The sequence below is a fragment of the Paenibacillus sp. FW507-14B1B genome, from assembly GCF_058781425.1.
In genome coordinates this window covers 1-115,343 of record NZ_JBYSWS010000005.1, presented here as the reverse complement: position 1 = coordinate 115,343, position 115,343 = coordinate 1, and the positions used below count along the sequence as shown (strand labels likewise).

General features: G+C 43.9%; 112 protein-coding genes, 2 tRNA genes, 1 rRNA gene, 1 riboswitch and 2 other annotated features (1 of these 118 running past the window's edge). Of the genes, 86 read left to right on the top strand and 29 right to left on the bottom strand.

Features of this window, described 5'->3' with window-relative positions:
* Window positions 1-1,241 carry the 5' portion of a UDP-N-acetylmuramoyl-L-alanyl-D-glutamate--2,6-diaminopimelate ligase gene (locus AC3WJJ_RS21770; protein WP_492544043.1) on the bottom strand. It extends 235 nt beyond the left edge of the window, so the window shows 1,241 of its 1,476 coding nt (coding positions 1-1,241); its start codon is at window positions 1,239-1,241; its stop codon lies off the left edge, out of view.
* Window positions 1,242-1,498: 257 nt separating this feature from the next.
* Here AC3WJJ_RS21770 and AC3WJJ_RS21765 point away from each other — a divergent pair, with 257 nt between their 5' ends.
* Entirely contained in the window at window positions 1,499-3,433 is a 1,935-nt protein-coding gene (locus tag AC3WJJ_RS21765) for an ATP-binding protein (protein ID WP_492543719.1), read from the top strand.
* A gap of 200 nt (window positions 3,434-3,633) precedes the next feature.
* Window positions 3,634-5,523: an ATP-binding protein gene (locus tag AC3WJJ_RS21760; protein WP_492543718.1), complete on the top strand. Its 1,890-nt coding sequence runs from the start codon at window positions 3,634-3,636 to the stop codon at window positions 5,521-5,523.
* 95 nt (window positions 5,524-5,618) lie between these two features.
* Here the strand turns inward: AC3WJJ_RS21760 and AC3WJJ_RS21755 are convergent, their stop codons facing one another.
* Window positions 5,619-5,858 carry an NHLP leader peptide family RiPP precursor gene (locus tag AC3WJJ_RS21755; RefSeq protein ID WP_422660081.1) on the bottom strand — a complete coding sequence of 80 codons (240 nt, stop codon included), beginning with the start codon at window positions 5,856-5,858 and terminating at the stop codon, window positions 5,619-5,621.
* A 68-nt stretch (window positions 5,859-5,926) separates the two neighbouring features.
* Window positions 5,927-6,880 (bottom strand): class 1 isoprenoid biosynthesis enzyme, encoded by a 954-nt coding sequence (locus AC3WJJ_RS21750; RefSeq protein ID WP_492543717.1) that lies wholly within the window; start codon window positions 6,878-6,880, stop codon window positions 5,927-5,929.
* Window positions 6,881-7,090: 210 nt separating this feature from the next.
* Between AC3WJJ_RS21750 and AC3WJJ_RS21745 the strand changes: the two genes are divergently transcribed.
* The gene (locus AC3WJJ_RS21745; RefSeq protein ID WP_492543716.1) at window positions 7,091-7,795 is read left to right on the top strand and encodes a general stress protein; all 705 of its coding nucleotides are present in this window, start codon (window positions 7,091-7,093) and stop codon (window positions 7,793-7,795) included.
* A 103-nt stretch (window positions 7,796-7,898) separates the two neighbouring features.
* Here AC3WJJ_RS21745 and AC3WJJ_RS21740 read toward each other — a convergent pair whose 3' ends face one another.
* Window positions 7,899-8,171 carry a hypothetical protein gene (locus tag AC3WJJ_RS21740; RefSeq protein ID WP_492543715.1) on the bottom strand — a complete coding sequence of 91 codons (273 nt, stop codon included), beginning with the start codon at window positions 8,169-8,171 and terminating at the stop codon, window positions 7,899-7,901.
* A 201-nt stretch (window positions 8,172-8,372) separates the two neighbouring features.
* Between AC3WJJ_RS21740 and AC3WJJ_RS21735 the strand changes: the two genes are divergently transcribed.
* A complete protein-coding gene (locus AC3WJJ_RS21735) occupies window positions 8,373-9,230 on the top strand; it encodes a hypothetical protein (protein WP_492543714.1) in 858 nt (285 codons plus the stop codon).
* 71 nt (window positions 9,231-9,301) lie between these two features.
* Here AC3WJJ_RS21735 and AC3WJJ_RS21730 read toward each other — a convergent pair whose 3' ends face one another.
* A complete protein-coding gene (locus AC3WJJ_RS21730; RefSeq protein WP_492543713.1) occupies window positions 9,302-10,450 on the bottom strand; it encodes a GNAT family N-acetyltransferase in 1,149 nt (382 codons plus the stop codon).
* A 184-nt stretch (window positions 10,451-10,634) separates the two neighbouring features.
* Here AC3WJJ_RS21730 and AC3WJJ_RS21725 point away from each other — a divergent pair, with 184 nt between their 5' ends.
* The 3 genes from AC3WJJ_RS21725 (at window position 10,635) to AC3WJJ_RS21715 (ending at window position 13,803) form a co-directional block, all read left to right on the top strand.
* A complete protein-coding gene (locus tag AC3WJJ_RS21725) occupies window positions 10,635-12,104 on the top strand; it encodes a potassium/proton antiporter (protein WP_492543712.1) in 1,470 nt (489 codons plus the stop codon).
* Window positions 12,105-12,298: 194 nt separating this feature from the next.
* Complete coding sequence (locus AC3WJJ_RS21720; RefSeq protein WP_492543711.1) at window positions 12,299-12,766, top strand: Dps family protein; 468 nt, start codon at window positions 12,299-12,301, stop codon at window positions 12,764-12,766.
* 131 nt (window positions 12,767-12,897) lie between these two features.
* Window positions 12,898-13,803, top strand: a complete 906-nt coding sequence (locus AC3WJJ_RS21715; RefSeq protein WP_492543710.1) for an EcsC family protein — start codon at window positions 12,898-12,900, stop codon at window positions 13,801-13,803.
* A 57-nt stretch (window positions 13,804-13,860) separates the two neighbouring features.
* On the opposite strand, the gene queF is transcribed toward AC3WJJ_RS21715, so the two are convergent.
* From queF to AC3WJJ_RS21685, 6 genes are all read right to left on the bottom strand, one after another.
* On the bottom strand, window positions 13,861-14,358 hold the full coding sequence (gene queF / locus AC3WJJ_RS21710) for a preQ(1) synthase (protein ID WP_422660090.1): 498 nt from the start codon (window positions 14,356-14,358) through the stop codon (window positions 13,861-13,863).
* 41 nt (window positions 14,359-14,399) lie between these two features.
* Window positions 14,400-15,167, bottom strand: coding sequence for a 7-carboxy-7-deazaguanine synthase QueE (gene queE / locus AC3WJJ_RS21705; protein WP_492544041.1), 768 nt, complete (start codon window positions 15,165-15,167; stop codon window positions 14,400-14,402).
* A 22-nt stretch (window positions 15,168-15,189) separates the two neighbouring features.
* Window positions 15,190-15,681: a 6-carboxytetrahydropterin synthase QueD gene (gene queD / locus AC3WJJ_RS21700; RefSeq protein WP_492543709.1), complete on the bottom strand. Its 492-nt coding sequence runs from the start codon at window positions 15,679-15,681 to the stop codon at window positions 15,190-15,192.
* A complete protein-coding gene (gene queC / locus AC3WJJ_RS21695) occupies window positions 15,681-16,358 on the bottom strand; it encodes a 7-cyano-7-deazaguanine synthase QueC (protein WP_492543708.1) in 678 nt (225 codons plus the stop codon). Before queC ends, queD begins: the two co-directional genes overlap by 1 nt.
* A 111-nt stretch (window positions 16,359-16,469) precedes the next feature.
* Window positions 16,470-16,513: riboswitch (PreQ1 riboswitch) on the bottom strand.
* A gap of 96 nt (window positions 16,514-16,609) precedes the next feature.
* Window positions 16,610-17,314, bottom strand: a complete 705-nt coding sequence (locus tag AC3WJJ_RS21690) for an AIM24 family protein (RefSeq protein WP_422660093.1) — start codon at window positions 17,312-17,314, stop codon at window positions 16,610-16,612.
* A gap of 37 nt (window positions 17,315-17,351) precedes the next feature.
* Window positions 17,352-17,669, bottom strand: a complete 318-nt coding sequence (locus AC3WJJ_RS21685; protein WP_492543707.1) for a hypothetical protein — start codon at window positions 17,667-17,669, stop codon at window positions 17,352-17,354.
* A 329-nt stretch (window positions 17,670-17,998) separates the two neighbouring features.
* Between AC3WJJ_RS21685 and AC3WJJ_RS21680 the strand changes: the two genes are divergently transcribed.
* The 3 genes from AC3WJJ_RS21680 (at window position 17,999) to AC3WJJ_RS21670 (ending at window position 19,751) form a co-directional block, all read left to right on the top strand.
* Window positions 17,999-18,157: a hypothetical protein gene (locus AC3WJJ_RS21680; protein WP_492543706.1), complete on the top strand. Its 159-nt coding sequence runs from the start codon at window positions 17,999-18,001 to the stop codon at window positions 18,155-18,157.
* A 321-nt stretch (window positions 18,158-18,478) separates the two neighbouring features.
* Window positions 18,479-19,168 (top strand): hypothetical protein, encoded by a 690-nt coding sequence (locus AC3WJJ_RS21675; RefSeq protein ID WP_492543705.1) that lies wholly within the window; start codon window positions 18,479-18,481, stop codon window positions 19,166-19,168.
* Between the two features lie 187 nt (window positions 19,169-19,355).
* Window positions 19,356-19,751 carry a helix-turn-helix transcriptional regulator gene (locus tag AC3WJJ_RS21670; RefSeq protein ID WP_422660097.1) on the top strand — a complete coding sequence of 132 codons (396 nt, stop codon included), beginning with the start codon at window positions 19,356-19,358 and terminating at the stop codon, window positions 19,749-19,751.
* A gap of 63 nt (window positions 19,752-19,814) precedes the next feature.
* Here AC3WJJ_RS21670 and AC3WJJ_RS21665 read toward each other — a convergent pair whose 3' ends face one another.
* Window positions 19,815-20,918 (bottom strand): YheC/YheD family endospore coat-associated protein, encoded by a 1,104-nt coding sequence (locus AC3WJJ_RS21665; protein WP_492543704.1) that lies wholly within the window; start codon window positions 20,916-20,918, stop codon window positions 19,815-19,817.
* A 183-nt stretch (window positions 20,919-21,101) separates the two neighbouring features.
* Here AC3WJJ_RS21665 and AC3WJJ_RS21660 point away from each other — a divergent pair, with 183 nt between their 5' ends.
* The 9 genes from AC3WJJ_RS21660 (at window position 21,102) to AC3WJJ_RS21620 (ending at window position 28,518) form a co-directional block, all read left to right on the top strand.
* Window positions 21,102-22,247 carry a glycosyltransferase family 4 protein gene (locus tag AC3WJJ_RS21660; protein WP_492543703.1) on the top strand — a complete coding sequence of 382 codons (1,146 nt, stop codon included), beginning with the start codon at window positions 21,102-21,104 and terminating at the stop codon, window positions 22,245-22,247.
* A gap of 69 nt (window positions 22,248-22,316) precedes the next feature.
* Window positions 22,317-22,895, top strand: coding sequence for a WIAG-tail domain (locus tag AC3WJJ_RS21655; RefSeq protein ID WP_492543702.1), 579 nt, complete (start codon window positions 22,317-22,319; stop codon window positions 22,893-22,895).
* Between the two features lie 51 nt (window positions 22,896-22,946).
* Window positions 22,947-23,615, top strand: coding sequence for a glycosyltransferase family A protein (locus tag AC3WJJ_RS21650; RefSeq protein WP_492543701.1), 669 nt, complete (start codon window positions 22,947-22,949; stop codon window positions 23,613-23,615).
* Complete coding sequence (locus AC3WJJ_RS21645) at window positions 23,616-23,822, top strand: hypothetical protein (RefSeq protein WP_492543700.1); 207 nt, start codon at window positions 23,616-23,618, stop codon at window positions 23,820-23,822.
* A 158-nt stretch (window positions 23,823-23,980) separates the two neighbouring features.
* On the top strand, window positions 23,981-25,198 hold the full coding sequence (locus AC3WJJ_RS21640; protein ID WP_492543699.1) for a glycosyltransferase family 4 protein: 1,218 nt from the start codon (window positions 23,981-23,983) through the stop codon (window positions 25,196-25,198).
* A 5-nt stretch (window positions 25,199-25,203) separates the two neighbouring features.
* A complete protein-coding gene (locus tag AC3WJJ_RS21635) occupies window positions 25,204-25,749 on the top strand; it encodes a GNAT family N-acetyltransferase (protein ID WP_492543698.1) in 546 nt (181 codons plus the stop codon).
* A gap of 16 nt (window positions 25,750-25,765) precedes the next feature.
* Complete coding sequence (locus AC3WJJ_RS21630; protein WP_492543697.1) at window positions 25,766-26,491, top strand: WbqC family protein; 726 nt, start codon at window positions 25,766-25,768, stop codon at window positions 26,489-26,491.
* 170 nt (window positions 26,492-26,661) lie between these two features.
* Window positions 26,662-27,345, top strand: coding sequence for a PIG-L deacetylase family protein (locus tag AC3WJJ_RS21625; protein ID WP_492543696.1), 684 nt, complete (start codon window positions 26,662-26,664; stop codon window positions 27,343-27,345).
* 144 nt (window positions 27,346-27,489) lie between these two features.
* Window positions 27,490-28,518, top strand: a complete 1,029-nt coding sequence (locus AC3WJJ_RS21620; protein ID WP_492543695.1) for a YhcN/YlaJ family sporulation lipoprotein — start codon at window positions 27,490-27,492, stop codon at window positions 28,516-28,518.
* 63 nt (window positions 28,519-28,581) lie between these two features.
* Here AC3WJJ_RS21620 and nagA read toward each other — a convergent pair whose 3' ends face one another.
* The 3 genes from nagA to AC3WJJ_RS21605 are packed head-to-tail and all read right to left on the bottom strand — an operon-like array spanning window position 28,582 to window position 31,372.
* On the bottom strand, window positions 28,582-29,766 hold the full coding sequence (nagA, locus tag AC3WJJ_RS21615; protein ID WP_492543694.1) for an N-acetylglucosamine-6-phosphate deacetylase: 1,185 nt from the start codon (window positions 29,764-29,766) through the stop codon (window positions 28,582-28,584).
* On the bottom strand, window positions 29,763-30,491 hold the full coding sequence (gene nagB / locus AC3WJJ_RS21610) for a glucosamine-6-phosphate deaminase (RefSeq protein WP_492543693.1): 729 nt from the start codon (window positions 30,489-30,491) through the stop codon (window positions 29,763-29,765). The genes nagA and nagB overlap by 4 nt, the downstream gene beginning before the upstream one ends.
* 5 nt (window positions 30,492-30,496) lie before the next feature.
* Entirely contained in the window at window positions 30,497-31,372 is an 876-nt protein-coding gene (locus AC3WJJ_RS21605) for a MurR/RpiR family transcriptional regulator (RefSeq protein WP_492543692.1), read from the bottom strand.
* A gap of 277 nt (window positions 31,373-31,649) precedes the next feature.
* Here AC3WJJ_RS21605 and AC3WJJ_RS21600 point away from each other — a divergent pair, with 277 nt between their 5' ends.
* A complete protein-coding gene (locus tag AC3WJJ_RS21600; protein ID WP_046678368.1) occupies window positions 31,650-31,874 on the top strand; it encodes a helix-turn-helix domain-containing protein in 225 nt (74 codons plus the stop codon).
* Between the two features lie 327 nt (window positions 31,875-32,201).
* Here the strand turns inward: AC3WJJ_RS21600 and AC3WJJ_RS21595 are convergent, their stop codons facing one another.
* From AC3WJJ_RS21595 to AC3WJJ_RS21585, 3 genes are all read right to left on the bottom strand, one after another.
* Window positions 32,202-33,206, bottom strand: a complete 1,005-nt coding sequence (locus AC3WJJ_RS21595) for a DUF4179 domain-containing protein (RefSeq protein ID WP_492543691.1) — start codon at window positions 33,204-33,206, stop codon at window positions 32,202-32,204.
* A gap of 12 nt (window positions 33,207-33,218) precedes the next feature.
* Window positions 33,219-33,773 (bottom strand): sigma-70 family RNA polymerase sigma factor, encoded by a 555-nt coding sequence (locus AC3WJJ_RS21590; protein WP_492543690.1) that lies wholly within the window; start codon window positions 33,771-33,773, stop codon window positions 33,219-33,221.
* A 185-nt stretch (window positions 33,774-33,958) separates the two neighbouring features.
* The gene (locus tag AC3WJJ_RS21585; protein WP_422660113.1) at window positions 33,959-34,168 is read right to left on the bottom strand and encodes a hypothetical protein; all 210 of its coding nucleotides are present in this window, start codon (window positions 34,166-34,168) and stop codon (window positions 33,959-33,961) included.
* A gap of 279 nt (window positions 34,169-34,447) precedes the next feature.
* On the opposite strand from AC3WJJ_RS21585, the gene AC3WJJ_RS21580 reads away from it, so the two are divergent.
* Window positions 34,448-34,738, top strand: a complete 291-nt coding sequence (locus tag AC3WJJ_RS21580) for a hypothetical protein (protein ID WP_492543689.1) — start codon at window positions 34,448-34,450, stop codon at window positions 34,736-34,738.
* A 56-nt stretch (window positions 34,739-34,794) separates the two neighbouring features.
* On the opposite strand, the gene AC3WJJ_RS21575 is transcribed toward AC3WJJ_RS21580, so the two are convergent.
* The 3 genes from AC3WJJ_RS21575 to AC3WJJ_RS21565 are packed head-to-tail and all read right to left on the bottom strand — an operon-like array spanning window position 34,795 to window position 37,128.
* Window positions 34,795-36,192, bottom strand: a complete 1,398-nt coding sequence (locus AC3WJJ_RS21575) for a nucleoside recognition domain-containing protein (RefSeq protein ID WP_492543688.1) — start codon at window positions 36,190-36,192, stop codon at window positions 34,795-34,797.
* Window positions 36,131-36,880: a FeoB small GTPase domain-containing protein gene (locus AC3WJJ_RS21570; RefSeq protein ID WP_492543687.1), complete on the bottom strand. Its 750-nt coding sequence runs from the start codon at window positions 36,878-36,880 to the stop codon at window positions 36,131-36,133. The genes AC3WJJ_RS21575 and AC3WJJ_RS21570 overlap by 62 nt, the downstream gene beginning before the upstream one ends.
* Window positions 36,877-37,128 carry a FeoA family protein gene (locus AC3WJJ_RS21565; protein WP_492543686.1) on the bottom strand — a complete coding sequence of 84 codons (252 nt, stop codon included), beginning with the start codon at window positions 37,126-37,128 and terminating at the stop codon, window positions 36,877-36,879. Before AC3WJJ_RS21565 ends, AC3WJJ_RS21570 begins: the two co-directional genes overlap by 4 nt.
* A gap of 194 nt (window positions 37,129-37,322) precedes the next feature.
* On the opposite strand from AC3WJJ_RS21565, the gene AC3WJJ_RS21560 reads away from it, so the two are divergent.
* From AC3WJJ_RS21560 to AC3WJJ_RS21515, 10 genes are all read left to right on the top strand, one after another.
* On the top strand, window positions 37,323-38,375 hold the full coding sequence (locus AC3WJJ_RS21560) for a flavin-containing monooxygenase (RefSeq protein WP_492544039.1): 1,053 nt from the start codon (window positions 37,323-37,325) through the stop codon (window positions 38,373-38,375).
* Window positions 38,376-38,377: 2 nt separating this feature from the next.
* Entirely contained in the window at window positions 38,378-38,683 is a 306-nt protein-coding gene (locus AC3WJJ_RS21555) for an ArsR/SmtB family transcription factor (protein ID WP_422660118.1), read from the top strand.
* 370 nt (window positions 38,684-39,053) lie between these two features.
* Window positions 39,054-40,772, top strand: a complete 1,719-nt coding sequence (locus AC3WJJ_RS21550) for a proline--tRNA ligase (RefSeq protein ID WP_492543685.1) — start codon at window positions 39,054-39,056, stop codon at window positions 40,770-40,772.
* A 367-nt stretch (window positions 40,773-41,139) separates the two neighbouring features.
* Window positions 41,140-41,886: a class I SAM-dependent methyltransferase gene (locus AC3WJJ_RS21545; protein WP_492543684.1), complete on the top strand. Its 747-nt coding sequence runs from the start codon at window positions 41,140-41,142 to the stop codon at window positions 41,884-41,886.
* Window positions 41,887-41,888: 2 nt separating this feature from the next.
* A complete protein-coding gene (locus tag AC3WJJ_RS21540) occupies window positions 41,889-42,911 on the top strand; it encodes an MBL fold metallo-hydrolase (protein WP_492543683.1) in 1,023 nt (340 codons plus the stop codon).
* 370 nt (window positions 42,912-43,281) lie between these two features.
* Entirely contained in the window at window positions 43,282-44,457 is a 1,176-nt protein-coding gene (locus AC3WJJ_RS21535) for a glucose-1-phosphate adenylyltransferase (protein WP_492543682.1), read from the top strand.
* 25 nt (window positions 44,458-44,482) lie between these two features.
* Window positions 44,483-45,586, top strand: coding sequence for a glucose-1-phosphate adenylyltransferase subunit GlgD (gene glgD / locus AC3WJJ_RS21530; RefSeq protein WP_492543681.1), 1,104 nt, complete (start codon window positions 44,483-44,485; stop codon window positions 45,584-45,586).
* A gap of 27 nt (window positions 45,587-45,613) precedes the next feature.
* Window positions 45,614-48,055 carry a glycogen/starch/alpha-glucan phosphorylase gene (locus AC3WJJ_RS21525; protein WP_492543680.1) on the top strand — a complete coding sequence of 814 codons (2,442 nt, stop codon included), beginning with the start codon at window positions 45,614-45,616 and terminating at the stop codon, window positions 48,053-48,055.
* 131 nt (window positions 48,056-48,186) lie between these two features.
* Entirely contained in the window at window positions 48,187-49,311 is a 1,125-nt protein-coding gene (locus AC3WJJ_RS21520) for a serine hydrolase domain-containing protein (RefSeq protein ID WP_492543679.1), read from the top strand.
* Window positions 49,312-49,432: 121 nt separating this feature from the next.
* Window positions 49,433-50,494: a LacI family DNA-binding transcriptional regulator gene (locus tag AC3WJJ_RS21515; RefSeq protein ID WP_492543678.1), complete on the top strand. Its 1,062-nt coding sequence runs from the start codon at window positions 49,433-49,435 to the stop codon at window positions 50,492-50,494.
* A gap of 66 nt (window positions 50,495-50,560) precedes the next feature.
* On the opposite strand, the gene AC3WJJ_RS21510 is transcribed toward AC3WJJ_RS21515, so the two are convergent.
* Window positions 50,561-51,118 (bottom strand): phosphatidylglycerophosphatase A family protein, encoded by a 558-nt coding sequence (locus tag AC3WJJ_RS21510; RefSeq protein WP_422661393.1) that lies wholly within the window; start codon window positions 51,116-51,118, stop codon window positions 50,561-50,563.
* Window positions 51,119-51,281: 163 nt separating this feature from the next.
* Between AC3WJJ_RS21510 and AC3WJJ_RS21505 the strand changes: the two genes are divergently transcribed.
* The 4 genes from AC3WJJ_RS21505 (at window position 51,282) to AC3WJJ_RS21490 (ending at window position 54,417) form a co-directional block, all read left to right on the top strand.
* Complete coding sequence (locus AC3WJJ_RS21505) at window positions 51,282-52,337, top strand: GerMN domain-containing protein (protein ID WP_422660127.1); 1,056 nt, start codon at window positions 51,282-51,284, stop codon at window positions 52,335-52,337.
* A gap of 94 nt (window positions 52,338-52,431) precedes the next feature.
* Window positions 52,432-53,190 carry a ribonuclease PH gene (gene rph / locus AC3WJJ_RS21500; RefSeq protein ID WP_422660128.1) on the top strand — a complete coding sequence of 253 codons (759 nt, stop codon included), beginning with the start codon at window positions 52,432-52,434 and terminating at the stop codon, window positions 53,188-53,190.
* A gap of 3 nt (window positions 53,191-53,193) precedes the next feature.
* Window positions 53,194-53,823: an XTP/dITP diphosphatase gene (locus tag AC3WJJ_RS21495; RefSeq protein WP_492543677.1), complete on the top strand. Its 630-nt coding sequence runs from the start codon at window positions 53,194-53,196 to the stop codon at window positions 53,821-53,823.
* A gap of 219 nt (window positions 53,824-54,042) precedes the next feature.
* A complete protein-coding gene (locus AC3WJJ_RS21490) occupies window positions 54,043-54,417 on the top strand; it encodes a VOC family protein (protein ID WP_492543676.1) in 375 nt (124 codons plus the stop codon).
* A 119-nt stretch (window positions 54,418-54,536) separates the two neighbouring features.
* On the opposite strand, the gene asnB is transcribed toward AC3WJJ_RS21490, so the two are convergent.
* A complete protein-coding gene (gene asnB, locus AC3WJJ_RS21485; protein WP_492544037.1) occupies window positions 54,537-56,324 on the bottom strand; it encodes an asparagine synthase (glutamine-hydrolyzing) in 1,788 nt (595 codons plus the stop codon).
* A gap of 218 nt (window positions 56,325-56,542) precedes the next feature.
* Here asnB and AC3WJJ_RS21480 point away from each other — a divergent pair, with 218 nt between their 5' ends.
* The 3 genes from AC3WJJ_RS21480 (at window position 56,543) to AC3WJJ_RS21470 (ending at window position 59,017) form a co-directional block, all read left to right on the top strand.
* Complete coding sequence (locus AC3WJJ_RS21480; protein WP_492543675.1) at window positions 56,543-56,866, top strand: hypothetical protein; 324 nt, start codon at window positions 56,543-56,545, stop codon at window positions 56,864-56,866.
* 14 nt (window positions 56,867-56,880) lie between these two features.
* Entirely contained in the window at window positions 56,881-57,231 is a 351-nt protein-coding gene (locus tag AC3WJJ_RS21475) for a hypothetical protein (RefSeq protein WP_492543674.1), read from the top strand.
* Window positions 57,232-57,541: 310 nt separating this feature from the next.
* Complete coding sequence (locus AC3WJJ_RS21470) at window positions 57,542-59,017, top strand: copper amine oxidase N-terminal domain-containing protein (RefSeq protein WP_492543673.1); 1,476 nt, start codon at window positions 57,542-57,544, stop codon at window positions 59,015-59,017.
* 59 nt (window positions 59,018-59,076) lie between these two features.
* Here AC3WJJ_RS21470 and AC3WJJ_RS21465 read toward each other — a convergent pair whose 3' ends face one another.
* A complete protein-coding gene (locus AC3WJJ_RS21465; RefSeq protein WP_492543672.1) occupies window positions 59,077-59,370 on the bottom strand; it encodes a magnetosome magnetite crystal formation protein family in 294 nt (97 codons plus the stop codon).
* Window positions 59,371-59,522: 152 nt separating this feature from the next.
* Between AC3WJJ_RS21465 and AC3WJJ_RS21460 the strand changes: the two genes are divergently transcribed.
* Both AC3WJJ_RS21460 and AC3WJJ_RS21455 read left to right on the top strand, forming a co-directional pair.
* A tRNA-Arg gene (locus AC3WJJ_RS21460) sits at window positions 59,523-59,596 on the top strand.
* Window positions 59,597-59,744: 148 nt separating this feature from the next.
* The gene (locus tag AC3WJJ_RS21455; RefSeq protein WP_492543671.1) at window positions 59,745-60,191 is read left to right on the top strand and encodes a hypothetical protein; all 447 of its coding nucleotides are present in this window, start codon (window positions 59,745-59,747) and stop codon (window positions 60,189-60,191) included.
* A gap of 65 nt (window positions 60,192-60,256) precedes the next feature.
* Here the strand turns inward: AC3WJJ_RS21455 and AC3WJJ_RS21450 are convergent, their stop codons facing one another.
* The 5 genes from AC3WJJ_RS21450 to AC3WJJ_RS21430 form a co-directional block, all read right to left on the bottom strand.
* On the bottom strand, window positions 60,257-62,122 hold the full coding sequence (locus tag AC3WJJ_RS21450; protein ID WP_492543670.1) for an arginine--tRNA ligase: 1,866 nt from the start codon (window positions 62,120-62,122) through the stop codon (window positions 60,257-60,259).
* A 40-nt stretch (window positions 62,123-62,162) separates the two neighbouring features.
* Window positions 62,163-62,382 (bottom strand) — a binding site (T-box leader).
* Between the two features lie 47 nt (window positions 62,383-62,429).
* On the bottom strand, window positions 62,430-63,194 hold the full coding sequence (locus AC3WJJ_RS21445; RefSeq protein ID WP_492543669.1) for a class I SAM-dependent methyltransferase: 765 nt from the start codon (window positions 63,192-63,194) through the stop codon (window positions 62,430-62,432).
* Window positions 63,195-63,352: 158 nt separating this feature from the next.
* On the bottom strand, window positions 63,353-63,781 hold the full coding sequence (locus AC3WJJ_RS21440; protein ID WP_422660138.1) for an EamA family transporter: 429 nt from the start codon (window positions 63,779-63,781) through the stop codon (window positions 63,353-63,355).
* 346 nt (window positions 63,782-64,127) lie between these two features.
* Window positions 64,128-64,367 (bottom strand): hypothetical protein, encoded by a 240-nt coding sequence (locus tag AC3WJJ_RS21435; RefSeq protein ID WP_492543668.1) that lies wholly within the window; start codon window positions 64,365-64,367, stop codon window positions 64,128-64,130.
* Window positions 64,368-64,530: 163 nt separating this feature from the next.
* Window positions 64,531-64,604: transfer RNA gene (locus tag AC3WJJ_RS21430), tRNA-Arg, on the bottom strand.
* Between the two features lie 230 nt (window positions 64,605-64,834).
* Here AC3WJJ_RS21430 and AC3WJJ_RS21425 point away from each other — a divergent pair.
* The 46 genes from AC3WJJ_RS21425 to AC3WJJ_RS21200 form a co-directional block, all read left to right on the top strand.
* Window positions 64,835-65,797 carry a hypothetical protein gene (locus tag AC3WJJ_RS21425; RefSeq protein ID WP_492543667.1) on the top strand — a complete coding sequence of 321 codons (963 nt, stop codon included), beginning with the start codon at window positions 64,835-64,837 and terminating at the stop codon, window positions 65,795-65,797.
* A 143-nt stretch (window positions 65,798-65,940) separates the two neighbouring features.
* A complete protein-coding gene (tig, locus tag AC3WJJ_RS21420) occupies window positions 65,941-67,266 on the top strand; it encodes a trigger factor (protein WP_422660140.1) in 1,326 nt (441 codons plus the stop codon).
* A 283-nt stretch (window positions 67,267-67,549) separates the two neighbouring features.
* Complete coding sequence (gene clpP / locus AC3WJJ_RS21415) at window positions 67,550-68,140, top strand: ATP-dependent Clp endopeptidase proteolytic subunit ClpP (protein WP_422660141.1); 591 nt, start codon at window positions 67,550-67,552, stop codon at window positions 68,138-68,140.
* Between the two features lie 14 nt (window positions 68,141-68,154).
* Window positions 68,155-69,417 carry an ATP-dependent protease ATP-binding subunit ClpX gene (clpX, locus tag AC3WJJ_RS21410; protein WP_492543666.1) on the top strand — a complete coding sequence of 421 codons (1,263 nt, stop codon included), beginning with the start codon at window positions 68,155-68,157 and terminating at the stop codon, window positions 69,415-69,417.
* Between the two features lie 103 nt (window positions 69,418-69,520).
* Window positions 69,521-70,630, top strand: a complete 1,110-nt coding sequence (gene ispG / locus AC3WJJ_RS21405; protein WP_422660143.1) for a flavodoxin-dependent (E)-4-hydroxy-3-methylbut-2-enyl-diphosphate synthase — start codon at window positions 69,521-69,523, stop codon at window positions 70,628-70,630.
* 223 nt (window positions 70,631-70,853) lie between these two features.
* On the top strand, window positions 70,854-72,581 hold the full coding sequence (gene lonB, locus AC3WJJ_RS21400; protein WP_492543665.1) for an ATP-dependent protease LonB: 1,728 nt from the start codon (window positions 70,854-70,856) through the stop codon (window positions 72,579-72,581).
* Between the two features lie 84 nt (window positions 72,582-72,665).
* Window positions 72,666-75,002: an endopeptidase La gene (gene lon, locus AC3WJJ_RS21395; RefSeq protein ID WP_492543664.1), complete on the top strand. Its 2,337-nt coding sequence runs from the start codon at window positions 72,666-72,668 to the stop codon at window positions 75,000-75,002.
* Window positions 75,003-75,018: 16 nt separating this feature from the next.
* Window positions 75,019-75,672, top strand: a complete 654-nt coding sequence (gene yihA / locus AC3WJJ_RS21390) for a ribosome biogenesis GTP-binding protein YihA/YsxC (protein ID WP_492543663.1) — start codon at window positions 75,019-75,021, stop codon at window positions 75,670-75,672.
* A 228-nt stretch (window positions 75,673-75,900) separates the two neighbouring features.
* The gene (locus AC3WJJ_RS21385; RefSeq protein WP_492543662.1) at window positions 75,901-76,488 is read left to right on the top strand and encodes a non-ribosomal peptide synthetase module; all 588 of its coding nucleotides are present in this window, start codon (window positions 75,901-75,903) and stop codon (window positions 76,486-76,488) included.
* A 353-nt stretch (window positions 76,489-76,841) separates the two neighbouring features.
* Complete coding sequence (gene speD / locus AC3WJJ_RS21380) at window positions 76,842-77,240, top strand: adenosylmethionine decarboxylase (protein WP_422660148.1); 399 nt, start codon at window positions 76,842-76,844, stop codon at window positions 77,238-77,240.
* A gap of 237 nt (window positions 77,241-77,477) precedes the next feature.
* Window positions 77,478-78,884, top strand: a complete 1,407-nt coding sequence (gene hemA, locus AC3WJJ_RS21375) for a glutamyl-tRNA reductase (RefSeq protein ID WP_492543661.1) — start codon at window positions 77,478-77,480, stop codon at window positions 78,882-78,884.
* An 18-nt stretch (window positions 78,885-78,902) separates the two neighbouring features.
* A complete protein-coding gene (ccsA, locus tag AC3WJJ_RS21370) occupies window positions 78,903-79,727 on the top strand; it encodes a cytochrome c biogenesis protein CcsA (protein ID WP_492543660.1) in 825 nt (274 codons plus the stop codon).
* A 4-nt stretch (window positions 79,728-79,731) separates the two neighbouring features.
* Window positions 79,732-80,379, top strand: coding sequence for a precorrin-2 dehydrogenase/sirohydrochlorin ferrochelatase family protein (locus AC3WJJ_RS21365; RefSeq protein ID WP_492543659.1), 648 nt, complete (start codon window positions 79,732-79,734; stop codon window positions 80,377-80,379).
* 2 nt (window positions 80,380-80,381) lie between these two features.
* Window positions 80,382-81,338 carry a hydroxymethylbilane synthase gene (gene hemC, locus AC3WJJ_RS21360; protein WP_492543658.1) on the top strand — a complete coding sequence of 319 codons (957 nt, stop codon included), beginning with the start codon at window positions 80,382-80,384 and terminating at the stop codon, window positions 81,336-81,338.
* A gap of 4 nt (window positions 81,339-81,342) precedes the next feature.
* On the top strand, window positions 81,343-82,899 hold the full coding sequence (cobA, locus tag AC3WJJ_RS21355; RefSeq protein ID WP_492543657.1) for a uroporphyrinogen-III C-methyltransferase: 1,557 nt from the start codon (window positions 81,343-81,345) through the stop codon (window positions 82,897-82,899).
* A gap of 83 nt (window positions 82,900-82,982) precedes the next feature.
* Complete coding sequence (gene hemB, locus AC3WJJ_RS21350) at window positions 82,983-83,984, top strand: porphobilinogen synthase (RefSeq protein WP_492543656.1); 1,002 nt, start codon at window positions 82,983-82,985, stop codon at window positions 83,982-83,984.
* A 40-nt stretch (window positions 83,985-84,024) separates the two neighbouring features.
* Window positions 84,025-85,320: a glutamate-1-semialdehyde 2,1-aminomutase gene (gene hemL / locus AC3WJJ_RS21345; protein WP_492543655.1), complete on the top strand. Its 1,296-nt coding sequence runs from the start codon at window positions 84,025-84,027 to the stop codon at window positions 85,318-85,320.
* Window positions 85,317-86,231, top strand: a complete 915-nt coding sequence (locus tag AC3WJJ_RS21340; RefSeq protein WP_492543654.1) for an RluA family pseudouridine synthase — start codon at window positions 85,317-85,319, stop codon at window positions 86,229-86,231. Before hemL ends, AC3WJJ_RS21340 begins: the two co-directional genes overlap by 4 nt.
* A 181-nt stretch (window positions 86,232-86,412) precedes the next feature.
* Entirely contained in the window at window positions 86,413-87,816 is a 1,404-nt protein-coding gene (locus AC3WJJ_RS21335) for a LysM peptidoglycan-binding domain-containing protein (RefSeq protein ID WP_492543653.1), read from the top strand.
* Window positions 87,817-88,014: 198 nt separating this feature from the next.
* Window positions 88,015-88,299: a binding site (T-box leader), on the top strand.
* A gap of 104 nt (window positions 88,300-88,403) precedes the next feature.
* Window positions 88,404-91,070, top strand: coding sequence for a valine--tRNA ligase (locus AC3WJJ_RS21330; protein WP_492543652.1), 2,667 nt, complete (start codon window positions 88,404-88,406; stop codon window positions 91,068-91,070).
* Between the two features lie 38 nt (window positions 91,071-91,108).
* Window positions 91,109-92,488, top strand: a complete 1,380-nt coding sequence (locus AC3WJJ_RS21325; RefSeq protein WP_492543651.1) for a bifunctional folylpolyglutamate synthase/dihydrofolate synthase — start codon at window positions 91,109-91,111, stop codon at window positions 92,486-92,488.
* Window positions 92,489-92,548: 60 nt separating this feature from the next.
* The gene (gene murC / locus AC3WJJ_RS21320) at window positions 92,549-93,880 is read left to right on the top strand and encodes a UDP-N-acetylmuramate--L-alanine ligase (protein WP_422661395.1); all 1,332 of its coding nucleotides are present in this window, start codon (window positions 92,549-92,551) and stop codon (window positions 93,878-93,880) included.
* A 162-nt stretch (window positions 93,881-94,042) separates the two neighbouring features.
* Entirely contained in the window at window positions 94,043-95,275 is a 1,233-nt protein-coding gene (locus tag AC3WJJ_RS21315; RefSeq protein ID WP_492543650.1) for an SPOR domain-containing protein, read from the top strand.
* Window positions 95,276-95,411: 136 nt separating this feature from the next.
* Window positions 95,412-95,654, top strand: a complete 243-nt coding sequence (locus tag AC3WJJ_RS21310) for a DUF4321 domain-containing protein (RefSeq protein WP_492543649.1) — start codon at window positions 95,412-95,414, stop codon at window positions 95,652-95,654.
* A 20-nt stretch (window positions 95,655-95,674) separates the two neighbouring features.
* Window positions 95,675-96,280, top strand: a complete 606-nt coding sequence (locus AC3WJJ_RS21305) for a Maf family protein (RefSeq protein ID WP_492543648.1) — start codon at window positions 95,675-95,677, stop codon at window positions 96,278-96,280.
* 52 nt (window positions 96,281-96,332) lie between these two features.
* The gene (radC, locus tag AC3WJJ_RS21300; protein WP_492543647.1) at window positions 96,333-97,022 is read left to right on the top strand and encodes a RadC family protein; all 690 of its coding nucleotides are present in this window, start codon (window positions 96,333-96,335) and stop codon (window positions 97,020-97,022) included.
* Between the two features lie 39 nt (window positions 97,023-97,061).
* On the top strand, window positions 97,062-98,093 hold the full coding sequence (locus AC3WJJ_RS21295) for a rod shape-determining protein (protein ID WP_492543646.1): 1,032 nt from the start codon (window positions 97,062-97,064) through the stop codon (window positions 98,091-98,093).
* A 102-nt stretch (window positions 98,094-98,195) separates the two neighbouring features.
* Entirely contained in the window at window positions 98,196-99,023 is an 828-nt protein-coding gene (gene mreC / locus AC3WJJ_RS21290) for a rod shape-determining protein MreC (RefSeq protein WP_492543645.1), read from the top strand.
* Window positions 99,020-99,547 (top strand): rod shape-determining protein MreD, encoded by a 528-nt coding sequence (mreD, locus tag AC3WJJ_RS21285; protein ID WP_492543644.1) that lies wholly within the window; start codon window positions 99,020-99,022, stop codon window positions 99,545-99,547. Before mreC ends, mreD begins: the two co-directional genes overlap by 4 nt.
* An 83-nt stretch (window positions 99,548-99,630) precedes the next feature.
* Window positions 99,631-100,293 carry a septum site-determining protein MinC gene (gene minC / locus AC3WJJ_RS21280; RefSeq protein WP_422660167.1) on the top strand — a complete coding sequence of 221 codons (663 nt, stop codon included), beginning with the start codon at window positions 99,631-99,633 and terminating at the stop codon, window positions 100,291-100,293.
* Between the two features lie 3 nt (window positions 100,294-100,296).
* Window positions 100,297-101,091 carry a septum site-determining protein MinD gene (gene minD / locus AC3WJJ_RS21275; protein ID WP_422660168.1) on the top strand — a complete coding sequence of 265 codons (795 nt, stop codon included), beginning with the start codon at window positions 100,297-100,299 and terminating at the stop codon, window positions 101,089-101,091.
* Window positions 101,092-101,243: 152 nt separating this feature from the next.
* A complete protein-coding gene (locus tag AC3WJJ_RS21270) occupies window positions 101,244-102,152 on the top strand; it encodes a peptidoglycan DD-metalloendopeptidase family protein (RefSeq protein ID WP_492543643.1) in 909 nt (302 codons plus the stop codon).
* Window positions 102,145-103,008, top strand: coding sequence for a M50 family metallopeptidase (locus tag AC3WJJ_RS21265; protein WP_492543642.1), 864 nt, complete (start codon window positions 102,145-102,147; stop codon window positions 103,006-103,008). The genes AC3WJJ_RS21270 and AC3WJJ_RS21265 overlap by 8 nt, the downstream gene beginning before the upstream one ends.
* Before the next feature lie 111 nt (window positions 103,009-103,119).
* Window positions 103,120-104,346: an Rne/Rng family ribonuclease gene (locus AC3WJJ_RS21260; RefSeq protein WP_492543641.1), complete on the top strand. Its 1,227-nt coding sequence runs from the start codon at window positions 103,120-103,122 to the stop codon at window positions 104,344-104,346.
* Window positions 104,347-104,519: 173 nt separating this feature from the next.
* Window positions 104,520-104,831, top strand: a complete 312-nt coding sequence (gene rplU, locus AC3WJJ_RS21255; RefSeq protein WP_379243914.1) for a 50S ribosomal protein L21 — start codon at window positions 104,520-104,522, stop codon at window positions 104,829-104,831.
* 13 nt (window positions 104,832-104,844) lie between these two features.
* Window positions 104,845-105,189: a ribosomal-processing cysteine protease Prp gene (locus tag AC3WJJ_RS21250; protein WP_492543640.1), complete on the top strand. Its 345-nt coding sequence runs from the start codon at window positions 104,845-104,847 to the stop codon at window positions 105,187-105,189.
* A gap of 5 nt (window positions 105,190-105,194) precedes the next feature.
* Window positions 105,195-105,506, top strand: coding sequence for a 50S ribosomal protein L27 (rpmA, locus tag AC3WJJ_RS21245; RefSeq protein WP_422660173.1), 312 nt, complete (start codon window positions 105,195-105,197; stop codon window positions 105,504-105,506).
* Between the two features lie 150 nt (window positions 105,507-105,656).
* Window positions 105,657-106,397, top strand: a complete 741-nt coding sequence (locus AC3WJJ_RS21240; protein WP_492543639.1) for a Spo0B domain-containing protein — start codon at window positions 105,657-105,659, stop codon at window positions 106,395-106,397.
* Between the two features lie 13 nt (window positions 106,398-106,410).
* Window positions 106,411-107,721 (top strand): GTPase ObgE, encoded by a 1,311-nt coding sequence (gene obgE / locus AC3WJJ_RS21235; RefSeq protein ID WP_492543638.1) that lies wholly within the window; start codon window positions 106,411-106,413, stop codon window positions 107,719-107,721.
* A 431-nt stretch (window positions 107,722-108,152) separates the two neighbouring features.
* Complete coding sequence (locus AC3WJJ_RS21230) at window positions 108,153-108,590, top strand: ACT domain-containing protein (RefSeq protein WP_492543637.1); 438 nt, start codon at window positions 108,153-108,155, stop codon at window positions 108,588-108,590.
* Between the two features lie 45 nt (window positions 108,591-108,635).
* Window positions 108,636-109,922 carry a homoserine dehydrogenase gene (locus AC3WJJ_RS21225; RefSeq protein ID WP_492543636.1) on the top strand — a complete coding sequence of 429 codons (1,287 nt, stop codon included), beginning with the start codon at window positions 108,636-108,638 and terminating at the stop codon, window positions 109,920-109,922.
* Between the two features lie 72 nt (window positions 109,923-109,994).
* Entirely contained in the window at window positions 109,995-111,068 is a 1,074-nt protein-coding gene (thrC, locus tag AC3WJJ_RS21220) for a threonine synthase (RefSeq protein WP_422660178.1), read from the top strand.
* A complete protein-coding gene (thrB, locus tag AC3WJJ_RS21215) occupies window positions 111,065-112,033 on the top strand; it encodes a homoserine kinase (protein WP_492543635.1) in 969 nt (322 codons plus the stop codon). Before thrC ends, thrB begins: the two co-directional genes overlap by 4 nt.
* Entirely contained in the window at window positions 112,030-112,920 is an 891-nt protein-coding gene (gene pheA, locus AC3WJJ_RS21210) for a prephenate dehydratase (RefSeq protein ID WP_492543634.1), read from the top strand. The genes thrB and pheA overlap by 4 nt, the downstream gene beginning before the upstream one ends.
* Window positions 112,921-113,141: 221 nt before the next feature.
* Window positions 113,142-114,800, top strand: a complete 1,659-nt coding sequence (locus AC3WJJ_RS21205; protein ID WP_492543633.1) for a LysM peptidoglycan-binding domain-containing protein — start codon at window positions 113,142-113,144, stop codon at window positions 114,798-114,800.
* Window positions 114,801-115,278: 478 nt separating this feature from the next.
* Window positions 115,279-115,343 (top strand): 16S ribosomal RNA (locus AC3WJJ_RS21200); the annotation flags it as partial.

Genomic DNA, 115,343 nt, shown 5'->3' with positions numbered 1-115,343 from the left:
GCATCTGGATCCTGATCCTTAGGGTTGTCCGATGTGATGATAGAGAGATCTGCATGTTTAGCAGCCACTTTCCCCATAGAACTGCGTTTATCATGTCCAAGCTCACCTGCTGCAGCATAGACACCAAATACGAGTATGATACGACCTTTAGCATAAGGACGAAGTGTTTGTAAGGCTTTTTCTAGACTGTCCTCTGTATGTGCAAAGTCAACAATGACCAAGCTGTCGTCATCTTTATAGACAACCTCCATACGACCCTTAATGCTTTCCACGGCTTGAATACCATCCTTAATCACTTCAAGCTCGATGTTGTTGCAATAAGCGCAAGCGATGGCTGCAAGGGCGTTCAGTACATAGATTTTGCCTGGAAGATTCACTTTGATTTCGATAACTCCGGCTGGTGTATGTGCTGTGAACATCGTAGAATCAATGAAATAGCGAATATCTGTGGCGTATACATCAGCTTTGTTATCGATTCCATACGTAATTAGCTTGGTATCGTAGTTCTTGACCTTATCGATAAGTCTTGTGCCATAGGGATCATCGATATTAATGATGTTATAATCAGTCGTTAAGTCAAATAACATGGCTTTTGCCTCAAAATATTCTTCCATACTGTTATGAAGTTCCAGATGGTCTGGGGTTAGATTGGTGAAAATACCAGTATGAAAGCGGCTATAAGCCACACGCTTCAGACTTAGTGCATGGGAAGATACCTCCATAACACAATGACTGACATTCGAACTTACCATCTCAGCAAAAATTTGTTGTAGGTAAAGAGATTCTGGAGTCGTGTTCTTGTTCTTCTTCAGCTGATCGTTAATGATCGTCCCAATCGTGCCAATGATACCTACGTTTTTGTCAGCTTGTTCAAGAATCGATTTCATGAAATAACTAATCGAAGTTTTTCCGTTCGTGCCGGTAATTCCGATCATGTTCAGTTTATTTGTAGGTGTTTCGTAAAAATTAGAGGATAGGAGTGCAAGAGCGTCGCGTGTATCCCGCACTTTAAGCACGGTAATCGCTTCGTCTACCTGAACGTCTTTCTCAACAACGAGGACGGTTGCTCCTTGATTGATGGCTTTGGGAATAAAGTTATGGCCATCGACAGTGAAACCTGACACAGCAACAAAAAGACTGTTCTGCTTCACTTCCCGGGAATCGAAGGCGACCGCCTCCACTTCAATATTCAGATCACCTTTAACGAGTTCAAATTCAAGATCTTTCACTATGGAAGTCAACCGCAAGGGGGACAGCTCCTTTCCTTATTTATTATCTTCTATAAGTTGTCTTGAGTATATTAATAGATAAGACGATATCAACTAATAATAATACTTCTTCATAACTTAGATTACAAATAGATTTGATTGACTGGGAGAATTTAAATAACAGCTTGCTGATTTCATGATATATTTATAGAAGCTAGGCCAATGAAGGAATGCAGATTTGAATTGATTGATGTTTTAGGACTACGAACGGGGGTAGAGGTGCTAACCGAATGAAGGCTGTGCCTAAATATTTCGTCGTATTGATTATGATTGTGCTTCCAGCACTACTCTTACAGTTGTTCATGCCACCGATCGTCGAAGGGAAAGCTTCTTCCTATACCTTCGTTCCGGATTGGCAAGTGAAGTGGGAGACAGTAATTCCAGAAATAACGACTCCAGCAGCGGTGAGAAACTCACAGGATTGGTTGAATGTAAGGGAACAAGGTGATTCCTCTAAGCCGGAGGATGCCGTATCCGCTTGGTTCCGATTTACTCTTCCGAAAGATCTGTTGATTCAACCTGCGATTTTACTCGGACGAATAAATGGAAAAGACGTTTTGGCTTTTATTGAGGATGAACCAGTGTTTCAATCTAAGCGAGATTATATGTATACGAATCATCGTTTGCTTCTTCCTCTAGCCAATGAGGATCTGGGAAAGACATTATACATATGGGTCGAGACACCGAGAGGTTCGACTGGCGTCGAAGGCCGAATGACGATTGGGGAATATGAGGATCTGCGGGGCGAGTTTATCCAGAAGGATCTGGGGGACTTTGTCATGGGCAGCACTTTTTTGTTTGTTGCTCTTGTGATGTTCTTTTGTTGTTTCTTTTTGCCAAGGCAGACATTATCCACATGGATGTCGCTTAGTCTGGTCATATGTGCATGCGGCATTCAGCTCATTACGTATTCACCGTTTTTGTATACCTTTTACGGAGAATACGGAAAGATATGGGTCATACTGTTTGATATTTCTATTTTTGTGCTTATTCCAGCTTTAACGTTCTACTTTGAGAAAATATATGGCGTAGGTCCATATCATCTGATTCGATACATGAAAATATTTCACTTAGCCTATTCCATCGTTTGTTTCACGCTTATGTTCATCAATCAGATTACTGGAGATTTGTTCTATGGTACGTACTACTTAATTACCGTTAAGCTTCTAGGTATTATTATGATGACTCAGATGATCATACTCGTTGGAATCACGATTGCGTATACGGTTAAACGTAGTAAGGATGCCTACATCTTTACCATTGGATTCAGTTTACTAACCGCGGCAACTTTGGCTGATATGATTACCTTTTATGCAAGAAATGGGAATTATCTGTTCTATTTCTGGAAGTGGGGGGTACTCGCACTCATTATTTCGCTTATTGTTATGCTAGGTCGTAAGTTTGTTCGAAGTCATGAGCAAGTAGTCAGATATTCAAAGGAATTGGAGATGTTCAATAATGAACTTCAACGATCGGAGAAAATGGAGATCATTAGCGAGCTAGCCGCCTCTGTTGCTCATGAGGTCCGTAACCCTTTGCAGGTTACAAGAGGATTCATGCAGCTGCTCGGGGAACGATCCAATCAGTCTCAACAGGAGTATCTGAATTTGGCTCTGAAGGAACTCGATCGTGCTTCAGCGATCATTACGGATTTTCTTACATTTGCGAAGCCTGAGCTTGAGCAGGTCTCGAAGCTGAATCTGTCAGAGGAACTACGACATGTGACTGGAATTCTGATGCCACTAGCGAACATTGGTGGCGGTACGATTAAACTGGATGTACCCGCAACGATACACATTATGGGGAACTCTTCTAAGTTGAAGCAGGCGATGGTCAACCTTGTTAAGAATAGTATTGAAGCTCTAAGTGGAGAAGGAATGATTAAAATCTGGGCCTATATTGAAAAAGGACAGGCGGTCATACATGTTCGAGATAATGGGATAGGTATGGACGTCGATGAGCTTGCTAGGCTTGGAGAACCTTATTTCTCTAATAAGACGAAGGGAACCGGACTCGGATTGATGGTTACCTTTCGGATTATTGAAGCGATGAAGGGGAAAATTCATTTTACAAGTCATAAAGGTATAGGAACTGAAGCTGTCATTCGTATTCCTATAGTTCCACATGATGAGGAGAAGTCCGATTTATTAAAGAATGATGCATAGATGAAGCGGGTCGCTTAAGGAATTATCTCTTGGGTGGCCTGCTTCATTTTTATGATATCTCGTACATATTAGGAATAATTAGGAATAATTTATCAAATTATTAGAAATTAGAAGGTGGACCGCGCCTTCATATCGAATTAATGTCAGAAATACATAGATGTTCATTCAAAAACGAATATAAACGATGGTCGAGGTGTATGATGAAATTTGCATTGAGGATTAGGGTGCTTGTATGGTGTCTGGTTACAGCTGCTCTATTCTGTGAATTTTCTAGCATAGCATACGGAGCACCGACAGAAACCAAGAGCATTCAAGAATGGGAAATAATTTGGAGTAATTCCTCTGAAGAAAACCCGGAACGTTTACCATCTAATGTGGAGACAGGTGAGTGGTCTAAAGCAAATTCTGTTGTACACAAACCAGCATCTAAAGATTCATTATGGATTAGGATAGATATTTCAGATATCAACACCACGACCCCTGGTATTCTGCTTGATAAAATTTCTGGAAAGCGTATTTCTATTTTTGCTGATGAAGACAAGATTTTTGAATCTAGTCGGTCTTACAAATATCAAATGAACCAAGTTTTACTCCCTCTGCACAAAGATTTATCCTCAAGTTATTTATACATATGGCTCGAACCAGCTAAGGAAGTCGTTAACATGCAGGATAAGATCTACGTGGGCGAATTCCATACGCTACTCACCCGATTTGTCAAAAGCAATCTACTGGATATAATACTCGGAAGTATTTTTGTTTTAATAGCATTTGTGATGCTGATCTGGTCGTTTTTCCTGAATAAGCGTTACATTGAAGCTGTTTTATCCCTCTCACTTGTTATTATGTCTGTAGGTATTCTCGTATTTACATATTCCCCCTTTCTCTACACGCTTTTTGAGAATCACGGTAGAGCATTTACTCAATTCTATGATGTATCATTATTAATTTTGTTGCCTAGCTTCAGCTTGTTCTTTGAGAATATTTTTGGACCGGGATGGAAGGGAATACTTCGAAGATTTCGAAAATTCCAGATGGGGTATTCATTTTTTTGTCTATTGTTTCTATTCGTAAACTTCTTGTCCTCTGATCAGCTTTACGAAATGTATTACTTTTTTTCCGTTAAGGTACTTGGGATTATGATGATTATTCAGTTCGTGCTACTTCTTGGAAGTTCGATGATCTATGCTTTTAAAGGGAATAAGTCAGCTGTGATCTTTAACATTGGATTTGCGGTACTTGTAGGCATTGTTCTAGGTGAGTTATTCCGATTTTTTATAAGTGGCCGGGATTATCAGCTCTTCTTGTGGAAGTGGGGCGTTGCTGGGTTTACCGGGGCACTGATCATTATTCTTGGGAGAGTGTTTGCGCAAAATCACGAACAGATTATCCGGTATTCAAAGGAATTGAAAATGTTTAATCATGAGCTTGAGCGATCGGAAAAAATGGAGATTATTAGTGAGCTGGCAGCTTCCGTGGCGCATGAAGTTCGAAATCCACTTCAAGTAACAAGGGGTTTCCTACAGTTACTTCGTAATAAATCCATGGATTTAGAACGTGAATATTTAGATATGGCTATGGTTGAGTTAGACAGAGCTTCAGGTATTATTACAGACTTCCTGACCTTTGCTAAACCGGAATACGGAAAAGCATCTGTGCTCCAGGTATCGGATGAGTTCAAGCATATTGAAGGGATTCTAACACCATTAGCCCAAGTGCATGGGGGGAGGATTTCAATAGATATCCCTAGTGATATTTGCATCTATGGAAATTCATCCAAGTTTAAGCAAGCTCTAATTAACATTATTAAGAATAGTATTGAAGCGCTGGAACGAGAGGGACATATTCATATCCGTGCTTATTATAGACAGGAGCAGGTATTTATTCATGTGAATGATGATGGCGAAGGCATGGATCCTGAAGTACTGATTAGACTTGGAGAACCGTATTTCTCCAACAAAACAAAGGGGACAGGTCTTGGTCTGATGGTCACTTTCCGGATTATCGAGGCAATGCGTGGAAAAATTCATTACAGTAGCAAAAAAGGAGTGGGGACGGAAGCCGTTATTTCACTTCCCGCAGCAGGTCGTTAATACCTGACCTGCGGGAAGTGGACGGCTCGTCCCCACTCCTTGTGTGTAGTGTAGATTATTATGTGAATGTGATTTCATTATTGCTTATGTAATTACTACCAGATGGCTTTCTCCTTAGCTTCTGATTTGATCACGCCAGCAGGATTCGGTGGGATGACCAAGTAGAGCTCGTTCGAGTTTTCCTCAACTGTTCTTACTTGGATGTGATCTGGAATCATCACGCCAAGAACTTCCTTAATGGCGGATTTAGGATCGCTAAGCAGTTTTGCCTTAAAGCTTGGATCCTCCCATGCTTTTTGAATCAATTGTGTTTGAAAGATGGCTTCTGTCGTCATTAGAATCACCCTTTCAAAATGGTTATTATTTACTCTAAAAGGATAACATGTAATTAATATAAAATCTATTATAATTTACTTAAAATAGACAGGTAGTATTGTAATCCGCCATGTTCTAGCATTTTACGGCCATTTTTGATGTTGCTTGATTCAGATATAAGTTCGTCCACCAAGGTTTTATGAAATGATATAACGTGAGGTGTATTAAGGCAGGAGTTGAGAAGTCGCTGATGAGTGGCAGATGCGATATTAGCATATTGATGAAGTATTTCGTGAAGAAAGATAGCTGAGTGTGCTTCTTCTGTGGTTAACAGATGTGCACGTGGAAGATTGTTCTCTGATTTGATGAGTGAGAGGAGACAGTTGTAACTTCCGTCGGTTAAATCTTGTTCGTAGTCAGCCCAATCATCCATCATCTGAAGTGTGAGTAGGACATTATTCATAAGATCAGAAGCTGCTGGAATGAGATCGGGGCGATTTCCAAGTAGTAAAGCGGCAGTGCTTCCAAGCTTAACGGGTGCTGCTTTTTTGGCAATCAGGAGTGGATTATCTCTAAAGTAATCATCAAGACTCTCGTGTATAACACCCTCGGACCATTCCTCTATGTAATCTTTGAAATACTTCCAGAAAGGAGAATCAGCCGGAAATAAATTTAAGTAAGTATGGATGAATTCTGTGTGTAAGAGGTTTGCTAGTGCTAGCTGATGTTTCCACATACCTGCTGTGTAGTCGTTTGGGTGGGTGTCCATAATATCGTCCTGAATGAAAAAATAGAGCATTCCAAAGATATTGGCTGTTGAAAGAGTTCGATAGATATCAGGAGATAGCTGAGTCATGTCTTTCATCCAAAAGGGAAGTAGATAACAAATATAATTCTTCGCGCTTCCTTCCTGAAATACATCGAATTTCTGCATATACCTTCTTCCTATTTCGTTAAGCGGAGGAGGGAATTTAGCAATTTTGGCAGTACATATTGCGAAGACTTCTGACAAATCATGCTCATACGGTTTAAACCATTCCATGGCATCACAGCCTCTCCAGATTTGGTCTGAATATGCTAACTTGTTAGCTTAATAGTATCACATATTCCTTTGATAGTTAAATATTTACAGCTGTAATGTTTGATTGATCTGATGTTTGATCGTTCCGGTATACGTTTAAGTTAGAGATGAGCAAGGGATATAAATAATTAAAAAAATGAAAATGAAAGATAATCTAAGGAGGTAATCATTATGACTCAGAGAATTGTTGGTGCATTCAGTACAGAACAGGAAGCTACTCGTGCAATTGAAGATTTGAAGCAACAAGGTTTTGGGACAGAAGACATCTCCGTTATAGCTAAAGATCATAAGGAAGTATCTTCTATTAATGATGAGACAGGAACAAAAGCTCCAGAGGGGCTCGCATCTGGCGCAGCTACGGGCGGTGTATTAGGAGGGGTAACTGGATTGCTCGCTGGTCTTGGCGCTTTGGCTATTCCAGGTATCGGTCCTATTGTTGCGGCTGGTCCTATTGCGGCGACTCTAACGGGTGCAGCAGTTGGAGCGGGTGCAGGTGGTCTCGTTGGTGGTCTTATCGGACTCGGAATCCCAGAGGAAGAAGCTGAGGAGTATGATGAGTTCGTAGAGGAAGGCCGTATTCTAGTTCTGGTAGAGACGGATGATGATCGTTCAAATCACGTCTATGAAACGTTCCGTCGAAACAATACATTGAATGAACATCATTATAACCATGGCAGAGAGTACACGGGAGTAGGAAAGAATATAGATTCTCGTGTTGATCCTGACATAGCTAAAGAGACTGCCCACGATCCTAACCTTTATCAAGGACATGGAGCAGGGGCTGGCGGTGCGGCTCCCAAAGAACGTAATATCTCAGATACTTCACACATGAATAACTTGAATAACCTGAATAACCTGAATAATAAAAACTACTAGTCTATTAATAATGTACGATAAACGGTGTATTAAACTATAACAGTATCTGATCAGTAAAAGAACAGCCCTCTTCGGAGAGCTGTTCTTTTTCGTTTCTATAATTTTATTTTTTGTTCGGTCCATACTGGCGATGACCACCAGGTCCATGACCGGGACCACCCGGACCACCCGGACCGCCAGGTCCATGCCCATGTCCCCCATGTCCCCAGTGCCCATGTCCCCAATGACCTCCTCCATGATATGGATAATACGGATAAGGGTAGTATGGATAAGGATATGGATAAGGATAAGGATAGTAACTGTATGGAGGGTAAGGATAACTGACCGGATAGCCCACAAGACTCTGGATACTTCTCGGCTTCTGTTCTTGACTCATGTAAGTTTCCCCTTCCTTATAATAGGCTACTGTATCCTATGCTGAAGTGGAATATAGGGGTGCTTGTTCTAAAAAAATGGGCATGTGTTGATGCATGAAAGATGACAAATAAATGAGAGAAATTTAATCATAATGTCATGTTACTTTATTCGATTTTTTCCGTTTATAAAGGTGAAGAATATATATTCAAGGAGGCTTGTAATGAATCTGAAAAAATGGATGGCCGGTGTAACGGTATTATTGTGTTTAACGGTAGGGACAACAGCGTTTGCCAATAATAACCCAGAATCCGTGAACACAGCAAAAAGGGATTCTCAAGCATCTCAGTCGCAACAGATTTATATGCTGGAACAAGCTTTGGCCGCTTCTTCCCCGGAAGCAGCTGCTACAACATGGGCAAAAGGCGTGAAAGATCGAAATGGAGCTTTGCAGTATGCGGTAATGACAGAGTCGTTACGAAAGGCAACAAAGCAACAATTCGAGGAATTAAACTGGGTGACGGGAACTTCGAGTCCGTGGGTGAAATCTTATTCATTAAGTAAAGGCAAGAAGGTTCGCCCAGGTGTGTGGTCGTTCACTGTAGATATGATCTATACGGACTCAACGAAATTAACTTATAAACAGCGTTGGTCAATTCAGACCGTACAACAGCAGAATAACTGGTACGTATCGAACATTGTTAATAAGGGTGAGGCAATTGGTAGTGTCCCTGGAGAAGCACAAATCACTTATGTAAGCAAAAAGTTTGGGTTCTCGTTGGAGCTTCCATCGCACTGGGCTGGGAAGTATATCGCCCGTGAAAAGAAAGACAAAGTGGAGTTACTGTTCAAGTCAAAGACCGGGGATCATGCACCTATCATCAGTTTTTATAAAGTTCCTGTTCAGAAGTGGGAGCAGGATCCTTATGGCCAGCTTCATAAATTAGCGGAGAAGAATGGTAATGTATTCTTCTATGTGCTGCCACTTGATAATCCATTTAGCGAAAATGAAGTGGCTGAATACGCTCGAATGGTGGATGAAGCTAAAGTTGTAATGCGTACGTTCAAGTTTTTACAATAGTTCAATTCGCGAGAAAGCCTCCGATGGTTCGCATCGGAGGCTTCTTCGAATGTTATATGTGGAGTGAAGAATTAAATATATTGCAGTCCCGCTGTATAAGGTAGCGGAATTACGCGAAGTGAATAACTATGCTCTTCCGAACCGTGAGTCACTGTCACAGGCTTGCGATAAGGAGATTCTGGATCGAATAAAAGTGATAGCAGACCTTCATCATCTAGTGTAATCGTTTCTTTATTATGATGATAAAAATAAGGTCCGTGATCTCCTTGAGCTTGTATCATACCTGCTGCCTCTTCCGGTAACAGTGGGGCAATTTGGCGTAGCAGCTCACGGCCATTAACGAGATATAGGGTTCCAGAATTCTGAATGTTATCCACATCGCATCCAGCAGATTGCAACAAGCCAGATAGTTCTTGATCCTGCCAAGGTAGCGTTATTATAAGTTCCTCTAGATCATAGAGGGAGAGCGACTGAGCTAAAATACAGGCAGCCGCTTCTGCATCCCCACCCCATTCAATGAGTGTGGGAGGTCTTGATGGTGTCATTTTGGTTCCGGGTACACCCATGATCGCAAATGCCACAATAGACCCATCCTGTTCAGCCATCAGAACCCTCTGTTCAAGTCGAATTACATTCGCAAAGGCACTTGCATCCAGAAGTTTATCTAGTTCAGACACCGTGCTGACATAGGTCGACGTACGCTTCTCTAGTAATTCATGGATGGAGAAGCTATCTTCTGGAGACATTTCACGGACAAGGTAGGACTGCTGAAGATTGTCAGTAATTTGTGCGGCTTCTTGAGAGGTGAGTTTTAACTCCGTGGCACGACCGAAATGACGGCAGTTGGCACGCGTATAGAGTGAGCGACCTCCAGAGATGAAGATAAGAGAAGCACCTGAGCGCTCGGCATGTGCCTTACACTGATTGAGCAATTCACCTGCGAGTCCTTTTCCACGATTGTCTTCATCGGTACAGACGGAACCGATGGAGTAAACTTTTAAATTAGCAGCTTCTGCTCGAATGGTGAAGGGAACCAGGCCCATGAATGAAGCCAAATTCCCTTTGTCATCAAATGCTCCGTAGGAATGACTAAACCCAGGATCAAATATCAAAGGGAAGGAAGTTTCCATAGACGGCTGTTCAGGTTGTTTCAAAAAGATACGGTCCGATAATTTTACGGCTTGTTGCAATGAATTGGAATCCATTAATTTAATATTCACAGTATCCAAGAGCCTCCAATGCTCGATCTTTTTTTATAAAAACCTTATGTCTCCAGTATAAAGTTCTATCACCAACAATACTAGTAAGCGCTCACAAACAAGTTCTTGAAAGTTTCAATATGCTTACACCGACTTGCTCAGACAATTTTAGGGTAATAATATAGCAAGTCTTCAAGTCGGAGGGATGAACTTGTTAAGTTTTGTTGATTTGGTCATATTGGTGTCTGCACTACTTTTGTTAACGGGTGTATTGACAACCAAATTCTCGGCCCGGTTTGGGATGCCGGCACTAGTATTATTTATTGCTTTAGGTATGATTCTAAGCCGATATATTTATTATGATGATGCGGAGATTACGCAGCTTGTCGGGATTTTTGCGCTGATTGTTATTTTGTTTCAAGGGGGAATGCAGACGGAGTTCAAAGAGATTAAGCCTGTGCTTGGACCTGCTCTGTCACTTGCAACGGTAGGGGTTCTTGCTACCACGATCGTCGTGGGACTATGTGCGACCTTTATCTTGGATATACCGATTGAAAAAGGCTTGCTCATCGGTGCAATTGTTGGCTCAACCGATGCAGCTGCCGTATTTTCTGTCCTTGGTGGACTAAATGTGAAACAAAAGATAACTTCCACACTTGAAGCAGAGTCCGGGAGCAACGATCCAATGGCTGTATTCCTGACGGTTTCTCTCATTGAATGGATTCAAATGCCGGATATTAGTGTCTTCGGAATGATTCTATCCTTTTTTATGGAAATGGGATTAGGACTTGTTGTCGGAGTTCTCGTTGGGTTTATAGCTATCTATATCATTAATCGTATTAATTTTGACTCATCCGGTCTTTATCCTGTAATGGCATTAGGGTTTGCGATTATGACCTACGGCGTAGCAGCCTTACTCCAATGCAGCGGACTTTTGGCTGTGTATGTGATGGCTTTGGTACTAGGAAATGCAGAGTTAACCTATAGACGAACTATTCTTGCTTTTAATCAAGGGTTCGCTTGGATGATGCAGATTGCGATGTTTGTACTGCTTGGTCTACTCGTATTTCCGAATCAACTTTCGGGCATTGCTTGGCAAGGATTATTATTGTCGCTTTTGCTCATGTTTGTAGCCCGTCCCATTGGTGTACTACTTAGTCTAATGTTCACCAAGTTTGCGTTTCGTGAGAAGATCATGATTGCTTGGGCTGGTCTACGTGGAGCAGTTCCGATTGTGCTTGCTACATATCCTCTCATTGCAGGGGTCGAGGGCGGACAGATGTTTTTCAATGTGGTTTTTTTCGTCGTTCTTACCTCAGCAATTATTCAAGGGACAACCATCTCGCCCCTTGCAGTAAAGCTAAAGTTAGTGGAGAAAGATAGGCCGGAGGCACCTTCCTTATTAGAATTGTTCGCTCTCGGAAAAGCCAATTCAGAAATAACGCATGTCCGTGTTCAGAAGAATATGCCAGTCATCGGTCAAGAAATTCAGAATTTGAATTTACCGGATGATATTTTGTTTACGGCTATCATTCGTGAAGATCGGATTATTACTCCGAAGGGCAATACTATTATTGAACAGGGGGATACCTTATATGTGATGAGTCCTAAGACAAAACGTAAGCAGATGAAATCAATACTGGGACTGGTTCCACAGGGTACAGTTCAAAAATAGGAGCGTATGAGAATGTTCACAGCTTTTTTTCAATTCTCAACATAAGATTTGGGTATAAAAAAGGTTTGAAATCTTCATGCTAACTTCATCAAAAACAACAAGAACTCTTTTGCCAATAGAGTGACCATATGCTATACTTAATACAAGGATTTAGATTAAGTCTAAATATAATATTGGAAAAGGGGTACACAATGATGAGTAGCGTAACTAAAGACACCCAAATTACAAATGAACTGAATACCATCTTGAATACACAACTGGCTAACTGGAGCTTGCTTGGTGTAAAGCTTCATAATTATCACTGGTTTGTAAAAGGCCCACAATTTTTTACACTACATGAAAAGTTCGAAGAATTATATAATACCGCAGCAGAATATGTTGATGAGATTGCTGAACGCTTGCTTGCTATCGGTGGGAAACCAGCAGCAACAATGGCTGAATACTTGAAGCTTGCGACGATTCAAGAAGCTGCGGGCGAGAACAGTGCTGAGCAGATGGTCGAAGCATTAATTTCTGACTTTAAGGCACTTGTAGAGAATATGAAATCAGGAATTGAAATTGCCGGTGAAATTGGCGACGACCCAAGCGCTGACTTACTAATTGGGATGCGGACTGAAGTGGAAAAGCAGAGCTGGATGCTAAGCGCATATTTAGGTAAATAATATATGAAGGAGCTGTTCCGAAGTAGATTTATTCTACTTTGGGATGGCTTTTTTTGTATCGAAGAATAAATTCGCGTCCTTCCTCAGACTTATGCGTATAATCTTCTTAGAAGATAAGGGGGAGAGAGAGAATGAGTAATCTGGAATCAAAGCAGCATCTGGAATCCCAGCTAGAGACAATTTTGAAATGGGAGAAGGAGCAGAAGGATGTTTTTTTCTGGGAAAAAATTGGGCGCATACCATTTATGCTTCTGGATCGATTAACGCCTAAGATTGTACGTGATAAGGTCGGTGAAGCGCTGAATGAAGTTGGTTCCTTCATTCAATCTGGAGGAAAGTACTTAGTGAGCAAGAAATCCGTAATGAAGGTGCTAGCCGAGACGGAAGCGCGTGGAACAAAAGGATTAAAGGATTCTCTTGAAGCTGAAGGCATTCCTGATAATGAAGAAGAAATCGCTAACGAGAAGGGGAGTCCTCAGCGTGAAGTAGACGAAGTTCTGACACTCGATGAGGCTTCAAAGCTTTCTATTCATGTCATGGATACGGCAGCAGACGGTATCACGGCGAAACGGGTTAAATTCGCAGCTGCTCAGGGTGCTGCAACAGGGATTGGTGGGATTTTTACAATTGCCGCTGATATTCCATTGGTTCTGGGACAATCATTGAAGGTGCTGCAGGAAATGGCACTCTGTTATGGATATGATCCTTATGATCCAAGGGAGCGGGTATTTATTGTGAAATGTCTGCAGTTCTCGTCTGCCGACATCGTTGGTAAGAAGGCGGTACTAGAGGAACTGGCTGCATTTGATGATGAACAGAATTCTGATCAGGTATTCTCCCAACTACAAGGCTGGCGTGAAGTAGTTCAATCTTATACGGACAGCTTTGGTATGAAAAAGCTGTTTCAGTTGATACCGATCGCTGGTATTGTCTTTGGGTCCATCAGCAATAAAGGAACCATTGGAGATGTAGCGGAGACAGGCAAGATGCTATATAAGAAGCGTAGAATTAATCAGCGACTGAGGAATATGGAATAGTCTCTTTATCCTAAATAAACCGGAGCTGCCGATGTGGCTGACTCCGGTTTTTTGGTTCTAGCGGTTATCTACTTTTTCTGGATACATATCATGGTTCATCAGGCGATGTGCGGCCATTTCTTCATATTTTGTACCAGGTCGGCCATAGTTACAATAAGGATCGATGGAGATTCCTCCACGTGGTGTGAATTTACCCCAAACTTCAATGTAACGTGGATCCATCAACTTAATCAGATCGTTCATAATAATGTTAACGCAGTCCTCATGGAAATCGCCGTGGTTTCTAAAGCTGAATAGGTAAAGTTTTAGCGCCTTGCTTTCAACCATTTTAATATCTGGAACATAGCTAATATAGATGGTTGCATAGTCAGGCTGACCGGTGATTGGGCACAGGCTTGTAAACTCCGGACAGTTGAATTTCACGAAATAGTCACGGTAAGGGTGCTTGTTATCAAAGCTTTCAAGAATACTTGGGTCGTATTCGAATTGATATTTGGTCCCTTGGTTACCTAGTAAAGTAATATCTTCCATTTCCTCGCGTTGTCTTCCGGCCATAATCAAAAACTCCTTTGTATTGTTATCGTTATCTTGAAGGGTTAGACGCCCCGTTTATTACTCCACACTAAGGTATGGAGCTGCGGAAGCACCCGAACATCGTTCAATCGATCAGATTTCATAACTGCATCCACCAGATGCTCATAGCGCTCAATTAAATGAGAAATATGTGAAGAGGAATCAGAGGTTGTTACATCCGGATTCCCAGTCTGTACATAGAAAGGTACATTTGGATAGCGCTCATGCACGGTCTCTGCATAGGCTAGATCGGCATCGTCAAAGACGACAACTTTCAGACTGAAAGAGCGCCCAGGTGCACGTCCAGACAACCGGGAGATGATATCATCAAGCTTATTCCAATCCGTATCCATTCCCGAACTAGGCGGTTTCGGTGATATGGTCACTTCATCAATATCAATCAACCAGTCTTGCCAGCGTGATCCTTGTGTTTCCACAGCTACAGTAATCCCGTGGCAGTGCAGTACATCAACTAAACCACCGAGTTGAGATAAGAGGGCTGGATTTCCCCCAGAAAGTGTAACGTGGTCGAACCGATCACCACCTAGGCGCAGCAATTCTTCCCAGATTTCATTCGGACTCATACGGGAAATGGAATCGGCTCCACTTCCGTCCCATGTGAATGCAGAGTCACACCAGGAGCAGCGATAGTCACAACCGGCCGTGCGGACGAACATTGTCTTACGACCAATGACCATACCTTCACCCTGGACCGTTGGTCCGAATATTTCCATGACGGGTATGGGGCGATCTATAACACCTGCACTTGCTGAATTCCCTGAAGAATTCATAACTGGGGAATAACTTTCTACGTTACTCATGTTCCATCCACTCCCGTCTAACCTCTGCATAGCTCGTAGGTGTCTCATACAGACGAACGAATTCAGTTCGTGTTTCCTGTTGTAAAAAGGCCTCTTGCTGTGATAGTGCATGCTCCATATGTTCATACAGCCATACGACCATGTTCTCGGCTGTTGTATTCATGGGTGGCAACGTTTCATTGAGATAGCGGTGATCGAGAAATGGCTCAATCTCTGACTTCCAGATTTCCTTGATTTGGCCAAAGTCCACTGTGATACCGACCTCATCAGGTTTGCCACTAATCCCGAACACAACCTTGTAGGTATGTCCGTGTAGATTCTTACATTTACCTTCGTATGCGTGTAAGTGATGAGCAGCATCAAAAGTGAACTCTTTAGAGACGAGTACTCGCTTATTGTGATACCGAAGGCTCTTAACATCGATATCCTCACCAAGTTTCTGTAGATGTTCCACGATGCGGAAAGCTCCGGGCTGACGACTCACTACAGAACTCCCCCTTTACTATGTGAAGACCGGCGGTTTAAATATTTATCCAGCCCAGCTTTTCTAAGCTGACAAGCAGGGCATTCTCCGCACCCATCACCTTTAATACCGTTATAGCAAGTCAACGTGTGCTGACGTATATATTCGAGCTCTCCCATTTGGTCAGCTAGCTCCCAAGTTTCGGCTTTATCAAGCCACATAAGAGGCGTATGAATAACGAATGGATAATCCATAGCTAAATTAAGCGTGACATTCAATGATTTTATGAAGTTGTCGCGACAGTCGGGATAGCCACTAAAGTCGGTTTCGCATACACCAGTTACCAGATGACGTGCACCCTTTTGTTTAGCTAACACCGCTGCAAAGCTGAGGAATAGATGATTACGTCCGTCAACAAAAGTATTAGGAACGCCATTGTCGCCTTCAGCAATATCCACATCGCTGCGTGTAAGTGCATTGGGTGCAAGCTGGTTTAAGAGACTCATATCAAGTATGGTCTGCTGTACTCCTTGTTCTTGTGCAATTTGTGCTGCACATTCAATCTCATATTTATGGCGCTGTCCGTAATCAAAAGTTACCGTTTCGACCTCAGCGAACTGCTTTTTCGCCCAGAAAAGACAGGTAGTACTGTCTTGGCCGCCGCTGAAGACAACAACCGCTTTTTCATTTTTAAGCATATAAAAAACCCCTCATTCTTCTCATGATAGCAGGCAGCGTAGAGCTTTCCTGAAGAAAGAGAGGTTCTGAACTGATTCCACAAAAAAACAAGCCTTATCCTATGGAATAAGGGCCGTATAGTTTTTTATAGAGGGAGTTCACGAACCTCTCCCATGCTGCAAAAGCATGGATTGTTTTGAAATTGTCTATTATTATGGGTTGTAAACAACCGGAGTTGTAACCATATAGGGACCATTATAACACGATGCGCTCATTTGATAAATACACCGCCGAATGGGATCACTTCCCTTAAAAACCGTTTAATGATTCCCTCGTCATTCATTTCTCGCTCTAGCTGCTGATTTTGTCTACCTGCCTGGAAAAGGACAAAGCCTTCGCCAGTTAGTTTCCAGTGGTAGTTCATATGCTGGCTTGCCAGATTGTTACCATATACGGTCAACTCTAGCTTGGCATTCTCCGGATAGGCGATAATACTTCCAGCATCCACATATAAAGGTTCTGTTGGATGAAGTTTAGCTTCACAGACTGGGCCTTGAGTCAGAATACCGATACTTCCATTACCACTAAATTTGATCTTGACCGCATCTCGGGTGATAAGCATATTTTTGATCTTTAGAATACGGGTCTGCATACTAACACCACGGGTATAAAAAAATACATGCCTGAAATCATACAACATATCCTGATTGTCCGTTAGCTTAATCTCTCTCATGCTAAAACCATGAGGGAGAGCTGCGGTAAACTGGCTTGGGCCGCTAATGTCTGCTCGAATAAGTTTGTTTTTGCGGAAAATGCCCTTTACATTCATGAACCGATCGTTACGATTCTGAGACGGTCCTCGATAAGCTACAATTTGTTCGGGATGCAATATATGAGCAGTATCTCCTTCTTGAAGTGAGAAAGTGACAGCTTGACCGCTGCCGCTCGCCGAAATATCCTCCAATCGAATGATCAATTAAGTTTCCTCCTTATGACAAGTGTGACAATAAGCATCAGAGTCGATTGGTGCGGCTCATTCCATAGCGGAGAGCCCGTGTTAATACGAAGTATCCAGCTAGAAGTGCTATCCCAGTAATTACGATGGTCTTTATACGCTCTGCTCTACGCTCTCTTGCCGCCTCAGCTGCCTGGAGCTGTTCGACCATTTTTGTAAGCTGTTGATTTTGTTCTGCTAGATCAGCATTTTGTTTTTGATACATTTCTGTACTAAGCCGGGCCCGATCGAGTTCTTGCAGTGTTTGTTGGTAACTGTTCTTAATTTCGTTTATTTCGCTCGGTAATTCTGTGAATTCTTTAATATTGTTATACATATCGGTGAAATAACCTGCATGAGCGGTGCGCCCACTATTATAGAGGAGGGTTGTACTTGTTAAGAGAATTAGTATAAGAAAAGTTATTCTTATATATCGAAGCTTGTCCAAAGCGTCACCGCCTTCATATTAATCTATCGCCTTGAAAATAATATACGTGACAAGTTTCGTCAAGTTTCTAAATCATATCTTTGGGCGTTTAATAATAGGCTGGGCAGGGTAATGTATATAAGGAAGCAGGCTGCATACACAATTTATTAACCCAAAACACTTACGATTCAAGCGAAATATACGAATAATGAACCGAAATATAAAGGAGAATATCAGAAATGGAACAGAATAATGTTAAGAAAATTATGATTACAGTAAACGGAAAGCCAGTAGGCAATGGACTTGTGATTGACAAAGTTACGTATGCACCGGTTGTAACGACTAGCGATACGTATTTGCATAATGAGAATCGATTAACTGGTAGTGGCATCAATTAACTTTAAATAAGAGAACGAGAAGTTAACTAATAAAAGCGTTCTTTTGCTAGAATGTGTTAGATATACACACTCTAGCAAATGAGCGTTTTTTGTTGTGTTTTCTTATGTAATTATGTTGTGAATGGCACAATATACAAAAGGGCAGATCCGTCAGTGAAGGCGGGGTCTGCCTTTTTTTTTGCATTATATACAGTTGTCCATAGATGGGGGACATTTTATCCAAGCTATGACTTTTTTTGTTGAATTTATGTTGGGAACGTATGTTCCATGACAGAAAGCTGTCCGTCCGTATTGGTACATTAATAAAAGAATAGGAAAGAGGTGGATGTTTTGCAGTCGGGCGTGTATACGGAGTTTACATGGAGCAGGAACCATGTAGCCGCAAGCGGCGCCAATCAGGTCTACTTGCTGGTGGAATGGCGAGGGTCGAAGGTTAAGCCGAGAAACCATATTGCTAATTCCAGACATATAGCCGAAGAAATTCAGCTTCATCTTCAGTTGGGGAGTGGAGTAGGATTGAAAGCTTTGTACGGTTGTAAGGTTGAGATGCTTAATGAGCTGAACTGCACGCTATGGATTGGATCCCTTCCAGAAGGAGAAGATAGACGAATTGTGTTAGAGTTCGAGTTCGCTTCCCGTCCTTCAGGCACTCATCCTATTGTTACAGCGCTATGTACATACAAGGATGGTATGAACAGACAAGTGATATTGCCCTCGCGCACGATTTCGCTTCAGTTTAGCAATCATACGGCAGTGCATCTTAAAAAAGTTGATCATCGAGTGGAAAAATGCATGAAGATACTCCAAAATCCAGCTGTGCTAGAAAGTGCTTTATTGGCATTTGAACGGGGCTACTATGAACGTGGAGAAGAGATTATTCGTCGTCGTGCGGACGAGATGCTATTACAGGCCATACGTTTGGGTGATACTGATTATTTAGTAGAAGCGGAGATACTATATGCTTTAAGCCATACGTTTATAAACACATATGAGGCTGCTGCCGCTGGATAAATGTGGGCATTTATTCCCATTTTTTGAAAGAGGACTTTTGGCTTATTTCTTCAGCGGTTCAATTAGCCTATAAACTGTGCTAAATAAATAGTCGGTAAAGAAGGAAAAAGGGTATTAGGGTCGAATGTACTAGTATAAAGTCTTGTTATATAAGTCTAATTTACTAGATAGATAGGGAGAAATGCATATGACAGACCGACTAATCCGACTAATGAGAATAATTACACTTGTTCAAGCGAGACCAGGCATACTAGCTAGGGAATTAGCTGAACGGTGTGGAACAAGTGAAAGAACCATATATCGAGATATGGATGCTTTAAGTGCTATGCACATACCGATTACCCATCAGGGACGGGGACGGGGATATACGTTTATTGGTCACTTTGCAATGTACCCGTTAGGATTAACAGAGGAAGAAGTTCAGGCTTTATACAAGCTGCTCCCTTTACTGGAGGAACTCAAGCCTATTCTACCAGAGAGTTTCGAGGGCGCATACGAAAAAGTGCTAGCAGCTGTATACAAGCAAAGCGCTGAAAAAGCGGAGATTCAGAGTGGTGACCGTGAAGGTTGCTCGGAAACGTAACATATAACAAGCAGTAAACAGCGATTCCTATGAGGGAATCGCTGTTTTCTTATCTGGAGGGATTTAATGAGATGGCCAGTTTCCCGTATTAAGCAAATACCGTGCAAAGGCCATTGGCTTTCGATAGGTTTCCTTCCAAGCATGATCCATCCCTGCCTCACGAAATCCATACCGCTGGTCACAGCCATTAGCTTCAATGAAGAACAGCTCACCTTTCAGAGTCACAGCAACATCGATGCCAAAATCTGCTGAATAAGGCATATGACGCGTGAGTGAAGTAGCCGTTTGCATTGCGAAGTTTGTTATTCGTTCGACTAGTCTTTCGGGCGGTATGCTGGGGAACGAGTGAGAGAATAATTTTTGAACGTTATAAACAGAGCCGCCTTGAGCAATATTCGAGACAAAGGTACGCGCTGGTGAAGTCCTGGCGAACATCCCACTGATCTCCCAGTTGCCGCATAATCCGCGTTGTACCGTAACGCGAATATCATAGGGGCGTCCGTCATATTCAGCGAGTGGAATTCGTTGCTGGGCAAGAAATGGTTTCGAACTAATTCTTTTTAAGAGGAGGGTTGGAAGTTTCCCTTTTGTTATGCGCGCTGTTCTCCATCCATTAGCAGAAGGTGAAGACTTTGAATACGTAAAATAATCGTGGGATTTTCCACGTCGCAGACGCATAATCCCCTGTCCAATGCTACCACTGCATGGTTTGAGTACAAGATCCCCATGCTGCCTGAGCATGGATTTAATAGTTGCAGATTTTGCAGGTAGGCTATGTGGTAGCGCAGGCTGCATCAGAGGATCCTTTAAAAGCATGAGATGAACGATATCCTTGCCGTACCGCGTGTTGGCATTGAAGACAAAAGTACCAGTTGATAGAAGAGAGCTAATAACTTGTTGAGCACTTGGATCGTGATGAATAGCCCTGTTATGGATAACACGCGGAATTGGCAATGTTGTAATAACATAGCCGGACGGAGTCCAGACATAACCGTCAACTGTATTCGTGTTCAGAGATATGTCTTGTATTCGAAAGAAGCAGGGAACTAGTCGGAACATTTTTGAAGCTTCTTCATAAAGCTGTAAAGACTCTGTGCCTGTATTGCTAGTAGGAATCCCGCGGTATTTGCTGTCATTGAGCAGGATGCCGACATATTCCGGTTGCATGGTCATCCCCCTTACTACAACAATGTATGTTATATCTCGCTTCTCATAGCGTATGCGAGAGAAAGGGGCCTTGGATGGACGGGTGTCACACAGGATTGGCCTATTATTATTTCAGTCATACGAGTCACCAATAGACCCTCTAACGGTATATGCTGAAGTATGATGTGAGAAGGATGTGGGTTTATGAGTTTGCGGAAGGTTGCGGTAGTGACACCGGGGTCTTTTGTTATTCCATCAGGAAGGAGTAGCTCCGTTGAAAGGGTCGTGGAGCAGACGCTTCCTTTAGTGCAGGAAAAGATGGATATTCGAATATATGGAGTGATGGGAAAAGGACTTCCATCTAGAGGGGCAATTGATGGAGTTCCAGTGTTTCGACTACCATCCGGAGTATCCTATTATCCTTCCTTGCTGCGTAGATTATCTCAGTGGAGACCCGATGTCGCTGAAGTTCACAACAGGCCAATCTTGGCACAGCGGCTCAAATTGCATCTTCCAGCTGTAAAGGTGGTCCTCAGTTTACACTCCAATACGTTTATTAGTTCTCCATATATGAGCAGACAACGCTTTGGTAAAATTGCTAACGCTTTGGATCGAATCGTAGTGAATAGTCACTTTCTTTCTGAAGATATTGTTCTGCACAATCCTGATTTGAAAGAAAAGATAACAGTCAATCATCTTGGTGTGAGTTTTAATCACTTTTCTCCTCCATTTAGCCCGATAGCTCAAGCTCTTAAAGAGGCAAAACTAACTCATTATGGGTGGAAAAAAAGACGCATTGTATTATTTGTCGGTCGTCTAATCCCAGACAAGGGAGTGCACCATTTGATCGAAGCTTTGCCTCAAATTATCGATAAACACCCTGATATACTGCTATTGATCATTGGTAGTGCGTCTTATGGGTCGGATCGAGAAACTTCTTACGTTCAAGAATTGAAAAAAGTAGCTAAACCATATGAATCCTGGATTACTTTTCTTCCCTTTGTTCCATATCCTAACATAGCAGATTGGTATTCTCTTGCTGACGTTGTGGTCGTACCTTCTTCAGCAAGAGAAGCTTTTGGATTGGTGAATGTAGAGGCCATGGCCTCAGGAGTTCCTGTCATTGCATCAAACGCAGGAGGAATTCCTGAGATTGTAAAGAATGGGGTTAACGGATTTTTGATACCTCAGAGTAATCTGGCATCTGAGTTGTCGGAGAGGATAAACGTACTGTTAGAGGATGAGAATCTGCGAACACATATCGGAATGTCAGCGCGTGAATCCGTACGACAGCATTTCAGGTGGGAGCATACAGCAGAGCGATGGGGATTATTAATGCAAAATATATAAGTGAGTGACAGTAGCGGCTCCTTCGGAATAGGATGGCATAACGAATGAAAGCAGAGGAGAGAGCCGCCTGTGAACAAAGCAAGAAGGATCACCCGGAGGAGAGGGAGAGGACCTTTCCGGCGGTATGTTGACTATCTTCAACCATTGGCTGTGAGAGGAACATCGGACAACGGGGAAGGTTCACATTGTGATGCGACCGGACATTTGGCGGATGACATTATTAGTGCTTCCCACCTAAAGCACCGAAGTGTGAGAAGTGAGGCTATCGAAGATTATACGGTCCACAGTATCCATCTGTCAGCAGAATCGGTTACCTCTTCCAAAATCGCTCCGGACTCGGTTGAGCTTGGTCATCTTTCATTTAATCCGGTACAAGGAATTTCGGGACTTCACTTACTTCAACAGTTCGGAAATGAACCCTTTTCTTTTTCAGAAGAGCAAAGCGAAATCTTTATAACCATATCACTTCAATCCTCCTATCAAGATGAGCATTATGTATTGATGACAACATGCAGTCATCCGGCATTTTACGCTTATGTTCTTACTCGGTCCCAGCAGGAAGCTGTGATTGGGATTCGGCGTACAGAGGGAGCAGGCGTATCGGAAGGTTGTCTATCTTGGATTTCTTTTGGTGGCACAGCTAAGTAAGTTGATATTCTGATGTAATTGGCAAGTTCAGATGAAAGGCAGTTTATGATCATGAGAAGAGGGAGACTTTACTCAAGAATCGCTACTGCTCATCCGGTTAAGGGGGCAGAAAGGGGCTATTCCTCTGGTTATAAGGCGGGTTACGCTTTAGGTTTTGAACTGGGGAAGGCACAGCGTAACCGAATATTTGATGGAACGAGTATCATTCTACCTGTCGATTCGACAAGAGAGGATACTATACGTACCATAGAACGAATTGAAGCCTTGACTAAACACCCTTACGAATTAATGGTAGCGAGCGCTGAATGTTCAGAATCGACAAAGAAATATCTAGAAGAGAGATCCGGCTGTATTAGGCACATCATGGCTAAACAAGATGAAGGAATCACTCGAGTGCTAGGCACAGCGATTCAAGTATCAGCGGGTAAGAGGATCATGTTATGGTTAGGTGATATACCTTCTTACGATAGCTGGATTGATGAACTGATTGTGGAACTTGATCGGGATGATTCGGTAGAAATCGTAGGTGTTAATCAAGGTATGGATCATCATACTTTGGCCAAGTGGAATATTTGTTGTTTAATGTTTCGAAGAGAGCTTTTATCCAGAATAGAACTCTGGAATAATGAATTATCTACCCTTCAAGAATGCCTTGGTGAATGGATCAGACAAATCCCTGTGGAAAACGTAAATATGGTTGAAGGCAAAGGGGGCGTTTGAATGAAGCAGAGGCGTTACTTGATGAAATCTGGACAGCGAAAACTTAAAGGTTCTTCAGGTCGTTACCGCAATCGTTTGGGAACCTTGCATAACAAGACGATGGCTCGGGAGAGTTCTCCAGAATTGAACCTACCTTATGATTTAACTTACAACGATGCGTTCAAGGTCGGTTTTGCACGAGGATACGAAGATGGTTATATATTTTAATTAGAAACCCGCAATTATGCGGGTTTTTTTGTTTTTAAAGCGGATGAAAGATATAGCGACAACCTATTTGCAAATAAATGAGTCAAGTATACCCTTCAAAATCTACAAGACAGACATAGTATAAAGCAGACTTTAATAGAAAGAGGGAGGAATATTTTGTGAAAATACTGCTTACAACAATCTACGCGTATCCCCCAAGAGGAGGTCTCGGCACATATATTCAAGAGTTGAAAACAGGGCTCGAAAAACAAGGCCACACCGTAGATGTATTAGCTAGAAATAATGACACGTATTGTATAACAAGAGGAAATAAACAATATCCCTTAATCAAAAGATCAGGGGGGGCGGGCTTATTGCACTCTCTTCTTCCATCAGCATGGTTAGGAAACCGAGTCTACAAGTATATGGGATCGATCCAAGATGAAGCCTCAAAGTTTTTTGATGCGGTTAAGATGATAGATTTGAAGCAATATCAAGTTATTCACGCTCAAGACATCGTCTCTGCAAGTGTATTGAAGTATTACAAGCCAGTACTTACACCTCTCATTCTAACGATTCATGGTTGTGTAACAGCTGAATACTATTATTACGGATTTATTCAACCGAATTCTATAGGCTGGAAAGTGATATCTACTTTTGAATCCGGGGCGATTACTCGTACGGATGCTGTTATTCTACCCTCGCAGTGGCTCCTTGATGTGTACAAGAAATGTAACATCCCTACGAATAATATGAGTGTAATCAAGAACGGTATCGATACTGAAGCATTTCAACGTAAGATGGTGAGTACGAAGACGGGACTAAAGAGTCCTCCAGGGAAAAAAGTGATCATCTGTACTGGACGATTAGAGAAAGTAAAAGGGCAGCATGTATTGATTAATGCACTTGCTAAGTTAAAGGCGAGACGAAGTGACTGGGTGTGCTGGATGGTAGGTCGAGGAAAGAATGAGAGAGCGCTGAAGAAACAGGTAAGCAGATTAGGCTTGAATAACCATGTCAAATTTCTAGGGATGAGAAGAGATGTTCCGGCGTTATTAAAACAATCAGATATTTTCGTTATACCAAGTCTTCAAGATAATTATCCTTACTCATTGGTAGAAGCATATGTTGCAGGAAAAGCGATAATTGCTTCTCAGGTGGGTGGAATGACAGAAATGGTGCAGCATTCAAGAAACGGACTGCTTGTTCCACCGGATGATAGTCATGCACTATATATGGAAATGAGAGGTTTGCTAGAGAATCCAGGGAAGATAAAGGCGCTAAGTCAGGAAGCAAAATCATGGGGAATGGCAACATTCGCGCTTGAGAAGATGACGAATGAAGTCCTTCATATTTATAATAACGCGCTGGCATCTAAAGGAGTTGTTAGGAGGTAGGGGATATGTTAGAGAAGGGACTCACCGTTATTAAGCTGGATAAGGCAAATATGCAGCTTTATTTGTCGGATTTGGTTGAGTTAGAGCAGCTTGTTTTTTTGAAGAGAGGGCACTTATATTCGACAGAGGAATGGGGAGAAAGTCATTTCCTTGCAGATTTACCTGGCAAGTTTGATCTAAGCTATGGAATTGTAAAAGGGAATAAACTTGTAGCCTTCTTAATTGTTTCTGAGCCATTCCCAGGTGTATGTCATGTTCATAGAGTTGCTGTACATCCCAAGCATCCTGGGAATAATATCGGTAGAAAGCTTATGCTGCAAGTGTATGAAAGCTGGAAGAAGATGCCGGAGTACAGGACGATTACAGCTATTATGCGTACAGATCATAAAATATCACTGCCTTTCGCTAAACTGTTGGGTGCCAAGGTTGCAGATAAAGCATATATGACCCGGCAGTTTCAAGCATTGGGAAGAACAGATGTTCAAATATTCGATAACTACTTCATGGACACTTATGGCATAAGCTACGCATTGATTCATATTGACAAATAACCGAGGAGAGGAAGAGATGGATAAGAAAATATGCGTTTATCAACCGAATGTGTTCCCCCCTCTACATTATTTTAACCGAATTATGAACAGTGATGTTTGGGTTGTCCTTGACGATGTCCAGTTAAATAAGAAGGTCGGTCAGACTCGTATTCCTCTAAAAATAAACGGCATTGAACATCACTTCATTATACCTGTACTCGGTGGTAATCGCGTGAAAATTAATGCAGCATCCATTGCGTATCATTTAGATTGGGTGTCGAAATTTCAGACGATGCTTCACTATGCTTATGGCAAAAGCCCTTATTTTGAAACACTCTGGTCAACGGCTGCTGAGTATGCAACATATCATCAACAGCTGAACTCCAGTTTCATGCACTTTTGTGAACAATTCACCACACAAATGCTTCGGACGTTTGGTTGGCACGGAGAGATCATTAGCTCAAACGGGCTCGCGTCGGATAAGAAATCGTCTGAGCGGATGGCCGAGATTGTTGCCCTATTGCATGGTACTCATTATGTGGGTGGGGGAAAAGGATTTGAGCAATACGTGGACATGGAGCATTTCCGTAATCGCAATCTGGGCGTCATTATTCAAAACTGGAAGTGTCCTGAATACGCGCAGAGCAAAGGAGAGTTTGCTTCCAACTTGTCCATCTTGGATCTGATCGCTAATGTAAGCTTAGATGAGGCCAGAGAGGTATTGGTTGCAGGTGGACGCAATGGATGGAAAGAATACCGTTAAATCGTATTCAAAAACACGAGCCTAGGCTCGTGTTTTTGAATTGTGTTCGGAACGAACGAGTACCTAAATATTTTCAAAGTCCAAGAAGAAAATTTAAGAGTTTCATATAAATATAAAAGGTTGTAAAAGCAGAGGTTCACAATGATTAGGAGGAGAAGAGGGGTGAGAATATGCTCGAATTAGGAGGAGAGAGAATTCTCATATTTGTTCCACATGCGGATGATGAGGTTCTGGGATGTGGTGGATTGATTGAAAAAGCTTGTAGGTATAACAATCAAGTTAAAGTTGTCTTAGCTTCCGTAGGTAATTCATTTTTCTGGCACAGAGATCAGCCGGTAGAGGTAAATACACGTAAAAAGGAATTTTTTGATGCGCTTAAATATTTGGGTTGCTCCGACCAAGATATTATGTATGAAGATAAGGAGAGTATTCTGGATACCATTCCGAAAAAAGAAATTGTAACTAAAATTGATAGATACCTGATGGAATTTAAACCAACAATGGTATTCATACCATACCCAAGCTTTAATCATGATCACCAGGTATTATATGAGGCATGTATCGCAGGTTTACGACCGGTTCCGGACCGGAATTATAAGCTCATTGCGATGTATGAATATCCGCTTATTGTCTGGCAGCATCCCAAGCTTACCGATGTGGGTGAGCTGTATCTAGATATTAGTGATACGATTGACAAAAAAATAAACGCTTTACGCAAACATAAATCACAAATGCGAGAGCCTAGACACTTAATTTCTCCAAAGTCAGTCAAGGAATGGGCAGCTAAAAGAGGTATGGAGATTGGGTTTGATTATGCGGAGAAATATTATTTGCTGAGATCAACCCTGATATGAAATGAGATGACCCTGAATTTTTGCTTCATTAATGATTCGGAGAGTAAGAGAACGATGCCAAAACCTCTCAGCATACACGCTTCATCCAGTGGTCATCCTATACGGTGTCAGTACACCACCTATTATAGAGATGGAGGATGAATCATGATCAAATCGAAAGCCCTCAGTTTAACTCTGTCGGCAGCAATGATCGTAAGTGTGGCAGGGCTAGCGGGTTGTGGTTACAACAAAGATAGTAACACAACGCGTACGCACAACGTCAGCATGAAGAACAACGGCCGCATTGGTGGAAACATGCTGAATAACTACAGCACCCATAACGGCACACAACATGATTTGACGAACCTGAAATACAGCAAAACGCTGTCCGAAAAAATCTCGAAAATTAAGGGAGTACGTGACGCACATGTATTTGTGACCAAAAACAACGCGTATGTGTCATTGGCGCTGGATGGTCAGTCCAAAAACCATGGAACTCATCCGAATGCTACAGGGAATATGAGAAGCATGAATACAGATGGCATGGACGGTAATATGCTTGGCATGAACGGCACGGTGCGTCGTCATGATGGTGTTTATGGTAACTCAGCTACGGGTAGTGCTGGCCTGCTACGTGGGATGAGTAATCCGCGAGGAACCCTAGACAACAACACAGGATTAGGAACAAGCGCTGGTATGGGCGTTCGCGGTTACAGCAATGGTGGCTTTAATGGTTCAGGCTACAACACAGGCGATACAACCACTGGAACTGGACTGATGGGTATGAACGGTGTGCGTTCCCTGAAGAACCGTACAGATGGCAGATATGGAATGATGAGCAACACAACAGGAACAGGAAATACGTCGTATGAGAATAGCGTACCGAAGCACATTCGTGACGAGATTAGTATGAAGGTTCAAAAGACCGTTCCTACAGTCAAAGAGGTGTACTGTTCCAGTGACGAAGGCTTTTATCAACATGCTATGAGATACCGTGGTACGACGAACATCAACGGTGCAACTCACAAAGCTGGAAACGTTGTGACCAATACGGTGGGAACGCTGGCTCATGATATGGGCGTATGGATTAATCGAATCTTCCCATTGCATGCAGGACGAGATGGGATGAAAATGCATAATAATACGACCAATAAAGATGGACTTTTTGATATGAATCGCTATAACAATCGTTAATATTCCCATTTCTTCATAAAATAAAGCTCTTGCCTATAGGCAAGAGCTTTATTTATTCGTGATTTAGTATTTACGATGACCCTGTACCCATACACCATTGATCTCAAGATCGCTATTGAGCAGCAGAACATCTGCCTGATATCCGTCTTTTAAAGATCCGGTACGGTGATCGATACCGAGTTTTTTTGCTGGGTTACGGCTCGCGAGCTGTGACGCTCTTTCGATATCCAATCCGATTTCTTTAATGAGGAATTGGAAGCCCTTAATCATAGTTAGTGTACTGCCTGCAAGGCTGTCACGATTGCTCTTCAGTGTAGCAATTCCATTCTCAACGACAACAGGCAGGTCACCTAATGTATACTCTCCATCCGCCATTCCTGTTGCGGACATTGCATCCGTGATGAGGATCAGGTTATAGTCTTGCTTCATTCGAGCCAGAATACGTACTCCAGCAGGATGAACGTGAATACCATCAGCAATGATTTCGGCGCTTAGGCGGTCATCACTCAGCATAGCTCCAACAGTGCCTGGTTTCCGGTGATGAAGACCGGTCATTGCATTGAATGTATGAACGCCATGGCTCAAACCTGCTTCAACGGCATTTAGAACTTCATCATAAGTAGCATCTGTATGTCCAAGAGCAGCTACAATATTATGGTCCTTAAGCCAAGCGATTGCTTCTAGGGCTCCGTCACGTTCTGGAGCAAGTGTCACTTGCTTTACAAGTCCAGGGTATGCCTTTTCCCACTCTTCTAGCCAGTCAATATTGGCATGGACGATATGCTCTGGATTTTGAGCTCCAGGCCATTTTGGGCTAATAAACGGACCTTCGAGATGAACGCCTTCAAGTCGAGTGTATGGCATTTCGTGTTGCTTATATTCGTTTACTTCTTTGAGAACCGCATCTATGGCTGCCTTTGGTGCAGTCATCGTTGTAGCTAGCATGGATGTGGTGCCCTGGGAGCAATGGTAAGAAGTGATGGTATCCAGTACTTCCTTGTTGGAATCCATGAAGTCTTCACCATTACCACCATGAACATGGATATCAATAAATCCAGGGATTATATATCCTTCTGTTTCACGAATCGATTGAGCATTCAATACATCAAGATCTGCAGGAAGTGCAGTAGCTTCACCAGCATAAACGATATGCTCACCTTGCATAGCTAGAACGCCGTTCTCTTGAAGTCCTTCGGGAGTCAGTACTTTACCGTATAGCAGGGTCAGTTGTTCTCTTGATTTGCTCATTTGAAATATCTCCCTGCGCCTTGGTCTAGAAGTACAATGACGTTCGGATGACATTGCAGCAAGGATGCCGGACAATCTGTAGATATTGGACCTGTCAAAGCACGTTTTGCAATTTCTGCTTTGTCTTCACCGCGGATCAACATCATGATCTGACGAGCTTTCATGATTGAGCCTACACCCATCGTAATGGCGTGTGTTGGAACATCATCGATAGATGGGAAGAATCGTGCGTTGGCCTCACGAGTCTTCGCTTGCAGTGTTGTAATATGCGTGCCACTCGTTAAGCTCTCTGCCGGCTCATTGAAGGCAATATGACCGTTGTGACCGATACCTAGGAGTTGTATATCGATAGGACCATTCTGCTCCAGCATACGATCATATGAACGGCATTCCTCTTCAAGGTCTTCTGCATTCCCGTTCGGAATATGTGTCTGTTCTTTATTGATATCAATATGGTTGAACAACTTTTCATTCATAAATGTACGATAAGTTTCGGCATGATCCTTAGGAAGACCAACATATTCATCCAGATTATAAGTAGTTGCGTTCGCAAAGCTTACTAAACCTTGACGGTGCATTTCGATAAGCTTGTTATAGAGTCCAACGGGCGTACTTCCTGTAGCTAGACCTAGCTTCGCATAGGGATTAGCGTTCAACAAGCTCGTAATTTGATTGGCTGCGGTTTGTACGAAGCCTTCTTCATCTTTAAAAGTATAGATGTTCATTGTGATTATAAACCTCCTCGGCTTTTGCGGAAATTTTGTACATTATGATAAGACTGCTCCAGACGGGGAACATAAGTTGAGAAATCCCTGCTGGCCATTCCCATAAACAAAATATCAATGATATGGAGCTGAGCAATGCGTGAAGCCATATCTCCCCGCCGCATTCCTTCTTCTAGTGAAGAAGAGTACAGAGCGATGTCAGACAGTGATGCAAGGGCGCTGCTACGGTATGAAGTGATACTAATTGCAAACGCACCAGCATTCTTAGCACAGGACAGGGCATCGATCGTCTCTGGTGTTTCGCCTGAATACGAAATGGCGATTGCTACATCATGAGATGTAAGCGTGGAAGCTGATGTAATCTGCATGTGAGAATCGGCGAATGCAGTACAGTTCTTTCCGATTCGAACGAGCTTCTGGTAGAAGTCCTGAGCCACAATGGATGATGTTGCAACACCGTACAGATCAACACGTTTAGCTCGGCATAGTACATCGACTGCGCGTTCTAGCTGGCCTAGATCCAGTAACGAAGTGGTGTCTTGAATAGAAGTTAAATGATTAGCTTCAATCGCTTGTACGATATCTGCTAATGGCTTGCCCGCAACAATATCCTGGTACTTCGTATTGCCAGAGCGGGAGGTCATTTCAGCATGAGCCATTTCAGCCGCTAATTTGACCTTAAAATCAGGATACCCTTTACAATCAAAATGTTTGCAAAATCGAGTTACAGTTGCGGCACTCACATCGCATTTATCTGCGAGTTCTTTGATGCCCATATGAACGATCTCTGAAGGGCCGTCTAGAATAAACTCGGCTAGTCGCCGTTCCTGCCGGGGCAGGCGATCCTTCTCCACGGCGATAATATGCAGGATAGGTGCCATCACAGGCCTCCTTTGAATAGTGGAATCATGCAACTAATCTGGAAGAAGTTGTCGTGAAAATAATTTTGTTATTGTTCCACTAAATAAGAAAATTATTTTTATATCTTCATCATATTAGATGATATCGCAGGAATCAAGGATAAAAAGCACTTGTCTTATTTTTTGCCCAATTTATGGACTCTTCCGCACCTTCAACCCTTTCCCGACATACTATGAGTTGACTGTATCCCTTAACCTTGTTAGACCACACATACCCGGGCAAGGAGGGGTGACACCATTGAAGGGGAATGACCATAACAGCAAGTTCTTGTTAACCCACCGTGAACGCGAAGTGTTTGAATTGCTAGTTCAGGATAAGACCACTCGCGACATCGCCGGGCAGTTGTTCATTAGCGAGAAAACGGTTCGAAACCACATCTCGAATGTTATGCAGAAGCTAAACGTCAAAGGCCGTTCTCAAGCCGTTGTAGAATTGATTAAACTGGGAGAACTAAAGATCTGACCGATCTTACAGGTGAAAACTGCACGACGAAAGCCTTCTTTCACCGCGAATGCGGGGGAAAGAAGGCTTTTTTGTGTGGTTTATTATAATTTTGTTCAAATCGAACGCTGGTTGGTATATGTAAGGTGCATGCAATTAAATAGAGTTAATCATATTCGCTACGACTAAAGAGCAAGCGCCGATTACTAGCAAGACTATAACCATGATAATCACAAATATCTTACCGTTCATCCTTTTCACCTCGGGAAGATTATACCAGATTTACACAAAAGAAGAGAACATATAATAGTTTGCACAGAGGAGAGAAGGCTTTTTCGTATATGAAGTTTATTCTATCTCGTCTATCTCGTTATCTAAGTTTAGTTCGATAATTTGATCGGTAAGAATATGTTCTTCATAATTTTTATCAAGTATAACAGGGATAATCTTGATCTTGCCGCCTTCTAATGCCACAAAACGATTATAGTTTTCCGTGTGGAATTGTTGTGCCATAAGCGCTTGAACTTCTTCTCCCTGCTCATTTTCTATCTGGAAGTATAGATTCTCAGAAACATTCGTCATATTGTACACAAGTTTTGAGGATATCGGTGTTAGAATGAATGCCTCTACTTCAACTTTTTGACCAGATTCTAAAGTGAAATGATGATGGATAGGAATTCTTTTTGTATTTGCGATCAGGTTTTGTCCTGAAGCTTTGAAATTAAACTTCCATTTCCCTTTTATCATTTTTTCCGAATCACTTCTTTTTAAGTCGTTAAACACGATCCGGATGGCTTTTTCGTTGTGTAAATCCATATTTCCGATATCGGCAGCCCAAAAATAATTAATGTAGGATTCTGTTATGTCTCTTGGACCACCGCCACCCCCCATTTCGATTTTCTGACCGTCAATATACACGTCAATATCTGAGAACCAATTATAGGCTAAATCATCACCCTTTAAATCGGCATGAAATGTGCTACTGATCAGAAGCTGACCATCATCTAAAATGATCTCATTTAAAGTAACATTGACGCCGTTATCTTGAACGGACTCGCCAATTATGGTTTTGAAATCCGAAAGCGTGCCCACCTGGGAATAAACAAAAGCCTCTAGTTTTTCTCCAATGATCGGGATGTTCGCTAATGCAAAATTTGAATTCAGAGCAATAATGGAGACAAGGGCAAGTGAAGCGATGGTTGAGATCATTTTCATTGAAAGCGAACGGCGAACTTTTAATTTCTTCTTTATTCTTGTTTTGATCACTTTTTTCTCTATATCCGTTAAGGGCTGTTCATCAAATTCATCGAAATGAATTGTTTCATGATTAAGCTCTTTGAATAAATCAGTCATTGCTATTCCCCCTTAGTTGTTAAAACGATTTCGAAATGCTGCACGTATTTTTTTACGTCCGCGTGATAGTCGATTGTAAAGAGCAGATTTTTGTACGCCATGCTCAATCGCTAGTTCGTCGATACTTTTTTGCTCTCCATAATATTGAGAGAATAATAACTGATCCTCTTTTTTTAGTGATGAAAGGAGCTGCTGGGTGTGATTGCTCAGCGAATCTTCTTCGATTATTTTGGACTCGGCACTATAGGGATCTACTAACATATGATCTTCTAATTCATGTTGAAGTAGAAATTTCGTATACTGCCGCCTATAATCAATGGCCTTGTACTTCGTAATCGCTGCAATCCAGTTTTTCAATGAGTTTTTACTTTGATCATATGAATGAATGTTGTTCCACACCAAGAGGAGTACATCATCAAAACACTCATCTTGAATGATTTCTAAGTTGCCTAAGTATTTCTTAATAACTGCTTTGATAAGACCTCCATACTGATCGATTACATAGAATAGAGCTTTTTCATTTTTTACAGTTAGCTGTTTCACTACATTTTCTTCCGTGATTTTCATGTTTACCTCCAAATTAAGGGCCCTTATATCCTTAATACGTTTGCGATATGCTGAATTCTATCCATATGAAAAAATAGTTTATTATAAAAAGTAGCATTACGATCATATCGGCATAAAAAAGGCCTTCGTCCACCACGAATGTGGGGAGAAGGCTTCTACGTGTGGGGAATATTGGATAAACCTGACTAGATGTAAGACATGAGCCGTGATACGAATCCGATCAAAATAAGTACTAGGCCAGTACCCATACCCATTGCACCACCAGATTTTGTTTCGGATGCATGGCTAGCGTCAATCGGAGTCCGTTTTAGGAACCGTAGCCATTTTGAATTCGGGTTTTTGTAGTCATACAGTCCGAAAGCAAACGTAATGACACCTATTATAATCATGAACATTTGAACAGCTCCTTAAATCATGAGTATTATGGGGCAAATGAAAAGTTCATAACGATATATCTAAGTACAAAGAAAGCTAAGATAAAGAGCGCAGCAGTCCCTAAGAGGATGGATATGATGATTTTATCAGAACGTGTAAATTTGTTCATAAACTCACCTCGAATCAATTTCCTAAATTATACAGTAGTGGGTGGGTTATAACAATGTTCTTTGAAGTTATCCTCTTTTTTTCAAAGTCTTATAATGACAAGGCAATGGATGTCTGATATGAATGGAAGTATGAGTATGTATAGGGAGGTGATTGCAATTGAATATTTTTTTGCGGTGATCATCGTCGTAGCTGTCATTCTAGTATTCGCATGGATATCTAGGTCAAGAAAGAAGCAACCCAGCAATGTGATCTCATTACATAAGAAAAGAGACGCAAAGGAAGGTACAGATCAGGTATGTAGCAAATGCAAGAAACGTCTACCTCTCACGTTTTATACTAATGATGCAGGGACGGTTAGAGGATTGTGTAAGGCTTGTGCGAAGCAAATTGGAAAGCGCGAGGAGCTTTATCCGGTATAGAAAAAAAGCAACCAGATATCATCCGTTAAGCGGATAATCTGGTTGCTTTTTTAATATTAGACCCAGCCCATAGCCCGAACGACCTGGGCAACGATAAAGGTTACGCCAATCGCAATGGCCGTTGGAATGGCAAAGGACAGAAACGTCCACTTCTTACTCTTGGTTTCCTTGTAAATGTTAATAAGTGTTGTTCCACAAGGATAGTGAAGGAGGGAGAACAGCATCATGTTGAGTGCCGTGAGCCACGTCCAGCCTTGATCCAGGAAGATCTGCTTCAAAGCGAACATATCCTCAACTTCGGTTAAAGAGCCTGTTGCCAGATAACCCATGAGCAGAATAGGAAGTACGATTTCGTTGGCTGGAAGTCCAATGATAAATGCCATCAGAATAAATCCATCCAATCCAAGCGCCTGTGCAAAGGGATCAAGGAAGCCGACAAAATGCAGCAAAATACTGGTGTCTCCGATATAGATATTGGCTAATATCCAGGTCAATACCCCTGCAGGTGCAGCCACGATGACAGCTCTGCGTAGAACATACACCGTTTTATCCAGTGTTGAGCGTAGGATGGTATTTAGGATTTTTGGTTTGCGATAAGGTGGAAGTTCTAGCGTGTAGTGGGAAGGCACTCCTTTTAAAGCAGTCTTAGACAGTACCCATGAAACACTAAGTGTAACAACAACACCGAGTAGAACCATACCGATCACAACAGATGCTGTAACGAGCGTCTGCGCTCCCCCCGTAAAACCTGCAGCCATGAATAGGGAGGACAGCAGAATCAGTGTTGGCCAGCGTCCGTTACAAGGGACGAAGTTGTTCGTTAGGATAGCGAGCATTCTCTCCCTTGGGGATTCAATAATTCTTGTAGACATGATCGCAGCTGCGTTACAGCCAAATCCCATAGCCATCGTTAAGGACTGTTTACCATGTGCCCCGGATTTCTTGAATAGGCGATCTAGATTGAATGCCACCCTTGGCAAATACCCGTAGTTTTCTAGGAGGGCAAATGCGGGGAAGAATATGGCCATCGGGGGCAGCATGACGCTAATTACCCAAGCTGTTCCTCGAAATAACCCCAGAATAAGCACACCGTGAAGCCAGTCGGGTGCATGAATCGCTTCGAATCCAAGCGTTAAGTACCCCTCGATCCATCCGAAAAAACTGGCGAGCATGGAGGAAGGCACGTTAGCCCCCGCAATGGTCAGGTAGAACAAAATACCAAGGAGTCCGAGCATAATAGGAAAGCCCCATATTTTTGAAGTGAAGATGTTATCCAGACGTTCTGATCGATAGAGTCTGTCTTTGTCTGTTACGGTAACGGCATCATTACAGAGCTCTTTTGATTTTTTGAATAAATCTCCAACAATCGTTTCCCGAACGCCATCAATTCGATCATCCGGTATGGTGTCTGTTAGAGCTTGTAAACGCTGTAGCTGTTGTTCCAAGAGGTACACCTCCTTTAACTTGAGACGAGATTTTATCTTGAAGTGTAGCAATCAGTTTTTTGTCACCGTCCAAAAATCGTATTGCAAGCCAGCGAGAAGGATATTCGTCGCCAACAATTTTCAAAAGTTCAGATTCAATTCTTGCAATATCCGCTTCCAACTCTGCGTTGTATGTCATACGATATGGAGTCGTTTTAATTTCCCCTAAGCACATACGAAGCAAGTGATCTGACAGGACGCCGAGTCCTTCGTTATTTCTCGCAGAGATGGGAATAACGGGAACACCGAGTTTTTTAGAGAGTTTATCTACGTTGATCTTGATTCCTTTTTTCTTCGCCTCATCCATCAGATTCAAACATACGATTACCCGATCTGTCATCTCAAGTACCTGCAGTGCCAGATTGAGACTTCTCTCAAGCGCTGTGGAGTCAAGCACGAGCAGTGTGACATCAGGCTTCTCAAATACGATAAAATCACGTGCGACTTCCTCATCCGCAGAGTTAGAGAAGAGGGAATACGTTCCGGGCAGATCAACGAAGGTAAACCGAGCATCTTTATATTCGTAGTTGCCGCTTGCGAGGTTAACCGTTTTGCCTGACCAATTCCCCGTATGCTGCTTAAGACCAGTCAAAGCGTTAAACAGCGTGCTTTTCCCGGTATTCGGATTTCCTGCGAGTGCAACCGTATACGACCTCATGATGATATCACCTCTCCGTATATTAACTGGCTTTCTTCTTTACGTAGTGCAATGACTGTACCTGCAACTCTATATGAAATGGGATCCCCAAGAGGGCTAGCTTTGAGCACCTCGATTACGGAATTTTGAACGAATCCAAGATCCAGTAATCGACGTTTTAATTCACCTTGGATATCCACTTTTTTAACCAAAAACTGTTCACCGATCGCGGCCTGGTATAAATTTTGAATATTTTTTGTCTCGTCCATAAGATTTAACCTCTCCCTATTTAATTGGTCCGAGCTCATAATGTTTCCCTAAAGCAACTTTATGGTTATGATATGCTCAACTTGCAATAATGTCAACGGATGACGTAAATATTTATAAAAAAATGATTGCGAATGATGAGTATTACCCATATATTATATATGATCAAACACTCATATAGATGGTGGGGATGAATATGTTATGGGATACGGTTGTGATCGGGGCAGGTCAAGCGGGGTTATCAGCTGGATACTGGTTAAAATCTATGTCTGTGCAAGAAAATTTTCTGATCCTGGATCGCCACTCAGGTGCTGGAGAAGTATGGCATCAGAGGTACGAATCTCTCCGACTGTTCACGCCAAGAAGTCACAGTTCTTTACCGGGGTTACATTTGGCAGGAGACCCGAAAGGATTTCCAGATAAGAATGAGATATCTTTATATCTACAACAATATGCTGAACATTTTCAGTTACCTATTCGTTTTAATACAGAAGTTACGTCAGTTCGTAAAGAACAAGGGATATTTATCATCGATAGTAAGCAAGAGACTTTTCAAGCAAGGCGGCTTATTATTGCTACGGGTCCTTTTCAACATCCGAGTGTCCCTGCGTTTTCTCAAGTTGTTCCTAAGGACATTCTGCAATTGCATTCTTCGTTATATAAAGAACCGTCACAGCTTCAAGAAGGGAATGTACTTGTTGTTGGGGGAGGTAATAGCGGGGCACAGATCGCTGTAGAGCTGTCCTCCGTAAAGTTAACGTATCTAGCAACGAGTCAAACACCCAAATATGTACCACTGACGATTGGAGATAGGAGCTTCTTCTGGTGGCTGGATCGATTAGGTATCCTGAAGGCAAGCTCTTCGTCATGGGTTGGCAAGATCTTGCGGAGTCAGGGGGACCCTATTTTCGGATATGAATTGAAAGAAGCGGTCAGGTACGGTAAAGTGATCTTAAAAAAGAGAGTAGTGAATGTAACCCATTCCGGAGTCCATTTTCAAGATGGCTCAGTGGAATCGGTTCGTAACATCATTTGGGCTACGGGGTTTTACTCTAGCTACGAGTGGCTTCATATTGAAGGAGCTATAGATTCTCTCGGACAGGTGCTCCATTCTCAGGGAGTCAGTCCGGTAAAGGGGCTCTATTTTGCTGGATTACCGTGGCAGACACATCGGGGATCGGCTCTGCTAACAGGAGTCGGACAAGATACCCGCCGAATGGTGCAAGCTATGAATGAAAAGAGGAATTGATCATGGATAGAGATCAGCATGAACTATTGCAGGAGGAACAGGCTTTGGAAGCATCTCGCATTCTTAAAGCCATCTCCGACCCTACTCGGATTCGAATTCTTCATTTACTATCCCAAGAGGAATGTTCGGTGGGACATATTGCAGAGGTACTCGGTATGAGTCAATCTGCGGTGTCGCATCAATTAAGCCACCTTCGGAATTTGAGATTGGTGAAATATCGGCGCGATGGTAATACTTATTATTACACCTACGAGGATGAGCATGTGATCGGGATCTTGCAGCAGGTGCTGGAGCATATTTCTCATTAGATATGAATCGTTTTTGCGGAGTTACTTGACATTTGTATTTTTCAATTGTAACGTATTGAAAAATGAAATCCGTGAACAACAACGTTTGAACAAGGACATAAGTGAAGTAGATACGACGTAACAGAGAGAAAGCCCTATTGGCTGGAAGGCTTTCATGTACGGCTGCTCACCTCCTCCCTTATAGTTGCCTTCGCTGCGAATGCGGTGGGGGCCGGGTATGGCCCGTTATCGCTTCTTTGAGGATCTTTTCCTGCGATGCATACTTTTTAAGCCGGGGAAGATTGAAACAGGGTGGTACCACGAGCACATTCGTCCCTTATGACGAGTGTGTTTTTTGCTGTTTTCACGGATGAGAAGGAGAATGAAGAGCATGAAACAAAGTCAATTATTTATGTCCACCCTTCGTGAGGTTCCAGCTGAAGCGGAAGCACTAAGTCATCAGCAACTGCTCCGAGGTGGTTATATTCGGCAGGTTGCTGCTGGTATTTATACCTATTTACCGCTAGGTTGGCGTGTACTTCGTAAAATTGAAAACATTATCCGCCAGGAAATGAATGCCTCTGGTGCTCAGGAGCTTCATATGCCAGCTATTCAGCCCGCTGAGTTATGGAAAGAATCCGGTAGATATGATGTTTATGGACCTGAGCTAATTCGGCTTTATGATCGTCATGAACGGGAATTTGTACTTGGACCTACACATGAAGAGGTAATTACATCTCTTGTTCGACAAGAGGTATCATCCTACCGAAAATTGCCGGTAAATCTGTATCAGATCCAGACGAAGTACCGAGATGAAAGACGTCCTCGATTTGGTCTTCTTCGAGGAAGAGAGTTTATTATGAAGGACGCGTATTCCTTTGATACAGATTGGGCGGGGCTGGATCATTCCTACCGGAATATGTACAGTACGTACGAGCGTATTTTTAAACGATTCGGTCTTCGTTTCAAAGCGGTGGAAGCTGACGCTGGTGCCATCGGTGGACAAGGTGAGACCCATGAATTTATGGCCTTGGCTGAAATCGGGGAGGACACCATCGTATCTTGCAGCTCATGTGAATATGCGGCCAATTTGGAGCAAGCACAGATGGCGGTTATCGACCAGGCAGATAGAAGAGCGAGCGCAGGAACTGACGAAGGGATCTCAATGGAGAAGATTGCTACACCGAATGTGAAGAGTATTCAAGAGTTGGTGGAGTTCCTTCAAGTGAGCTCACATCAGCTGATAAAGACACTTCTATATAAGGCAGATGACAAGATCATTGCGGTGCTCGTTCGAGGTGATCGTGAAGTAAATGAGGTCAAAGTGAAGTCCTATTTACAAGCAGAAGCTGTTGAATTAGCTGATGCTGGTGAAGTAGAGCGTGCCACAGGTGCTCCAATTGGATTTGCCGGACCTGTAGGACTTCCACTGCAACTTCTTGTTGATCATGAGATTGCGTCTATGCTGGAAGGAATCACGGGAGCGAATGAGGTAGATATGCATTTGATGCACGTTCGTCCAGGCATCGACTTTTCGCTTGAACATACGGGTGATTTCCGAAATGCGGCAGAAGGAGATCGCTGCCCACGCTGTGGTGAGTCTTTATTATTTCATCGTGGCATCGAGCTTGGGCATGTGTTTAAGCTTGGAACCAAGTATAGTGACGCTCTAAGTGCGATGTATGTTGATGCCGATGGTCGAGAGAAACCGTTCGTTATGGGGTGCTATGGCATTGGGGTGTCACGTGTCATGGCGGCGATTGCTGAGCAGAGCATTGAAGGCGAGCGATTAGTATGGCCGATATCCGTCGCTCCGTTTCAAGTTCATATCATTCCTGTTTCCGTGAAGGACGAATCGCAGAGCGCATTAGCAGAACGGTTGTATCGTGATCTGACTGACATGCGACTAGAGGTATTGTTAGATGATCGCGATGAACGGGCAGGAGTGAAGTTTAAAGATGGCGATCTGCTCGGGGCACCGATTCGAATTATCGTCGGCCGGGGTGCCGTATCGGGTGAAGTTGAGTTTATGGGTTCAGATGGTGCCAAGGTGAGTATGTCTGCAGCAGATGCGCTCGATCGTATTCGAGAAGCCTCCCTTGCTAATTAGTAAATATATCGCAAACCAATAATAAAAGCATCGGTAGTGGTGGATCCGCTATCGATGCTTTTATTACATATTAAGTCTTTTTTGAAGCATAACTATTTCAAGAGCTCCGAGTTTAAAATATCATTGCTCTGGTTAATTCGTTGAACAAGGGTGCTTACGTTTGCTTGGAGTAACCAAGCCTTTGAACTTTGTAGGATTTGATCGCTCTATATCAAATCTTGGAGCATGTCTTAGCAATGAATCGCATAAGGTAGAAACTAATGTCGTTTGCCTTGCGAAATGAGATAAAGACGTTACAATTATCCTGTATCGTTGTTAACACTAAATATTGGAAGTGGCAAAAAAGACAGTCAGGAGGATCAGTCAGATGACGGAATGGTATGAAGAAAGTTTTGGAGAAGACTACTTACTCGTGTATAAACACCGAGACATTCAGGGTGCTGTTCATGAAGTGCAAAAGATGGCTTCATGGCTTCATCTGCCCGCACAAGGAAGGGTGCTAGATTTATGTTGTGGGATGGGCCGTCATTCCCTTGTCTTAAGTGAAGAAGGTTATCAAGTGACAGGTGTAGATTTGTCAGATGTTCTTCTAGAAGAGGCGAAGGAGATGGACCAGGAGCATGCGGTTACCTGGATTTCTGGCGATATGCGGCAGCTGCCGCTACCGAGCAGTGAGTTCGACGCAGTACTGAACTTGTTCACTTCATTTGGTTATTTTAAGAAGGACAAGGAGCATATCAAGGTGTTGCAGGAGATCTATCGTGTCCTAAAACCAAATGGACGCTTTATTATCGACTTTTTAAATCCTGCTTATGTTTCACAGAATCTTGTCCCTGAATCTTCCCGTATATCTGAAGGACAACGTATCCTTGAAAAACGTAAGATTGAGAACGGTTATGTAACAAAAGATATCACAATCACGGATGTTTACGGTGGGGAGCCGCGTCATTATCAAGAACGCGTAAAGCTCTACACCCTTGATGAGTTCAAAGAAATGGTGGAAGAAGCTGGGCTGTGCATCGACCAAGTTCATGGAAGCTACGATGAGGATCAATATATTCCTGAGACGTCTCCGCGAATGATATTTGTCGGTCGACGCCCGATGGAGCATTGATTATGGGACAAAGCATGTTCGGGAAGCTCCCGACAATTACACCACTTCATGAGGATCGTATTATACAAGTTAAAATCACTCTTGATTCACCTTTACGTTGGGTTAATAGTTATCTATTACGGGACGAGCAGGGGATTACGCTTATTGATCCAGGCCCTCGAACCGAATCAACTGAGCAGGAATGGAATGATGCTCTAGCAGCACTTCAAATACAGGATGAGGAGATAACATCCATCGTAATAACACATCATCATCCAGACCATTATGGTCTCGCAGGGTGGTTTCAGGAGCGGACGGGCGCGAAGGTATGGATGTCTGAACGTGCTCACAAGGAAGCCCAGCTGATGTGGGGGGATGATGCCCATGCTTCTGATATGAACGATAAGCTCCCTGCTTTCTTCGCGATGCATGGTATGCCGGAATCATGGCTTGTTCAGATACCAGAACATCTAAACAGCTTCATATCTCAAGTCTCTCCGCAGCCTCAAGTATCGTATATAAGTAAGGTGATGGAGATAAGTATGGGGGGGCGTGTCTGGATTCCTGTGCAGACAGCTGGACATGCTCCAGGGCATCTTTCCTTTTACCATCCGGATAGCGGGGTAATCCTGTGCGGTGATGCGGTGTTACCGCAGATATCGCCAAATGTTAGCCTAGTGCCTGGTAGCGATACTCAGCCGCTGCACCTGTATTTGGAGGGGCTGCGCCGCCTCCGGGAGTTACATGTCCGGACTGCATATCCCGGACACCGCCACCCGTTCACGCATTTCCATGAACGAATTGACGCGCTCCTCCTTCACCATGAGGAGCGGCTCACTGCAATCTCCGGCATGCTATCTGCAACCGGAGGACTTACCGCCTTTGAAGTCTGTGTAGCCCTCTTCGGCGACAAACTCGGCATTCATCAGATGCGCTTCGCCATGTGCGAAGCACTTGCCCACCTTGACGAGCTTGTCAGACAGAAGCGTGCAGAACTCAAGGAGTCTCAGGCGGGAGCAGCTCTGTTCATTCCAGTTCAGGCATAATTAACGGACACCGAACTTTTTACTTTTTTTCACATAAGCTTCAGCAAAGCAATGAATGAAAACTCTCCTTATTACATATTCCTGTTCCACAGGCTTAAACGACAACTTAGGTCGTGCCCGTGGAATAGGACATCTATAGCACTCCTCACCTTAAGATGCTGACTTCCCTCATCACGTTAACACAAATATTTCACAAAAAAGATTTCCTAGTTCTTTTCTCGTTTAATGATACGTAAGGTAATTGTTCGGAACTTATGTATTATGGGACTTACTCTTCCTCTAACATCTATCAATCTATCCTACCTCGATGTGTATTCGTATTTTCAGGAGTACCCAAAATATCCTAATTGTGAATAAAGGAGATCTCGCGATGAAGAGAAAAGAAGTGGTGGCTATGCTGCTTGCTGGAGGACAGGGGAAACGTCTGAAAGAATTAACCAAGACACTGGCGAAGCCGGCAGTTTATTTTGGAGGTACATATCGAATTATTGATTTCCCATTAAGTAACTGCTCTAATTCAGGAATTGATACGGTTGGAGTATTAACTCAATATGAGCCGCTCGTGCTGCATTCATATATTGGTGTAGGTAGTGATTGGGATATGGATCGTCGAACCGGGGGAGTGTATGTACTGCCGCCACATGAGCGGGAGGATGGAACGAGTTGGTACCGCGGTACAGCTGATGCGATCTACCGGAATTTGATGTTCATCGAACAGTACGATCCCGAGCATGTACTGATTCTATCAGGCGATCACATCTACAAGATGGATTATGAACAGATGCTGAGTTACCACAAGAAGAATAACGCAGATTGTACCATATCGGTCATTGATGTGACTCTAGATGAAGCTACACGTTTTGGGATTCTGAATACCCACGATGATTACCGCATTTATGAATTTGAAGAGAAGCCAGCTAATCCGAAGAGTACCTTAGCCTCCATGGGGGTGTACTTGTTCAAATGGGATATACTCAAAAAATATTTGCTTCAAAATGTAGAGAATCCAAGTACAAGTCACGATTTCGGCAAAGACATCATTCCGCTTATGTTAGCGGAGGAAAAAACACTTTATGCGTATCCGTTTCAAGGCTATTGGAAGGATGTTGGAACGATAAATAGCTTATGGGAGGCCAACATGGATCTATTGTCCGAGCATCCTGAATTAGATCTGAACGACCCCGATTGGCGAATTTATACACGAAATCCAAATCAGCCTGCAGAGTATATTGCACCTGGTGCGAAGGTGCGAAATTGTATGATCAATGAAGGCTGTTCTGTTTATGGAGAAGTGAACCATTCCGTTCTTTTCTATGGTGTGGAAGTAGGAGAGGGAAGCGTAATTACAGATTCTGTAATCATGCCACAGGTGAAGATTGGTCGTAATGTACGCATCCACCGTGCGATTATTACGGAGAATATGGTGATTGAAGATGGGACTATCATCGGTGAGAGTAGTAGTAATGATAGCGATATATTGTTAATCACGAATGATAGTGAGGCCGCAACGAAGTTCAAGACATCAGCTCCAGCCGCTATTTTATAAGAGAACAAAGGACGGTGTTTGATCGATGAAGCAACTCATGGGAGTTATTAATTTGGATCATGAGCTTGATGTACTGAATGAACTTACGTATTTTCGCTGCGGCGCAGCGGTACCTTTTGCAGCAAGATACCGCTTGATCGACTTTGTGATGTCCAATATGATGCACGCTGGTGTACTCGATATTGCATTGTTTGTAAGACGTAAATATCGATCGCTGATGGACCATCTCGGTGAAGGCCGCCCTTGGGATCTGGATCGTAAAAGAGGAGGGCTGTTTATTCTTCCGCCTGATTGGAATGACCCATCCGATGTTTCAACAGGCGAACTTCAGCATATTCATAATAATCTGGACTTTTTCGAGCGCGGGTCAGCCAAATATGTCGTGTACTCGGGGAGTCAGCATTTAAGTCATGTTGATTTTGGTAAGGCTTATGAATATCACCTAGAACAGAAGGCGGATGTAACCTTAATCTATACGAAGGTTGATCAGCTTCAGCCGGAGCATCAGCCTTGTACTCGGCTGGATGTGGATGACAGTGGTAGGGTGACAGATATCCACCGTGAACGGGATCATGCCAACGTTTACATGGAAATGTTCATCATGGAGAAAGAATTGTTCCTTCGACTGGTGAATCAATGCATCGCGCATGGTGAGAGTCATATTTTTCGGGACGCGATTCAGAAAAACCGAAATAAGCTGAATATTGCCGGTTATGAGTATAAAGGCTATCATGCGGTTATTAATTCACTGGAGAGCTATTATCGCAACAGTCTGGATCTGTTGAAACCGGAGAAGTACAACTCCTTGTTCCGTGAGCATCCCGTTCATACCAAGATTAAATACGAGGTGCCAGCTAGGTATCAAGAGACTGCTGATGTGAGTAATTCTCTCGTTGCCAATGGATGTCAGATTGGTGGAACGGTTGAGAACAGTATCTTGTTCCGCGGGGTACAAGTGAAAGAAGGGGCTAGAATTCACAATTCAATAATTATGCAGAAATGTATCATTGAAGAGAACGTTGTGCTTGAAAATGTAATTCTGGATAAAGACGTCATTATATCAAGAGGTCGCAAGCTTCAGGGGGATGTGCGTAAGCCTTTTGTTGTTGCTAAAGATACTGCGATCTAAACTTTATGCGTCAGGAGGACACTTCTTTTGTTTAACAACAAGGAATTATTCAAATCTGCGTTCAAAGAACAGTTGGTGAGTCGTTTAGGAAAAGACATTGAGGAAGCTACGGCAGGAGATATTTACAAAATTCTCGGTACGCTCATTCGTGAATTCATAGGTAGGGAATGGGCTGAAACCAACCGCTCGTACATGGATCAGCAAGAGAAGCAGGTGTACTATTTTTCCATGGAGTTTCTGATCGGTCGGTTGCTTGGGAATAATCTGCTGAATCTTGGCATGCTCCGGACCGTTCGTGAAGGACTTGCGGATCTCGGATGGAGTCTAGAAGAGATCGAGGAACAAGAACCAGATGCAGGACTTGGTAATGGGGGTTTAGGCCGTCTTGCAGCATGCTTCCTAGACTCACTTGCCTCGCTAGGCTACGCTGGACATGGCTGTGGTATTCGGTATAGATTTGGACTATTTGAGCAAAAAATTATTGATGGTCATCAGGTTGAACTTCCTGATGACTGGCTCCAGAAGAGTAATGTGTGGGAAGAGCGGCGGGCCGACAAGCGAGTTGAAGTACGCTTTTGGGGTCAGGTAGAAGTTGCTGAGAAGGACGGTAAGACACAGTTTAATACGGTCAACTATGAGAAAGTATGGGCTGTTCCTTATGACGTTCCGGTCATCGGATATGGCGATTCGCAAGTAAATACACTTAGACTGTGGAGTGCAGAATCAGCTATGGACCCTGCTAGAATGGGGCTCGAGCTTCAGAATAGCTATTATAAGTTCTTAGAGTATAACCGTTCGGTTGAATCGATCTCTGAATTTTTATATCCCGATGATTCTGGTTATGAAGGTAAGATTCTTCGGCTAAAACAGCAGTATTTCTTATGCTCCGCAGGGCTTCAAAGTGTGCTGAGGACGTTCGATAAATTAGAACTTCCTTATAGTGAACTACCGAATAAAGTAGCTATTCATATCAATGATACGCATCCAACACTTGTCATTCCAGAATTGATGCGAATTTTGGTTGATGATAAGGGGTTGGGATGGGATGAGGCTTGGGATCTTACGACCCAAACGGTGTCGTATACGAATCATACATTGCTGAGTGAGGCGCTTGAGAAGTGGCCTGTCAATATGGTTCGTGAGCTCTTACCAAGAGTGTATATGATCATTGAGGAGATTAATAAGCGCTTCTGTGGAATGTTGCTTGATCGTTTTCCAGACGGGCAGGACCTGGTTTCTAAGGTTGCTATTGTGGAGAGTGATCAGGTGAAGATGGCCCATCTGGCCATTGTGGGCAGCTACAGTGTGAATGGTGTGGCTGAGCTGCATACGGAACTGCTTAAGACGAATGTGATGAAGCCATTCTATGATCTATTTCCTGATCGTTTTAACAATAAAACCAACGGTATTACGCATCGTCGCTGGTTGATTCATGCCAATCCAGAGCTTAGTAATGTAATTAGTGAGACGATTGGGACGTGGTGGATGAAGCGCCCGCATCAGCTGCTTGGTCTGGAGACATTTAAAGAAGATTCAGCACTTCGTGAGAAAATCATGAAGATTAAACGCAGCAACAAGCTGCGGTTAGCAGAGTTTATTAGACAGAAGCAGGGCGTGATGGTAGATCCGGATTCAATCTTTGATGTTCAGGTAAAGCGGCTTCACGCATACAAAAGACAGCTCATGAACATTTTACACGTCATGTATTTGTATAATGACATCAAGGACCATCCTTCAGTTGATCGAGTACCGCGTACATTTATTTTTGCTGCTAAAGCGGCGCCGGGTTATTATTTGGCGAAGAGCATTATCAAGCTGATTAATGTGGTCGCTAATACGGTGAACAAGGATCCTCAGGTGAATAGTAAGCTTAAGGTGCTATTTTTGGAGAACTATTCCGTGTCATTAGCGGAGAAGATTATTCCGGCAGCAGACGTAAGCGAACAGATCTCTACAGCAGGTAAGGAAGCCTCTGGTACAGGAAACATGAAGTTTATGATGAATGGTGCGCTGACGATAGGTACGCTAGATGGTGCGAATGTGGAGATGCATCAGATGCTTGGGGATGACAACATGTTCCTGTTCGGTCTAACTTCGGAAGAAGTGCTGAACTACTACAAAAATGGTAGGTATATTGCAAAAGATGTGTATCATAAAGATCCGCGAATCAAACGTGTTATGGATCAGTTGGTGTCACCTGGCCCTTTTTGTTGCCACGAACGAGAGTTCAATCTAATTTATCAGTCTATTTTGGAGCATAATGACGAGTTTTTTGTCCTTAAAGACTTTGACAGTTATGCAAATACGCACGAGGCTATCGATCAGGTATACTTGAATACACCTGAGTGGGCAACGAAGGCGATCGTAAATATCGCTCACGCTGGCCATTTCTCGAGTGATTGCACCATCAACCGTTACGCGGCGAATATATGGGATATTCGGCCAGTACGACCATCCCTTCATGTCTAGACTTATCTCATTAACAGCTGCCCTTCATGGGCGGCTGTTTTTTCTATATTATGTCTTACTTTAGTAATAAAGGATTCATATCCTCCTTCTAGAATGGTAATGTATGACGAACGAATGAGGAGAATGAAATGATGATAAAATCTCAGGACACACAGTTAGATTTTAATATAAATGCTCTGGATTTTCCCGTTGGCGGAGCTGTAGTAGCGATTAAAGATAATAAAGTTGTGTACAGTAAGGGCTTTGGAAAAGCGCGTCTTGGCGCGGATGAGAAGCCTTTTACACCGAATACAATGGTAAGCATTATGAGCATATCCAAAAGTTTTACGGCAGCATCCCTGCTAAAGCTTGTTGATGAAGGATTGCTTGAACTTGATATGCCCATAGTCCACTATCTGCCTTATTTTCAAACAACCGATGAAGAAGTGAGTAAACGAATTACAGTGAGGCACCTATTATCACATACTGCAGGTTTTGCCGGAGACCTCGGTATTGGTGACTTGGTAAGTCCAATTGCATTTAATTTGAGAGACTTTGAGAAGATGAAAGAACAATGTGGAGTAACGGATTCCATTATTGGAGGGATCCGCACACGGGAGGATGTTACGAGATATATTCGTTCCGTAGCCTTATCAGATACGCCAGGTTCTAATTGGAGTTATTGCACGGACGCCTATATTGTTGCAGCTGATCTGTTTGAGCAGGTTAGCGGTAGCTCGTGGGACGAATTTATGGAGAGTACGTGGTTTAGAGGGCTAGGGTTAAACAGAACTACATTGTACGCCCATAAGGTACAACAAGCGGAAGACCATGCAATGTATTACACGAGTAACGATAATGTTTTTCGTGATGCAACCAGACCAGATTCTTCGATGATGGCATACGAAATCCCCTTTCTTGTGAACCAGTTAGGCGCTCCTATGGGATTTATATATTCTACTGCTCATGATTTGGGAAGCTATTTGTCTTCTTATATGAACGAGCATCCCTTCTTATCTAGCTACGCACTTCATGAGATGTTCGAAACGGTATGGGATTTTGAAGAAGAAGGGGAAGGATATGCTTTAGGCTGGGGAACGAATCGGAAAGAGAATCTCCTTATCCTAGAGCATGGCGGTGGATATACGGGTGTTAGTGCGTATGTATGCATGGTTCCATCACATGGAACAGCGGTAATCGTTGTATCCAACCATGATGAAACACCTTCGCAAAAGATAGCATATGAGATGCTGGATTTGTTACTCCAGGCAAGATAAAAAGTTATAAGGCTGTTACCAACGTGGTAACGGTCCTTTTTTGTGGAATGGCTCAAAGAAAGGCAGAAATGTTATAATAACTTTTAAATAACTAATTAGCTATGAACGGGTGAAGTCAAGCATGAGTCATAAAGTTACGATGCAACATATCGCCGAAGCGGTTGGGGTTTCGAAATATGTCGTCTCCAAATCTCTGTCCGGTAAGGAGGGGGTGAATGCGGCAACCAGAGAGCGAGTCCGTCAGGCGGCCATCAAGATGGGGTATCGGTTCAATCCACGTACAGCAAAAGTAAATGAGGAAGAGACAGAGGAGTCAACAGAGGTCGTACAGACCATTGTTGTACTTCTTCCAGATATCCGCTATCAATATAAAGAATCACTCTATTGGGGGCGTATCATTAGCGGGATAACAGAGGAGCTCGAATCACTTGATATGAGGGGAGTCGTTGTAACGGATCAGACAGCGGATAGTTTCTTATCCATTGTGAATCAAGACACGATTCAAGGTTTCATTGGAGTGGGTGAGATTTCGGCTCAAGTGATCGAGGAGATTAGCAGACTTCGGGTCCCGATCGTGCTTGTCGACTCAGGCAATCCACTGATTGAAGCCATTCGATTGTTTGCTAACAATCGTGAGTGTGTGTATCAATTGAGCCAACATTTACTATCTATGGATCATCAAAATATTCGGTTTGTAGGCAATATGTCTTTCTCGCAGAGCTTTATGAGCAGGTGGAATGGCTACAAAGATGCCATGGAAGAGCATGGACTGACGGTAAATCGGCAGGATCCACTATGTCATCTGAACGGAGAAGACCAAGCTGAATATACAGATGAGATTCGTTCTATTATACAGGAGTGTATGGATAACAATGGACTGCCTACTGCACTGATATGTGCGAATGATTCACTTGCCATCAGTGCAATGAAGGCTTTAGCTGATCTAAAGCTTAAAGTACCAGATGACATTTCCGTCACAGGGTTTGATAATATCGAAGACGCATATCACACAGATCCGGGATTGACTACGGTGAATGTGGAGAAGGAAATGATGGGTCGCCGAGCGGTTCAGCTAATGCTCCACAGTATAAAGCATCGTGATTTCCCTAAGGAAACGGTATATATGCCTGCATCTATTATACATCGTGATTCTGTGTCCTCCTTGAAAGGAAATAGGGCCTAATAGGCTCGCGTATAATAAGCTTAAAGATAACGGGGTCCTCTATATGAGGGCCCCGTTTGTTTGGTTTTATAGGTTGTTATCGGCTTCGGTTGTACCTGTCGTTTCAATTTCTCGCTCTGCTTGTTTACGATGAGCAATTCGGCTGCTTGCTGCCGCTGCGACAGCTCCAACAATGTCATCAAGAAAAGTATTGATTACTCCGCTTGATTTGTCGTTCAACCGTTCTAGTACGCCAGGTTTTAATTTATCAACATATCCATAGTTCGTAAATCCAATGCTGCCATATACGTTGACAATGGAGAACGCCAGAATTTCATCCACACCATACAAGCCCTCGTCATGGGCTAACATATCCTGAAGCGGAGATAGGAGCTTCCCCTCTTCCGCCAACATATCCAGCTGGATGCCTGTTATTACGGCGTTCTGAACTTCTCGCTTACTGAGCACCGCCTCGACGTTTTTGACGCACTCTTCCATCGTTAGGCCTGGGTAGTATTTCTTCTGTAGCACCATAACAAGCTCAGCGATCTCAGTCGTCGTCACTCCACGTTCATGTAGTAACCTTCTCGTCGCCTCAGCGACTTTCTTGCTATTTAAGCTATAAGGTATCTGTGTGTCGGCCATGATCTCACCTCGTTTTCTTAGTGGTTGTAATGAAGCCATACATCCAAATTGTACTTTTTCTATGATTACTTTGTCCAGAAACCTAAAAAGAAGGGGCATGTTTTGGAAAAGGGCTCGTATACATAAGAGTACAACCTGTACAAAAAGTAGGGAGGAACAATACATGACACGTAAACGTACGATTCGCGGACTTTCAGCCGCCGGACTTCTCGCTGTTCCGTTGATGTTGTCCGGCTGCGGGCCATTCGGTGGGAAGGAATCGGAGGCCATTGATCCGCCACCAGCTCAAGCGGAGACCCAGATGATGAACTCGGCACTCAATCAGTCGTTACAAGGCCAGGTCGGTGTACAGACCACCGTCTATTTGTCTGATCAGCATGGAATGCTCGCACCCGTTACTCTTGGTATTCCCAAAGAAGAAGGAAAAGACCCCCTTAAAAGTACTCTGGAAGTAATGATCCAAGGTGGTTCCTACTCAGGCTACATTCCTGTTGGCTTCCGAGGCGTGTTACCTACGGGAACAGAGGTCAAAAATGTCACGGTTGATAAGGAAAATAAGCTTGCTGTAGTAGAGTTTAATAAATCCTTTGGTGAATATAACGTTCAGGATGAACGCAAAATCTTAGAAGCTCTTACCTGGACGTTGACTGGAAACGAAGGGATTGACAAGATCCAATTGTGGGTGGATGGTGCAAAATTAAATGAAATGCCTGTTAATCATACCCCGCTAGATCGGCCGTTATCTCGTACGATGGGAATCAATCTCCAAAAAGCTGAGGATACGCAGTATTCACAGTCTTCCCCAGTAACGGTCTATTTCTCTGGCTTATCTCCTTCGGGCATCCAGTATTACGTTCCAGTAACGCGTCTTGTAGCTTCCGGTCAGGATACTGTGACCGCAGCGCTCAATGAGCTAATTCGCGGCCCGCAGTATGGTGACGGTCTGGAGCAAGTTATGACGAGTGAAACGTCTGTCGCAGAGATTAATAAGAACGAAGATGGATCCCTTACCGTTTCATTAAATGAAGATATGTTCGAACAGGGGGATCAGATCCCATCCGAGATGCTGCAAGCCGTTGTGCTTACGGTTGCGGAGAATTCGAACAATGCCAAGGTGAAAATTCATATGAACGATTTGGCTGAAGTTAAGGGAGATGACGGACGAAATTATAGTGAACCGGTTAGTCGTCCAGAGTATATTAATGAGATTCCTATATAAGATCTGGGATTCGCGCGAGGGTGCTTTTATGTTGGCACTTTGGTAGAATAGGGGTTGCTAATTAGGACGCGATAAGAAGTAGGAGGCAGAAAACATGAGATCTAACGGACGTAAGAGCGACGAGCTTCGCCCGATGAATTTATCGACCCATGTGAATAAATATGCGGAAGGCTCCGTGTACATCGAAATGGGAGAGACCAAGGTGCTGATTACAGCTACCGTGGATGAGAAAGTACCTCCATTTCTGAAAGGACAAGGAAAGGGCTGGGTGACAGCGGAATATTCCATGCTACCACGGGCGACACAATCCCGTAATCAGCGGGAAGCGAACCGAGGTAAACTCAGCGGCCGGACGATGGAAATTCAGCGGCTGATTGGTAGAGCGCTCAGGTCTGTTGTGAATCTGCATGCGCTGGGTGAGCGCACGATTACGCTGGATTGTGATGTCATTCAAGCGGACGGCGGTACCCGGACCACCTCTATAACAGGTGCCTTTGTGGCACTGGCAATTGCAGTGAATAAAATTGCAGAACAACATAAGCTAGCTGTATTCCCCATTACGGACTACCTGGCATCCACAAGTGTTGGAGTAGCTGGTGGGCAGGCCCTTCTGGATTTGAATTATGAAGAGGATTCCAAGGCCAAAGTGGATATGAATTTAGTAATGACAGGCAGTGGGAAATTTGTTGAGGTTCAAGGAACAGGAGAGGATAGCCCGTTTTCCCGTGATGAGCTCAATGAAATTTTAGAGCTTGGTGAAAAAGGAATTCGTGAGCTGATCCTTCGTCAACAAGAAGTGCTTGGACCTATTGCAGCAAAGATCGGCACAGTCAGCACGAGAAGCGGGGCGTAACGTATGGAGCTTCAAGGAGATATCATCATTGTTGCAACTCGTAATAAAGGCAAAGTTATGGAATTCTCCCATGCCTTCGCACCTTTTGGTAAAAAGGTCGTAAGTATGTTTGATTACCCTAATCTTCCTGATGTTGTGGAAGATGGGGAGACCTTTTCTGAGAATGCCCTAAAAAAAGCCAAGACCATTGGAGATGCTATTGGTTTGCCTGTTCTTGGCGATGATTCAGGTCTTTGTGTGGAGGCATTAGATGGGGCGCCTGGTGTGTATTCTGCTCGGTATGCAGGTGAGCATGGTGCAGATCAAGATAACAACTTGAAGCTTTTGGCTGAGCTTGAGAAGCTTCGACTTGGTGAAGATACAGAGCAGCCACTGCTCAGTCCTGCACAGTTCGTCTGCGTGCTTGTTCTTTATGATCCGGCAACAGGGCAGCATATTGAGACCAGAGGAACCGTAGATGGATGGATTACTTCCCAGCCATCAGGAAGTAAAGGCTTTGGTTATGATCCTCTTTTCTATCTTCCAAAATTCGAGAAAACCATGGCAGAGCTAACAATTGAGGAGAAGCAAGCGATCAGTCACCGCGGAGAAGCACTTCGTCAACTGGCTGATAAACTTCGCTCAGAGGATTAATCGTACCCAAGTGATAGCAACGGATCGGGTCCCGCCCGTTTTCCGTACATAGGAGAAGCAGGATCTTTCCTTCATCGAATCACGATGAGAGGAAGGATTCTGTTTTTTTATTTTCTTACCGGAAAAATTAAAAATAAGGATGGTCTAGTTGGGTTCTCCTTGGTAAAATTATTATGAAACGTAGTTTCATTGTGTGAAATTGAAATGGGAGGTTTTTAAATGAGTTATTCATTTTCTGGGATTGACCATGTTCAGTTAGCCGCACCTGAAGGCTGTGAGGCGGAAGCACGATATTTTTTTACAGGACTTTTAGGCTGGAAGGAAATCGACAAACCAGATATGTTAAAACAACGTGGAGGTGTATGGTTTCAGTGCGGAGCACATCAAGTGCACATAGGAGTTCAGAAGGACTTCACTCCAGCTACCAAAGCACATCCAGCTTTTCTTGTTCGTCAATTAAATGAACTCAGAGACTATTTGTTAATCCATAACGTAGAGGTCATTGATGATGATGCGAGAAAGGATGAAAGAGTCCTGCGGTTTTACTTGAATGATCCATTTGGTAATCGCTTGGAATTTATGGAATACATATAGATGAATGTTTCTGTTATAGAATAGAAAAAATGACGTACCCGTCAATTTCGATGGGGACGTCATTTTTTATTGTAGACAACAATTTGTAAGTCTTGAGCCATAGGGGGAGCATGACCTTCTTACCTAATAGCTACATTGTACTCCTTCAGCCAGTAATTCACCTGGGCTAAATAGGCGAACAGCTGAGGGCCTGACATCAACTGACCGAACCAAGGTAAATTTGATGATGCATCAGGAGAAGAGGCAAGCTCACGAATTCTTGTGGTATCTATCAGGGGTAGTAGTGGGGAAGCAGGGTCATCTAGAATGGAAAGAACCTGCTGTTTTACAGCCGCCAAGTAGTTAGGATTGTGGGTTTTGGGATAAGGGCTCTTTTTGCGATAGAGTACATCATCCGGAAGAACTCCCTCAAGTGATTTCCGCAGAATTCCCTTTTCTCGATCTCCTGCTGTTTTAATACTCCATGGGATGTTCCACACATAATCGATCAGACGATGATCCGTATAAGGTACACGCACCTCCAGTCCGACACCCATACTCATCCGGTCTTTCCGATCAAGTAATGTTGGCATGAAGCGAGTAATATTTAAGTAGGACATGATTCTCATTTTAGCTTGCTGGCCTGTTTCCTCCTTAAGGATCGGGACCTCTGCCACGGCATCGCTGTACCGGTCTCCCAAATACTCGAGGGGGGAAATCCATTCCCGGATTTCTGGAGAGAGCAGCCCTGCACGCATATCTGGAGCCACAGACCAAGGGAACGTTCCTGAGTTCAGCATATCCTCTCTGTGAAACCAAGGATATCCGCCGAATATTTCATCCGCGGCTTCACCAGAAATAGCTACCGTGGCTCCTTTTTTGATCTCCTGGCAAAACAGGAGCAAGGAAGCGTCGACATCGGCCATACCTGGAAGATCTCGTTTTTGGGTGGATAATTCAAGCGCCTCAACCAGCTCAGGGGTATCGAACTCAATCCAGTGATGTGCCGTTCCAAGCTCTTCATGCATCCGCTTAATCCATGGGGCATCTGCTCCGGGCTGGAAGGAATGAGATTTAAAGTGCCTATCGTTATCTACATAATCGACAGAGTACGTATGAATTTGTCCTTGGCCCGATTGTTTGTAGTAGTCAACAGCTATGGCAGAGAGGGCGCTGGAATCAAGACCACCGGATAGAAGAGAGCACACAGGAACATCGGATACGAGCTGTCTTTGAACCGTATCAAATAGCAGTTCACGCAGATGTGCTGCTGTTTGTTCTACATTATCCTCATGCGGTCTGCTTGTGAGCTTCCAATACGTATAATTACGGAGTCCTCCCCGACTAAATATCATGGCATGACCAGGTTTAAGTTCAAATATATCTTTGTACACACCATGGCCAGGTGTTCGTGCAGGGCCAACAATGAACACTTCCGCCAAGCCTTCCGGACCAACGACGGGTTCGACTTTTGGGTGCTGAAGCAGTGCCTTAGGTTCTGATCCAAAGATGAGTGTACCGTCGATGTAACTGTAGAACAGAGGCTTAACCCCAACTCTGTCCCTAGCAAGAAATACTTGTTCTTTTACGCTATCCCAAATGGCAAAGGCAAATATTCCATTCAGGCGTTCCAGACAATCCGGTCCCCATTCGATATAGGAGACGAGGAGAACCTCGGTGTCACATTTCGTTTTGAAACGATGTCCCCTTTGGATCAATTCGTCTTTCAATTCCGCAGCATTATATAACTCTCCATTATATACAATGGCGTATACGTCCTCTTCCTGATGAATAATCATAGGCTGAGCACCGTTCTCCGGATCAATAACACTGAGCCGTCGGTGTCCAAATGCACAAGGATTGGATATCCAAGTTCCTGAGCCGTCAGGACCGCGGTGGGCAATGCTTTCAGTCATTCTAACCAGCAACTGAGAGTCCTGGGTTAAGTCGCCGCTCCATTGTATAAATCCGGTTATTCCGCACATGACGGTTCATCCTCTCTATTGTCTTTGTCATACGCTGTCCTTCTTTTTTGATCTAAATCGCCAAAGTGATACAGATATATGCCGAAGTAGGGCATAAAATGTCTGTCCTTTAACGAAAACTATGAGGGAGAACGAATTCAATGTGAAGGGGTGAGGGCGACATGGACAAGTCGAAATATTACGTCTCCGTTCAGAGCCGCTCAGTTATGAACGAACAAGGGGCAAGTGCTTATGAGTGGGAGATTGAAGCTACTCCTGAGGAAGCCAACCAAGTGCGAATGGAGCTCGGTTTAATGCAGGAGAAGGAGGAAGAGGCTTTTCCGGGATATGTTTTTCCTTGGCCTGATACACCTGAGCAGAGCACAAATGCAATGTTCCAAGATTCATTGGATCGAGTATATATGACGATTTATCGATTAGGAACGCCAGAAACAAAGGCCCAAATGCAGCAGTTTCGGTTACTTTCTCATTTTGCGGATCAATGAAAGGAGAGGCGAATATGTACTCGATTAAAGATGCTAAAATTCGGCGTATGACGAATGTGAATGGCACACCTTGTGCTGAGGTGGAGGTTTATCCAACTTCCGAATCAGATACTGTAGTTTTGGCATATCTGGCACCATCTGCACGGCTTGGAGGCTATGAATTAGTGAAGGTTGTCCGCAGTGACGCATCCCTTACGCACGATTGGTTCGATAATAGTATGCACAGCGCCTATGAGGATGCTACCGATGTCGCTTTTGAGAACAGTGCCATAGCCACTGCGGAAGAGGAACGAGAGCAATTTAAACAGCAACTTTTATCTATTGGCAATTTGAGCCAGCAGTTGAATGGAAGATTTAATAATTAGTTGCTCCATTTATTGAATTTGCAAGGACATTTCTAAGAGACCAGCTTTAATAGGCGAGGTCTCTTTGTTTTGTTGGTTTTTGTCAAATGAAATCGAAGTTTTACGTGTATTCGCAATTTCGAATACAAGTTATAGGCTGAATTGAGTGGGACTTTTATGAAGAATACATAGGAGGTTGGAATCGGTTTTATTCCTAATCATGAATATTTTGGAAATGAGGCTTGTCCTCTATATGATTGTTTATCAGGTATCCCTATAATGTTGGGTTAGTGTGGCAATATTCACTAATACTTCATGAGGAGAGATAAGATTGAAAAAGCGTCTGATTCAAACAATCATGGCAGGTATGCTGGCTTTGAGTATGGTATTTGGGACCATCCAGCCATCTGCACAGGCTGAGGAGACTACGGGTATTTCTGTGGTGGATTCATCACAGGAACTGGTCAATGGAAAGATGAAGGTTAGCTTTGATGTTCGTAACGGAGGCAGAGGGACGACAGCGGGCTTTATCGTCGTTGGTTACGATGAGAAAGGTAAAGTCATAGAAGTGATTGGAGACTCAACTTATCTCATGAGCAATGAGATTGAAACTTTTGAAGTGGATTTGGTAAGTGGAAGTAAAGTTAAGGAGGTAAAGGTGCTTCCAGCAGAATCCTCAGGTAACCAAGCCGTACTTCTTGAGTACGGTACACGTACAGAGAAAGGAAGCATTGAGGTATCTGGTGCTGTGCTGAATGCTAGTGAGGGGCGCCGAGTGGGGATGCTTGTCGTAGGTTATGATGCTAACGGAAAAGCGGTTGAAGTGAATTCAGGAAGTAGTTATTTAATGGGTAGTGAGGTAGCTACATATAATATTCAGTTGAAAGCAGTTAACCAGATTAAAAGCGTGAAAGCAATGGTTATTGATTCTACTGAGGATGCGGTGAAACTTCTCCAGACGGGAAGTCGTGTAGAGAATGGCAAGCTGGTCATTACCGGATCTATTCAAAATCGTAATGAAGGTGGCCGAGTTGGTGTTATTGTAGTGGGTAGTAATTCAAGTGGAAAAGTGCTTGAGGTCAACACGACAACGGGTTATTTAACCGCTAAGGAAATTGGTAATTTCGAAGCAGAGCTTGAATCAGGAAAAGCGGTCTCTGGTGTAAAAGTCTTCTTAACAGGAACGAGCCAGACACCTAAAATTATTGCTGAAGGAAAGACACGTATTAACAACAAGTTGGTGGTTACCATTGGTGTAGAGAATGGAACGAAGAGTCAGCGAATTACAGTGAAGTCTACAGCTTACGATTCCAAGGGACGTTCCCTGGGATCAGATACGGATTCGATGTTTATGTTAGCTAATGAAACAACAACACTGCGTATGGACTATAATGATAGCCGTGTTAGTAGTGTAAAGCTGAAATATTATGATGAAGCGGGAAAAGAAATTGGGGCCGTGCCGATCCGTATTAAAATCAACGGTCAACTTCAGTCCTACGCTCAAGCGCCAATGATGGTAAACGGTAGTGTGCTGGTACCGATGCGTCCGATTTTCGAATCTCTTCAGGCTTCTGTCAAGTGGGATCAGAAATCGCAGACCGTTACTTCGAGCAAAGGAACGACGAACATTAAGCTGAAGATGGGCTCGAAGCAGGCGACGGTGAATGGGAAGGCAGTAGCGCTGGACTCCGCACCACGCTCGGTACAAGGAACAACGATGGTTCCACTACGTTTTGTCGCGGCTGCACTTGGTTGCGAGGTCAAATGGGATAAGAATGAGCAGATGGTGTTGATTACAACCAAATAAGCGAAAGGATCAGGCCTTCTAGGCCTGATCCTTTTTTCTAACTCGTGGATTTTGGGGCGTTAAGCGTATTCTCGAAGCACTTGTATACCTTGAATCACATTGTATATAAAAGCTCCAAAGTATATGATTCCAAAGAGGATTACATACCCCAGAACGGCACCGAATGAGCCAGCACCAATGGCCATAATAATTAATATGACCGCAGCGATCACAGGGAACACATGCGAGAACAACGCTCTTTTAGCATGTTTTTTTACATAGTCGTCAGTCGAGATGAGCCATACAACAATCGGTAGAATGAATGGTGCGAAAAAGATACTGAAATACGATAATGACGAGAGTAATTGCCGCATAAAGAGGCCCCTTTCGAATCCTGTATTTATCATACATATTACCCTGTAAGGGACATACTGATTCATATGTTAAATGTTCCAAACAAAATTCTTCTTTAAAAATTCCCAAAGATGCGATATAATATATTTCGTTACTGTTTTACATAGTTTTTGTCCCAGTAGCTCAGCTGGATAGAGCAACGGCCTTCTAAGCCGTCGGTCAGGGGTTCGAATCCCTTCTGGGACGTCCTAAGAAAAGTCGCCATTATGGCGGCTTTTTTGCGTATTCCAGAAGGTGAGAACCCATGCTCTATGCAAATTTTGTGAAAAAGTCTTATACTGGAGCAGTACTATATAGCTGATTTGCAATGATCATACATAGAGGAGAGAACAAAATGTCAGAAACGAAGATTTCGCAACGTACAGCTATTTTATTGGAACATGCACGCAACTGCGGCCTCCAAGGTGAAGAACTTTTGAATGCGATCCGTTCAGGTAAGATTGAGTCATTCGAATTGGCCCAGAACGGCCATTTCGATTATGCCGAGCTGTTTAGTTATGCAGAGGAGCATGGTGAAGAATTAGAGAAGGCCGCCGCTACAGGGTATCGAATTACATTTAATACGAAGAATGGTTTGAAAATATGGCTTGAAGAAACATTCCAATTAAGCTCAGAATCCGATTTTTCGGTAGGCGAAGGGATTATTGAGAATCTCCATCTGCAGGAAGAACAGGTAGCGAAGCTAAAACAGAGTCTAGCAGTTAACTGGACCATTGCGGAAATCACGCCGAATGCACACGGCTATAACTTGAAACTGACTTTGCGCGGACTGCAGCACTAATATAGAAGAAAGATAAACAATCCCCCGTTTCTCATGTACAAGAAAGCGGGGGATTGTTATTTCTATTACATTCTGCTCGGGGTTGGCAAACCAAGAACCTCTAGAGCTTCACCTAGCGTATCTTTATAGATCGATGTCAGCCATACGCGTAAATGGAGTACATCTCCTTCGGACTTAAGGATTGGGCATGCGGCATAGAAGTTATTAAAGAGCGAAGCCAGTTCATATGCATAATTACATAGTGAGCTTGGTGTGAGCTCTTTGCTCGCAGCATACAGTGAATCGTGCCAAGTGCTAATATGTCTAAGTAGAGCGTGCTCTGCTTTTTCAAGATTTGGGAATTGTTCTGGGACTAGAGGCATCACACCTTTGTCTTGAGCCTTGTTTAGGACGCTGAGGGCACGAGCATAAGAGTAAAGTAGATAGACACCTGTATTACCGGATATTTCTGTAGCTTGCTTCAGATCAAATACGACCTCTGTTTGTAAAGCGAAACGCAGCAGATAGTAACGGATGGAGGCGATGGCGATTTCTCGACTGGACAGACCATTCTTGTCGGAACGCGAATCTTCGATGACATCTTCCATCCGTTGGATCAGTTCTGTAACCTTGATGCCAATTCCTTGACGACCGGACATAGCATAAGAAGATTTTCCATCAGAGGTATCGATTCCAAGCTCAGATGCAGCTGAAGGACTTAACGACACAACTCCATAGCTGACATGACGAAGTTTTTCTGCTTCCTTGGTGAATCCAAGTCCCTCTAACGCTTGCTTGACCATCATTTGGGGGTATTGCTGTCTATAATCAATGACGTTGATGACGGTATCGGCTTGACCGAATGATTGGTGCTCACCGTGAGATACAGTTGTCCATACATCCTCAGTGAACTTTTTATATACAAAATCATTTTGTAGCAGACCGTATTTCCACAAATGATATGCAATATCTTTTGCTGTATAGGTCAAAATGCCATTTGAACGAACAAGCACTTTATCGATGCTGTGCTCAGCCTCATGGTCGTCACTTGGCTCGTTCGTCGACTGTTTCAGAACCCAGCAACCAGCGAGCTTTCCCTCAGTTTCTTGATGGAATAATGATGTTTGCTTAAGTAACTCGAAAGCCGTATCCCAGAACCCTTCTCTAACGATACTGCTTTCCCAGACCAGTAGGTCATATTCGATTCCGAATTGCTTCATCTCTTCGATGTGTTCTCTGACGATTCGCTCTGCTACAAGTAGCCCAATCCATGAAAGGTTTTGGTTTCCTTCCTCTAGTGCATGGAGTACTTCGGTTCTTTGTTTAACGAGTTCCGGATCATTTTGATAAGCCTTATTGATGGCTGCGTAAATATCCCAGCAGTAATCTCCGAAACGAAGATGATCTTTTGATAATGTTATGTTTTGAATGCCCACAACCGTATCTGCCAGTTGATTGCCTAGATCATCAATGTAATTGTGAACTTCTACCTTGTATCCGATTTTTCTCATGAGACGAACGAGGGTATCTCCGATGCAAGAATTTCTTAAGTGCCCAATATGGGCAGACTTGTTAGGGTTGATCGAAGTATGTTCAATTACAACCTTGTTCTTAGACAAAGGTGGCAGTTCAAACTTCATATGTGCCCAGCTGGGCCAGTGGATGTGAAAGTTAATGAAGCCTGGCGGCACAACTTCAATACGGTGAATCAACATACTGAAAGCTTCATCTCGCTCAAGTTCAGTCTTGATTTGCTCTGCGATTTGTATGGGTGCCTTACGTAAGGGTTTAGCAAGTTGCATAGCAATGTTCGTTGAGTAATCTCCATGCTCCATATTTACGGGTTGTTCGATTTTCACTTGAAATGTATCAGGTAGCTTGACTTCCTCCATGCATGAGACGACCTGTTGGACAGATTTTTCGATCCCTGTAATAATGAACTGACTTAACATTTTACATACCCCCTTAGAAAATAAAAAAAGCCCCCATCTCATAAGAGACGAGGACTATTGCTCGCGGTACCACTCTCGTTGTTAAACCGGCAGGTCTAACCACTTGATTACAATAACGGTGTAAACCGGGACTTCCTACTGATTATTTCAGAAGACCGTTCTCATGGGTCCGCTTCGTGAACGCACCTGTACCGGCTCCCACCAACCCGGCTCGCTTAGACTTAGATGTCGATCATTACTCTCCCAATCATTGAACTCGTATTTTGCTTTTCCACATTATAACTAATATTTTTAGAAAAGCAAGCCATCATTTATATGCAACAACGCGAAGTCTTTTATAATCTGCCCAAAAGGCATCGTCTTTCCATAGTGATTGTTCCGTAAGTTGACTTATTTTTTCAAAAGCTTCGTGTTGATCCTCTGGTGTGAGTTCAGTGAAAAAACACTGTCCAAAATGGTGCAGCCATTCTTTGATCCCATTCTTTCCTCCGTGAAGTCTTGTTGGGCGGTCAAAGTGATGGGCTAATGTTACTCGAAATCCGATCTTCTCCAGTAAAAAAGTGTATTCTCCAATGCTTGGAAAGTACCAGGGGTTACTAGCTTTTGGGTCGATGTTGTAATCAGAGGAGAGGACTTCTTCGATCGCAACCACAATCGCTGCAATATTCCCTTTTCCCCCGAATTCAGCTACAAAACGTCCCTCTGGTTTTAGAGCTTGGTACACTGAGGCTAATGTATTTTCTGCATTTGTCATCCAGTGCAGCGTAGCATTAGAGAACACCGCATCTACGGGTGTGTCTAAGTTAAAATTTTCTCCGTTCCCTGTAATGAAATGGAGCGAAGGATATTTTTCTTGGGCTTTACTGATCATTTCCTGGGAGTAGTCCATACCTACAACGAAAGCTCCTGCATCCGAGATCTCTTTAGCAAGGTCGCCGGTGCCGCATCCGAGATCCAAAATCTGTTCTCCTGAACGAGGGGCTAGAAGTTCGATTAACCCTTTTCCATAGGCTGATACAAAAGAAATCTGATTGTCATAATCCTCTGGTTTCCACACTTGGGCTGAACTCATAAGACCACTCCTTAACGATTGGTTCCTTTATTGTGCATGAACTTACTTATAATTTGAAATATATAAATACTATGATGGTTATAGGTTTTATCTATTGGAAATTGATAATAACCAAGACCGTCGCAAAACAGTCTTGGTTGATGGAACGAACTCTGAACTTATTTTACAGCTACTAACAGAGCCCCGATAGCAATTAGGGCAACACCTGCAACATTGATCCACGATATTTTCTCACCAAGAAATACAAAGGCCAGTATAACAGCAATCACCACACTGAGCTTATCGATGGGGCCTACTTGCGACACCTTGCCATATTTTAATGCCAAAAAATAAAAGAGCCATGACAGAGCGCCCGCAACACCGCTTAGCACGATAAAGCTGAGCGCTTTTTTCTGTAACAAAATCTCACCAAGCTGTGAAAATTTCCCCTGCACCGCAACGACTCCGAGCAAAAATAAAGCCATAATAACGGAACGGATCGCAGTGGCAGCGTTCGCGTCAATGTTCTGCAGCCCGATTTTACCGAAGATTGCTACAAGCGCAGCGGTAACCGCGGAGAGTAGAGCATATGTAAGCCATAATGGCATGTTAAGTACCTCCTTATATAAGTAAACTACTCTTTAGGTAGTATAGGGTAATATAAGGAATCTTAAAATAAACGATAATTTGCGACTAAAAATATCCGTCTGGGTACTAACATAGTTGTGTGCTTAGATAAGTTGTCATTGCAATTGGATTTTTAGAAATAGAAGGGTGTGCGGACAGAACAACCGTTATATGTGGAAATAGCTCTAAAATACGTGCTACGCGGACTGAGATTCCGTTATTTATTCCAAACACACTAATTTCACGAATTTTGTTGGTATTAACGGATTGTCTGTCCGCTTACATTCACAAAGTGAGAATATAACTAAGATAGTGGATCGTCTGTCCTCAAAGAGACTGCGAAGAAACTGCTAACGAAGGATATGCTCCGACGAACCCCCGATTGGTGTTCTCACCCTCTGGAATACGCAAAAAAGCCGCCATAAAAAAGGCGGCTTTTCTTAGGATGTCCCAGACCGGGGTACGGCCTCTTCGGGCCGACTGCGAAGCGAATGCTAACGAAGGATATGCTCCGACGAACCCCCGATTGGTGTTCTCACCCTCTGGAATACGCAAAAAAGCCGCCATTAAAGGCGGCTTTTCTTAGGACGTCCCAGACCGGGGTACGGCCTCTTCGGGCCGACTGCGAAGCGAATGCTAACGAAGGATATGCACCGACGAACCCCCAATTGGTGTTCTCACCTTCTGGAATACGCAAAAAAGCCGCCATTGAAGGCGGCTTTTCTTAAGACGTCCCAGAAGGGATTCGAACCCCTGACCGACGGCTTAGAAGGCCGTTGCTCTATCCAGCTGAGCTACTGGGACACGTTTTTTCAAGCAGGAAATATCATACCATGCGATAAAAATAATTGCAACACATTAATTTGGACTAATAATTTTGATATGCGATTAAGGTCTTGTATATCGTGTTATATAGTTTAGATATATATAATTCCTACGATATTACAGCAATGAATCTTTCACTGTTTTTGAGCAAAAACTTCTGCGGTTTGTGTTTTTTTAACTTTGCAGAGGATATGCTATAATCTACAAATATGAAAACGGAAAAGAAAGGGGGTGTCCTTATAAAGGACTCCAACTCCCCAGACCAAGAAGACAAAAACATCATCCTGTTTCCGAAGACATTGGATTACTATCAAATACAACTCACCGTCATGCTCGAAAACGAACGTTACGGGGAGGCGATGGAGCTCCTCCGGTTCCTGCTTCAGTGCCAAGGCCAGAGTGAACGGAATTACGAAGAATGGCGTGCGCTGTTAGAGTGGCTGGAAGCTGCTTTTCCATCATCTTCATCAGCAATTCCAAGCGAAGAAGAGGCAGTGGATGAGAGTGATGAGAATGAGGCGGAGATGACTCGCCGCATGGTTCAAGATAAACTCTCTCAGGATGCCGGATACGCTGATAAACTACTTGAAACGGTAATGAACGGTCCTCTAACCGAACAGACAGTACTAGCACTAGAACAACTAGCATATCTTGATCGACCAGAGGTCGATGTGGCACTTACAGAGTGGATTAAAGAGCGTGCTCTACATCCATTGCTGCAATTCCGTGTGCTACAAACCCTACGTCGCCGGGGATTATCAAGTGTAGTTACTCTTCCTAGAGGCTCAGAGACCGTAGAGATTGAGGTAGAACAAGTTCCTTTAAGCCAAGGCGAGTTTCCGGATGCTATACTTCAAATACTTGATCGTGTGGCTGAGAAAACAGAGGTCCATGAGCCTACCTTGTTTTATTTTGCTCAGGAACTGTGGTCTCAGTTCGTCATGGCGGTTTACGGAACAACAGACTATAAGTCTATGCTTGATGATGAGGAATCTACTCTGGATATATGGGCGGCTGCATTGCACGACATCGTCTCAGAGAGTTTAAAAGGCGTTCGTGACGAAGAGGAAATCCGATCTTATTATGGAATTACTGATACCATGCGATTCAGATACGAAGGGGCGTATCGCTCTCTTAAACAATTTGTCTCAGCAGGTGTTGAGGATTCTTAAAGCATGGGAAACGCTTTCCGTATGATGCCACAAGGGTTCGCCCTTGAAAAAGGATTTAATGTTGTTTATACTATAGTGGTTATTCGGTACGGGATACATTATCTACGCCGACCACGTGAATTATTTTGGAGGGGAAAGCATAAATGAAAGCAACTTGGGAAAAAATAGAGAAGAACCTTGGCGTTCTTGACGTTGAGGTTGAAGCGGACCGCGTAGCGGGCGCCCTCGACAAAGCTTTTAATAAAGTAGTTAAAAAAGCGAATGTACCTGGTTTCCGTAAAGGAAAGGTACCTCGTTCAATCTTCGAAGCACGTTTTGGAGTAGAAAGCCTCTATCAAGACGCTATCGACATCCTACTTCCTGAAGTATACGGAGAAGCTATTGAAGAAACAGCTATCTTCCCTGTAGATCGTCCGGAAATCGATATCGAGCAGTTTGGTAAAGGTGAAACTTTCAAGTTTAAAGCGAAAGTAACCGTTAAACCTGAAGTGAAGCTTGGAGACTACAAAGGTCTTGAAGTAGCAGCTGTTACAGCTGAAGTGTCTGACGAAGAATTGACTCAAGAACTCACGCGCTTGCAAGAGCGTCATGCTGAGCTTGCAGTAATCGATGAAGGTACAGCAGCTTCTGGTGACATCGCAGTTATCGACTTCGACGGATCCGTTGATGGCGTTCCTTTTGAAGGTGGACAAGCTGAGCGTTACTCTTTGGAACTAGGAAGCAACACTTTCATTCCAGGTTTTGAAGAGCAAGTTATCGGTATGGGCACTGGCGACTTCAAAGATGTTGAAGTAACCTTCCCTGAGACTTACCATGCAGAAGAGCTTGCTAACAAACAAGCAGTCTTCAAAGTGAAAGTACATGAAATTAAGCGCAAACAGCTTCCTGAACTGGATGATGAGTTTGCTAAAGATGTTAGCGAATTCGACACGCTTGATGAGTACAAAGAAGACTTGAAGAAACAATTGTTGAAGCGTAAAGAGCAAGAAGCTCAAGGCGTTCGTGAGAACGAAGTTGTTGAAAAAGCTGCAGCTAATGCGGAAATCGACATTCCTGAAGCAATGGTACAATCCGAAGTTCAAAACATGATGCGCGATTTCGACAACCGTCTTCGCCAACAAGGTATGAACCTTGAAATGTTCCTTAGCTTCTCCGGTCAGTCAAACGCTGATTTGGAAGGTCAAATGAAGGATGACGCTACAAAGCGCGTTCGTAACAACCTTGTTCTTGAGCAAATCGCTAAAGACGAGAAGCTTGAAGCTACAGAAGAAGAAATCAACGAAGAGTTGAACAACATGGCTGAAACTTACAAGCGCCCTGTTGACGAAATTCGTAACATCTTGGCTTCTAACGGTTCCCTTGACAGCCTTCGTGAAGAACTGGTTCTTCGCAAAACAATCGACTTCTTGCTTGAAAACAGCGTAGAAGGCGCACCTGTTGCAAAAGAAGAAACAGCTACAGAAGAATAAAATAAGGCTGCTGCAGAAGCTGCCCTAACAATGGATAAGGCACGTACTTTAATGACGTGCCTTATTTTTAACCATAAACACCCATTTTATTACTAAATATGACACGAAATGGGTATTTTTGAAAGAGTACATATAGAATACATAATGAAACAAGTTGGCAGGATATAATTTTTGAGAAGTTCATAGAATGTAAACAGGGTTAAAAAATGACATGGCGCTTTGAACATGTTAGAATATCTTGTGTAACGCTCAAGTATATTTTCAAGGAAAAGAGGTTGGTCGCATGAGTCTTGTACCTATGGTTGTGGAACAAACCAATCGAGGAGAGAGATCCTATGATATCTACTCCCGATTACTGAAAGATCGCATCATCTTCCTCAGCAGTGCGATCGATGACGATGTCGCCAATCTTGTCATTGCACAGCTATTGTTTTTGGCTGCAGAAGATCCGGAAAAAGACATCCATTTGTACATCAATTCTCCTGGTGGTTCTGTAACAGCCGGGATGGGTATATATGATACGATGCAGTTCATCAAGCCTGATGTATCTACCATTTGCGTCGGTATGGCCGCAAGTATGGGATCATTGCTGTTAACTGCCGGGGCGCCGGGTAAACGCTTTGCACTCGAGAACAGTGAGGTTATGATTCACCAACCGCTCGGGGGAGTTCAAGGCCAGGCCTCTGATATTCAAATCCACGCAGATTGGATCATCAAGACTAGACAGAAGCTTAACCGTATCTATGTGGAACACACGGGGCAATCCCTTGAAAAAATTGAACGTGATACGGACCGCGACTATTTCTTGAGCGCGGAGGAAGCGAAAGCTTACCGAATTATTGACGAGGTCCTGTCTTCACCGATCAAATCTTAAGAGGTGGTAATCTAATGTTTAAATTTAACGATGATAAAGGGCAGCTGAAATGCTCTTTCTGCGGTAAATCGCAGGAGCAGGTTCGCAAGCTAGTTGCTGGACCCGGCGTTTATATATGCGATGAGTGCATTGATTTGTGCTCTGAGATCGTGGAAGAGGAGCTCGGTCACGAGGAAGAAGTCGACCTCAAGGATATCCCGAAACCACGTGAAATTCGTGATATTTTAGACCAATATGTTATTGGTCAAGATCAAGCTAAGAAGTCTCTTTCTGTAGCGGTTTATAACCACTACAAGCGTATTAATACGCAAAATAAAGTGGAAGACGTTGAGTTGCAAAAGAGTAATATTTTGCTGCTTGGTCCGACAGGATCGGGTAAAACGTTGCTTGCACAGACGATGGCTAAAATCCTGAATGTTCCTTTTGCTATTGCAGATGCTACTTCCCTTACAGAAGCGGGATACGTTGGTGAAGATGTGGAGAACATCTTGCTTAAGCTCATTCAAGCTGCAGATTTCGATGTAGAGAAGGCAGAACGCGGCATTATCTATATTGATGAAATTGATAAAGTGGCTCGTAAATCCGAGAATCCATCGATTACGCGTGATGTTTCAGGTGAAGGTGTACAACAGGCTTTGTTGAAGATCCTGGAAGGTACTGTAGCTTCAGTTCCTCCTCAAGGTGGACGTAAGCATCCTCATCAAGAATTTATCCAGATCGACACAACGAACATTCTGTTCATTTGTGGTGGTGCATTTGATGGTCTGGAACAATACATTAAACGCCGGATCGGTAAGAAGGTTATCGGATTTAATGCATCGGGTGAAGGCCAGAAAGAGCTTAAACCGGGTGAATACCTGACAATGGTACTTCCAGAAGATCTTCTGAAATTCGGCCTGATTCCAGAATTTGTTGGACGTCTGCCAGTCATTTCAACACTGGAGCCGCTTGATGAGAAGACGCTTGTTCGGATTCTTTCTGAACCGAAGAATGCACTCACGAAGCAGTATCAGAAGTTGCTTGAGCTGGATAACGTTAGTCTGAAGTTTGAAGCGGAAGCGCTGGAAGCTATCGCTCGAGAAGCGATTAAGCGTAATACCGGTGCACGTGGACTTCGTTCCATTATTGAAGGCATTATGCTGGATGTGATGTATGAAGTGCCATCCCGTGATGACATTACAGATTGCGTGATTACAGAGAAAGTGGTTCAAGATAAAGTAATTCCTGAACTTCAAGCAAATGGTAATGATGACAAGAAACAAGAAGAAAGTGCTTAAATTAAAGCACTTTTGAAATAAATCAATGCCAATTCTCCACCCCCGCCCTTTATTTTTTGATGGGCAGAGGTGGAGCTTTGGCGTTATATGGGAGAGATAAACCATGTTTTTGAGACAAGACACAAGGCCCGTAAAAGTGGGGAATCTCACAATCGGCGGAAGCAATGAAGTCATTATTCAAAGCATGTGCACGACCAAAACCGCTGATGTTGAAGCAACGGTTGCCGAAATTTTGCGGTTGGAAGAAGCAGGTTGTCAGATTGTACGTGTTACGGTTAACAATGAAGAAGCGGCTGCAGCTATTAAGGAAATTAAGAAGCGAATTCACATTCCTCTCGTAGCTGATATTCATTTCAATTATAAGCTTGCTCTTGCTGCAATTGAGAATGGTATTGATAAAGTACGTATTAATCCAGGGAATATTGGTAAGCGTGAAAAAGTCGAAGCGGTTGTCAAAGCGTGTAAGGAAAAAGGGATTCCGATCCGTATTGGTGTAAATGCAGGTTCTCTTGAGAATCATTTGCTTGAGAAGTATGGCTACCCAACAGCGGAAGCTATGGTAGAGAGTGCGCTATATCATATCGGTATTTTGGAGGAACTTGATTTCCACGATATTATCGTTTCACTCAAAGCTTCCGATGTCCCAATGGCTGTAGAAGCATATACGAAAGCGGCTGAGGTGATTCCGTATCCGCTGCATCTTGGAATTACAGAGGCAGGTACATTGTTCTCCGGAACGGTGAAGAGTGCTGCTGGACTAGGAACTTTATTGTCCGCGGGTATTGGTAATACCATGCGAATTTCACTCAGTGCCGACCCGGTAGAGGAGATCAAGGTAGGCCGTGAACTGCTGAAGGTATTTGGCCTGATCTCGGATGCGGCAACACTTGTTTCTTGCCCAACATGCGGCAGACTTGACATCGATTTATTCTCGATTGCCAATGAAGTGGAAGAATATATTGCGAATGTTAAAGTACCAATTAAAGTGTCTGTTCTCGGTTGTGCAGTGAATGGCCCTGGTGAAGCCAGAGAGGCTGATATCGGTATTGCTGGAGCACGAGGCGAAGGTCTACTGTTCCGATATGGAGAAATGATACGTAAAGTGCCAGAAGCTACGATGGTCGAAGAGCTTAAAAAAGAGATTGATCATATTGTTAAAGTATATGAAGAGACGGGAGAAATCCCTGGTCGTAAACATAAGACGGGTGTGTAAACATAAACATTCGTAGTAACCGTAGTCGATAATGATACAAAAAAAGAACTGGCCACTTGAGATTTCATTCTCAGGTGGTCTTTTTCGATTAATCATTCCTATTTTTATTCAGATTCTTAGGAATTCCTTTCAAAGAGTCGTTTTACCATCCGATTAACAGGCAATACTATCATGTATTAACGTGTGGTAATAGACATGAATGGAGAAACAGGAGGAATGACTTATGAATTTGAATATTGTGATTATGCTGGTTCAACTGTTCTTTGCAGTGATTATCGGCGTTTATTTTTGGAACTTGCTGCGAGGTCAAAAAACGAGTAAAACAGCGGTAGATCGTGAATCTCGTAAAGAATTGGATAAGCTACGTAAATTGCGCTCCATTTCACTTACTAAACCTTTGGCTGAGAAGACGCGCCCTCAGACGATGAATGATATCGTCGGCCAAAAAGATGGTCTACGTGCGTTAAAAGCTGCTCTTTGTAGTGGTAATCCTCAGCATGTTATTGTATACGGACCTCCGGGAGTAGGGAAGACAGCAGCGGCTCGTGTTGTTATGGAAGAGGCTAAAAAAAATCCGCAGTCTCCGTTTAAATACGATGCCAAATTTACTGAGATTGATGCTACGACTGCGCGTTTTGACGAGCGCGGAATCGCAGATCCACTAATTGGATCAGTCCATGACCCGATTTATCAAGGTGCGGGTGCCATGGGGGTAGCTGGAATTCCCCAGCCTAAGCCAGGTGCTGTAACGAAAGCCCATGGTGGAATTTTATTTGTTGATGAAATCGGTGAATTGCACCCCATTCAGATGAATAAGCTGTTAAAAGTGCTGGAGGACCGCAAAGTTCTACTTGAGAGTGCGTATTATAACTCGGAAGACACCAATACACCGGCTTACATTCATGATATTTTTCAAAATGGATTACCCGCCGATTTTCGCTTAGTAGGAGCAACGACACGTTCACCTGAAGAAATAGCCCCTGCGTTAAGATCACGCTGTATGGAAATCTTTTTCCGTCCTTTGCTTCCAGAAGAGATTGGACAAATTGCTGAGGATGCCATACAAAAAATCGGTTTGATGCCATGCCCAGAAGCTGTGGAGGTTGTAAAACGTTATTCGACGAATGGGCGTGAGGCCGTTAACATGATTCAGCTAGCAGCAGGTCTTGCTCTCACGGAGAAACGTGAGACGCTCCGAGCAGCTGATGTGGAGTGGGTGGCGAGCAGTAGTCAGCTACAGCCAAGACCAGATCGAAAGATACCGGAAAAACCACAGGTAGGGCTTGTGAATGGATTAGCGGTGTATGGGCCGAATATGGGCGCGCTGCTCGAGATTGAGGTATCTGCTGTACCAGTTGAAAAAGGAAGAGGAATCTATAACATTACAGGTGTGGTTGATGAGGAGGAGTTCGGTGGTGCTTCTCGCAAGCTTCGACGTAAGAGCATGGCTAAAGGTTCGATAGAAAATGTACTTACGGTATTAGGAGCAATGGGATTTAATCCTAAGGATTTCGATCTGCATATCAACTTCCCCGGTGGAACACCGATCGACGGTCCCTCTGCTGGGATTGCGATGGCAACAGCTATTGTATCAGCAATCACGGGGCTCGAAATCGACAACAAAATAGCCATGACCGGTGAGATCAGCATTCACGGTAAAGTGAAGCCGATTGGCGGTGTTATTGCTAAAGTGGAGGCAGCGTTCCAGGCCGGAGCGACAATGGTAATTATACCGAAAGACAATTGGCAGACTCTTTTTGAAGATCTGAATGGGCTGCGAGTGATTCCGGTTGAATCTGTTGATGAAGTGTTTACCCAAGTATTTGGTGGGGCTGTTACACCAGGTGTGGTTCAAATGTCTCAAGCAGAGAAGTTTTCTGCTTCCTCAGCTTCTTTGTTACAAGCCACACAGCCGCACAATGGGCAAATTACAGATGCTGGTAGCTGTTAATACTCAACTTGTTGTTTTTTTATACGAAGATTTGATAAAATAGGAATAGTGTCAACATTGAGAGCCATTGGAGGTGTGAAAGCGATGGGACCCAATAAATCCAAAGGTCGTCGTTTTCCTTTGTTGCCTTTAAGAGGACTTCTCGTCTATCCAAGTATGGTATTGCATTTGGATGTTGGTCGGGAGAAGTCGGTTAAGGCATTAGAAAAGGCGATGGTTGAAGACAATTTGATTCTCCTATGTTCTCAATCGGAAGTGAACATTGAAGAACCAACGCAAGAGGATATTTTTCGAATCGGTACAGTAGCGAATGTAAGACAAATGCTTAAACTTCCGAACGGTACCATACGTGTGCTTGTGGAAGGTATGGAACGGGCGGAAATTATTCAATATACGGATAACGAGGACTATTATGAAGTCCTCGCGCGTGAACTTCCTGAAGAAGAGAATAACGATTCCGAAGTTGCAGCTCTAATGAGAACGGTACTGGGACAATTTGAGAACTATATCAATTTGTCCAAAAAAGTGACGCCTGAGACACTGGCCGCGGTATCCGATATCGAAGAGCCGGGACGCCTTGCGGACGTGATTACAAGTCATTTGTCCCTTAAGATTAAGGATAAGCAAGAAATTCTGGAGACGATTGATGTTCGGAAACGTCTGGAGAAACTGCTTGATATCTTGAACAATGAGCGTGAAGTACTTGAGCTCGAGCGAAAGATTAATCAGCGTGTTAAGAAGCAGATGGAGAAGACACAGAAAGAGTATTATTTGCGTGAGCAGATGAAAGCGATCCAGAAAGAATTAGGTGAGAAAGAAGGACGTACTGGAGAAGTAGAGGAACTTCGCAACCAGCTGAAGGAGCTTGAACTTCCAGAGCGTGTACAAGAGAAGGTAGAGAAGGAAATTGATCGTCTGGAGAGAATGCCATCGAGTTCAGCGGAAGGCGGTGTCATCCGTAACTACGTGGATTGGCTCCTCGCATTGCCTTGGACGAAACAGACTGAGGATGACCTGGATATCTTGAAAGCGGAGCAGGTTCTCGATGAGGATCATTATGGTCTGGAGAAACCGAAAGAGCGCGTTCTAGAATACTTAGCGGTTCAGAAGCTCGTCAAGAAGCTGAAAGGTCCGATTCTTTGTTTAGTTGGCCCTCCAGGTGTCGGCAAGACTTCATTGGCTCGTTCGATAGCTCGTTCTCTTGAACGTAATTTCGTACGCATCTCTCTTGGTGGCGTTCGAGATGAAGCAGAAATCCGAGGTCATAGACGTACCTATGTTGGCGCAATGCCAGGCCGTATTATTCAAGGAATGAAGACAGCAGGTTCTAAGAACCCTGTATTTTTACTTGATGAAATTGATAAGATGGCTTCTGATTTCCGGGGAGATCCTTCATCGGCCCTATTGGAAGTACTTGATCCTGAGCAGAATAATACATTCAGCGATCATTTTATTGAAATTCCGTTTGATCTGTCACAAGTCATGTTTGTAACGACAGCAAATACACTGCATAGCATTCCACGTCCATTACTTGATCGAATGGAGATTCTTAATATTCCGGGGTATACGGAACTTGAGAAGTTGCAGATTGCAATACGCTACCTGCTTCCGAAGCAGAAAAGCGAGCATGGATTGGAATCAGAACAGCTCGTGTTGAGCGAAGAGGCTTTGTTAAAGGTAATCCGTGAGTATACGCGTGAGTCCGGTGTGCGGAATCTTGAACAGCAGGTTGCGGCATTATGCCGTAAAACAGCTAAAAGGATTGTTACCAATGATTCTGAAGTCATCACGATTGGCGAGGAAGATATTAAAGATTATCTTGGCATTCCAAAGTTCCGTTATGGTATGGCTGAGCTTGAGGATCAGGTGGGGAGTGTGACGGGCCTTGCTTGGACTGAGGTTGGCGGTGAGACGCTTACGATTGAGGTTACCGTTGTGCCAGGTACAGGCAAGCTGACGCTTACAGGTAAGCTCGGCGATGTTATGAAGGAATCTGCTCAAGCCGCATTCAGTTACACGCGCTCCAAGGCGGCAGAGCTTGGAATTGAGTCAGATTTTCATGAGAAGCTTGATGTACACATTCATATTCCTGAGGGCGCTATTCCAAAGGATGGCCCTTCGGCAGGAATTACGATTGCCACTGCGCTCATATCTTCATTAACGAAGCGACATGTAGCTCGTGATGTGGCCATGACAGGTGAGATCACCTTGCGCGGACGGGTATTGCCTATAGGCGGTTTGAAGGAGAAATCCCTTGCGGCCCACCGAGCAGGCTACAAAAAAATTCTACTCCCGAAAGACAATGAACGGGACTTGCGCGATATCCCAGACAGCGTAAAGAACGACATTGAATTTGTTCCTGTTTCCCATATGGACCAGGTGCTCCAGCACGCGCTGGTGGAGCAAGCGGGAGTGCACTAGAGAGGAATTACTTGAAATGAAAGTTACGAAATCAGAGTTTGTTATCAGTGCTGTAGGTCCCGATCAGTACCCTATAGACGCCTTGCCAGAGGTTGCTCTGGCAGGGCGCTCCAACGTAGGTAAATCTTCACTTATTAATAGGATGCTGACTCGGAAGAACCTAGCCCGGACAAGCTCAACCCCAGGTAAAACACAGCAACTTAACTACTACCGTGCGAATGACGACCTATACCTAGTCGATTTTCCTGGATATGGTTATGCCAAGGTCTCCAAAACACAGCGTGCGGCATTTGGAGAAATGATCGAGAAATACTTGTTAAATCGTGATGAGCTTAAGCTTGTGCTTCTGGTCGTGGATCTTCGTCATCCGCCTTCTAAAGACGATATCAGCATGTACGATTGGTTGCAGTATTATAATCGTGATGTTTGTGTTGTAGCTACGAAAGCTGACAAAATCCCGCGTAGCCGCTGGCAAAAACATATCAAGATTGTGAAGGAAACACTAGGCTTTAAGCCACATCATTCCATGGTCATGTTTTCATCTGAAACTGGATTGGGTAAAGATGAATTATGGAGTATTATTGAGTCTTATATAAATTATGGTGAAATGGACGAAGCGTCTAGCGAGGACGTGAAGGAGTCTTTTCTAGGAGAGCAAGGGCAAGAATAATAGCTTGCCAACTGATTTGCTGTGCCTTCACTTTTCATCATATATCATAGAGATACGGTGTATTTTCTGTATGAAAGTGAGAATCCCTTTGAAATTGTTAGGGAAATTCCGTCTTAAACCGTTTTTTTATGAAATTTGCTGAATAATCTCAATCGGCTGACAGGAAATATCCTTGTGGCCTGCGGTATAATGGACATAAGGATCGTTAAAAGAATTGAGGAGATTTTTATGGCTCATAGGTTAGCCACAGAATATGTTAATGCCACCATGCAAATGACGGACGTTCAAATGAATCAATTTCTGCAGAGTACTATTGCTTCCCAGATTAATTTCAGGGTTAAGGTAATGGACGGCGGAGGGCAGGAGATTGTGCTCGAAGACGAAAGCGGGGAAGAAGTTCATTTGCCTTTTGAACGCAAAGATGGCTTTTATGTCTGTGAGCTGTCCTGCCGATTAGTGACCTCGGAGCTGACCAACGCTGTGCGTAAGCTTTTTTCAGCTTACAAAGGTTCAGGAAAGGTAAATCGGATTTATCGTGGATTCATTATGAGCTACGACTATCATGAAGGTGCAGTGAAACGAATTGCACAACTAGCGGAGGACGCTTGTAGTCTGGTGTATGAATACAAGAATACAACAGGGGAATTGCAGCGCCTTTTCAACAGCAATGAAACAGAGAGAGAGATCGAGTCTATTCAACGGAATATTAACGATCTTTTGGATCAACGTATTACTACTGTTTCACCTTGCATAATTGAGCGTATTGATGAGCAGCTAAGATACTATAATCAGCGATTATTCGTTCTAGAGGCTTAAGAAATCACACTAAATTACGAAAGCTTCCCGATTTTATCGGGGGCTTTTTTTGTTTTGGTTGAAATGGTGTAAAAACATGAAACAACCTACAAAAACAACTTGTCTACCATGAACAAACCTTTATTTGTCTTCATATGCTGATCTGTAAAATAAATATGATCATTTTTCAAAAATGTATTGCATTTCGATCATATTGATGTTATTTTTAATCTCGTTGAAAACAATATAGGAACCAGGATTCACTCAGGACATGTAATGTTGCGAGAGATTATTCCCTCGGGAAGTGAATGACGTAGGTCCTAGCGGATGAAATTTTTCAAACATTTTATTCCTAGGAAGGGGGAAACCGGAAGATGGAATACTCAACTTTCGGAAGACACGTTGCTGTTGATACTTGGGGAGTCGATTTTGAACTACTGAACAGTGCTGAATATTTACAAGCTCAGATGGTGGAAGCCGCTGAAGCATGTGGAGCAACGGTAATGTCCGTGCAGTCCAAGCAATTTGAACCACAAGGTGCAACGGTACTTGTACTGCTGTCGGAAAGCCATCTCTCTATTCATACTTATCCTGAGAGAGGTTTTGCTGCGATTGACTGTTATACCTGCGGGGAGACGGTGGATCCGCAATTGGCTATTGATTACCTGGTATCCGTTCTAAAACCGGAAAAATGCTACGCGAAAAAGCTCGTGCGCGGTTTAGGCGAAATGAGCGTAGAAACGCCCGAAATGAAGCAGGCTGAATTGGTGTAATTCATTAAGCCTCCAAAATGTGTATACTGATAACCATGGATTTTTCCATGGTTATTTATTTTATGTGATAGATTTCTAAAGAACATGACCATTCATAAACATTTCATAAAATAGACAAGGTTTTTCGACATACTATGATATAATTATCATGGTTAAAACAGTCGTTTATATTGTAATGAATTAGTGAATTATATGGATACAGAAAGCTTTAATAACCAATAGGCAGGTGAACAAGAAATGCACATCGTCGTTGTTGGGTTGAATTATCGCACGGCGCCTGTAGAAGTCAGAGAACGGTTTACGTTTGCGGAGCAAGATCTACCAGAGGCGTTGGAATTGTTGAAATCAACCAAGAGCGTATTGGAGGGCGTCATTGTCGCTACCTGCAACCGTACTGAGATTTACGTAGTTGTCGACCGACTCTCTATGTGCGGCTACTTTATCCGTGGTTTTATGGAGCAGTGGTTTAACATCAAGCGTGAAGAATTCACTCAGCATCTATATATATATGAAGATGAGCAGGCGATTTCCCATTTATTCAAAGTAACCTGTGGTCTTGATTCCATGGTTATTGGGGAGACGCAGATTTTAGGACAGGTTCGTAATGCTTTTCTTGAATCACAAAAACAAAAGGCGACAGGTACTTGGTTCAACATGCTATTTAAGCAGGCTGTAACACTTGGCAAACGAGCTCATTCGGAGACTTCTATCGGAGAGAGTGCCGTTTCTGTTAGCTATGCTGCTGTTGAATTAGGAAAAAGAATATTCGGAACATTTAGTGATAAGAAAGTGCTTATACTCGGTGCTGGCAAGATGAGTGAGCTCACCGTTAAGCACTTATATGCGAATGGTGCGGCTGAAGTTATTGTGGCTAACCGAACAATAGCTCGTGCCGAAGAGCTTGCTCGTAAGTTCAAGGGAACACCAAGTGGTATGCATGAAGCACTGGATCGATTGCACGAAGTAGATATTATAATTAGCTCTACTGGTGCGAATGAATATGTACTTAACCCGTTGCTCGTGAAGAAAAGTATGAAGAAGCGGCCCTCACGTCCATTGTTTATGATCGATATTGCTGTACCACGTGATATTGACCCTGCAGTAGGAGAAGTATCGAATGTGTTCCTTTATGATATTGATGATCTCGAAGGAATTGTGGAGAGCAATATGGAGATGCGGCGCGCGGAAGCAGCCAAGATTGAAGTGATGATCAAAGAGGAAATGGATGCCTTTCATCAGTGGTTAAAGACGTTAGGTGTTAGACCCGCTATTCGCGCGTTGCAGGATAAATCCAATGCGATACATGAGGATACCCTTGAAAGTTTATTTAACAAGTTACCTGAACTGGATGAACGCCAGCGTAAGGTTATCCGTCGTCTCACCAAAAGTATCGTGAATCAGATGATGCATGATCCGATCAACCGGATCAAAGAAATGACTGGCGAAAAGCATGGCGGAGAAGCACTGGATTATTTCACACAAATCTTTGCTTTGGAGAACGTGATGGAAGAAAACGAACGAAGAGCAGATCGTAAAGCTCTGAATAACGTTAACCCAGCCGAGGTTGAATCTTTGGTGAAATTGGCGGATCAACCTGATGAGCAGAAACAGGCCCGGATTCCACTGGCCCCTGCAGTTTTTTAAGGTGGGTGAAGTTATTACATGTCGTTGAACCTAATTTATGATATTGGCATTTGTATCTATGCCCTGAGCCTACTGTTTTTTATCTCGGATTGTGTTTCTCGCAATCGGGCAGCGAAGCGGATAGGCACAGGGCTTCTTGTTGTTGCTGCGTTGTTTCAAGGAGGAGTTATAGGATTACGAGTCGCAGAGACGAGAACGATCCCTGTGTTTACCTCTTTTGACTTCTTACTGCTGTGTTCGTTCGGTGTTACGCTCACATCTCTAGTCGTCATACTTATGAAACGAACTGAATTTGCACCTTTGCTTATGAACACCATTGGCTTTTGTGTTATGTTCCTTAATCGATTCTGGATAACGACGGGATATAATACTTTGGAGAGCTGGCAGACTGTCCATGGCATGCTTATTCTGCATATTGCCCTTGCAAGTATTAGCTTTACTGCATTAACCGTTGGTGCGGTCTTTGCGGCCATGTATATGTTTCTACATCGTAAACTGAAGCACAAGAAATGGAATGATATTGTTCGGAGACTGCCTAGTCTTGAAATTTTAGATAAATACTCCTACATTGCATTACTAATGGGAACGCCGGTTTTAATCTTGTCATTGATAGTTGCTGTGTTATCGATTGCTACGGAAGGACGCTGGACTCTTTTGGCTGACTTAAAGGTGCTATCCACTACGGTAGCTCTTGGTGTTTATATCTATTATTTTGTGCGCCGACGTATTCAGAAGCAATCCGGTTATGATACAGCCATATGGGCTATCGTTGGTTTTGTATTTATTGTTGTGAACTTCCTGTTAAACGCATGGTCTGGCTTTCACAGTTGGTCAGGAGTGTGATGAGATGAATTCATATGTTCCAGTTATGCTCAAATGCGAGGGACGGAACTGCTTGGTTATAGGTGGAGGGGCAGTTGCAGAGAGAAAGGTGGAGTCGCTCCTTGCTGCAGGTGCCTCGATTCATATCATTAGCCCATCTCTAAGTAGCAGACTTTATGATTTAGCTTTGTCTAAGGTGATTCAATGGACGGCTAAGAATTATGAAGATGGAGACTTGAATTCTGCTTTTCTAGTTCATGCAGCAACGAATGATCCGAAAGTGAATGAGGCAGTCGCTTTAGAAGCCAATAGACTGGGGATTTTGGTCAATGTGGCTAGCAGAGGAGAATCAGGTACATTTATTAATCCTGCTGTCATTAGACGTGGAAGGTTGACTGTTGCAGTATCTACGTCAGGAGCAGGTCCCCTTGCAGTCAAAGAGATATGCAGTCATTTGGATGAGCAACTTGATGATGGGGTTGAGCCGTATCTGGATTTTTTATATACCATGCGTACGGCGGTCAAGGAACGAGTTCGCACCTCACCTGCTAGACAAAAGCTTTTGCGAAAAATACATGAAATCGATATACTACAGGACATAAAGCAGGGGAGTTACATCCCGTGGAGTCCGGAACAGATCCAGCTATGGATTAGTCACAATCAGGAGGATTAAAAATGCGTACAATTGTGGTTGGTAGTAGACAAAGCGCACTTGCGCTTACTCAGACGGGGCAGGTTATTGATGATTTGAAGCGTTTGGCTCGTGATCATGGCATGGCGTTCAATTTTGAAGTTAAGAAGATTGTGACCAAGGGGGATCGCATCCTGGATGTTACCTTGTCTAAGGTTGGCGGCAAGGGATTGTTCGTTAAAGAGATAGAACAGGCGATGCTTGATGGTGAGATTGATATGGCTGTTCATAGTATGAAGGACATGCCTTCTGTGTTGCCTGAAGGTTTAACAACAGGGGCTGTTCCTCGGCGGAAAGATCCTCGGGATTGTCTAATCTCTTTGGAATCTGACAGCTTGGATAGTCTGCCGCACGGGGCTAAAGTAGGGACTAGTAGTTTGCGTCGCTCCAGCCAATTGAAGGCATATCGCCCAGATCTGCAGATAGAATGGATTCGTGGAAATATTGACTCAAGACTTCGTAAATTAGAAAATGGTGAGTTTCAGGCGATCATTCTTGCAGCTGCTGGTCTTCAGCGTATGGGCTGGAAAGATCGAATAACCTCCTATTTATCGACTGAGGTTTGTCTACCTGCTGTAGGTCAGGGAGCGCTCGGTATTGAATGCCGAGTAGAGGATGCAGAACTCTTGAAGTTATTATCCCTTTACAATGATGAGGATACATCACGCACGGTAGCTGCTGAGCGCAAATATTTGAGTGAACTAAATGGTGGATGTCAGGTGCCAATTGGGGCATATGCAGTACTGACCGAAGCACCTGCAGGTCATTCCCAAGAAGGTCAGAGTATGATTCAACTAACCGGTATGGTGGGTTCACCTGACGGTGAAATTGTATTGAAAGAAAGTGCTCTAGGCACGGACCCTGAGGCTTTAGGTATAGAGGTTTCCGATAAACTAAAAGCCATGGGAGCGGAGCAGATTCTGGCACAAGTAAGGGGATGATCGGATGACGGGCAAGGTTTACTTGGTTGGAGCGGGCCCTGGTGACGCTCGGCTTATTACGATTAAGGGTAAGGAATGTATCGAAAAAGCAGACGCTATTGTATATGACCGTCTGGCATCTCCTCGTTTCCTTCAGTGGGTGAAGCCGGGGACTAAGAAGGTGTATGTTGGTAAACTTCCAGACAGGCATACGATGAAGCAGGAAGAAATTAATCAGTTGCTTGTTGATCTTGCACTAGAAGGTAAGACAGTTGTCAGATTAAAGGGTGGAGACCCTACAATTTTTGGCAGAGTAGGGGAAGAAGCTGAGCTGCTATATAGAAATGGTATTGAGTTCGAGATTGTTCCAGGCATAACCTCCTCCATCAGTGTTCCTGCTTATGCGGGTATTCCAGTGACACATCGTGACCTTGCCTCTTCACTGTCGATCATTACAGGGCATGAGAGTCCAGATAAGCTGGATCGAATGATTCAATGGGATAAGGTGACCCATGCTACAGGTACACTCATCTTTATGATGGGTGTGGCCAAAATAGGATATATCAGTCAGCAACTAATCTCACATGGACGATCACCACAAACCCCAGTCGCTCTGGTAAGATGGGGGACCCGTGCAGAGCAAGATACAATCGTCGGGACACTTGCTGATATTGAAGAAATTGTAAAAACGACAGGTTTTCAGGCCCCGGCCGTTATCGTCGTAGGCGACGTTGTTCGGCAACGCGAACATCTGAAATGGGCAGAGAAGCTTCCGTTGTTCGGAAAGCGGATCCTTGTGACTAGAGCTCGAAGTCAGGCGAGTACACTTGTGAGCCGGATTGAGGAACTGGGCGGTGAACCTTACGAATTTCCGGTGATAGAGACCGTGAAACCGACCTCGAAACAGATGGTTGATCAGCTTCATCAATCGTTTGAGAGACTGAATCAATATGACTGGGTGTTCTTTACGAGTGTTAACGGAGTTGACTTCTTTTTCAGGCATTTAAATGAATTAGGCAAGGATATCCGTGCACTAGCGGGTGCGAGAATCGCAGCGGTTGGTCCCGCTACAGCAAATGCACTGCGTGAACGAGGAATTGTTCCAGAGGTACTGAGGGAACGCTATCAAGCGGAAGGGCTCATTGAAGCATTTGGATCAGAGCTGAAGGCTGGTCAGCAAGTCTTACTTCCCAGAGGAGACCTTGGTCGGAGTTGGTTGCCAGAGGAACTGAACCGAATGGGGCTACAGGTAACAGATGTTAAGATTTATGAGACCATCTCTTGTGCTGAAGATGATCATGAATTGTGTAAGCTATTTGATGAGGGTGGAATCCATGCCGTTACCTTTACTAGCTCCTCGACAGTAACAAATCTCATTCGGGCGCTCGAACGAATGGGAGGGGATGCATTGCTCCAGCGCCTTCGCGAATGTACGATTGCTTGCATCGGGCCACTAACGGCAGATACGGCAAGAGAGGCTGGGCTAAATGTATCGCTTATGGCCCAAGAAGCGACAATAGAAAGTCTAGTTGAAGTGTTATGTGAGTGGAATAAAGACGAACCACGTCGCCATAGGAAATGAGTTATAGTGGACATTATTTTATATTCATTACTTTTACAGCTAAAGTATTTCAACAAGATATCGTTTGACCTGGAGGGATAAACATGAGTTTTGCGATTGTACGTCATCGTCGTTTGCGCCAAAGTGCCGGTATTCGAAGCATGGTACGGGAGACTGTACTGAATGTTGAAGATCTGGTACAGCCGATTTTTGTAGCTTATGGAACAGGTGTAAAGAATGAGATTTCATCCATGCCAGGTGTATACCACTTTTCTCTGGATACGCTTAAAGCCGAAGTGGATGAGATTGCTGCGCTTGGTATACCTGCAGTACTCCTCTTTGGTATTCCAGAAACGAAAGATAGTGTTGGATCATCCGGATTCGCAGATGATGGAATCGTTCAAGAAGCAACACGTCTTATCAAGGAATGGTATCCGGATCTGTTAGTCATAGCTGATACTTGCTTATGTGAGTTTACGGATCATGGACATTGCGGTATGGTGCATACCTTTGAGCGGGACGGTCATGTTCATGGAGATGTCATGAATGACGAGTCGCTTGAACTGTTGGCGCGCACAGCTGTTTCTCAGGCAAGAGCTGGTGCAGATATTATTGCTCCATCGAATATGATGGATGGTTTCGTGCAGGCAATTCGCACCGCTTTAGATCAAGCTGGATATGAGCATATTCCGATTATGTCTTATTCGGTTAAGTATGCTTCTGCTTTCTACGGTCCATTTCGTGAAGCAGCTGACTCTGCTCCGCAATTCGGAGACCGTAAGACGTATCAAATGGACCCTGCAAATGTGCGCGAAGCACTTCGTGAAGCAGAAAGTGATGTGCTTGAGGGCGCTGATATGCTCATGGTTAAACCGGCGCTTGCTTATCTGGACGTTGTAAGATTGCTAAGAGATCAATTTGATTTGCCGTTAGTAGCTTATAACGTGAGTGGCGAATATTCGATGGTTAAAGCTGCTGCTCAGCAAGGCTGGATTAATGAACAGGCAATCGTAATGGAGATGCTGACAAGCATGAAGCGGGCTGGTGCAGATATTATCATTACGTATTTCTCCAAGGATGCAGCAAGCTGGATTCGTAATCGTTAATTAATAGTTTTGTCTTATGGGACAGATAGGAGTGTCAACAATGAGCCAAGGTATTCGTAAGGAAGAAGCTTCACGTGTCGCCTTTGAAGAGGCAAAACAGTATATTCCAGGCGGTGTTAATAGTCCGGTAAGGGCTTTTAAATCGGTAGGATTGACACCAATCTATATGGAGCGCGGTGAAGGAAGCCGGGTGTTTGATATCGATGGCAACAGCTTTCTAGACTATGTCGGATCCTGGGGACCGCTCATTATGGGTCATGCACATCCGGAGGTCGTTGAGGCATTACGGGACACGGCCACTAGAGGTACAAGCTTTGGAGCTCCAACTTTATTAGAAACAGAAATGGCCAAGCTGGTATGTGAGCGTGTACCATCCATTGAGATTGTTCGGATGGTGAACTCCGGAACGGAAGCAACGATGAGTGCAATTCGTCTGGCTCGAGGTTATACGGGGCGAAGCAAAATTATTAAGTTCGAAGGCTCTTACCACGGGCATGCGGATAGCTTGCTGATCAAGGCGGGTTCTGGTATTGCTACACTTGGGTTGCCTGACAGTCCCGGTGTACCAGAAGCTGTAGCAACGAATACGATTGCGGTTCCATATAATGACCTAGAATCTGTACAGCTTGCATTTGAACGTTTTGGTAGCGAGATCGCTGCAGTTATTGTAGAGCCTGTAGCTGGAAATATGGGCGTTGTTCCTCCGCAAGACGGGTTTCTAGAAGGACTTCGTAAAGTTACAACGGACCATGGAAGCTTACTTATTTTTGATGAGGTTATGACTGGATTCCGTGTAGATCTGAACTGTGCACAAGGGCGTTTTGGAGTTACCCCGGATTTGACTTGCCTTGGCAAAGTAATCGGTGGAGGTCTTCCAGTCGGTGCTTACGGTGGTAAACGCGAGATTATGGATCAGATTGCTCCTGCGGGTCCGATATATCAGGCTGGAACACTAAGTGGTAATCCTCTGGCTATGGCGGCAGGCTATACTACACTGAGACTGCTGACTCCTGCAATCTACGACCAATTGGAACAGCGAGGGGCTCAGCTTCAAGCTGGACTAGAGCGAAACGCTCGAGAATTCGGAGTACCGCTCTCTATTAATCGTGTTGGGTCGATGGTGTGTCCGTTCTTTACAGACCAGAAGGTCGTCAATTTTGAAACAGCGAAGACTAGCGACTTGGATTTATTCCGTCGTTATTTTGCAGCGATGATTCAAGAGGGGATTAGTGTTCCACCATCCCAGTTCGAAGGAATGTTCATCTCGGCTGCACATACGGAGGAAGACATTGAAGCGACAATTGAAGCGAACTACAATGCCTTCAAAAGTCTATGAGCTATCAAGGAAACTGGGTTCGCCGTGGTGAATGGCTGGAGATGACACCCGGCAAGGTGTTGACGAGTCAATCCGATCGAGAGGAAGCGACAATGAAGTGGCTTCTTGAACAGGTTGGTATGCCGGAGAAGCTACTTAGAAAGCTACAACACAGTGATGGTATTCAGTGGAGAGGTGATCGACTTCGTTTGGCATTATTTCCGCCACGAGAGGCGGGGATTGAGCCGATGTGGAGCGATATTGAGATTTTGTACGAGGATGATTTCTGTCTTGTAGTGAACAAGCCTGCGGGTATGGCTGTCCATCCGGATGACCGTAGTAATGAGATTACACTGAACCATGCTGTTGCAGCCTATTATGAAGCCTCCGGAGTGGAAGCGGCTGTTCGTCATATTCATCGACTCGATAAAGACACAACTGGACCGGTACTGTATGCCAAGAATGAATATGCTCAGCTCAAACTGGATGAAGCTATGCGACAAAAAGAGATTGTTCGGATCTATGCAGCCCTGGTTCAGGGACGCGTGTCACCAGACCTTAAGGTTATTGATCTACCTATCGGTAAAGACAGGCATCACGGACAGCGCCGCAGAGTGTCATTAACTGGTCAGACCGCCATTACACGTATCCTTGAAGCTGAGGTATATAGGGAGTCCAGTTTGTTGTACCTGAGCTTGGAGACGGGAAGGACACATCAGATTCGCGTTCATTTGAGTCATATGGGACATGCAATACTCGGGGATTCGCTGTATGGGGGATATTCGGTTAGCTTTGGCCGACAGGCTCTGCACGGAGCGAAGCTTAGCTTTTCCCATCCGTTCACTGGCGAAGTCACCGAGGTCGTTGCACCTTGGCCAGATGATCTTCTTCAGCTGAAGGAAGAACAGGCGAGTAAGCTTTTTCGGAAATAGAGACCGTTTTTAAACGGTCTTTTTTCTTTTTCTAGAAAATTGAAACCTTCATTTTGTATATGATGCCTGTAAAAAAGTCATGCTCCCCCAATTTCGGCATATAGATAAGTTGAGTAACAAAAATGGGGCTCATGCCGCGGAATAGTCCGCGGATAGTATATGCCGAAAGGAGGACATTCCCGTGTTCGACCAGTCCTACGGATTACGGTTTGATATTTATGAACGCATTATTTTATCAGAAGATCTGCCGGGAATTGAAGAGCTGGAAGAGGTTGAATTAATTCCTCATATTCAGGTGATCAGTCAGGAGGAACAGGCGACTCTTCGCGGTCATCTGCTCTTAGCAGGTCTGTATAAAGGCGACAGCGAAGCGGGCGAGTCCGAACCATTGGAGCATTGGATACCAGTTGAAATTACGGTTCCTATGAACAGAGTATCTTCGCTGGATGAAATTGCCGTGGAAATCGAAAATTTTGATGTTGACTTGTTGTCTACCCGAAGTTTGAATATCACCGGGGTTCTCTCGTTGAAAGGTATTCAAGCTGCTGTTCAAGGAACGAATGACCTTTCTTGGAACGATGAAGAAATTACGGTGGTACATGCTCCTGAAACATATCCTGAACAACCCTTTGGTTATGATGGGGGAAATCGTCAGCAAGTGGATGATCCAGCAGCCAATCCTCCGGCATATCCATCCTATCCATTCGTGCAAGGTCAGGATGTGTATGCTCAAGAGCAGATTTCGGGTTCTCATGGAGAAACGTCAATTAACGAGCGGTATGATGATTCCCAAACAGGGCAATATCAAGAGAATCCTGATTCTGGGTTTCAGTCTGAGTACGATAATCATGTGAAGTTCGCTAAGTTAGAAAGTGCTGATAACGCCCCAAGAGAGCAGTTACATAGAGAGCAGGAATCGGAGCTGTTCATAACCGCTCAACCTGTAGAACAACCTGTGTCAGATCCTGTAGCTGCGCCACAGCCACAAAGTATAACGGATTCAAACCCTAATGTCTGGAACTTTGAACGCGTTGAAAAAGCAGATATTAGTGGGTATCCAGGTATCGCGGAAGAGCGAGTTGAAGACACTGAACAGCCTATAGTGCATGATGAGACAGGGGCGATATCCGAAGAGAAACTGGATAATACCGGTGTTCAAGAAACGGCATTTATTTCAGAAGATACTTCAGATCAGGAGGAACCTCCTTCAAAGCCAGAACTTAAAGTTGCTTTCAGCACGAAGAACAGCACTGTAGACAGTACGTCAGGCGTTGGTTTTTCATCACTGTTGAGTTCAAGCCGAACTGTTCAGGAGCAGCAAGAGATTGCAGCGCGTGATGTAGAGGAACCGATTGCTGAATCGGCGGAGCAGCTTACAGTTGAGGATGTTCAGTGGAAGTCTCTGTTTCTTGGGAGCCGGCAGGAAGAGAAACCATTTCGTAAAGTTCGATTATGTATTGTACAGCGCGAAGAGACGATTGAGGTAATTGCTGAGAGATATCAATTGAGTCCTAGGGAGTTATTACTTTATAACCGTATGTCAGAACAAAGCGTTGAAGAAGGCCAGGTTCTTTATATTCCTTGATTTTTCTTAGAAAACGTTCGATAACGGAAATAAGCAGGCAGGTCGCTTAAGGGTTACCCTTGAGCGGCCTATTTGCTTTTTTTAGTGCTTTGTGGTGATATATTGACTATCCACCCAGAGCAAGTTATAGTTGACTATAGTCAACTTAAACATATTGGAATACAATATGGTAATACTGTATATAGCATTTGCAAATTACAAACAACTGTGAACGGGAAGAGTAGGAAGAAATGGCCTTCAGAGAGCGGAATTGCAGCGCTGAGAGATTCCGCAGGAACCAATCTTGCGAAAAGTCGCCCCGGAGTTGCTTGCTTGAACTTCAGTTCATGATAATCATGAACGAAGATAGAGCATGCCGGCTGCAGCCGTTACCTGTGTAAAGTGTCGCAACACTTGGAGTTGTCTGGATTAAAGGCATTCTAGAACGAAGTGGTGCGAAACAAAGGTGGTACCGCGAGAGAACAACAGTCTTTCGTCCTTTGAGGACGAAAGGCTTTTTTTGTTTCTAATGAAAAAGTTCCAAGTAGTGCAAACGGCTAAAATTATTCTGTATGGCAATGCTGACTAAGTAACGGAGGTACGAGATTATGGAGCAAAAGGAAAATCAAACCTCGGCACAAATGCCGACCACTTATGATCCGAAGGCAGCAGAACAAAAATGGTATACCTATTGGAAAGAAGGCGGTTATTTTAAAGCGGGTCAGCGTTCGGACGCCGAGCCTTATACGATTGTAATACCACCGCCAAATGTTACCGGTATGCTTCATATTGGTCATGCGCTGGATTTCACACTGCAAGATATCCTCATTCGTGTTAAGCGGATGCAGGGCTATGATGCACTTTGGCTTCCAGGCTCAGACCATGCAGGAATTGCTACCCAAACCAAGGTTGAGCAGAAACTGCGTGAGCAAGGAATTACTCGTTATGATCTGGGTCGTGAGAAGTTCCTGGAGAAAGTATGGGAATGGAAAGAGCAGTACGCGAATACGATTCGAGATCAATGGTCCAAAATGGGGCTTTCCCTCGATTATTCCAGAGAGCGGTTCACCCTGGATGAAGGACTGTCTAAAGCGGTTCGCGAAGTGTTCGTGAAGTTTTATGACAAGGGTCTTATCTACCGCGGTAAACGTATTATTAACTGGGATCCTGCAGCACGTACTGCATTATCTGATATCGAGGTTGAATATAAGGAAGTTCAGGGTCATTTGTACCATCTGACCTATCCGTTGAAAGATGGTAGTGGCAGTATTACCGTTGCGACTACTCGTCCAGAAACGATGCTCGGCGATACAGCTGTAGCTGTTCACCCAGCGGATGAAAGATATAAGGATATGATTGGTAAAACATTAATCCTGCCTATTATCGGACGTGAAATTCCAGTCATTGCAGATGAATATGTTGAGAAGGATTTTGGTAGTGGCGCTGTGAAAATCACACCTGCTCATGACCCGAATGACTTTGAAATGGGTCTTCGCCATGACCTGCCTCAAATTACGGTTATGGATGAAACAGGTACAATGAACAATCATGCTGGTAAATATGAAGGCTTGGATCGTAGTGATTGCCGGAAGCAAATCGTAGCAGATCTGAAAGAGTCTGGTGTTCTTATTAAAATTGAAGATCACGTTCATCAGGTAGGTCATAGTGAGCGTAGCGGTGCTGTTGTTGAGCCGTATCTGTCAACGCAGTGGTTCGTTAAAATGCAGCCTTTGGCAGAAAGAGCGATTGAAGCTCAAAAGTCAGGTGAAGGTGTTAATTTTGTACCTGAACGCTTTGAGAAAACATACCTTCAGTGGATTGAGAACGTACGTGACTGGTGTATTTCACGTCAGCTTTGGTGGGGTCACCGTATCCCAGCTTGGTATTGTGAAGACTGCGGTGAAGTTCATGTAGCCCATAATGATGTTGAAGCTTGCTCCAAATGCGGAAGCAAGAACATGAAGCAAGACGAGGATGTGCTGGATACTTGGTTCAGTTCTGCTCTATGGCCGTTTTCGACTTTGGGATGGCCGGAAGATACAGAGGATCTCAAACGTTATTATCCAACTAGCGTTCTAGTTACGGGTTATGACATCATCTACTTCTGGGTAGCTCGTATGATATTTACAGCGCTTGAATTTACAGATGAGAAGCCATTTAAAGACGTCCTTATGCACGGGCTGGTTCGTGATGCTGATGGTAAGAAGATGTCAAAATCACTTGGCAACGGTGTAGATCCGCTGGATGTTATCGAGAAGTATGGTACCGATGCTATGCGCTATATGATTTCGACAAGCAGCACACCAGGTCAAGACCTTCGTTTCCGCTGGGAACGGGTAGAGCAAGCACGGAATTTTGCTAACAAAATTTGGAACGCATCTCGCTTTGCGTTAATGAACCTTGAAGGCTTCAAACATAGCGATATCGACATCAGTGGAGATTTAGGAACTGCAGATCGTTGGATTCTTCATCGTCTGAACGAAACTTCACGCGATATTACGCGTCTAATTGATGCCTATGAATTTGGCGAAACAGGTCGACTGCTCTATAATTTCATCTGGGACGACTTGTGTGATTGGTATATCGAGTTTGCCAAGCTGTCGCTTTATGGCGAGGATCAAGCTGCGAAGAAGAAGACTCAGTCCGTTCTTGCGTACGTTCTCGATCAGACGATGCGCTTGATTCATCCTTTCATGCCGTTCATTTCGGAAGAAATTTGGCAACACTTGCCGCATGAGGGTGAGACGGTTATGCTCTCCTCTTGGCCGACTTACGATGCTTCGCTGGAGAATAAAGATGCTGTGGCTGAAATGAATTTGCTAATGGACGTGATTCGAGCTGTTCGTAATATCCGTGCTGAAGTAAATGTACCGATGAGTAAGAAAATAGAGCTGATGCTCAGTGCAGCTGATGAGAACGTACTGGGTATCGTTGAACGTAATGCAGACTATATTCGCCGCTTCTGTAACACTTCAGAGTACCAAGCGGGCCTTGGCCTTGAGGCACCTGATAAAGCGATGACAGCTATCGTAACGGGAGTAGAACTTTATCTCCCACTGGCTGGTTTAATCGATATTGAACAGGAGATTGCTCGTCTTGAAAAGGAAGTTCAGCACTTAACCAGTGAGGTAGAGCGTGTAGAGAAGAAGTTGAGCAATCAAGGCTTTGTTTCCAAAGCTCCGGCTAAAGTGATTGAAGAAGAGCGCGCGAAACAGGCTGATTACTCCGAGAAGCGGAGTAAGGTAATCGCTCGGATTGAAGAGCTAAGAGGCTAAGGAGAAGCTATCTAAATATTGACCTGAAGGTGAGAAGCATGGGGAACCATAATGGGGCTGCTGTTGAGCTAGCCCCTCTACAAAGCTACGAGGAAGCGGTTGATTGGATCAACGGGCTGATTCCATTTGGGATTCGGCCAGGTCTGGAACGTATTGAGAAATTGCTTGAGCAACTTGGCAATCCTGAGCGGAGACTGAAGTTCATTCATGTAGCAGGCACGAATGGGAAAGGATCAACATGCGCATTCTTGACTGAGGTTCTTTTGCAGAGCGGCTATTCTGTTGGGACTTTCACTTCTCCGTACATTACGAAATTCACGAATCGGTTTCGTTATAATGGGGAAGACATTCCTGAAGAAACATTGCTTAAGCTGACGAATAGGCTCTATCCGCTCGTTCGGGAGATGGCGGAAACAGAGCTTGGTTCTCCAACGATGTTTGAGGTTTCTACGGCACTTGCTATTTTATATTATGCTGTGGATAGTGTTCCTGATGTCGTCGTTTGGGAAACGGGACTCGGTGGCAGAATGGACGTAACGAATGTGGTTCATCCTGTTATTTCTGTGATCACGAATATTGGAATGGATCATACGGATATTTTGGGAGAGACGATTCCTGAGATCGCTTTTGAAAAGGCCGGAATTATTAAGCGTGGTGTACCTGTAGTCAGCACGGTAACGCAGCCAGAAGCTATTCAGGTCTTGAAGGAAGCGGCTGAACGTAATCGTGCGACACTGTATCTCGTAGGAGAGCAATTCTCTTATGAGCGTACGGGTGGCGATGAGGAAGGCCAGACATTTCACTTCACTGGTCCTTTCCGCAGTTTGGATATAGGGATTACCTTACAGGGAGATCACCAGTGCGCAAATGCAGCTTGTGCCATGATGAGTCTTGAAGTGCTTCGTCACTATATGGCCTTTGTGATCGAAGATGACAATCTCAAGAATGGATTTCACTCTACGCAGTGGGCAGGAAGACTAGAGCAGGTGAGCTCATCTCCTCGTATAGTTTTAGATGGAGCCCATAATCCAGAAGGTGCTGAAACCTTGGCCATCAGCCTTCCAAAAATTTATAAATACCGTAAGCTAAACTTAATGATGGGAATGCTCTCAAATAAGCATCATGAGACGTATTTGAAGCATATACTGCCTATAGTGGATACGCTTATCCTGACAGAACCGGATTTCCGGAGAAAAATGGACGCCAAGGCGTTAGGAGACATCGTAGAGCAGGTACGGGAGAAACACGCCAAACCATCGCTGCAAATCATCATAGAGCAAGACTGGAAAAACGCACTTGAAATGTTGAAATCACGGACGGAAGCGGAGGATCTTGGGGTGGTGTCTGGTACGTTGTATCTGATTGCCGACGTGCGTTCCAACCTCCTGGGCCTTTCCGATTCTGAAAAAGGTTGGTGATATCTGTTGAATACATCAGAATTAGAACATGTTCATTTTATTGGAATAGGCGGCTACGGCATGAGCGCCATTGCAAGAGTAATGTTGGAGATGGGATATAAAGTTACGGGATCAGACGTGGCATCCCAAGAATTAACAGAAAAGCTGGCTGCCAAAGGTGCCAAGATATATATTGGCCATACGGCAGAACAGGTTAATGGAGCAGATCTCGTTGTTTACTCAACGGCATTGTCAAGGGACAATGTAGAACGAGTAGCGGCTGAGGAGCAGAATATCCCAGTGCTACATCGTGCTCAAATGCTTGCGAGACTGCTGAATGAAGGCAAGGGAGTAGCTGTAGCCGGTGCGCACGGCAAAACAACAACCTCCTCAATGATTGCCCTCGTTATGGAGGAATGCGGTGTTGATCCGACATTCATTATCGGCGGAGAGATTATGAATGTGGGTACGAATGCTAAGGCAGGACAAGGTGAATATGTCGTGGCCGAAGCGGATGAGAGTGATGGCTCATTCTTACAGTACCATCCATGGCTTGGTGTGGTATTGAACATTGAGGCTGATCATTTGGAGAACTATAACGGTGACTTCAATGAATTGAAAGCAGCATATGTACAGTTCCTAAGCCAGATTCGAGAAGATGGTACAGCCGTTGTATGCGGTGATGATCCGAATATCCAGGCTATTTTACCAGAACTAAATCGTGTAGAAGTCACCACTTATGGTATTCATTCAGACTGTGAGTATATGGCGACCGATTTAGTACTTGGTGACCGTCAAGTTTCCTTTACGATGTCTCATAAGGGGCAGGTACTAGGAGCCGTTGAACTCTCAGTTCCTGGTAAGCACAACGTATATAATGCAATGGCTACCGTGATAACTTGCATGAAAGCGGGCGTATCGTTTGAAGCGATCGTAAAAGCAATCTTTAAATTTAACGGTGCGAAACGTCGTTTCCAAGTGCTTGGTGAAGTTAATGATATTCTAGTCATTGATGACTATGCGCACCATCCGACTGAAATTGAAGCTACGATCAGTGCAGCTAAGGCAACAGGGAAACGAATTATAGCGATTTTCCAGCCTCAGCGTTACTCGAGAACGTTCTTCCTACTTGATGCATTTAGCCGTGCGTTTGAGGATGCCGATGAGGTCATCATCACAGATATATATTCACCGGCTGGTGAGAAACAGATCGAAGGCGTGAGTTCCGCTAGATTGGTTGAACTGATTATCGAGAACAGTAACGCTGGCGCTAGATACCTTTCTTCTAAAGAAGAGGTTCTTGCTGACCTTAAGGGACGTGTTCAGCCGGGCGATCTCGTTCTGACAATGGGAGCGGGAGATATCTGGAAGGTAGGGGCTACATTAGCTGAGTCTCTAAAAAAGAATAAATAATTACATGAAGTGAGCATAGCTCTTATCTGATGCCCACATGTCCACCTGCAAAGGACGGACATGTGGGCATCATTTGTATAAGTTGTCCTTATCCGCTCATAACTTTCCTGAATCTATCATATAGGTATTTATAGATGAGGAGATAAGTGAGGGGGTTAGGCAATGAGCAAAGCGCGTATGACGATAAGGTTCGACCATGAGACGTCTAGAGAACAAGAAGAAGAACCTATTGAAATGGCGGATAAGCATAACTTTACTGCATATGACAATCACAAGAGGAATTCACGCGTTCATGGTCGATTGGCTGAGGAAAGGCGGCGTCTGGAGCAAGATAGAGATGATCGCCCTCATTTGGAGAGTCAATATGAAAGGCCTGCAATTCCTTACATAGAGAATGATATAGGGAATACTGAACAAGATTCTACGCCAATGAATGATTGGGAAATGGAACAACAGAAGTATTATCAGGATGTGTCCAGAGAGAACACCAGAATTCAGCCTCACTTATCAGAAGCAAGTTCCTCTAATTATGATTATGGTTATTATCGTTCAAGAAAGCCAACCTCAGCATGGAAGGTAGCAGGGTCCATAACAGGCGCAATTGTGACAGGAGTATTGTTCGGAGCGGTTGTATTATCCATGTTTAACGATGGAGGCTCAGACCAAGCTCAAATCACTTCAGAGATTAGCAGTCAGTCTACCGACAATCAGCCATCGGGCAATGCAAGTGTGGATCAGACGTTGATCAATCAAGAGACAGCAGGATCGGCATCTGTAGTCGTTGCCATACCCGAACAAACCTTTTATATGCTGCAATATGGAGTGTTTAGTTCGGCCGAAAGGGCAGAACAGGCTAAAGGGGAGTTAACACAAGCGGGTATTGCAGCTTTTGGAGATTCCTCTCCTGAAAATAGAGTATACGCCGGGGTATCACCAGATCGGGAGCAGGCCAAGCTGCTTAGTGGTCAGCTCAAAAGTGAAGGTGTTGAGCTTTACGTCAGGGAAATTTCGCTGCCTGGAGCACAGTCTGCTGTTTTTGCTGGAGAAGCCGCTGCATTAGACATTTTCTTTGAAATGAGTGGTGAACTTACCACAAAGCTAAGCTCGCTATCGGCTTCCCTTTTGGGGTTAGATAGTCCCGGGCCTGTGGATACAGAGACTATGAATACTATTTCTGGGCTCCACCTCCAGTGGACAGAGGCTATGAAGCTTATTAATTCAGGTCTCAGCCCAGCGAATGGGAATAGTCTGACGTCTATGGAGCAGGAAATGAATGGAGCAATTACAGCTCTGACAGAATACAACAAGAATCGATCCAAGGGTCATTTATGGGAAATTCAAGCAGGAATGATGAACTATATTATGGGGCAGAGGAAGCTTGTGGAAAGCTTGTAGTCCGAAAGCCGCAAAAGCCGCGGAAATCCGGCAGGTGAACTGGAAATAGTTCCCCCGTCCGGATTTCTGTTTGTATTGCTTGACGATTCACCGTATAATAATTAGGGTGTCAAAAAATGGCGAGGGAAGAGGACGGATGAAGAAAAACGCAGGAGTGCTTATCTTGTTTATACTGATGGGTTGGCTAACCGGAACTTGGATTGCTAAACTATTGCTACCTGTCAAAGCTCTTTCTTTTCTAACCACTTCGAAGATGTTAACGTGGTCGCCCGAAGCTAATTTGGACATTATTAACTATGACATTAACATTGAATTCAAACTTTGCCTGCTGGGTCTGATCGGAATGATTACAGCGATTTGGCTGTATCGCAGGCTCTAACAACAAAGGAGACATCCCTCTTGAAAGAGAAGACATCGAGGCACATTATACTGGCGTCCACATCTCCGCGACGTCAAGAACTGATAGCGAAGCTAGGATTGCCTTTTGATATTATTCCTAGTGATGCTAATGAAGACACCCCCTTCGGATGGGAGCCGCGTAAGATTGTGGAGACCCTTGCACTGCGTAAAGCAGATACAGTATATCGAAATCTGGTGGAACCAGTTATAAATGCGATTATTGTAGGGAGTGACACGATTGTCGTTCTAGAGGGTAATATACTGGGCAAGCCGTCAGATGATGCGGATGCCGTAAGAATGCTATCATTACTTCAAGGTCGCGTCCATGAGGTCTATACAGGCGTTGCCTGTATAGATGTCTTAACAGGACAATGTATTGTTCGTTATCGGATGACCAAGGTGAATATGAAGCCATTAATTGATGATCAGATCATATCCTATGTACGGAGCGGTGAACCTAGAGGCAAAGCCGGCGCTTACGCCATTCAAGGCCTTGGTGCATCGATTGTTGAGAGCATAGAGGGGGACTACTTCAATGTCGTAGGTCTTCCGGTATCGTTACTTAGTGATATGCTTTCAGAGATGGGAATGCATGTATTATCTTAATTATCGTTTATGCCCGTATTTATGATTTAGATACAGGAAAAGAGGGGAATCTATGGAGTCGCAAGCATTCTTGCTGCGCGACATCCCCCATGAAGAACGACCAAGAGAGCGCATGATGTCTTATGGGGCGAGCGCCTTAAGTCATGCTGAACTTCTTGCGATATTGCTTCGAACAGGGACACGTCAAGAATCTGCTATCCATGTAGCACAGCGGATTTTGAAGCAGGTTGGAAGCATTCGTCAGCTTGTAGATCTCAGCATTGAAGAGTTAACACAGATTAAAGGGATTGGTCCTGCTAAAGCTGTACAGTTGAAAGCGGGAATTGAACTCGGACGACGCCTTGTCAGTTCGAGACACATGGAGCCGGTGATCATACGTAGTCCGCATGATGCCGCGGAATTGCTAAGCGAACAGCTGCGCTATCTCCAGAAAGAGCATTTTGTTTGTCTTTTTTTAAATACCAAAAATCACGTCATAGCCCAAGAAACGCTTTCCATGGGAAGTCTTAATGCCTCCATTGTTCATCCCCGTGAGGTGTTCAGAGCCGCAATCAAATGCAGTAGTGCGTCTTTGGTTTGTGCGCACAATCACCCAAGCGGCGATCCTACACCAAGTCCTGAAGATATTTCTCTGACCTCTCGTTTGGTAGAGGCTGGCAATATAATTGGTATTGAGGTTTTGGATCATTTGATTATTGGAGATGGAGCGTTTGTAAGTTTGAAGGAACGGGGCCTGATGTAATATAATAGTTCAGATTGAGAAGGAAAGGGAGATTGCAGCATGTTAGGTAGTTTCACGAAAGATTTAGGAATTGATTTGGGGACAGCTAATACACTTGTCTATGTCCGTGGTAAAGGAATTGTCGTTAGAGAGCCTTCGGTGGTAGCTCTGCGTACTGATACGAAAACAATTGAGGCTGTTGGTGAATCCGCCAAAAAAATGATCGGGCGTACTCCAGGTAATATTCGTGCGATTCGTCCGATGAAAGACGGCGTTATCGCTGATTTTGATACGACAGCAACCATGATTAAGTACTTTATACGTCAAGCACAGAAGCAGCGTTCCATATTCCCGCGTCATCCCAACGTGATGGTGTGTGTACCTTCGGGTATTACGGCTGTTGAACAACGTGCGGTTGAAGATGCAACAAAGCAAGCGGGTGCTCGCGAGGCTTACACCATTGAAGAGCCATTTGCAGCAGCTATCGGTGCAGACCTTCCAGTATGGGAGCCAACAGGAAGTATGGTAGTTGATATCGGTGGAGGTACGACTGAGGTAGCGGTAATTTCCCTTGGAGGTATCGTTACAAGCCGTTCTGTACGTGTTGCAGGTGATGAGATGGATGATTCCATCATTTCCTACATCAAGCGCCAGTACAACTTGATGATCGGGGAACGTACATCTGAGCAATTGAAGATGGAAGTTGGATCAGCGATGCCGCTGGAATCGGTTGAGACAATGGAAATCCGTGGTCGTGACTTGGTAACAGGATTGCCAAAGACAATTACGATTACTTCTGATGAAATTAGTGAAGCATTGGCGGATACGATTAATGCGATTGTTGATGCAGTGAAAGTAACCCTCGAAAAATGCCCGCCAGAGCTAGCTGCGGACATTATGGATCGCGGTATTGTATTGACTGGTGGCGGAGCCTTGCTGCGTAATCTAGATAAGCTGCTTGCTGAAGAGACAGGCATGCCAGTGATTGTGGCTGAGAATCCGCTTGACTGTGTAGCCATTGGTACAGGTAAAGCGCTCGATAATATTCATATGTTTAAATCCCGCAACAATTCTACTTTCCGGAAGCGGTAGAATGGACAGGTGTGTCAACCCCTGGTATGTGGGAGAGAAAACAGTAACGTTAGAGGGTGTTGAAAACTGTTTAAACTGCTAGGTAACAAACGTTTATTTATTATGCTTATCGGGCTGGTTACGTTTATTATACTCATGGGCTTTACGCTTGGTCCGAGAGTAGGTTTAACTTGGCCCGAGAAGTTTGTTAGAGATACTGTAGGTTTTGTGCAAGGTGTGTTCTACAAGCCCGCTTCTTACATAGCGGGCTTCTTTGAAGATGTGGGCGAGATGAAAGAAGTATTCGAAGAGAACGAACGCCTGAAGAAGGCAGTGGCGGAGTATACACGCGAGAGTGCAGAATACCACATAATTAAGAACGAAAATAAAGTTCTAAAGGATACTCTAAAGTTCACAGAAACTCAAAAGCAAAGGTACGACTATGACTACCGTCCGGCTAACGTATTGAGTGTGAATCAGGATCCGAACAACCACACGTTGGTCATTGATCTGGGCGCACAAGATGGCGTTCGGATGAACATGTCTGTTACCTCTGTTGATGGCATGGTCGGCGTTATTAGTCAAGTTGGTAACTTCACTTCCACAGTGAAACTGCTAACGACGCTGGACCCACAAGACTCGAAGCGTCAGCAGATCGCAGCTACCGTTTCTGATAAGGATACTTTTGGTATCATTGAAAGCTACGATAAGAAGACAAAAATGTTGAAAATGACACGAATCCCAGAGGATGATCCGATTAAACGAGAAGATTTGGTTGTTTCTTCAGGAAATGGTGGAGTCATTCCTCGTGGCATGATTATTGGCACAGTTAAGAAAGTAGAAACTGGTGAATTTGGGTTGACGAAGACGGCTACGATTGAACCTGCGGCAAGCTTTCAGGATTGGAAGACACTTCTTGTGGTATTCGCACCTGAGGAGCCGAAGGGATGAAGCGTAAACAGGTATTAATACTGCTGTTGTTTCTCTTGTTTATTCTTCAAGGGACTATTGGCTTCTGGTTAACCCCAAGTTCATGGCAGGATAAAGTCTCACCGAATTTCATGTTTATTGCCATTCTCTTCGCAACGATGTATCACCACCGACACACGGGGCTTGTACTCGGACTTGTGTTTGGAATGCTTCATGACGTAGTCTATTACGGTGAAATGATCGGTACTTACTCCTTCGCTATGGGGGTGTCGGCTTACGTTATGGGGCTTTTGTTTAAGACGCCGCGCGCTCCATTGCCAGTTATGATGACAGTGGTTATACTAGGCAGCTTACTGCTGGATAGCATGGTGTTTGGAGTGTATAAGTTATTTGGAGTTAATCCAGATTCCTATAATTGGGCTCTGCTGAATTATATGCTTCCCAATCTTCTGATTCATTTTGCTTTTGCCTTGATTATTTATGTACCTCTTCGGAAGCAGTTTGAGTTACTTGCTAAGGCTCCGAAGAGAAGCAAGGCTTCCTGACCCGTCAAACTGACATTTTACAAAGACTAGCAGGAACTTGAAGGTCCGAGCGCGAAATGTATGAAGATGGGAGGGACAGGCTTATGGCTGTAAAATCCAATCATGTTACGATTAAGGGCATCAAAGATGGCCTGGTATTCCTGCTTGATGATCAATGTGAACTAGAAGAACTGCTCAGTGAGCTGCGGTATAAACTTGAGCATAGCCACCAGAATATTTTGACCGGACCTATCATTCATGTGGATGTGAAGATGGGGTCCAGACGGATCTCAGAAGAACAGAAGCAGTCTATTCTTGACATATTGAAGCAGAAGGGCAACTTGCTGATTCGTACAGTGGAATCTCCACCTCTAGAGCCGGAGAATGAGCCGGTGACAGGACCCGTAGTTAAAACCGGGATGGTTCGTTCTGGACAGGTTCTGCATCATACTGGAGATATAATCTTCCTTGGTGATGTGAATCCTGGCGGTACGATTATAGCGACCGGAGACATATATATTCTGGGTGCCCTTCGGGGAACAGCGCATGCAGGTGTGGATGGCAATGAGGATGCAATTATAGCGGCCTCCTATTTAGCTCCCACCCAGCTTCGTATTTCAGATATGATCAGCAGACCTCCGGATGAATGGGAGACACGGGAGACGGTCATGGAATTTGCATATTTACAGAATGGTAGTATGCAGATTGACAAGATCAGTAACATCGTCCGATTGGGCCGGGATTTTAATGTGTTTAAAGGGGTGTAGAATATGGGAGAGGCAATCGTCATAACATCAGGCAAAGGCGGAGTCGGAAAAACGACTACCTCGGCAAACATCGGCACGGCTCTGGCACTGCTAGGCAAAAAAGTGTGTTTGGTGGATACCGATATCGGTCTTCGGAATCTCGACGTGGTCATGGGTTTGGAAAACCGTATCATTTATGACCTCGTCGACGTTGCAGAAGGGCGCTGCCGTCTCAATCAGGCGCTTATCAAGGATAAACGCTTTGACGAGCTTTATATGCTGCCTGCAGCCCAAACCAAGGACAAGCATGCGATTTCACCTGAACAGGTGAAGGATATTGTTCTGGAACTGAAGAAGGAATATGAATACATTATTATCGATTGTCCGGCAGGAATTGAGCAAGGCTTTAAGAATGCTATTGCGGGGGCGGATAAGGCTATTGTCGTAACAACTCCGGAAAATGCTGCAGTACGCGATGCGGATCGTATTATCGGACTACTGGAAAGCTCTCACGTTGAATCTCCGAAGCTCGTTGTTAATCGGATTCGTCCGAATATGGTGAAGTCAGGAGATATGCTTGAAATCGAAGATGTATTGCAAGTGTTGAACATCGATTTGATCGGAATCGTGCCAGATGATGAGATGGTCATCAAGGCAGCTAATCTTGGAGAACCGACGGTGATGAACCCGGATTCCCCTGCAGCTATTGCTTACCGTAATATCGCTCGGCGGATTCTAGGGGATACAGTTCCTCTGATGCAGATTCATCAGAAAAAAGGAATGTTCACACGATTCAAGAAATTTTTCGGTATGGGATAATATCATATTTAGCACTTATTTTGAGCCGATGCATGATGCTGCATCGGCTTTTTATTTGTGCAGACCGCAGATTCCCTAACAGAGGGCTTGTTCTAAATATCTTTCATGTCCACATAGGATAGATTAAAACAAGCCCCAAGGGGGAGAACAATGTGGATATTAAAAATTCAGTAAAACTTCGAAGAGAGGCGCGAATTCGTGAACTCTTAAGCGATAATGATAGTGAAGTAACGCGAGATTCAAACGATCTGCGCCCCCTTCCTGCTCTTTCCGCAATACATATACCTGAAGTTCGGCAGAGTAATGGAATCCAGCATCACAGTCTGAGTAGTGCGGGTAGTACAGAGGAGATGGAGCGCGATCCCGAGAAGTTATGGAAGCAAGGGCATCGAGGGTGGTATGACCATACAACAGAGCCAGTGATGCCGCCTCGTAAATACTCTTTTGTAGCAGGGTTACTGCGCCGCCTAACGGCTAGTGTGCTCATATTCGGTGCGATTTGGGGCATCTTCTCGATCCATGAACCATGGGCTATTCGAACGCAAGGTTACATCATTCAAGGATTAAACCAAGAAATGAATTTTCAGGCTGCGCAAGCATGGTACGAAGAGTACTTCGGAGGAACCCCATCTTTTATTCCTATTTTTGGTCAAGATGAACAAGATACAACAAAAGTCAATGCAAGAACCTCCTTAATCCCCCCACTTCAAGGGAATTTGGTCCAGACTTTTGCTGTTGACTTCAAAGGGGTGCTGATTGCACCTCAAGGGGATTCACTCTCTGTCCATGAGGTTAAAAGCGTAGAAGCAGGTAGAGTGCTTGAAGTTAAACAGCAGGCTGACTCAAGTATCTCAGTTCTGATTCAACATACAGGAACAAGAACAGCCATTTATAGCCGTTTATCTACAACGACCTTGAAAGTGAATGATTGGGTTGAAGGTGGAGATGTCATAGGTACGCTCCCTTCTGTACAGTCCGATGGAGAGCAGTCTGCTTTATATTTTATGTTAAAAGACGGAGAACGAAGTGTTGACCCTACGGATGTGATTACATTTGATTAGTATTCGGGGGACGACCCTGTCTCTTCATCCTCTTTTTGTTATTGTCATGTTGGCTTCTGTCATAACCGGACGATTTTTTGAATTGCTTACTCTATTTGTGATCGTTTTCATACATGAACTTGGTCATGCTGGCGCTGCTTTAGCGATGGGGTTTAAAGTGCGATCAATTCAGATGCTGCCGTTTGGCGGGGTTGCGGTGATTGAAGATGATAAACGAATGAATGCTGCACGCGAATTGATTATTGCTCTAGCAGGCCCTCTGCAAAATGGCATTATGATTGGAATTGCATTCATATGTCAGGCGGCTGGATGGGGGGACGAATCTTTTTTGAATTATGTAATCCAAGGAAACCTTATAATAGCCCTCTTCAATCTGTTACCTGTACTCCCTCTGGATGGCGGAAAGGTTCTGCAAGCGTTAATCAGCTTACTCGTCCCCTATCATGCAACGCTGTTATGGACAGCTCGTGCAGGATTTATATGTAGCTTGTTTATGATCGGATATGGTCTTTCCCCGTTATTTACAGGTGAGGGGGTAAAGCTCAATCTGCTCATGATCGGCCTTTTTTTAGCCTATTCGAATTTTGAAGATCACCGAAATGTTCATTATCGTTTTTTACGTTTTTTAGTGAATCGGAGCGGAATTGACGAGCATCAGCAGGAGGGTGTGGGAACAGCTCAACCGATTGTTGCAGATTCATCGAAACCTTTGGATGATATTATGCGTTTATTTAAGAGAGAGAAGTATCATTTGATCTATGTCATGAATCGCCAAGGAGGGCTTATGGCTGTCGTGCCAGAGCAGCATGTCATCGCTTCTTACTTTGCGTCGAATAGACCACCTTGGTATGCCTAGCGGATAATTATGAAAGACCACTTTAGCAATTCATTTCTATATATTCCGTCTGCTGTGACTCATGATAGGATTGGGTAATAGATTCGTAAGTCTTCCATAAGAGGTGAAGCCATGAAACAAATGATCGTTCACTGTGACCCGGAAACCATTCAGATGGCCCTCGTCGAAGATGGCAGGCTTGTTGAGTATGCAACTGAACGCGGGCGTGAGAAAAGTGTCGTTGGTAGTTTTTATAAAGGAAGAGTAGTCAATGTGCTTCCAGGCATGCAGGCTGCATTTGTAGATATTGGATTGAAAAAGAACGCTTTTTTATATGTGGACGATGTATTGCATCCGCATTTGGAGAAACAGCCCAAGATCAAACCTTCCATTACGGATTTGCTTAAGGTCGGACAAGAGCTGGTTGTTCAGGTTATGAAGGAACCGAGGGGAGGAAAAGGTGCGAGAGTCACCACTCACTTCTCTTTGCCGGGCAGATGTATGGTATTTATGCCTAAGTCTGATTATGTGGCCGTATCCAAGAAAATTCAAAGAGAAGCGGAAAGAATGCGTCTAAAAATGATCGGTGAGCGGATTAGAAATGGTGAGGAAGGTATTATTATGCGTACGGTCTCTGAGGATGAGTCCGTTGAATTTGTTGCTGGAGATCTGGAGCTACTGCGTCTGGAATGGGAAGGGATTATTGAGCGGGCGAAAGTTTCAGAATCACCGGCTATTCTGCATAGAGATCTAGGAATTCTTCAGCGCTTTATCCGAGATGCCTTTGATCCCATGAATGATGAACTGATTATTGACCGCGAACAAGATGCCAGAGAAGCAGAACGATATTTAACCAATATGATGCCTGGTATTAAACCTAAAGTACATTTGTATGAGGGGAACTATCATGTCTTTCAAGCTTATGGTATTGAGGAGCAATTGAGGGTCAGTTTCTCACGTCAAATCTCTCTGCCTGGCGGTGGAACGATCGTTATTGATCAAACTGAGGCCCTTACGGTTATTGATGTGAATACAGCAAAGTATACGGGCGGAGATAATTTTGAGGATACCGTTACCCAGACGAATCTACATGCTGCCCGCGAAATTGCCCGGATTCTCCGGCTTCGGGATATCGGTGGTATGATCATTATAGATTTCATTGATATGGAAGAGGATGAGCATCGACAAGAGGTCATCGCTGTCATGGAGGCAGGTATCCGTAAAGATCGGACGAAGAGTTTTGTTGTTGGCTGGACCAAGCTGGGATTACTGGAGATGACCCGCAAGAAAGCGCGTGAGAGTTCAGCCACTCCCTATCCCAAGACTTGTACAGTCTGCGGTGGGACAGGCATCGTCTAAAAGAAGTGATGTTGACGGATTAGTAGGCTATATGTTATGATCTTCAAGTATGTGTTTAGTGAGCAATTGCTGCACATGCTGTAACCGCTCCGATCGGGTTTACAAGGGCGCTCATTTTTAAATGAACGAACACCTGAATTAGGCGAGTCTGAGACATGAGGAGGTGCAAGCAAATGTACGCTATTATCGAAACAGGTGGTAAACAATACAAAGTTCAAGAGGGCGACGTATTGTTCATCGAGAAGCTGAATGCAGGTGACGGGGAAAGCGTGACTTTCGACCGTGTACTAGCCGTTTCCAAAGAGGACGGTTTGGTAGCAGGAACACCGGTTGTTTCCGGCGCATCCGTAACTGCTAAAGTGGAGAAGCACGGTAAAGGCCATAAGGTCGTTGTATACAAATACAAGCCGAAGAAGAACTACCACAAGAAGCAAGGTCATCGTCAACCTTACACAAAAGTAACCATCGAGAAAATCCAAGCGTAAGAAGGTGCGGTAATTGATTACTGTACAGATCTCTCGCCAAGAAGACGGCCTAATCCATGGATTTGAAGTCAAGGGACATGCAGGTTATGCTGCCCACGGACAAGATATCGTATGTGCTGGAGTATCCAGTGTTACGGTAGGTACGGTGAACTCTATTGAGGCTTTAACCGGTACTGTCATGGAGACCAAGATGAAGGGCGGATTTCTCAGCGGAATTGTTCCGCCGGTGAAAGACGAATCGGTATCGGGTCAGGTGCAGTTGCTTCTCGAATCCATGGTTCTGATGTTACAAGGAATTGCAGATTCATACCGTGAGTATATTCAAATACAAGAACACACTACTAAAAGAAGGAGGTAGACAACATGTTGAAATTGGATCTTCAGTTATTCGCATCGAAAAAAGGTGTAGGTTCCACAAAGAACGGACGTGACAGCCAATCGAAACGTTTGGGCGTTAAGCGTGCAGACGGTCAAGTCGTTACTGGTGGAAGCATCTTGGTTCGCCAACGCGGAACGAAAATTCACCCAGGCACAAACGTGGGCATCGGCAAAGACGATACTTTGTTTGCGAAAGTCGAAGGCGTTGTGAAATTCGAACGTTGGGGTCGTGATCGCAAGAAAGTGAGCGTCTACCCGGTTGATGTCGCTCCTGTAGCGGCTGCAGTAGAAGCGTAAGACGTTTCTAATAAAGCTTACAGACGAGAAGTTTCCGGCAACTTTGCCGGGGCTTCTTTTTTTTATTGAAGAGATGAATCCCGGATAAAGACTGTGGTATACTGTGGTCTGGTGAGCGTAACCAATTGTTTGTGGGAACGGGGAGAAATGATGAATTCCTGGAAATGGATATCGGCTGGTGTTGGTTCAACATCCGTGCTGCCAGCAGCCTGGATGTTATGGCATCCTACATATACAGCTGGAATAATTCTGACAATCTGGTCTGCTGTCGCCGCGCTTGTTGCTGCTTGGTGTGTCTGGCGAATGGAAGTTCGCAAGCAGAAAGTTAACCAGCAGAACTTGGAGCAGAGCGCCATTCAGACGCTGAACCACCACCGCCATGATTGGATGAACGAGCTTCAGATTTTATATGGGTATATTCAGTTAGGGAAGCTTGATAAATCAGTGCAATGTGTGGAAAGAATAAAGGAACGGATGCTACAAGATAGTAAAATATCAAAGCTTGGTCTTCCGTCGTTGGTTTTTTATTTGCATTCCTATCGAACATTAAACACGGGTTTACAATTAGATGTTGATGTTGTAGACCATGTTCAATTGGAGGGAAAGCTGACATCAAGTAAGGAAGAGAGTTTTGCTCAATCCATTATGCAGGTTATACAAGTATATCAGCAAAGTGGGAGCTCGACTTGGGAAGATGAGCGACTGCTCACCTTAACATTCATGGAGCAGGGACAAGAACTGATTGCTGAGTTTGATGGAGAGGGTTCTTTTGGTGATTCAGACCATATACGTCAACAGATTGAGCTTGCAGTACAAGATAGAGGTATAAGGGTAGAGCAGATCCATACGGAAAATACGACGTATCGATTATGCTTACCGTATGTGATATGAGGAAGGTGAATTCATGTTTGTAGATAAGGCAAAAGTGTATGTTAAAGGCGGAGACGGTGGGGATGGTCTAATCGCGTTTCGTCGTGAGAAATACGTGCCCGAAGGTGGTCCAGGCGGCGGAGATGGCGGTAAGGGCGGAGATGTAATATTTCGCGTTGATGAGGGTCTTCGGACTCTGATGGATTTCCGATACCAGCGGCATTTTAAAGCTAAGCGTGGGGAAAAGGGTCGCAACAAAAGCCAACATGGAGCTAATGCGGAAAATATGGTAGTGAGAATACCTCCGGGTACCGTGCTTATTGATGATGACTCAGGCGAAGTTATTGCTGATTTAACCCGCCATGGTCAACAAGTTGTCGTAGCACGTGGTGGTCGAGGCGGACGTGGTAATATCCGTTTTGCTACTCCGAACAATCCAGCCCCGGAGCTTGCAGAGAATGGTGAAGAAGGTCAAGAGCGTTATGTTGTGATGGAACTTAAAGTAATGGCTGATATCGGACTTGTTGGATTCCCAAGTGTCGGGAAGTCTACATTACTGTCCGTTGTATCAGCGGCACAACCGAAGATTGGAGCCTATCACTTTACAACAATTACTCCGAATCTAGGTGTGGTTGATGTCGGTGATGGTCGTAGCTTCGTCATGGCGGACCTTCCAGGTTTGATTGAAGGAGCACATGAAGGTGTGGGGCTCGGACACGAATTCCTACGTCATGTGGAACGGACACGTGTTATTATTCATGTGGTCGATATGTCTGGTTCTGAGGGTAGAGATCCGTTCGAAGATTGGCAGAAGATCAACGAAGAGATTCGGTTATACAATCCGGTATTGGCCGAGCGTCCTCAGATTGTCGCAGCTAATAAGATGGACATGCCTGACTCGGAAGACAACTTGGAAGCATTCCGTGAACAAGTGAAGGAAGTGCGTCCTGATCTTGAGATCATGCCAATCTCATCACTAACGCGTCAAGGGATTCAGGAACTTCTATATCGCGCGGCAGCTATCTTGGAAGCTATTCCAGATGAACCTGCTATTGAAGAAGTTGCTGAGACAACAAAACGTAAAGTATATAAATTCGATAAGAAGGATGATAATGCGTTTACGATTACACGTGACAACGAGATGTATGTTGTAAACAGTGAACGTATTGAACGGATGTTGAAGCGGATGCAGATGAATTCGCATGATGCGATTCTGAAGCTTGGTCGTACACTCCGGCATATGGGTGTCGATGAGGAACTTCGTCGTCGCGGGGCAACGGAAGGAACCATCGTTCGGATCGGGGACTTTGAATTCGAGTTTATTGAAGGCAGTAGTTATTACTAAGTGCTATACCGCTTAACTCCAACTAAGGAGTATAGGCGGTTTTTTTTTGTTTTAATTTATAACCCCAAAACATTAGGATTTCGTATACAATAAGGTAATGATGATGGTCAGGCTCTTGAATCTCATAACAATTGCTTGACACACTTTTTGTCGTTGTGACGAGGAGATATATTAGGCGATATTAACGGATTTGCATGCCGGTAATGAACTTCTTATAAGTGAGTAGAATGCAATCTCAGTCTATATGAAAACCTCCCTCATGAGTCGGGAGGTTTTGTGTATATCAATCATAATCAACGTGTAAATATACAAATATTCGATCACATGATAAAACCATTTTAAAAAAAAGGCTTAAATGTATTGCCCTTAACAAGGTTATCCAGTATAATGTCCACTATACAAAAACACGAGTCTTTGAGGAGAGGACGTTTGTGAAGGAACGATATTATCTAGTCCGTGAGGATATTTTGCCAGAAGCCGTGGTAAAGACCATGCAGGTGAAAAGACTGCTCGCGTCCGGTGATGTCAAGACCGTGCATGATGCTGTGGAACAGGTCGGTCTGAGTCGGAGTGCTTTTTATAAGTACAAAGATGGTATTCATCCGATCAACCAGTTGGAGCGCGATGAGATTGTCACCATTTCCATTGATATGGAGCATCGTTCAGGTATGTTGTCCGAGGTACTCGGACTTGTAGCTGGAGAAGGCGGTAATGTACTGACGATACATCAAAGTATACCGCTGCAAGGGATTGCGAATGTAGTCATATCCGTTGAAGTTTCACGGTTGAATGAGGAGTTAGATGACTTGCTAGATGGACTGAGACGAGCGACTGGTGTGCGAAGAGTTCAGATGATCGGGCAAGGATAGAAATATAGATTACAAGAGTATGGGAACTTAGGAGGAGTGGGTTATATGAAGCCGGTTAAAGTGGGATTGTTAGGATTGGGTACTGTAGGTACAGGTGTTGTTCGTATTGTAGAGGGACATCAGGAGGATTTAAGCAGCCAAGTCGGATCACCTATTATCATAGAGAAAATTGCAGTTAAGAATACGGAGAAAGACCGGAGCGTATTCGTGGATAGTGCAAAACTGACGGATGATCCTTGGGATGTCATTCGTGATCCAGAGATTGATGTGATTGTAGAAGTAATGGGCGGTATCGAGCAGACGAAGTCTTATATTTTGGAAGCTTTGGATCGTGGTAAACATATTGTCACTGCAAATAAAGACTTGATGGCACTACATGGTGCTGAGATATTGGCAAAGGCACAAGAGAAACAGTGTGACGTATTCTACGAAGCGAGTGTAGCTGGCGGAATTCCGATCATTCGCACACTGATCGAGGGTTTCTCATCAGATCGTATTATGAAAATCATGGGGATCGTTAACGGAACAACGAATTTTATTTTGACTAAAATGAGTCAAGAAGGTGCTTCATACGAAGATGTGTTGGCAGAAGCACAACAACTTGGCTATGCCGAAGCAGATCCAACATCGGATGTAGAGGGATTGGATGCCGCACGTAAAATGGCCATTCTCGGTACACTTGGTTTCCGTACAAATGTTGAATTGAAGGATGTAAGCGTGAAGGGGATCTCTCAAGTCTCTAAGGAAGATATTCTTTACGCGAAGCGCCTGGGTTACGAAATGAAATTGCTAGGTATTGCAGATCGCGAAGAGGAGCAGGTCAGCATTAGTGTCCAACCGACTATGGTTCGCACCAGTCATCCGATTGCGTCAGTGAATGGCGTGTATAATGCAGTATACGTATATGGAGAAGCCGTGGGTGAGACGATGTTCTACGGACCAGGTGCTGGTGAAATGCCAACGGCAACATCCGTTGTAGCAGACTTAGTTGCTGTTATTAAGAACCTGAAACTTGGCGTGAACGGTTTGAAAGCAATTGTTCCGTATAAAGCGAAGAAGCTCAAGAATGATGAGCAGATCACTTATAAGAATTTTATCTTGCTTCATGTTGATGATAAGGCAGGGGTACTTGCAAAAATCACTCAGGTATTCGCCGAGTACGATGTAAGCTTGGAGTCTGTAGTGCAGCAGCCTAATGATCAAAATCCTGATGCAGAAATCATTATCGTAACGCATAATGCGAGCAAAGCTAGCATGGATAAGGTGCTGACTCATTTTGAAAGTTTGGAAGCAATCCGTCGCATCAAGAGTGTATATCGCGTAGAAGGATAGACCGAGCGTTATCTTGAACCATTCGATTACTAACTATACTAATTATATAAATATAAGAGGAGAGTAATAGAGATGCCATATGAAGGTTTGATCCAGACGTATAAGGAATACTTGCCCGTTAATGAGAATACTCCATTGTTAACTTTAAAAGAAGGAAATACGCCGCTGATTCGGGCAGAGAATTTGTCCAAAGACCTTGGAATAGATCTGCACTTCAAATTTGAAGGTCTGAATCCAACGGGTTCTTTTAAAGACCGTGGTATGGTTATGGCCGTTGCCAAAGCTATGGAAGAAGGCAGTCGTACCATCATGTGTGCTTCTACAGGAAACACTTCTGCAGCAGCAGCTGCATATGCTGCACGCGGTGGCCTGAATTGCATTGTAATCATCCCGAATAACAATATCGCGCTTGGTAAACTAGCTCAAGCAATGATTTACGGTGCGAAAGTTATTGCAATTGACGGTAACTTTGACCGGGCACTTGAGATTGTACGAGAAATTACAGCAAAACATCCTATTACTCTAGTGAACTCGGTGAATCCGTACCGGATTGAAGGTCAAAAGACAGCAGCATTTGAAGTCGTTGATCAACTTGGTAAAGCCCCTGATGTCCTTGCAATTCCTGTTGGTAATGCAGGAAACATAACTGCTTACTGGAAAGGGTTTAAGGAATATCATGCTGCTGGTAAGGCATCTTCACTTCCAACAATGCTTGGGTTCGAAGCTGAAGGCGCGATGGCCATCGTAAAAGGTGAGCCGATCCCTAATCCAGAAACAGTTGCTACAGCGATTCGTATCGGGAATCCGGCAAGCTGGAAAACAGCGGTTGCTGCGGCTAATGAATCTGGAGGACAGATTAATTACGTGACTGATGATGAAATCCTTGCAGCATACCGTGCTATTGCTTCACGTGAAGGTATTTTTGCAGAACCAGGTTCTGCAGCTTCGATTGCTGGTGTGTACAAAATGAAGCGTGAAGGTTACTTCAAAGGTGGAGAGAGTGTTGTGTGTGTGCTCACTGGCCATGGTCTGAAGGATCCTAATATTGCAATCAAAACAGTAAATTCTGAGCCGCTTGTGGTATCAGATACAGAAGAAGCTGTCATGGATGCTATTGCTAAGCTTGAAGGAGCTGCGCACGTATGAGTTTGTCTGAAAGAGTCCGAATTAAGGTCCCAGCCAGCACGGCTAACCTCGGTCCGGGATTTGATACACTAGGAATGGCTTTATCTCTGTATGCTTGGATTGAAATGAAGCAGGATGACCGAACTTCATTCCAGTTGTTTGGCGATCAAATGACAGGGGTCCCTGAGGATAAGAGTAATCTCATCTATCAGGTTGCTCAGATGGTTTTTGAAGAAGCGGGTATTTCTGTTCCTGAACTCTCTATATCTATGTACTCAGAAATTCCGTTGACTCGTGGACTAGGCAGTAGTGCATCAGCAATCGTGGGGGCTCTCGCGGCAGCTAATGCATTAATCGGTTCTCCTCTACCGGATCGTAAATTATTCGATATGGCAACGAATCTTGAAAAACATCCTGATAATGTTGGTGCATCTTTGTTTGGAGGTATTATTGCAGCTGCTTGGGATGGACAACATGCAGACTATGTCCGGATTGAACCACCAGCTGAATTGGAAACGATGGTGGTAATTCCAGATTTTCACCTGCCTACCTCTATGGCAAGAGAGGCGCTACCAAAGCAGGTTTTGCTTGCTGACGCTGTATATAACATCAGTCGCTCTTCGCTAATGACTGCTGCATTATCATCTGGACGATTAGACCTGATCGGGGCCGCGATGAAGGACAGGATTCATCAACCGTACCGTGCGGCACTTGTGCCAGGGATGGCTGAAATACTTGATGAAGCGCCAAATCGTGGTGCGTTGGGTGTTGCATTAAGTGGAGCAGGACCCACACTAATTGCATTCATACAGCGAGAAGATGAACGTGTAGAGGCACTTCAAACCTATCTCCTTGAAACGATGAAAAAAGAAGGAATCCCAGCATCGATTTTGTTACTCTCACCAGACATTCATGGGGTACAGGTGCTGGATGAATTACAGAGCATTTCATTTATGGATATGATTAGAGGGGAAGTTACCACATGAAACGTATAGCATTGCTACCCTCGGGGTCAGTTTCTCATGAAGCTATTTTATATTTACTTAAAGATGAGCCTGTTGAGTTCGTTCATCATAAGCTGATATCTGATGTTTTCATGTCAACTGTAGATGGAAAAAGTGATTATAGCGTTATTCCAATTGAAAATACCATTGAAGGCTCGGTTAGCCTTCATATGGATTGGCTTGTAAATGAAGTTGATATACCTATGCAAGTGGAGTGGGTGTATCCCTCCATTCAGAATCTTATTGGTGACGCATCTGAGTTCCAGACCGAGGTCGGAATTGTTGATTATAAGAAAATCAAAAAAATATACTCACATCCGGTTGCTACAGCTCAATGCAGACAGTTCCTATCTAAGTATGTTCCGGACGCTGAGCTTGAACCTGTAGGTAGCACATCTGAAGGTGTAAAGATTGTCAAAGAAAATCCAGGAAAAGGCTGGGCGGCTATTGGCACAACCTTAGGCTCTTCTACTCATGGATTAAATATTATGGCAGAAAAGATTACGGACCATGATAACAACTACACACGGTTCGTTTTGATTGGTCGTAACCCGATTGAAGTACCGCGTACCCCGGAGCTGGTGAAGACAAGTATTTTGGTTACACTTCCAGAAGACGTTCCAGGAGCGCTTCATCAAGTGTTATCTACATTTGCTTGGAGAAGATTAAACTTGTCCCGTATCGAGTCACGCCCAACCAAGAAGAAATTAGGTAACTACTATTTCTATATCGATGTTCTTGATACGTCAGATTCTGTATTACTTACTGCGGCAATGTCTGAAATTGAAGCCCTGGGATGTCAGGTTCGCGTACTTGGTTCGTACCCTGGCTTTGCGTATGAGAAAGAGAAATCGAAAATTGAATTATAAGATGAGGGCAGTTTATAAGACAGCTTCTCAATGAATGCATTGTAAGAGTTGTATGCCCTGTAATGTTTGTACTAATTGAATATCTATAAATCCTTTCATGTTGATGAAAGGATTTTTTTTGTGTATAGGGATGTCAATCGCCCATCTTCTGCATAGGATGTAGTAACGAATGCAGGCGAAAGGCTTTAAAACGCCTAGAAGAGTGTAGGAGGTTTAGCGGCGTGAAAATACACATCGTCAAGAAGGGCGACTCCCTATATGAGCTATCTAAAAAATATGGAGTCCCTTTGGTTAAAATTGTGGATGCAAATCCTCAATTAGTAGATCCGAATAAACTAGATATCGGCATGAAAGTAAAAATACCAACAGAACCTGTTCCCGTTCCTGAAGGAAGTCAGCCTATTATCCATAAACATGCCGTGAAGCAAGGGGACTCACTGTGGAAACTTTCCAAAGCTTGGGGAGTTTCACTGAAAGAGATCATAGATGCGAACCCTCAACTTAAGAATCCTAATGCACTACTAGTAGGAGAAATTGTTAACATCCCCGCCGCGGGAACATTTACGAACCCAGGCAATAATCAGCATACCGGTGGTAATGGACACATGCCAGATAAGATGATTCCAGGAAGTAAAACTTACACAGGACCGAAGGAAGAAATGACAGCACCCAAGGAAGAGGTAGTTGCTCCTAAAGAAGAAATGAATGCACCAATGCCCAATATGCCAGTTTTACCTAACATACCTATGCTTCCTGAAAACGAAGTCAAGCCTGAAGTCAACGTTAAGCCGGAAATTACAATAATTCCTGAAATCACATTAAAACCTGAGATAACGATTATGCCGGAACTGGTTATTAAACCAGAGAATCCAATTTTACCGCCTGCGGAACCGATCTGTAAGGAGAAGAAGCAAGAGAAACCAGACTGTCAGGAGATGCATTTTGTCCCGGCTCCTGAGCCATGTCCTCCTTTTCCGGAATGTCATGAATACGTTATGCCTCAACAAATGGACTGCTACCCTTCACCAGCTATGATGTTCCAACCAGCTCCACTGATGATGTTTCCTGAATCTCCATGTGGATGTAAGGATCATATGATGGCTTCACATGATTGGCATGGGCCGCAGCATATGATGCATCCAGGAGAGAATGAGATGTTGCCAGGATGGGGAGCTCCGAATTCACCATACCCGGGTATAACAGAACAACCAATGACACTTGAGAATAATCATCTGAATATAGCGGAGTCTTATATGCCCGGTATGTCGTCAATGAGTCCAAACATGATATACCCTGAACAAGATCAGCCCTCTATCTCTTATGAATCAGGTATGGGAATGGCTCATCATCAAAAATCACCTTGTGGATGTCATGGTGGAACTGAGGTGCCAACGCCGTATGCTCAGGGAATGATGATGAATCCGAGCTGGGGGCAAATGCACCCGCATCATCAGCATCATGTTAACTATCCACATCATTTTAGTCACTGTCAGTTCCCTATAATGCCTTGTTGCTGTGGAGTACAGCCATATTCCCCTTGGCCTGTTTATGGGATGGAGGGCATGGCACAAACGATGGGGAACTCGGCTTTTCCTCAAGGGGGGATAGGGACGAATTACCCTTTACATGGTGAAAATGTGGAGCACCCTAAAAAAGATTGTGGTTGCCACGGACGTCAAGAAGACGAACCGGAATCCATAAATGTTACTGGTGTGGAGTCTTTTGATACGGAATATCAAGAAGAGTTAGTTGATGAAACAGAGGTTGAAGCAAAAGTGTCACGCGAACGACGTACAAGAGTGAAACCGAAATCTACACCTAAGAAGTCACGTAAGGAGATCAATAAACCTAAACGTAAAAATCCTTGGATTAAAGGTTAGTCTAACGAGAGTAAGAGCTTAAAGTAAGAAGTAAGCGTGCTTATAAAGCAAGATGGGTAGAAACGCCTGTCTTGCTTTGTTTTTTCTTTATAATTGGAATATTTTATGGGTTGATTCTGTTTTTAATCGTATGGTATATTATAAATCCAGTCGCGAGGAGCTAGAATGAGTGACTGGCGAGAGTGTTTAAAAGATGAAAGACTTCAAAAAAACTTTTCAAAAAAACTCTTGCAAAACTAAGTGAGACATGATAAGATATAAGAGTTGCTGCGGCGAACGAGATTCGCGAGTGGCACTGAAGAATTGACCTTTGAAAACTGAACAACGAGTGAGTTAAACCGATCTTACTTCGGTAAGATCAAAAATGAGGATTTTTAATTCTCGTCAGTTTTTCTAAATGAGCGAATCGCTATTTAAATGATTTGGAAGGTTGGATATTTTCTCGAAGTAATTCGGTGATATTCAACTCGATAAATCCTTAATGGAGAGTTTGATCCTGGCTCAGGACGAACGCTGGCGGCGTGCCTAATACATGCAAGTCGA

Bases quoted from the DNA above. Each gene is read 5' to 3' on its own strand.
- AC3WJJ_RS21765 (WP_492543719.1), top strand. From the start codon at position 1,499: ATGAAGGCTGTGCCTAAATATTTCGTCGTATTGATTATGATTGTGCTT.
- AC3WJJ_RS21760 (WP_492543718.1), top strand. From the start codon at position 3,634: ATGAAATTTGCATTGAGGATTAGGGTGCTTGTATGGTGTCTGGTTACA.
- AC3WJJ_RS21755 (WP_422660081.1), bottom strand. From the start codon at position 5,858: ATGACGACAGAAGCCATCTTTCAAACACAATTGATTCAAAAAGCATGG.
- AC3WJJ_RS21750 (WP_492543717.1), bottom strand. From the start codon at position 6,880: ATGGAATGGTTTAAACCGTATGAGCATGATTTGTCAGAAGTCTTCGCA.
- AC3WJJ_RS21745 (WP_492543716.1), top strand. From the start codon at position 7,091: ATGACTCAGAGAATTGTTGGTGCATTCAGTACAGAACAGGAAGCTACT.
- AC3WJJ_RS21740 (WP_492543715.1), bottom strand. From the start codon at position 8,171: ATGAGTCAAGAACAGAAGCCGAGAAGTATCCAGAGTCTTGTGGGCTAT.
- AC3WJJ_RS21735 (WP_492543714.1), top strand. From the start codon at position 8,373: ATGAATCTGAAAAAATGGATGGCCGGTGTAACGGTATTATTGTGTTTA.
- AC3WJJ_RS21725 (WP_492543712.1), top strand. From the start codon at position 10,635: ATGAACTTGTTAAGTTTTGTTGATTTGGTCATATTGGTGTCTGCACTA.
- AC3WJJ_RS21720 (WP_492543711.1), top strand. From the start codon at position 12,299: ATGAGTAGCGTAACTAAAGACACCCAAATTACAAATGAACTGAATACC.
- AC3WJJ_RS21715 (WP_492543710.1), top strand. From the start codon at position 12,898: ATGAGTAATCTGGAATCAAAGCAGCATCTGGAATCCCAGCTAGAGACA.
- queF (WP_422660090.1), bottom strand. From the start codon at position 14,358: ATGGCCGGAAGACAACGCGAGGAAATGGAAGATATTACTTTACTAGGT.
- queE (WP_492544041.1), bottom strand. From the start codon at position 15,167: ATGAATTCTTCAGGGAATTCAGCAAGTGCAGGTGTTATAGATCGCCCC.
- queC (WP_492543708.1), bottom strand. From the start codon at position 16,358: ATGCTTAAAAATGAAAAAGCGGTTGTTGTCTTCAGCGGCGGCCAAGAC.
- AC3WJJ_RS21685 (WP_492543707.1), bottom strand. From the start codon at position 17,669: ATGTATAACAATATTAAAGAATTCACAGAATTACCGAGCGAAATAAAC.
- AC3WJJ_RS21680 (WP_492543706.1), top strand. From the start codon at position 17,999: ATGGAACAGAATAATGTTAAGAAAATTATGATTACAGTAAACGGAAAG.
- AC3WJJ_RS21670 (WP_422660097.1), top strand. From the start codon at position 19,356: ATGACAGACCGACTAATCCGACTAATGAGAATAATTACACTTGTTCAA.
- AC3WJJ_RS21665 (WP_492543704.1), bottom strand. From the start codon at position 20,918: ATGCAACCGGAATATGTCGGCATCCTGCTCAATGACAGCAAATACCGC.
- AC3WJJ_RS21660 (WP_492543703.1), top strand. From the start codon at position 21,102: ATGAGTTTGCGGAAGGTTGCGGTAGTGACACCGGGGTCTTTTGTTATT.
- AC3WJJ_RS21650 (WP_492543701.1), top strand. From the start codon at position 22,947: ATGAGAAGAGGGAGACTTTACTCAAGAATCGCTACTGCTCATCCGGTT.
- AC3WJJ_RS21645 (WP_492543700.1), top strand. From the start codon at position 23,616: ATGAAGCAGAGGCGTTACTTGATGAAATCTGGACAGCGAAAACTTAAA.
- AC3WJJ_RS21635 (WP_492543698.1), top strand. From the start codon at position 25,204: ATGTTAGAGAAGGGACTCACCGTTATTAAGCTGGATAAGGCAAATATG.
- AC3WJJ_RS21630 (WP_492543697.1), top strand. From the start codon at position 25,766: ATGGATAAGAAAATATGCGTTTATCAACCGAATGTGTTCCCCCCTCTA.
- AC3WJJ_RS21625 (WP_492543696.1), top strand. From the start codon at position 26,662: ATGCTCGAATTAGGAGGAGAGAGAATTCTCATATTTGTTCCACATGCG.
- AC3WJJ_RS21620 (WP_492543695.1), top strand. From the start codon at position 27,490: ATGATCAAATCGAAAGCCCTCAGTTTAACTCTGTCGGCAGCAATGATC.
- nagA (WP_492543694.1), bottom strand. From the start codon at position 29,766: ATGAGCAAATCAAGAGAACAACTGACCCTGCTATACGGTAAAGTACTG.
- nagB (WP_492543693.1), bottom strand. From the start codon at position 30,491: ATGAACATCTATACTTTTAAAGATGAAGAAGGCTTCGTACAAACCGCA.
- AC3WJJ_RS21605 (WP_492543692.1), bottom strand. From the start codon at position 31,372: ATGGCACCTATCCTGCATATTATCGCCGTGGAGAAGGATCGCCTGCCC.
- AC3WJJ_RS21595 (WP_492543691.1), bottom strand. From the start codon at position 33,206: ATGACTGATTTATTCAAAGAGCTTAATCATGAAACAATTCATTTCGAT.
- AC3WJJ_RS21590 (WP_492543690.1), bottom strand. From the start codon at position 33,773: ATGAAAATCACGGAAGAAAATGTAGTGAAACAGCTAACTGTAAAAAAT.
- AC3WJJ_RS21585 (WP_422660113.1), bottom strand. From the start codon at position 34,168: ATGTTCATGATTATAATAGGTGTCATTACGTTTGCTTTCGGACTGTAT.
- AC3WJJ_RS21580 (WP_492543689.1), top strand. From the start codon at position 34,448: ATGAGTATGTATAGGGAGGTGATTGCAATTGAATATTTTTTTGCGGTG.
- AC3WJJ_RS21570 (WP_492543687.1), bottom strand. From the start codon at position 36,880: ATGAGGTCGTATACGGTTGCACTCGCAGGAAATCCGAATACCGGGAAA.
- AC3WJJ_RS21565 (WP_492543686.1), bottom strand. From the start codon at position 37,128: ATGGACGAGACAAAAAATATTCAAAATTTATACCAGGCCGCGATCGGT.
- AC3WJJ_RS21560 (WP_492544039.1), top strand. From the start codon at position 37,323: ATGTTATGGGATACGGTTGTGATCGGGGCAGGTCAAGCGGGGTTATCA.
- AC3WJJ_RS21555 (WP_422660118.1), top strand. From the start codon at position 38,378: ATGGATAGAGATCAGCATGAACTATTGCAGGAGGAACAGGCTTTGGAA.
- AC3WJJ_RS21550 (WP_492543685.1), top strand. From the start codon at position 39,054: ATGAAACAAAGTCAATTATTTATGTCCACCCTTCGTGAGGTTCCAGCT.
- AC3WJJ_RS21545 (WP_492543684.1), top strand. From the start codon at position 41,140: ATGACGGAATGGTATGAAGAAAGTTTTGGAGAAGACTACTTACTCGTG.
- AC3WJJ_RS21540 (WP_492543683.1), top strand. From the start codon at position 41,889: ATGGGACAAAGCATGTTCGGGAAGCTCCCGACAATTACACCACTTCAT.
- AC3WJJ_RS21535 (WP_492543682.1), top strand. From the start codon at position 43,282: ATGAAGAGAAAAGAAGTGGTGGCTATGCTGCTTGCTGGAGGACAGGGG.
- glgD (WP_492543681.1), top strand. From the start codon at position 44,483: ATGAAGCAACTCATGGGAGTTATTAATTTGGATCATGAGCTTGATGTA.
- AC3WJJ_RS21520 (WP_492543679.1), top strand. From the start codon at position 48,187: ATGATAAAATCTCAGGACACACAGTTAGATTTTAATATAAATGCTCTG.
- AC3WJJ_RS21515 (WP_492543678.1), top strand. From the start codon at position 49,433: ATGAGTCATAAAGTTACGATGCAACATATCGCCGAAGCGGTTGGGGTT.
- AC3WJJ_RS21510 (WP_422661393.1), bottom strand. From the start codon at position 51,118: ATGGCCGACACACAGATACCTTATAGCTTAAATAGCAAGAAAGTCGCT.
- AC3WJJ_RS21505 (WP_422660127.1), top strand. From the start codon at position 51,282: ATGACACGTAAACGTACGATTCGCGGACTTTCAGCCGCCGGACTTCTC.
- rph (WP_422660128.1), top strand. From the start codon at position 52,432: ATGAGATCTAACGGACGTAAGAGCGACGAGCTTCGCCCGATGAATTTA.
- AC3WJJ_RS21495 (WP_492543677.1), top strand. From the start codon at position 53,194: ATGGAGCTTCAAGGAGATATCATCATTGTTGCAACTCGTAATAAAGGC.
- AC3WJJ_RS21490 (WP_492543676.1), top strand. From the start codon at position 54,043: ATGAGTTATTCATTTTCTGGGATTGACCATGTTCAGTTAGCCGCACCT.
- AC3WJJ_RS21480 (WP_492543675.1), top strand. From the start codon at position 56,543: ATGGACAAGTCGAAATATTACGTCTCCGTTCAGAGCCGCTCAGTTATG.
- AC3WJJ_RS21475 (WP_492543674.1), top strand. From the start codon at position 56,881: ATGTACTCGATTAAAGATGCTAAAATTCGGCGTATGACGAATGTGAAT.
- AC3WJJ_RS21465 (WP_492543672.1), bottom strand. From the start codon at position 59,370: ATGCGGCAATTACTCTCGTCATTATCGTATTTCAGTATCTTTTTCGCA.
- AC3WJJ_RS21455 (WP_492543671.1), top strand. From the start codon at position 59,745: ATGTCAGAAACGAAGATTTCGCAACGTACAGCTATTTTATTGGAACAT.
- AC3WJJ_RS21450 (WP_492543670.1), bottom strand. From the start codon at position 62,122: ATGTTAAGTCAGTTCATTATTACAGGGATCGAAAAATCTGTCCAACAG.
- AC3WJJ_RS21445 (WP_492543669.1), bottom strand. From the start codon at position 63,194: ATGAGTTCAGCCCAAGTGTGGAAACCAGAGGATTATGACAATCAGATT.
- AC3WJJ_RS21440 (WP_422660138.1), bottom strand. From the start codon at position 63,781: ATGCCATTATGGCTTACATATGCTCTACTCTCCGCGGTTACCGCTGCG.
- AC3WJJ_RS21435 (WP_492543668.1), bottom strand. From the start codon at position 64,367: ATGGCGGCTTTTTTGCGTATTCCAGAGGGTGAGAACACCAATCGGGGG.
- AC3WJJ_RS21425 (WP_492543667.1), top strand. From the start codon at position 64,835: ATGAAAACGGAAAAGAAAGGGGGTGTCCTTATAAAGGACTCCAACTCC.
- tig (WP_422660140.1), top strand. From the start codon at position 65,941: ATGAAAGCAACTTGGGAAAAAATAGAGAAGAACCTTGGCGTTCTTGAC.
- clpP (WP_422660141.1), top strand. From the start codon at position 67,550: ATGAGTCTTGTACCTATGGTTGTGGAACAAACCAATCGAGGAGAGAGA.
- clpX (WP_492543666.1), top strand. From the start codon at position 68,155: ATGTTTAAATTTAACGATGATAAAGGGCAGCTGAAATGCTCTTTCTGC.
- ispG (WP_422660143.1), top strand. From the start codon at position 69,521: ATGTTTTTGAGACAAGACACAAGGCCCGTAAAAGTGGGGAATCTCACA.
- lonB (WP_492543665.1), top strand. From the start codon at position 70,854: ATGAATTTGAATATTGTGATTATGCTGGTTCAACTGTTCTTTGCAGTG.
- lon (WP_492543664.1), top strand. From the start codon at position 72,666: ATGGGACCCAATAAATCCAAAGGTCGTCGTTTTCCTTTGTTGCCTTTA.
- yihA (WP_492543663.1), top strand. From the start codon at position 75,019: ATGAAAGTTACGAAATCAGAGTTTGTTATCAGTGCTGTAGGTCCCGAT.
- AC3WJJ_RS21385 (WP_492543662.1), top strand. From the start codon at position 75,901: ATGGCTCATAGGTTAGCCACAGAATATGTTAATGCCACCATGCAAATG.
- speD (WP_422660148.1), top strand. From the start codon at position 76,842: ATGGAATACTCAACTTTCGGAAGACACGTTGCTGTTGATACTTGGGGA.
- hemA (WP_492543661.1), top strand. From the start codon at position 77,478: ATGCACATCGTCGTTGTTGGGTTGAATTATCGCACGGCGCCTGTAGAA.
- ccsA (WP_492543660.1), top strand. From the start codon at position 78,903: ATGTCGTTGAACCTAATTTATGATATTGGCATTTGTATCTATGCCCTG.
- AC3WJJ_RS21365 (WP_492543659.1), top strand. From the start codon at position 79,732: ATGAATTCATATGTTCCAGTTATGCTCAAATGCGAGGGACGGAACTGC.
- hemC (WP_492543658.1), top strand. From the start codon at position 80,382: ATGCGTACAATTGTGGTTGGTAGTAGACAAAGCGCACTTGCGCTTACT.
- cobA (WP_492543657.1), top strand. From the start codon at position 81,343: ATGACGGGCAAGGTTTACTTGGTTGGAGCGGGCCCTGGTGACGCTCGG.
- hemB (WP_492543656.1), top strand. From the start codon at position 82,983: ATGAGTTTTGCGATTGTACGTCATCGTCGTTTGCGCCAAAGTGCCGGT.
- hemL (WP_492543655.1), top strand. From the start codon at position 84,025: ATGAGCCAAGGTATTCGTAAGGAAGAAGCTTCACGTGTCGCCTTTGAA.
- AC3WJJ_RS21340 (WP_492543654.1), top strand. From the start codon at position 85,317: ATGAGCTATCAAGGAAACTGGGTTCGCCGTGGTGAATGGCTGGAGATG.
- AC3WJJ_RS21330 (WP_492543652.1), top strand. From the start codon at position 88,404: ATGGAGCAAAAGGAAAATCAAACCTCGGCACAAATGCCGACCACTTAT.
- AC3WJJ_RS21325 (WP_492543651.1), top strand. From the start codon at position 91,109: ATGGGGAACCATAATGGGGCTGCTGTTGAGCTAGCCCCTCTACAAAGC.
- murC (WP_422661395.1), top strand. From the start codon at position 92,549: ATGAGCGCCATTGCAAGAGTAATGTTGGAGATGGGATATAAAGTTACG.
- AC3WJJ_RS21315 (WP_492543650.1), top strand. From the start codon at position 94,043: ATGAGCAAAGCGCGTATGACGATAAGGTTCGACCATGAGACGTCTAGA.
- AC3WJJ_RS21310 (WP_492543649.1), top strand. From the start codon at position 95,412: ATGAAGAAAAACGCAGGAGTGCTTATCTTGTTTATACTGATGGGTTGG.
- radC (WP_492543647.1), top strand. From the start codon at position 96,333: ATGGAGTCGCAAGCATTCTTGCTGCGCGACATCCCCCATGAAGAACGA.
- AC3WJJ_RS21295 (WP_492543646.1), top strand. From the start codon at position 97,062: ATGTTAGGTAGTTTCACGAAAGATTTAGGAATTGATTTGGGGACAGCT.
- mreC (WP_492543645.1), top strand. From the start codon at position 98,196: ATGCTTATCGGGCTGGTTACGTTTATTATACTCATGGGCTTTACGCTT.
- mreD (WP_492543644.1), top strand. From the start codon at position 99,020: ATGAAGCGTAAACAGGTATTAATACTGCTGTTGTTTCTCTTGTTTATT.
- minC (WP_422660167.1), top strand. From the start codon at position 99,631: ATGGCTGTAAAATCCAATCATGTTACGATTAAGGGCATCAAAGATGGC.
- minD (WP_422660168.1), top strand. From the start codon at position 100,297: ATGGGAGAGGCAATCGTCATAACATCAGGCAAAGGCGGAGTCGGAAAA.
- AC3WJJ_RS21260 (WP_492543641.1), top strand. From the start codon at position 103,120: ATGAAACAAATGATCGTTCACTGTGACCCGGAAACCATTCAGATGGCC.
- rplU (WP_379243914.1), top strand. From the start codon at position 104,520: ATGTACGCTATTATCGAAACAGGTGGTAAACAATACAAAGTTCAAGAG.
- rpmA (WP_422660173.1), top strand. From the start codon at position 105,195: ATGTTGAAATTGGATCTTCAGTTATTCGCATCGAAAAAAGGTGTAGGT.
- AC3WJJ_RS21240 (WP_492543639.1), top strand. From the start codon at position 105,657: ATGAATTCCTGGAAATGGATATCGGCTGGTGTTGGTTCAACATCCGTG.
- obgE (WP_492543638.1), top strand. From the start codon at position 106,411: ATGTTTGTAGATAAGGCAAAAGTGTATGTTAAAGGCGGAGACGGTGGG.
- AC3WJJ_RS21225 (WP_492543636.1), top strand. From the start codon at position 108,636: ATGAAGCCGGTTAAAGTGGGATTGTTAGGATTGGGTACTGTAGGTACA.
- thrC (WP_422660178.1), top strand. From the start codon at position 109,995: ATGCCATATGAAGGTTTGATCCAGACGTATAAGGAATACTTGCCCGTT.
- thrB (WP_492543635.1), top strand. From the start codon at position 111,065: ATGAGTTTGTCTGAAAGAGTCCGAATTAAGGTCCCAGCCAGCACGGCT.
- pheA (WP_492543634.1), top strand. From the start codon at position 112,030: ATGAAACGTATAGCATTGCTACCCTCGGGGTCAGTTTCTCATGAAGCT.